Annotated in this window: 102 protein-coding genes and 2 tRNA genes (2 of these 104 running past the window's edge); 54 read left to right on the top strand and 50 right to left on the bottom strand. The window is 68.8% G+C overall.

Translation table 11 applies throughout. The features are described 5' to 3' along the window. The 4 genes in view from yidC to rpmH are tightly spaced (at most 25 nt apart) and all read right to left on the bottom strand, a layout consistent with a single transcriptional unit that may run on beyond the window. A protein-coding gene (yidC, locus tag F0Q34_RS05650; RefSeq protein WP_149811097.1) for a membrane protein insertase YidC crosses the window boundary here: on the bottom strand, window positions 1-1450 show its 5' portion. Its footprint begins 314 nt before the window's first position; 1450 of the gene's 1764 nt are visible here — the first part of the coding sequence; its start codon is at window positions 1448-1450; its stop codon lies beyond the left edge, outside the window. Between the two features lie 13 nt (window positions 1451-1463). Then, window positions 1464-1796 (bottom strand): membrane protein insertion efficiency factor YidD, encoded by a 333-nt coding sequence (gene yidD / locus F0Q34_RS05645; RefSeq protein WP_149811096.1) that lies wholly within the window; start codon window positions 1794-1796, stop codon window positions 1464-1466. Next, window positions 1793-2134, bottom strand: coding sequence for a ribonuclease P protein component (gene rnpA, locus F0Q34_RS05640; protein ID WP_149811095.1), 342 nt, complete (start codon window positions 2132-2134; stop codon window positions 1793-1795). Before rnpA ends, yidD begins: the two co-directional genes overlap by 4 nt. A gap of 25 nt (window positions 2135-2159) precedes the next feature. Then, window positions 2160-2294 carry a 50S ribosomal protein L34 gene (rpmH, locus tag F0Q34_RS05635; protein WP_007006287.1) on the bottom strand — a complete coding sequence of 45 codons (135 nt, stop codon included), beginning with the start codon at window positions 2292-2294 and terminating at the stop codon, window positions 2160-2162. Window positions 2295-2523: 229 nt separating this feature from the next. Between rpmH and F0Q34_RS05630 the strand changes: the two genes are divergently transcribed. The 4 genes from F0Q34_RS05630 (at window position 2524) to F0Q34_RS05615 (ending at window position 6952) form a co-directional block, all read left to right on the top strand. Then, window positions 2524-3924 (top strand): FAD-dependent oxidoreductase, encoded by a 1401-nt coding sequence (locus F0Q34_RS05630; protein ID WP_149811094.1) that lies wholly within the window; start codon window positions 2524-2526, stop codon window positions 3922-3924. An 80-nt stretch (window positions 3925-4004) separates the two neighbouring features. Beyond that, window positions 4005-4799, top strand: coding sequence for a 3-hydroxybutyrate dehydrogenase (locus tag F0Q34_RS05625; protein WP_149811093.1), 795 nt, complete (start codon window positions 4005-4007; stop codon window positions 4797-4799). A gap of 74 nt (window positions 4800-4873) precedes the next feature. Beyond that, complete coding sequence (locus F0Q34_RS05620; protein ID WP_149811092.1) at window positions 4874-5641, top strand: methyltransferase domain-containing protein; 768 nt, start codon at window positions 4874-4876, stop codon at window positions 5639-5641. Window positions 5642-5707: 66 nt separating this feature from the next. Then, the gene (locus F0Q34_RS05615) at window positions 5708-6952 is read left to right on the top strand and encodes a Zn-dependent hydrolase (RefSeq protein WP_149811091.1); all 1245 of its coding nucleotides are present in this window, start codon (window positions 5708-5710) and stop codon (window positions 6950-6952) included. A gap of 75 nt (window positions 6953-7027) precedes the next feature. On the opposite strand, the gene F0Q34_RS05610 is transcribed toward F0Q34_RS05615, so the two are convergent. The 7 genes from F0Q34_RS05610 to F0Q34_RS05580 form a co-directional block, all read right to left on the bottom strand. Further along, window positions 7028-7104: transfer RNA gene (locus tag F0Q34_RS05610), tRNA-Met, on the bottom strand. A 40-nt stretch (window positions 7105-7144) separates the two neighbouring features. Next, window positions 7145-8251, bottom strand: a complete 1107-nt coding sequence (gene mnmA, locus F0Q34_RS05605; RefSeq protein ID WP_149811090.1) for a tRNA 2-thiouridine(34) synthase MnmA — start codon at window positions 8249-8251, stop codon at window positions 7145-7147. Further along, a complete protein-coding gene (locus tag F0Q34_RS05600; protein WP_149811089.1) occupies window positions 8248-8937 on the bottom strand; it encodes a TenA family protein in 690 nt (229 codons plus the stop codon). The genes mnmA and F0Q34_RS05600 overlap by 4 nt, the downstream gene beginning before the upstream one ends. 8 nt (window positions 8938-8945) lie before the next feature. Beyond that, entirely contained in the window at window positions 8946-9272 is a 327-nt protein-coding gene (locus F0Q34_RS05595; protein WP_149811088.1) for a ferredoxin family 2Fe-2S iron-sulfur cluster binding protein, read from the bottom strand. A gap of 11 nt (window positions 9273-9283) precedes the next feature. Continuing rightward, window positions 9284-10474 (bottom strand): cysteine desulfurase family protein, encoded by a 1191-nt coding sequence (locus F0Q34_RS05590; RefSeq protein ID WP_149811087.1) that lies wholly within the window; start codon window positions 10472-10474, stop codon window positions 9284-9286. Further along, window positions 10471-11547, bottom strand: coding sequence for a cysteine desulfurase family protein (locus F0Q34_RS05585; protein ID WP_149811086.1), 1077 nt, complete (start codon window positions 11545-11547; stop codon window positions 10471-10473). Before F0Q34_RS05585 ends, F0Q34_RS05590 begins: the two co-directional genes overlap by 4 nt. Then, window positions 11544-12041, bottom strand: a complete 498-nt coding sequence (locus tag F0Q34_RS05580; protein WP_149811085.1) for an Rrf2 family transcriptional regulator — start codon at window positions 12039-12041, stop codon at window positions 11544-11546. Before F0Q34_RS05580 ends, F0Q34_RS05585 begins: the two co-directional genes overlap by 4 nt. A gap of 368 nt (window positions 12042-12409) precedes the next feature. On the opposite strand from F0Q34_RS05580, the gene F0Q34_RS05575 reads away from it, so the two are divergent. Continuing rightward, window positions 12410-13078 carry an alpha/beta hydrolase gene (locus F0Q34_RS05575; RefSeq protein WP_149811084.1) on the top strand — a complete coding sequence of 223 codons (669 nt, stop codon included), beginning with the start codon at window positions 12410-12412 and terminating at the stop codon, window positions 13076-13078. A gap of 76 nt (window positions 13079-13154) precedes the next feature. Here the strand turns inward: F0Q34_RS05575 and F0Q34_RS05570 are convergent, their stop codons facing one another. Continuing rightward, on the bottom strand, window positions 13155-14240 hold the full coding sequence (locus F0Q34_RS05570) for an anhydro-N-acetylmuramic acid kinase (RefSeq protein WP_174241998.1): 1086 nt from the start codon (window positions 14238-14240) through the stop codon (window positions 13155-13157). 72 nt (window positions 14241-14312) lie between these two features. On the opposite strand from F0Q34_RS05570, the gene tyrS reads away from it, so the two are divergent. After that, complete coding sequence (gene tyrS, locus F0Q34_RS05565; RefSeq protein ID WP_149811082.1) at window positions 14313-15539, top strand: tyrosine--tRNA ligase; 1227 nt, start codon at window positions 14313-14315, stop codon at window positions 15537-15539. A gap of 15 nt (window positions 15540-15554) precedes the next feature. Here tyrS and F0Q34_RS05560 read toward each other — a convergent pair whose 3' ends face one another. After that, window positions 15555-18743: a YhdP family protein gene (locus tag F0Q34_RS05560; protein ID WP_149811081.1), complete on the bottom strand. Its 3189-nt coding sequence runs from the start codon at window positions 18741-18743 to the stop codon at window positions 15555-15557. A 17-nt stretch (window positions 18744-18760) separates the two neighbouring features. On the opposite strand from F0Q34_RS05560, the gene F0Q34_RS05555 reads away from it, so the two are divergent. Next, window positions 18761-21721 (top strand): bifunctional [glutamine synthetase] adenylyltransferase/[glutamine synthetase]-adenylyl-L-tyrosine phosphorylase, encoded by a 2961-nt coding sequence (locus F0Q34_RS05555; protein WP_149811080.1) that lies wholly within the window; start codon window positions 18761-18763, stop codon window positions 21719-21721. Beyond that, window positions 21718-22185 carry a peroxiredoxin gene (locus F0Q34_RS05550; protein WP_149811079.1) on the top strand — a complete coding sequence of 156 codons (468 nt, stop codon included), beginning with the start codon at window positions 21718-21720 and terminating at the stop codon, window positions 22183-22185. The genes F0Q34_RS05555 and F0Q34_RS05550 overlap by 4 nt, the downstream gene beginning before the upstream one ends. Window positions 22186-22260: 75 nt before the next feature. Here F0Q34_RS05550 and F0Q34_RS05545 read toward each other — a convergent pair whose 3' ends face one another. From F0Q34_RS05545 to F0Q34_RS05530, 4 genes are all read right to left on the bottom strand, one after another. Continuing rightward, window positions 22261-22725, bottom strand: a complete 465-nt coding sequence (locus F0Q34_RS05545) for a GlcG/HbpS family heme-binding protein (protein WP_149811078.1) — start codon at window positions 22723-22725, stop codon at window positions 22261-22263. A gap of 21 nt (window positions 22726-22746) precedes the next feature. Next, on the bottom strand, window positions 22747-25098 hold the full coding sequence (locus F0Q34_RS05540) for a xanthine dehydrogenase family protein molybdopterin-binding subunit (RefSeq protein WP_149811077.1): 2352 nt from the start codon (window positions 25096-25098) through the stop codon (window positions 22747-22749). Between the two features lie 165 nt (window positions 25099-25263). After that, window positions 25264-25665 carry a MarR family transcriptional regulator gene (locus tag F0Q34_RS05535; RefSeq protein WP_149811076.1) on the bottom strand — a complete coding sequence of 134 codons (402 nt, stop codon included), beginning with the start codon at window positions 25663-25665 and terminating at the stop codon, window positions 25264-25266. A gap of 216 nt (window positions 25666-25881) precedes the next feature. Beyond that, the gene (locus tag F0Q34_RS05530) at window positions 25882-26289 is read right to left on the bottom strand and encodes a hypothetical protein (RefSeq protein ID WP_174241958.1); all 408 of its coding nucleotides are present in this window, start codon (window positions 26287-26289) and stop codon (window positions 25882-25884) included. Here F0Q34_RS05530 and recQ point away from each other — a divergent pair. Further along, entirely contained in the window at window positions 26266-28014 is a 1749-nt protein-coding gene (gene recQ, locus F0Q34_RS05525; RefSeq protein ID WP_277755250.1) for a DNA helicase RecQ, read from the top strand. The two genes, F0Q34_RS05530 and recQ, sit on opposite strands and share 24 nt — an antisense overlap. Window positions 28015-28071: 57 nt before the next feature. Here recQ and F0Q34_RS05520 read toward each other — a convergent pair whose 3' ends face one another. Beyond that, the gene (locus F0Q34_RS05520; RefSeq protein ID WP_370750992.1) at window positions 28072-29088 is read right to left on the bottom strand and encodes a polyprenyl synthetase family protein; all 1017 of its coding nucleotides are present in this window, start codon (window positions 29086-29088) and stop codon (window positions 28072-28074) included. 228 nt (window positions 29089-29316) lie between these two features. Between F0Q34_RS05520 and F0Q34_RS05515 the strand changes: the two genes are divergently transcribed. Together F0Q34_RS05515 and F0Q34_RS05510 are read left to right on the top strand one after the other, a co-directional pair. Then, window positions 29317-30069: a tRNA1(Val) (adenine(37)-N6)-methyltransferase gene (locus tag F0Q34_RS05515; protein WP_149811073.1), complete on the top strand. Its 753-nt coding sequence runs from the start codon at window positions 29317-29319 to the stop codon at window positions 30067-30069. 48 nt (window positions 30070-30117) lie between these two features. Beyond that, entirely contained in the window at window positions 30118-32439 is a 2322-nt protein-coding gene (locus tag F0Q34_RS05510; protein WP_149811072.1) for a glycosyltransferase, read from the top strand. 90 nt (window positions 32440-32529) lie between these two features. Here F0Q34_RS05510 and alaS read toward each other — a convergent pair whose 3' ends face one another. Beyond that, entirely contained in the window at window positions 32530-35175 is a 2646-nt protein-coding gene (alaS, locus tag F0Q34_RS05505) for an alanine--tRNA ligase (protein ID WP_149811071.1), read from the bottom strand. Between the two features lie 153 nt (window positions 35176-35328). Here alaS and F0Q34_RS05500 point away from each other — a divergent pair, with 153 nt between their 5' ends. The 3 genes from F0Q34_RS05500 to F0Q34_RS05490 are packed head-to-tail and all read left to right on the top strand — an operon-like array spanning window position 35329 to window position 38125. Beyond that, window positions 35329-36693 carry a replication-associated recombination protein A gene (locus F0Q34_RS05500; RefSeq protein WP_149811070.1) on the top strand — a complete coding sequence of 455 codons (1365 nt, stop codon included), beginning with the start codon at window positions 35329-35331 and terminating at the stop codon, window positions 36691-36693. Beyond that, window positions 36690-37088, top strand: a complete 399-nt coding sequence (locus tag F0Q34_RS05495; RefSeq protein ID WP_149811069.1) for a fluoride efflux transporter FluC — start codon at window positions 36690-36692, stop codon at window positions 37086-37088. The genes F0Q34_RS05500 and F0Q34_RS05495 overlap by 4 nt, the downstream gene beginning before the upstream one ends. Before the next feature lie 59 nt (window positions 37089-37147). Beyond that, complete coding sequence (locus F0Q34_RS05490) at window positions 37148-38125, top strand: RluA family pseudouridine synthase (RefSeq protein WP_149811068.1); 978 nt, start codon at window positions 37148-37150, stop codon at window positions 38123-38125. Window positions 38126-38185: 60 nt separating this feature from the next. On the opposite strand, the gene recA is transcribed toward F0Q34_RS05490, so the two are convergent. Beyond that, window positions 38186-39223: a recombinase RecA gene (recA, locus tag F0Q34_RS05485; RefSeq protein WP_149811067.1), complete on the bottom strand. Its 1038-nt coding sequence runs from the start codon at window positions 39221-39223 to the stop codon at window positions 38186-38188. Between the two features lie 206 nt (window positions 39224-39429). Then, window positions 39430-40974: an ATP-binding protein gene (locus tag F0Q34_RS05480; protein ID WP_149811066.1), complete on the bottom strand. Its 1545-nt coding sequence runs from the start codon at window positions 40972-40974 to the stop codon at window positions 39430-39432. 348 nt (window positions 40975-41322) lie between these two features. Between F0Q34_RS05480 and F0Q34_RS05470 the strand changes: the two genes are divergently transcribed. Beyond that, window positions 41323-41589 (top strand): hypothetical protein, encoded by a 267-nt coding sequence (locus F0Q34_RS05470; RefSeq protein ID WP_149811064.1) that lies wholly within the window; start codon window positions 41323-41325, stop codon window positions 41587-41589. A 4-nt stretch (window positions 41590-41593) separates the two neighbouring features. Here F0Q34_RS05470 and speE read toward each other — a convergent pair whose 3' ends face one another. Then, window positions 41594-42463, bottom strand: a complete 870-nt coding sequence (gene speE / locus F0Q34_RS05465; protein WP_149811063.1) for a polyamine aminopropyltransferase — start codon at window positions 42461-42463, stop codon at window positions 41594-41596. Between the two features lie 79 nt (window positions 42464-42542). Continuing rightward, on the bottom strand, window positions 42543-42998 hold the full coding sequence (speD, locus tag F0Q34_RS05460; protein ID WP_149811062.1) for an adenosylmethionine decarboxylase: 456 nt from the start codon (window positions 42996-42998) through the stop codon (window positions 42543-42545). A 309-nt stretch (window positions 42999-43307) separates the two neighbouring features. Between speD and F0Q34_RS05455 the strand changes: the two genes are divergently transcribed. From F0Q34_RS05455 to F0Q34_RS05440, 4 genes are all read left to right on the top strand, one after another. After that, window positions 43308-43398, top strand: a tRNA-Ser gene (locus F0Q34_RS05455). An 85-nt stretch (window positions 43399-43483) separates the two neighbouring features. Next, window positions 43484-44503 carry a serine hydrolase domain-containing protein gene (locus F0Q34_RS05450; protein WP_149811061.1) on the top strand — a complete coding sequence of 340 codons (1020 nt, stop codon included), beginning with the start codon at window positions 43484-43486 and terminating at the stop codon, window positions 44501-44503. A gap of 76 nt (window positions 44504-44579) precedes the next feature. Beyond that, complete coding sequence (locus tag F0Q34_RS05445; RefSeq protein ID WP_161600778.1) at window positions 44580-45116, top strand: DUF2937 family protein; 537 nt, start codon at window positions 44580-44582, stop codon at window positions 45114-45116. 25 nt (window positions 45117-45141) lie between these two features. Continuing rightward, a complete protein-coding gene (locus F0Q34_RS05440) occupies window positions 45142-45930 on the top strand; it encodes a DUF3750 domain-containing protein (protein WP_174241978.1) in 789 nt (262 codons plus the stop codon). Window positions 45931-45942: 12 nt separating this feature from the next. Here the strand turns inward: F0Q34_RS05440 and F0Q34_RS05435 are convergent, their stop codons facing one another. The 9 genes from F0Q34_RS05435 to F0Q34_RS05395 form a co-directional block, all read right to left on the bottom strand. Further along, window positions 45943-46275: a DHCW motif cupin fold protein gene (locus F0Q34_RS05435; protein ID WP_149811059.1), complete on the bottom strand. Its 333-nt coding sequence runs from the start codon at window positions 46273-46275 to the stop codon at window positions 45943-45945. Window positions 46276-46339: 64 nt separating this feature from the next. Beyond that, on the bottom strand, window positions 46340-47308 hold the full coding sequence (locus F0Q34_RS05430) for a nucleoside hydrolase (protein WP_306419378.1): 969 nt from the start codon (window positions 47306-47308) through the stop codon (window positions 46340-46342). Then, the gene (locus tag F0Q34_RS05425; RefSeq protein ID WP_149811058.1) at window positions 47301-47861 is read right to left on the bottom strand and encodes a nucleoside 2-deoxyribosyltransferase; all 561 of its coding nucleotides are present in this window, start codon (window positions 47859-47861) and stop codon (window positions 47301-47303) included. The genes F0Q34_RS05430 and F0Q34_RS05425 overlap by 8 nt, the downstream gene beginning before the upstream one ends. Beyond that, complete coding sequence (gene cdd, locus F0Q34_RS05420) at window positions 47858-48265, bottom strand: cytidine deaminase (protein WP_149811057.1); 408 nt, start codon at window positions 48263-48265, stop codon at window positions 47858-47860. Before cdd ends, F0Q34_RS05425 begins: the two co-directional genes overlap by 4 nt. A 3-nt stretch (window positions 48266-48268) precedes the next feature. Beyond that, window positions 48269-49243, bottom strand: coding sequence for an ABC transporter permease (locus tag F0Q34_RS05415; RefSeq protein ID WP_149811056.1), 975 nt, complete (start codon window positions 49241-49243; stop codon window positions 48269-48271). After that, window positions 49240-50322: an ABC transporter permease gene (locus F0Q34_RS05410; protein WP_149811055.1), complete on the bottom strand. Its 1083-nt coding sequence runs from the start codon at window positions 50320-50322 to the stop codon at window positions 49240-49242. Before F0Q34_RS05410 ends, F0Q34_RS05415 begins: the two co-directional genes overlap by 4 nt. Further along, the gene (locus F0Q34_RS05405; protein ID WP_149811054.1) at window positions 50319-51866 is read right to left on the bottom strand and encodes an ABC transporter ATP-binding protein; all 1548 of its coding nucleotides are present in this window, start codon (window positions 51864-51866) and stop codon (window positions 50319-50321) included. Before F0Q34_RS05405 ends, F0Q34_RS05410 begins: the two co-directional genes overlap by 4 nt. Beyond that, entirely contained in the window at window positions 51866-52858 is a 993-nt protein-coding gene (locus F0Q34_RS05400; protein ID WP_149811053.1) for a BMP family lipoprotein, read from the bottom strand. The genes F0Q34_RS05405 and F0Q34_RS05400 overlap by 1 nt, the downstream gene beginning before the upstream one ends. Before the next feature lie 43 nt (window positions 52859-52901). Then, window positions 52902-54848 (bottom strand): bifunctional 2',3'-cyclic-nucleotide 2'-phosphodiesterase/3'-nucleotidase, encoded by a 1947-nt coding sequence (locus F0Q34_RS05395; RefSeq protein WP_149811052.1) that lies wholly within the window; start codon window positions 54846-54848, stop codon window positions 52902-52904. 142 nt (window positions 54849-54990) lie between these two features. Between F0Q34_RS05395 and F0Q34_RS05390 the strand changes: the two genes are divergently transcribed. From F0Q34_RS05390 to F0Q34_RS05370, 5 genes are all read left to right on the top strand, one after another. Continuing rightward, window positions 54991-55674, top strand: coding sequence for an EI24 domain-containing protein (locus F0Q34_RS05390; protein WP_149811051.1), 684 nt, complete (start codon window positions 54991-54993; stop codon window positions 55672-55674). A gap of 117 nt (window positions 55675-55791) precedes the next feature. Continuing rightward, entirely contained in the window at window positions 55792-56790 is a 999-nt protein-coding gene (locus tag F0Q34_RS05385; protein ID WP_149811050.1) for an MBL fold metallo-hydrolase, read from the top strand. Between the two features lie 106 nt (window positions 56791-56896). Then, window positions 56897-58618, top strand: a complete 1722-nt coding sequence (locus F0Q34_RS05380) for an ABC transporter ATP-binding protein (RefSeq protein ID WP_149811049.1) — start codon at window positions 56897-56899, stop codon at window positions 58616-58618. A gap of 53 nt (window positions 58619-58671) precedes the next feature. Beyond that, a complete protein-coding gene (locus F0Q34_RS05375) occupies window positions 58672-59706 on the top strand; it encodes a histone deacetylase family protein (protein WP_149811048.1) in 1035 nt (344 codons plus the stop codon). 45 nt (window positions 59707-59751) lie between these two features. Further along, the gene (locus F0Q34_RS05370; RefSeq protein ID WP_149811047.1) at window positions 59752-61278 is read left to right on the top strand and encodes a YifB family Mg chelatase-like AAA ATPase; all 1527 of its coding nucleotides are present in this window, start codon (window positions 59752-59754) and stop codon (window positions 61276-61278) included. Here F0Q34_RS05370 and F0Q34_RS05365 read toward each other — a convergent pair. Further along, window positions 61275-61574, bottom strand: coding sequence for a hypothetical protein (locus F0Q34_RS05365; RefSeq protein WP_149811046.1), 300 nt, complete (start codon window positions 61572-61574; stop codon window positions 61275-61277). The two genes, F0Q34_RS05370 and F0Q34_RS05365, sit on opposite strands and share 4 nt — an antisense overlap. A gap of 85 nt (window positions 61575-61659) precedes the next feature. Here F0Q34_RS05365 and F0Q34_RS05360 point away from each other — a divergent pair, with 85 nt between their 5' ends. Then, the gene (locus F0Q34_RS05360) at window positions 61660-61962 is read left to right on the top strand and encodes a hypothetical protein (RefSeq protein ID WP_149811045.1); all 303 of its coding nucleotides are present in this window, start codon (window positions 61660-61662) and stop codon (window positions 61960-61962) included. 172 nt (window positions 61963-62134) lie between these two features. Here the strand turns inward: F0Q34_RS05360 and fusA are convergent, their stop codons facing one another. From fusA to msrA, 8 genes are all read right to left on the bottom strand, one after another. Next, a complete protein-coding gene (fusA, locus tag F0Q34_RS05355) occupies window positions 62135-64216 on the bottom strand; it encodes an elongation factor G (RefSeq protein WP_149811044.1) in 2082 nt (693 codons plus the stop codon). A gap of 360 nt (window positions 64217-64576) precedes the next feature. Then, window positions 64577-64990: an RNA polymerase-binding protein DksA gene (gene dksA / locus F0Q34_RS05350; protein WP_174241997.1), complete on the bottom strand. Its 414-nt coding sequence runs from the start codon at window positions 64988-64990 to the stop codon at window positions 64577-64579. A 214-nt stretch (window positions 64991-65204) separates the two neighbouring features. Beyond that, window positions 65205-65390, bottom strand: coding sequence for a hypothetical protein (locus tag F0Q34_RS05345; RefSeq protein WP_149811042.1), 186 nt, complete (start codon window positions 65388-65390; stop codon window positions 65205-65207). 103 nt (window positions 65391-65493) lie between these two features. Then, window positions 65494-66453 (bottom strand): beta-ketoacyl-ACP synthase III, encoded by a 960-nt coding sequence (locus F0Q34_RS05340; protein WP_149811041.1) that lies wholly within the window; start codon window positions 66451-66453, stop codon window positions 65494-65496. Window positions 66454-66476: 23 nt separating this feature from the next. Next, window positions 66477-67601, bottom strand: coding sequence for a phosphate acyltransferase PlsX (plsX, locus tag F0Q34_RS05335; protein ID WP_277755248.1), 1125 nt, complete (start codon window positions 67599-67601; stop codon window positions 66477-66479). A gap of 32 nt (window positions 67602-67633) precedes the next feature. Further along, the gene (rpmF, locus tag F0Q34_RS05330; protein WP_149811040.1) at window positions 67634-67837 is read right to left on the bottom strand and encodes a 50S ribosomal protein L32; all 204 of its coding nucleotides are present in this window, start codon (window positions 67835-67837) and stop codon (window positions 67634-67636) included. A 115-nt stretch (window positions 67838-67952) separates the two neighbouring features. Then, window positions 67953-68696 (bottom strand): GntR family transcriptional regulator, encoded by a 744-nt coding sequence (locus tag F0Q34_RS05325; protein WP_149811039.1) that lies wholly within the window; start codon window positions 68694-68696, stop codon window positions 67953-67955. 254 nt (window positions 68697-68950) lie between these two features. After that, window positions 68951-69508, bottom strand: coding sequence for a peptide-methionine (S)-S-oxide reductase MsrA (gene msrA, locus F0Q34_RS05320; protein WP_149811038.1), 558 nt, complete (start codon window positions 69506-69508; stop codon window positions 68951-68953). A 98-nt stretch (window positions 69509-69606) separates the two neighbouring features. Between msrA and F0Q34_RS05315 the strand changes: the two genes are divergently transcribed. Next, a complete protein-coding gene (locus tag F0Q34_RS05315; RefSeq protein ID WP_149811037.1) occupies window positions 69607-70698 on the top strand; it encodes a serine hydrolase domain-containing protein in 1092 nt (363 codons plus the stop codon). Window positions 70699-70752: 54 nt separating this feature from the next. Beyond that, complete coding sequence (locus F0Q34_RS05310) at window positions 70753-71778, top strand: dipeptidase (RefSeq protein ID WP_149811036.1); 1026 nt, start codon at window positions 70753-70755, stop codon at window positions 71776-71778. 21 nt (window positions 71779-71799) lie between these two features. Here F0Q34_RS05310 and F0Q34_RS05305 read toward each other — a convergent pair whose 3' ends face one another. Beyond that, window positions 71800-73179 (bottom strand): formimidoylglutamate deiminase, encoded by a 1380-nt coding sequence (locus tag F0Q34_RS05305; RefSeq protein WP_149811035.1) that lies wholly within the window; start codon window positions 73177-73179, stop codon window positions 71800-71802. A 75-nt stretch (window positions 73180-73254) separates the two neighbouring features. Here F0Q34_RS05305 and hutC point away from each other — a divergent pair, with 75 nt between their 5' ends. From hutC to F0Q34_RS05240, 13 genes are all read left to right on the top strand, one after another. After that, the gene (gene hutC, locus F0Q34_RS05300; RefSeq protein WP_149811034.1) at window positions 73255-73995 is read left to right on the top strand and encodes a histidine utilization repressor; all 741 of its coding nucleotides are present in this window, start codon (window positions 73255-73257) and stop codon (window positions 73993-73995) included. Between the two features lie 20 nt (window positions 73996-74015). Continuing rightward, window positions 74016-75695 carry a urocanate hydratase gene (hutU, locus tag F0Q34_RS05295; RefSeq protein WP_149811033.1) on the top strand — a complete coding sequence of 560 codons (1680 nt, stop codon included), beginning with the start codon at window positions 74016-74018 and terminating at the stop codon, window positions 75693-75695. Next, window positions 75692-77191, top strand: a complete 1500-nt coding sequence (hutH, locus tag F0Q34_RS05290) for a histidine ammonia-lyase (RefSeq protein WP_149811032.1) — start codon at window positions 75692-75694, stop codon at window positions 77189-77191. Before hutU ends, hutH begins: the two co-directional genes overlap by 4 nt. A gap of 4 nt (window positions 77192-77195) precedes the next feature. Then, window positions 77196-78395, top strand: coding sequence for an imidazolonepropionase (gene hutI, locus F0Q34_RS05285; RefSeq protein WP_149811031.1), 1200 nt, complete (start codon window positions 77196-77198; stop codon window positions 78393-78395). A gap of 496 nt (window positions 78396-78891) precedes the next feature. Beyond that, window positions 78892-79854 (top strand): pyruvate dehydrogenase (acetyl-transferring) E1 component subunit alpha, encoded by a 963-nt coding sequence (gene pdhA, locus F0Q34_RS05280; protein WP_241665327.1) that lies wholly within the window; start codon window positions 78892-78894, stop codon window positions 79852-79854. A 4-nt stretch (window positions 79855-79858) separates the two neighbouring features. Then, on the top strand, window positions 79859-81274 hold the full coding sequence (locus F0Q34_RS05275) for a pyruvate dehydrogenase complex E1 component subunit beta (protein ID WP_149811029.1): 1416 nt from the start codon (window positions 79859-79861) through the stop codon (window positions 81272-81274). A gap of 14 nt (window positions 81275-81288) precedes the next feature. After that, window positions 81289-82611, top strand: coding sequence for a pyruvate dehydrogenase complex dihydrolipoamide acetyltransferase (locus F0Q34_RS05270; RefSeq protein WP_149811028.1), 1323 nt, complete (start codon window positions 81289-81291; stop codon window positions 82609-82611). Next, window positions 82608-83096 carry a GNAT family N-acetyltransferase gene (locus F0Q34_RS05265; protein WP_149811027.1) on the top strand — a complete coding sequence of 163 codons (489 nt, stop codon included), beginning with the start codon at window positions 82608-82610 and terminating at the stop codon, window positions 83094-83096. Before F0Q34_RS05270 ends, F0Q34_RS05265 begins: the two co-directional genes overlap by 4 nt. 16 nt (window positions 83097-83112) lie before the next feature. After that, window positions 83113-84507, top strand: coding sequence for a dihydrolipoyl dehydrogenase (gene lpdA / locus F0Q34_RS05260; RefSeq protein WP_149811026.1), 1395 nt, complete (start codon window positions 83113-83115; stop codon window positions 84505-84507). A gap of 101 nt (window positions 84508-84608) precedes the next feature. Beyond that, window positions 84609-85682 carry a lipoyl synthase gene (lipA, locus tag F0Q34_RS05255; protein WP_149811025.1) on the top strand — a complete coding sequence of 358 codons (1074 nt, stop codon included), beginning with the start codon at window positions 84609-84611 and terminating at the stop codon, window positions 85680-85682. After that, on the top strand, window positions 85682-86176 hold the full coding sequence (locus F0Q34_RS05250) for a type II toxin-antitoxin system RatA family toxin (RefSeq protein WP_149811024.1): 495 nt from the start codon (window positions 85682-85684) through the stop codon (window positions 86174-86176). Before lipA ends, F0Q34_RS05250 begins: the two co-directional genes overlap by 1 nt. A gap of 17 nt (window positions 86177-86193) precedes the next feature. Next, window positions 86194-86418: a hypothetical protein gene (locus F0Q34_RS05245; RefSeq protein WP_149811023.1), complete on the top strand. Its 225-nt coding sequence runs from the start codon at window positions 86194-86196 to the stop codon at window positions 86416-86418. A 24-nt stretch (window positions 86419-86442) separates the two neighbouring features. Next, the gene (locus F0Q34_RS05240) at window positions 86443-87510 is read left to right on the top strand and encodes a threonine aldolase family protein (protein ID WP_149811022.1); all 1068 of its coding nucleotides are present in this window, start codon (window positions 86443-86445) and stop codon (window positions 87508-87510) included. Between the two features lie 47 nt (window positions 87511-87557). On the opposite strand, the gene F0Q34_RS05235 is transcribed toward F0Q34_RS05240, so the two are convergent. From F0Q34_RS05235 to tpiA, 3 genes are all read right to left on the bottom strand, one after another. Next, on the bottom strand, window positions 87558-88964 hold the full coding sequence (locus F0Q34_RS05235) for a dipeptidase (RefSeq protein WP_149811021.1): 1407 nt from the start codon (window positions 88962-88964) through the stop codon (window positions 87558-87560). Between the two features lie 58 nt (window positions 88965-89022). Beyond that, window positions 89023-89898 carry a bifunctional helix-turn-helix transcriptional regulator/GNAT family N-acetyltransferase gene (locus tag F0Q34_RS05230; protein WP_149811020.1) on the bottom strand — a complete coding sequence of 292 codons (876 nt, stop codon included), beginning with the start codon at window positions 89896-89898 and terminating at the stop codon, window positions 89023-89025. A gap of 85 nt (window positions 89899-89983) precedes the next feature. Next, on the bottom strand, window positions 89984-90721 hold the full coding sequence (tpiA, locus tag F0Q34_RS05225) for a triose-phosphate isomerase (protein ID WP_174241994.1): 738 nt from the start codon (window positions 90719-90721) through the stop codon (window positions 89984-89986). Between the two features lie 163 nt (window positions 90722-90884). Between tpiA and F0Q34_RS05220 the strand changes: the two genes are divergently transcribed. The 6 genes from F0Q34_RS05220 (at window position 90885) to lexA (ending at window position 97295) form a co-directional block, all read left to right on the top strand. Further along, window positions 90885-92789, top strand: a complete 1905-nt coding sequence (locus F0Q34_RS05220; RefSeq protein ID WP_149811018.1) for a peptidyl-prolyl cis-trans isomerase — start codon at window positions 90885-90887, stop codon at window positions 92787-92789. A 67-nt stretch (window positions 92790-92856) separates the two neighbouring features. Beyond that, window positions 92857-93882, top strand: a complete 1026-nt coding sequence (gene trpD, locus F0Q34_RS05215; RefSeq protein ID WP_149811017.1) for an anthranilate phosphoribosyltransferase — start codon at window positions 92857-92859, stop codon at window positions 93880-93882. A 14-nt stretch (window positions 93883-93896) separates the two neighbouring features. Continuing rightward, window positions 93897-94706, top strand: a complete 810-nt coding sequence (trpC, locus tag F0Q34_RS05210) for an indole-3-glycerol phosphate synthase TrpC (protein ID WP_241665326.1) — start codon at window positions 93897-93899, stop codon at window positions 94704-94706. Beyond that, a complete protein-coding gene (moaC, locus tag F0Q34_RS05205; RefSeq protein ID WP_149811016.1) occupies window positions 94703-95245 on the top strand; it encodes a cyclic pyranopterin monophosphate synthase MoaC in 543 nt (180 codons plus the stop codon). The genes trpC and moaC overlap by 4 nt, the downstream gene beginning before the upstream one ends. Continuing rightward, window positions 95242-96447 (top strand): molybdopterin molybdotransferase MoeA, encoded by a 1206-nt coding sequence (locus F0Q34_RS05200; protein WP_149811015.1) that lies wholly within the window; start codon window positions 95242-95244, stop codon window positions 96445-96447. Before moaC ends, F0Q34_RS05200 begins: the two co-directional genes overlap by 4 nt. Before the next feature lie 134 nt (window positions 96448-96581). Beyond that, window positions 96582-97295, top strand: coding sequence for a transcriptional repressor LexA (lexA, locus tag F0Q34_RS05195; protein WP_149811014.1), 714 nt, complete (start codon window positions 96582-96584; stop codon window positions 97293-97295). Here the strand turns inward: lexA and F0Q34_RS05190 are convergent. Continuing rightward, window positions 97252-99459 (bottom strand): ComEC/Rec2 family competence protein, encoded by a 2208-nt coding sequence (locus F0Q34_RS05190; RefSeq protein WP_277755247.1) that lies wholly within the window; start codon window positions 99457-99459, stop codon window positions 97252-97254. The genes lexA and F0Q34_RS05190 overlap by 44 nt on opposite strands. 118 nt (window positions 99460-99577) lie before the next feature. Here F0Q34_RS05190 and gltX point away from each other — a divergent pair, with 118 nt between their 5' ends. Beyond that, on the top strand, window positions 99578-100972 hold the full coding sequence (gltX, locus tag F0Q34_RS05185) for a glutamate--tRNA ligase (RefSeq protein ID WP_149811013.1): 1395 nt from the start codon (window positions 99578-99580) through the stop codon (window positions 100970-100972). Between the two features lie 30 nt (window positions 100973-101002). Here gltX and F0Q34_RS05180 read toward each other — a convergent pair whose 3' ends face one another. After that, window positions 101003-101320: a hypothetical protein gene (locus tag F0Q34_RS05180; protein ID WP_149811012.1), complete on the bottom strand. Its 318-nt coding sequence runs from the start codon at window positions 101318-101320 to the stop codon at window positions 101003-101005. A 169-nt stretch (window positions 101321-101489) separates the two neighbouring features. On the opposite strand from F0Q34_RS05180, the gene F0Q34_RS05175 reads away from it, so the two are divergent. After that, a complete protein-coding gene (locus F0Q34_RS05175) occupies window positions 101490-102680 on the top strand; it encodes a M20 aminoacylase family protein (RefSeq protein WP_149811011.1) in 1191 nt (396 codons plus the stop codon). A gap of 12 nt (window positions 102681-102692) precedes the next feature. Here F0Q34_RS05175 and F0Q34_RS05170 read toward each other — a convergent pair whose 3' ends face one another. Together F0Q34_RS05170 and F0Q34_RS05165 are read right to left on the bottom strand one after the other, a co-directional pair. After that, entirely contained in the window at window positions 102693-104045 is a 1353-nt protein-coding gene (locus tag F0Q34_RS05170) for an ATP-binding protein (protein WP_149811010.1), read from the bottom strand. 12 nt (window positions 104046-104057) lie between these two features. Beyond that, entirely contained in the window at window positions 104058-104822 is a 765-nt protein-coding gene (locus F0Q34_RS05165) for a response regulator (RefSeq protein ID WP_149811009.1), read from the bottom strand. 113 nt (window positions 104823-104935) lie between these two features. Between F0Q34_RS05165 and F0Q34_RS05160 the strand changes: the two genes are divergently transcribed. From F0Q34_RS05160 to F0Q34_RS05135, 6 genes are read left to right on the top strand one after another with little or no spacing between them, the layout of a single operon-like run. Beyond that, a complete protein-coding gene (locus F0Q34_RS05160; protein WP_149811008.1) occupies window positions 104936-105577 on the top strand; it encodes a DNA-3-methyladenine glycosylase family protein in 642 nt (213 codons plus the stop codon). A 42-nt stretch (window positions 105578-105619) separates the two neighbouring features. Further along, complete coding sequence (locus F0Q34_RS05155) at window positions 105620-106804, top strand: aminotransferase (protein WP_149811287.1); 1185 nt, start codon at window positions 105620-105622, stop codon at window positions 106802-106804. 39 nt (window positions 106805-106843) lie between these two features. Then, complete coding sequence (locus F0Q34_RS05150; protein ID WP_149811007.1) at window positions 106844-108082, top strand: ABC transporter substrate-binding protein; 1239 nt, start codon at window positions 106844-106846, stop codon at window positions 108080-108082. A gap of 7 nt (window positions 108083-108089) precedes the next feature. Beyond that, entirely contained in the window at window positions 108090-109934 is a 1845-nt protein-coding gene (locus F0Q34_RS05145; RefSeq protein ID WP_149811006.1) for an ABC transporter permease, read from the top strand. After that, window positions 109931-110680, top strand: a complete 750-nt coding sequence (locus F0Q34_RS05140; protein ID WP_149811005.1) for an ABC transporter ATP-binding protein — start codon at window positions 109931-109933, stop codon at window positions 110678-110680. The genes F0Q34_RS05145 and F0Q34_RS05140 overlap by 4 nt, the downstream gene beginning before the upstream one ends. Beyond that, the gene (locus F0Q34_RS05135) at window positions 110680-111381 is read left to right on the top strand and encodes an ABC transporter ATP-binding protein (RefSeq protein WP_149811004.1); all 702 of its coding nucleotides are present in this window, start codon (window positions 110680-110682) and stop codon (window positions 111379-111381) included. Before F0Q34_RS05140 ends, F0Q34_RS05135 begins: the two co-directional genes overlap by 1 nt. 469 nt (window positions 111382-111850) lie before the next feature. On the opposite strand, the gene F0Q34_RS05130 is transcribed toward F0Q34_RS05135, so the two are convergent. Continuing rightward, window positions 111851-112798, bottom strand: the 3' portion of a protein-coding gene (locus tag F0Q34_RS05130) for an aspartate aminotransferase family protein (RefSeq protein WP_149811003.1). The gene runs 384 nt beyond the window's last position; 948 of the gene's 1332 nt are visible here — the last part of the coding sequence; the start codon falls outside the window, past its right edge; the stop codon is at window positions 111851-111853.

The following is a 112798-nucleotide window of genomic DNA, read 5'->3' as shown; positions in this document are numbered from 1 at the left end:
AGGTGAACAGGTTGGTCGGGTCGGGCGCCGACAGGTCGCGGATCCAGCCGAAGAACGGCGCGTGCCGCATCTCGATGGTGACGAAGAGCACCTTGTAGAGCGCGAAGAACACCGGGATCTGGATCAGGATCGGCAGGCAGCCCGAGGCCGGGTTGATCTTCTCCGTCCGGTACAGCGCCATCATCTCCGACTGCGCCTTGGCCGGATCGCCCTTATAGCGCTCCCGGATCTCCTGCATCTTCGGCGCCAGATTCTTCATCCGCGCCATCGACTTGTAGGCCTTGTTGGCCAGCGGGAAGAACAGCGCCTTCAGCACAACCGTGAACAGCAGGATGGCAACGCCGAAGTTGCCGAACATCTTGAACAGGAAATCCAGGGCATAGAAGAACGGCTTGGTCATGAAGTAGAACCAGCCGAAGTCGATCGCCTTGTCGAAATCCGTGATGCCCAGATTGTCCTGATAGGCATCCAGCAGATGCACTTCCTTGGCGCCCGCGAAGACGCGCATGGAGTGGCTCGACGTCGCGCCAGGAGCAACCGCCATGGCGGCGGGCGTGGCGAAGTCGACCTGCCAGCGGTCCTGGCCGTTCTCCTGCGTGTGGCGCCAGCTGGACTTCATGGGCTGCGCCGCGTCCACGGGCGCGATCGCGGCCAACCAGTACTTGTCGGTGAAGCCGGCCCAACCACCATTCGTGTCCTGCGCCAGGGCCAGGCCGCCACGGCCTTCGCCCTCATCCTTCGCGGCCTTGTAGGTCTGCTCGTTCAGCCGGCCGTTCAGCACGCCGACAAAGCCTTCATGCAGGATGTAGTAGCCGGCGACCTGCGGCGTCTGCTCACGGCGGATGCGGGTCCAGGGCAGCAGCTGCACCGGCTCGCCGCCATTGTTGATGACACGCTGCTCGGCCAGGAACATGTAGTTGCGGTCCAGGCTCAGCACGATCTGGAAGGTCTGGCCCTGGCCATTCTCCCAGGACAGCGTCACCGGCCGGTCGGGGCCCAGCGGGCCGCCGGTCGCGGTCCAGTCGGTTTCGCTGTCGGGCACCCGCGTCCGGCCATCGGCGGCGGACCAGCCCCACTGGGCGAAGTATGGCTGCGTTTCCTCGCGCGGCGCGAACATCCGCACCAGGGCCGAACCAGGGGCGGTGGTTTCGCGATAATCCTTCAGCACAAGGTCATCCAGCCGCGCGCCGCGCAGCAGGACGCTGCCGGACAAGCGCGGGCTGTCGATCTGCAGACGCTGCGGCGGGGGGCGGTTGGCGGCACTGGCCGTCGCCTCGCCGCCCATGACGGGCGATGATGGCAGGGCGGGAGCAGTGGCCGACGGCGCCTGCTGCGTAATGGCGGCTGGCGCCGGCTCAACCGGAGGCGTCGTTTCGCGCTTCCACAGGTCGAAGGCCAGCAAAATGCCGATCGAGATTGCGATTGCCGCGAAAAGTCGCTTCTGGTCCATCGGATACGTGCCGTCAGGCCCTGTTCTGGCCCACCCTGCCCCGACGGGACCTGGTGGGAGGCGCCTGTTGCGGCGCCGCGGATGGTGCTTCCGGTCCAGCTTCCGGCACGGGGTCATACCCGCCGGGATGCCACGGATGGCAGCGAAGGATTCGTCGTGTGGCGAGCCAAGTTCCCCTGGCGGCGCCATGCGACCTCAGCGCCTCTATTGCATAGGCGCTGCAATGGGGATGAAACCGGCAATGGCTGCCGATCACCCCCCGCAAGGTCAACTGGTAGGTGCGAACACCGCCCATCAGCAGCCATGCGATGGGTCCCGGCGAGGGGCCATCGCTCCGCCGTGTCATGGCGGGTGGGCGCCTACCTGGCGCAGGGCGCCGCGCAGATCAGCCTTCAGCTGATGGAACGGGCGCGAACGGCTGCCTTCCCGGCCCACCAGGACCAGATTCCAGCCGGGTGGCGCCTGATCCGCCAGCACCAGCCGCGCCGCTTCCCGCAGGCGCCGCTTGGTGCGGTTGCGGATCACGGCGTTGCCCAGCTTCTTGGTTGCCGTGAAGCCGATGCGCAACGGACCCTCCGTGCCCGGCAGGGCCTGCAGCAGCAAGCCTGGCCTCGCCGCCCTGGTGCCCTTCCCGGCGACGCGCAGAAATTCGCGGCGCTTCTTCAGGCGTGGCGGCGAAGGCATGGGGCGCCCCCTTGCGCGGCGGAAATCAGGCCGAAAGCTTCTTGCGGCCCTTGGCGCGGCGATTGGCCAGCACATTGCGGCCACCGACCGTCGCCATACGGGTGCGGAAACCGTGCCGGCGCTTCCGGACAAGCTTGGACGGCTGATAGGTACGCTTCACGACGGGCTACTCCGTATGATCTTCAACTGTGGCACAGGCCCGGATCCCGGAGCCCTGCATGAATCGCACCGGCCCCCCCAAGGAGAGGCCGGTGAAGGTGGCGACGTATAGGAACCCGCCTCCCTGTCCGTCAACCATTCTTGGCCCTCCGTCATGAGGGCCGGATGCTTCAAACCATTGATGCGGGAGGAGATCGGGTCCGGCGGCCCCTTTCGCCGCCGGGCACTTCATGGCAACGCGGTACCTCCGACCGGCGCCGGGCCGGATCATCGCGATGCAAGGAGACGCTGGCATGCCGAATCATGATGTGGCCGTGATCGGAGGAGGTCCCTGCGGGATCAGCGTCGCCATGCGGGCAGCCTCGCGTGGCTTGAAGGTCGTGCTGTTCGAACGCAGCCGGCTGGGTGGCGCCCGCCACCTCGCCGAAACCGTGCCGTTGCGGGTGCTGGGAAGGCTTGCCGCCATGGCCGCGCTGGGAAGCCGGCGCGATCAGGGCGTGCGGTGGGAAGGCGTGGCGGTGGAGTGGGCAGGCATACGCCGTGCGCTTGACGATGCCCAGGCGGCGGTCGCCGAAACCTATTCCCTCGCCCGTCTCCAGAAGCTCGGCATCACGGTGGTCCGCGCCAGCGCTCATTTCACCGCCCATGACCGCATCGAGGCTGGCGGGCAGTTCCATGATTTCCGCAAGGCCGTTGTTGCGATCGGCACCACGCCGGTCATCCCGGACATCCCCGGATTGGCGGGATGCTCCTGGCTGACGCCGGACCGCCTCCTGGCCTTGGCCGAGCAGCCGCGCCACCTGCTGATTCTGGGGGGCGACGCGCAGGCCGTCGAACTGGCCCAGGCATTCGCACGCCTCGGCTCCCAGGTGAGCATCATCACTGACCGGCCCAACATTCTCAATTCCGCCGAGCCGGAGATCAGGCTCCAGCTGCGCGACAGGCTAAGGGCGGATGGTGTTGTTTTTCATGAAAACACTACGGTAACGGACATCATCGGAGGGAGCGTCGGCGTCGGGCTGCGCACATCGGACGGAGCCCGCATCGAGGGAACCCACCTGGTGCTGGCTGCGGGAACGGTGCCGGACCTGCAACCGCTCGACCTTCGCGCCGCCGGAGTGGAGGCCCCGGAAGCCGAATGCGGCCCCGGCGATTCCTGGAAATCCACCCCTAATTCCCGGATCTGGATGCTTGGCCCTCGCTGGCGGGTCGGCGACAGCCAGGCTGAGCCCTGGCTGGCCGGCACCGGGCCCATGAATATCGGGCGCCTTGCCGCATCCTGGTCGCCGAAGGCAACGGAGCAGCGCGGCATGCGGGTCCGCATGGTCCGCTCTGATCCTGCGCTGCTGCAGTTCGGCCAGACCGAGGCGGAGGCCCGCGCCGGGGGCCCACCGCCTCGCGTAATCCGGCTTTCCTATTCGGAAGGACATACAGGAACGGACTTCAATCCGTTGTTCCTGAAAGTTATTCAGGATTCCAGGGGCGCAGTAGCCGGGGTGAGCCTGCTGCGGCAGGAAGCCTGGCGCGATCAGGCCATCCTTGAGCACCTGCTGGCCACCGGCACGGCCACGCCCACGCAGGTCGGGGCTGCTTTGGAGGTGCCACTGTTATTGGACGCCGAGGAGGCATGAGGACACTCTAGCCACCCTCCCGAAAAAGGCCGGGCATCGCAGCCCCGCCATCGATAACGATCAGGCTGAGGATCAGGAACATGGATCAAACGCTGTCAGGCCGCACCGCCCTTGTCACCGGCTCCACCAGCGGGATCGGGCTGGGCATCGCCAAGATGCTGGCCGCCGCGGGAGCCCGCGTGATGCTGAACGGCTTCGGTTCCGCGGATGACATCACCACTGCCCAGCGCGAGGTGGCCAAGGCTGGCAACACCGCCGAGCCGCCACATTCCGCAGCCGATCTCTCGGACCCGGCGCAAATCCGCGACATGTGCGCGGAGGCCGAGCAGCGCCTCGGCCAGGTGGACATCCTGGTGAACAATGCCGGCATCCAGTTCACCAGCCCCATCGCCGAGTTCCCGGACAACAAGTGGGACGCCATCATCGCCCTCAACCTGTCGGCCAATTTCCACGCCATCAAGGCGTTGCTTCCCGGCATGACGGCGCGGAACTGGGGCCGCATCGTCAACATCGCCTCCATCCACGGCATCGTGGCTTCTCCCGAGAAGGTCGCCTATGTGGCCGCCAAGCATGGCGTCATCGGCATGACGCGGACCGTGGCGCTGGAGCTGGCGCAGGGTCAGGTGACCTGCAACGCGATCTGCCCCGGCTTTGTCCGCACCCCCCTGGCCGAGAAGCAGGTCACGGCCCTGGCCGCGAAGCATGGCATCACGGAGGAAGCGGCGCTGAAGGACTTCCTGCTGGCGCGCCAGCCCAGCAAGCGCTGGGTAGAGGTGGAGGAAGTGGCGCGCATGGCGCTCTATCTATGCGGCCCCGATAGCGGCAGCGTGAATGGCGCCGCGCTCTCCATCGATGGCGGCTGGTCCGCCGCCTGATTTCTGCCGCAACAACAATGATCCGGGCTGCCCGGCTGAGTTGCCGCGGCAGCGCCTTTCAAGGGGAGGTCTGATTGCAGAACCCGCAATGGGATGCGGAGCAATATCTGTGCTTCGGTCATGAAAGGCTGCGCCCGGTGCAGGATCTGATCACCCGCATCGCGCATCCGGGCGGTCAGTCCGTGGTGGATCTCGGCTGTGGGACAGGCAATGCCCTGCCCCTCCTCGCCGCCCGCTTCCCGGGCGCCACGGTGTCGGGCGTGGATGAATCGCCGGACATGCAGGCGCAGGCCCGCCAGGAAGGCATCCGCGTAGAGCGCGACGACATCGCCACCTGGGCACCGCGGGAGCCGGTGGATGTCCTGTTCTCCAACGCGGCGCTGCATTGGCTGCCCGACCATGCGGCGCTGTTTCCGCGCCTGCTCGGCTTCCTGGCGCCGGGCGGAACCCTGGCTGTCCAGATGCCCGCCATGCATGACGCGCCGCTGCGTGCCGAGCAGGACCGGATCGCCCGGGAAGGCCCCTGGCGCGACCGGTTGAGCGGCATCACCTCCGCGCCCCCCATCCTGACGGCGGACGAATATTACGCGCTGCTCGCCCCCCGCGTCCGCGTGATCGACCTTTGGTACACCGAATACATCCATGTCCTGCGGGGCGAGGATGCGGTGGTGCAATGGGCATCCGGCAGCAGCCTGCGTCCCTATCTCGCGGCCCTCGATGCGGAGGCGCGGGCGGGCTTCAGGGCCGCCTATGGCGATGCCATGCGCGAAGCCTATCCGCCCCTGGCGGATGGCACGGTGCTGTTGCCCTTCCGCCGCTTCTTCATCCTCGCCAGCCTGTAGTCTGGACCTTGCCGCCCCGGCCGCTCTGCGCATGATGCCTGCTGCATTGTGTACAAGGAGCGACCGATGTCAGCCACCAACCAGCGCATAGACGCCAAGCGTCTTTGGGACAGCCTGATGAGCATGGCGGAGATCGGCGCCACGCCGAAGGGCGGGGTCCGACGCCTGACGCTGACGGAGGTGGATCGCGCCGGCCGCCAGCGCTTCACAGAGTGGTGCGAGGCCCTGGGGCTCCAGGTGCGGGTCGATGCCATCGGCAACATGTTCGCCCGGCGGGAAGGGCGCGACCCGTCCCGCCCGCCGGTGCTGATGGGCAGCCACCTCGACAGCCAGCCCTCCGGCGGCAAGTTCGACGGGGCGCTGGGGGTGATCGCCGGGCTGGAGGTGATGCGCACCCTGCACGACCTCAACATCACCACCGAGGCGCCGATCGAGGTGGTGAACTGGACCGATGAGGAAGGCAGCCGCTTCGGCCATTCCCTGATGGGCAGCGGTGTCTGGAGCGGTGTCTACTCGCAGGACAAGGCTTATGCCCTGAAGGACGTGGACGGCGTCGCGGTGGGCGAGGCGCTGGAGGCGATCGGCTATCGCGGCCCGCATCCCGCCCGCCCCTTCAAGGCGGACGCCTATTTCGAGCTGCATATCGAGCAGGGCCCGATCCTGGAGCGGGAAGCCAAGCAGATCGGCATCGTCACCGGCGCCCAGGCCCAGGTGTGGTATGACGCCGTGATCACCGGGCAGGACGCCCATGCCGGCACCACCCCGCCCTCCACGCGCAAGGATGCCCTGCTGGCGGCGGCGCGGGTGATCGAGCTGGTGGACGCCACCATGCGCCAGCGTGGGGAGGATGGCCGCGGCACCGTCGGCTTCCTGCAGGTGCATCCCAACAGCCGCAACGTGGTGCCCGGCGAGGTTCGCTTCTCGGTCGAGTTCCGGCACCCGCTCGAAGCCGAGGTGGAGGTCATCGCCGGCAGCTTCCCGGCCGCCGCCGAGGCCGCCGCGCGTGCCAATGGCTGTTCCCTGCAACTGACGGAGCTTTTCCGCATCCCCGCCCAGCCCTTCGACCAATCCTGCGTCGCACTGGTGAGGGACGCGGCGGCGCGCCTCGGCTATTCGGCGCGCGAGATCGTCTCCGGCGCCGGGCATGACGCGGTCTATGTGGCGCGCCATGTTCCGACAGCCATGATCTTCACGCCCTGCAAGGACGGGCTGTCGCACAATGAGGAGGAGAGCATCCTGCCGGAGGAAGCGGCCGCCGGCTGCCAGGTGTTGTTCGAGGCCGTGCTGGCCCGCGCCAACCGCGAAATCTGAGCGTGACCGATGGCTGCCTCTGGCGGCCATCCTGGCCTTGCCAAGCGCGAAACAGGATAAGGTGGGAATTGGAAGTGGTAGCGGCGGGCGGACTTGAACCGCCGACCCCGGCATTATGAGTGCCGTGCTCTAACCAGCTGAGCTACACCGCCCCGAACTTCCGGCCTGCCGTGGCGACCGGGTGGCGGGCGTTTAAGCGGCCCGGCCGGCGCTGTCAACCACCCGCTGCGGGCGGCGGATGAAGCCGCCGCCCAGGACCCGGTCCCCGTCATAAAGCACGCAGCCCTGGCCCGGCGCGGCGATGGCCGGCTCCCCCAGCACCACCCGCAACATGGCCGCTTCCGCGTCCCAGAAGGCCGTGGCCGGCTGCGGCATCTCCCGCGCGCGCAGCTTGACCTGGCAGGCGAGCGGAGCCTCCGGCGGAGGGATCAGCCAGTTCACCTCGCCCACAAGCACCTCAGTGTCGGCCAGGCCGGAGCGCGGGGCCACGATGACGCGCCGCCGGGACGCATCCAGGCCCGTGACGTAGAGCGGCGTCTCGCCATCCCGTGACGCGCTGCCGAGCCCACGCCCCTGCCCCACCGTATAGCGGCCGATGCCATGATGGGTGCCCAGCACGCGGCCATCGGCATGCTCGATCACGCCCGGCTCCCCGGCCTCCGGGCGGAGGCGCCCGACCAGCTCGTGGTAGCGCCCCTCGGGCACGAAGCAGATGTCTTGGCTGTCGGGCTTCTCCGCCACCGCGAGGCCGAGACGGACGGCCTCGGCGCGCACTTCCGCCTTGGTGCGGTAATCGCCCAGAGGAAAGCGGGTGAATGCCAGCTGCTCTGCCGTGGTGGCGAACAGGAAATAGGACTGATCCCGGGTCAGATCGGCGGCGCGGCGCAGTTCGGCGCCATCCGACCCCTCCACGCGGCGGGCGTAATGCCCTGTCGCCAACGCGTCGGCGCCAAGGTCATGCGCCAGCATCACCAGGTCCTGGAACTTCACCGTCTGGTTGCAGCGCACGCAGGGGATGGGCGTTTCGCCGCGCGCATAGGAGGCGGCGAAATCCTCGATCACCGCGTCGCGGAAACGGCTTTCACGATCGAGCACGTAATGCGGGATGCCAAGCCGGTCGGCCACGTTCCGCGCATCATGGATATCCTGCCCCGCGCAGCAGGCGCCCTTCTTCTGGACGGCGGCGCCATGGTCATAAAGCTGCAACGTGGCGCCGATGACCTCGTGCCCCTGCTCCTTCAGCAGGCCCGCGACCACCGAGGAATCGACGCCCCCGGACATGGCGACCAGAATCCTCATGCGCCGGCGTTCCATCCCATCTGCCAGAAGGCCGCCTCCAGCCGCGCGGCCTCCGAGAAGGTGGCGGACAGGGTGGCGAAGCGCGCCCCGCCGCCATGAGTCACGCCCAGGCGGTCGATCCGCTCCGCCGAGCCGCGCGCCAGGGCTTGATACTCATCGCCCGAATAGGCGGCGATCCAGCTCGCATAAGGATTGCCCACGTCGCGGCGTCCCGGATGCGCCGCGATGCGGCAGGCGATCTCGCCATAGCCGATCGCGCAGGGCGCCAGCGCCACCTCCAGGTCCAGGATGTCTCCGGCCATGCCGCGATCCAGCACCCAGCGCGTATAGGCCACCGTTTCCGGCGCCTCGGTTTCCGCCAGCACCTCGGCTTCGCTCAGGCCCCATTCCGCGCAATAGGCGAGATGGATGTTCATCTCCGCCAGCAGGGTGTTCAGCGCGGCCGCCTTGTCGCGCAGGGCGGAAAGGCTTTCCGCCTTGAAGGCGGCAAGGGCGTTGGCGCGCGCGAAATGGACCAGGAACAGCCAGTCCTGCACCAGGTAGCGGCGAAAGGCCGGCAAGGGCAGCGTGCCCTCCGCCAGCCCCTGCACGAAGGGGTGCCAGCAATAGGCATCCCACCGCGCCGCGGCCGCATACCGCAGCGAATGGAACAGGCCGCCCGGCGAGCCATAAGGGGATGGGAACATGGCCGGGTTCAGCTGGCGTTCCGGGTGCCGGCCGGCAGCTTCACCACCAGGCCGTCCAGCTCGTCGCTCATGATGAGCTGGCAGCCCAGGCGCGAGGTTTCCTGCAGGTCGAAGGCCAGGTCGAGCATGTCCTCCTCGTCCTCGGTCGGCTGCTCCAGCTTCTCGAACCATGCGGCATCGACGATGACATGGCAGGTGGAGCAGGCCAGGCTACCCTCGCACGCGCCCTCGATGTCGATATCGTGGCGATGCGCGATCTCCAGCACGGAAAGGCCGAGCGGCGCTTCAACCTCGCGCCGGGTGCCGTCGCGCTCGATAAAGGTCATCTTCGGCATGGCCGTTTGTTCTACTCCGCCGCATCTCGGGTTGCAGGAAGGGCCTGGCGCCATGCGCCGATAAGAAGGGCGGCGGCGCGCTCCACATCCTCCGGCGAAGTAAAGCGCCCGATGCCGATCCGCAAGCTCGCCGAGGCCCGCTCGGCGCCAATCCCCAGTGCGCGCAGCACATGGGAGGGTTCCACCGCCGCCGAGGAACAGGCCGACCCGGTGGAAACGCACAGCCCGTCCAGATGTTCCAGCATCGCCTGGGCGGTCACGCCGGGGAATGCCAGGTTGAGGTTGCCCGCCACCACGTCCCGTGCATCGCCATTGCGCAGCAGGCCGGGAATGGCGTCCCGCAACCGCAGGTGCAGCCTGTCCCGCAACGCCGCGATGCGCGGCTGCTCCGCCAGCCCTTCCCCGCTGGCCAGTTGCGCCGCCTTGCCCAGGCCCACCAGCAGCGGCGTCGGCAAGGTGCCGGAACGCAGGCCCCGCTCCTGCCCGCCGCCCGAGAACAGCGGCGCCAGCCGCACCCGGGGGCGCCGGCGCACAAACAAGGCGCCGATGCCCTTGGGGCCGTAGATCTTGTGCCCCGAGACCGACAGCAGGTCGATGCCCATGGCCTCCACATCCAGCGGCACCCGGCCCACCGCCTGTGCGGCATCGGTATGGAACAAGGCGCCGGCCGCATGGGCCAGTGCCGCCACGCGCGCCACGTCCTGGACCACGCCGATCTCGTTGTTCACGGCCATGACCGAAACCAGAAGGGCCGGAGCCGCGGCCAGGGCCTCCCGCAGCGCTCCCATCTCCAGCAGTCCGCCCGCATCCACCGGCAGCAGCACCGGATCGAAGCCTTCCCGGGCGAGGTCGAGCGCGCTTTGCAGGACGCAGGGATGCTCGGTCCGTGGCAGGAGGATGCGGCGCCGTTCGTCGCCATGGGCCGCGGCAAAGCGGGCGCAGCCCTTGATCGCCAGGTTGTTGGCCTCCGTGGCGCCCGAGGTGAAGATGATCTCCCTCCCCTCCGCGCCAATCAGGGTAGCCACCTGGTCCCGCGCCCGCTCCACCGCTGCTTCGGCATCACGCCCCATGGCATGCTCGACGCTGTGGGGATTGGCGAAATTCGCTTCCCACCATGGCCGCATGGCGTCCAGCACCCGTGGATCGATCGCGGTGGTGGCGTGGTTGTCGAGGTAGATCGGCTGAAGCTGCTGTTCGGTCATCGGCGCAGACGGGCGTGGAGCTGGCTGTAGGCGGCCAGGAAGCCCTCCGCCGCATCGGCCGGCGCGTTCCAGGGCAGCGAAACCCGGATGGCACAGGCCGCCGCCTCGCCAAGCCCCATGGCCTGCAGCGTGGCGCTGGCCGCGACCTTGCCCGAGGAACAAGCCGCGCCGGCAGAAACGGCGATGCCCATCAGGTCCAGCGCGATGACCTGGGTTTCCGCCTTCAGGCCCGGAAGCATGAGGCAGGCCGTGTTGGGCAGCCGGGGCGCGCCCCGCCCCGCTGTCGCGGCGCCGGCGCCCTGCTCGATCGCATCCCGCAGCGCCCCAAGCTTCCGGGCGGCTTCCAGGTTCAGGTCATCGAGGGCGGCGGCGAACCCTGCGATGGCCGGCAAGGCTTCCGTGCCGCCACGCCGCCCGCGTTCCTGCCCCCCGCCCCGCCAGAGCGGCGCGACATCCGCGCCCGGCTTGACGAGCAAGGCACCCACGCCCTTGGGCCCGCCGATCTTGTGGGCCGATATGGCGATGCTGTCGGCTCCGATCGCCGCCCAGTCCATCGCGACGCGGCCCAGCACCTGAACGGCGTCCACATGCAGCAATGCGCCATGGCGGCGGCACAATCCAGCGGCCTCCATCAAAGGATGCAGAACGCCCGTCTCGTTGTTGGCGGCCATCAGGCAAACCAGGCTCGGCGGCCCGGCCCCCAGCATGGCGTCCAGGGCCGCGAGATCGAGCCGGCCATCCATCGCCACCGGCAGCCGCGGGGCTTCCGGCACAGCCTGCAGAATAGCCGGATGTTCCGTTGCGCCCACCAAAACACGGCGGTTCCGGCCCAGCGCATGGAGCGCCAGCGCGTTCGCTTCGGTGGCGCCGGAGGTGAACACCACATCCTGCGCCCGCCCCTGAAGATGGCGCGCGACCGTGCCCCGGGCTTCCTCCAGCAGCTTCCGCGCCATCCGGCCTTCCGCATGGACCGAGGACGGATTTCCCGCCACATCCAGGGCTGCCAGCATGGCCGCGCGCGCGGCCGGCCGCAGCGGTTCGGACGCGTTGGCGTCCAGGTAAAGGCGGCTCATCGCGCAGATCTGGGTGGCCGGGCGCGCCCGAGCACCTGGCCATCCACCACATCGGCCAGGGTGACATGGGTCAGGAACAACGCGATCTGCGAGCCCAGCTCGTGCCAAAGGTCATGGGTCAGGCAGCGCTGCCCCGCCAGGCAGCCGGCATCGGCGGCGTCGCAGCGGGTCGCGGTGATGGGCTCATCCACCGCCTCGATCACCGCGCCCACGCTGATCATCTCCGCCGGCATGGCCAGCCGGTAGCCGCCGCCCGGCCCACGCGCCGAGGCCACCAGCCCCGCCCGTCGCAGCCTTGCGAAAAGCTGCTCCAGATACGCAATGGAAAGCTGCTGCGCCTGGGCGATCTCGGACAAGCTGACAGGAGCGCAGGAAACAGTCACGAGCTCTGCGTTATGGGCATCCCTGCCATCCTTCGCCTGCTGGCCTCGTGACCGGGCCGCCAGCTCGACCAGGGCCATGACGGCATAGCGGCCCCGTGTGGACAAGCGCATGCTTGAGCTTTCTGTTCCTCGGCCGCCCAGGGGCGGCCCCATTGTTTCAGAAGCGAAAACCGAGTTCCACAGTCGGTCTCGCCATAATTCCGTTATGAAGCTGGCGTTCTGTCGCCTATATTAAAAGAGTCGCGGGGAGCGGAAGCCTGCCCCGCGATCGGAAGCGTGACGTGAGACGGGTGGCAACACCTCCTGTGGCTTCCTGAACGCTATTAAACCCGACTGGTATGGTCAACCAATCGGCGCGGCGTTCGGGGATGATCCAGATCACAGAATGCCTTGCCGGCGTGCCGCGCCAGAATGGTTGTCGGCCTCATGGTTTCCCAACCGGGCGCTGCCGCGCCCACCGCACTGGATGCAAGGGGACGATGCCTGAAGTCATGTTCGCCGGGCCAGATGGCCGGCTAGAGGGTCGTTACCACCACGCGAAGCAGCCTAATGCCCCAGTGGCCTTGGTGTTGCACCCGCACCCGCTGCATGGCGGGACGATGAACAACCGGGTGGTTCACGCGCTTTACACGCGCTTCCAGAATATGGGTTTTTCTACCCTTCGGTTCAATTTCCGAGGGGTCGGCCGCAGCCAGGGGCGCTATGATGGCGGCATCGGGGAGATTTCCGACGCCGCGGCGGCGCTGGACTTCCTGCAGGCCGTCAACCCCAACGCATCCATGCTCTGGGTGGCGGGCTATTCCTTTGGCTCCTATGTCGGCATGCAGTTGCTGATGCGGCGACCGGAGATGGGCGGCTTCGTGTCCATCTCGGCGCCGGCCAGCCATTATGATTTCGGCTTCCTAGCCCCTTGCCCCTGCTCCGGCCTCATCCTGCACGGATCGGATGACGAGCTGGTGCCGGAAGCCTCGGTGCGGAAGCTGGTGGACAAGCTCAACACGCAGCGTGGCATCAGCATCGATTATCGCGTGGAGGAAGGTGCCGGGCACGTCTTCACCGCGGAACAGACCGAGCGCGTCGCGGATGCCACCGAGGACCATGTCCGCACCATGCTCAACAGGACCCGCATGGCGATGGCCGCCGACTGATCCTGCCTGAGGCAGGAACAGCAGCAGAGGGGCCGGGGACAGCGTTCTCCGGCCCCTCTGCCATTCGTACCTCGGATCAGGGCGCGGTGATGCGGCCGCCGGTGATGGGCTCCGGCACCCCTGTGGTGCCGGGATAGGTCAGCGGCAGGCCGGCGGCGCTTCGCGCGGCCAGCACGCCAAAGGCCTGCGCTTCAAGGGCATCGCCATCCCAGCCGACGATCTCGACGGGCCGGACCGGCTCCGGCAGGGCGGCGGCCAGGGCGCGCATGATGGCCGCGTTGCGCCGCCCGCCCCCGGTGACCAGCCATTGCAGCGGCGGCTCGGGGAAATGCCGCGCGGCGGCCGCCACCGTGCAGGCGCAAAAGGCCACCAGCGTCGCCGCGCCATCAGCAGGGGAGAGCGCATCGGCGCCCGCTTCCCGCAGGGCACGGTCGAAATCGAGCCGGTCGAGCGATTTGGGCGGCGGCTGCGTCAGGAATGGATGGCGCAGCAGGGATGCCATCACGGCTCCATCCACCTGCCCGGCAAGGGCGAGCCGTCCGTCCACGTCGTAATCGGCACCGGTCGAGCGGCGGGCCCAGTCGTCCAGCGGGCCATTGGCCGGCCCGGTGTCGAAAGCGAGCAACTGGCCGTCGGAACCGATCCAGGTCACGTTCCCCACGCCGCCAAGATTCAGGATCGCGACTGGCTTCGGCAGCCCCGCCGCCAGGACGGCCTGGAAAACCGGGACCAGCGGCGCGCCCTGGCCACCCGCGGCAACGTCCGCAGTACGGAAATCATGCGCCACCGGCACGCGCGTCAGGCGAGCCAGAAGGGTGGCGTCGCCGATCTGCCAGGTCCGGCCCTTGCCAGGCTGGCCCGCGGCGGGGCGGTGCAGGATGGTCTGGCCATGGAAGCCGATCAGGTCGGCCGGCTGCCCAAGCTTCAGCACCGCCTCCGCGTGCCACTCCGTGAGGCGCCGTTCGCAATCCAGCAGGAACGGGTCATCGGCCGGCAGATCGGCGGCCAGGTCCAGCAGCTTCCGCAGATCGCGCCGCAACTCCGCGTCATAAGGCAAGGTCAGGCTGGGGCCCAGCCGCCCGATCGCCTGCCCATCCGTTTCAATCCATGCGGCATCCACGCCATCCAGCGAGGTGCCACTCATCAGCCCAATGGTTCGCAGCATGGCCCCCACTGTGCTAGGGCGGACGCACCGGCGGAAGTCCCCCGGACCAACTGCGGACAGAAAGAAGCGATGGACGAGTTCCTGCACGCCGCCCGCGAGCGCGGCTACATCCACCAGGTGACGGACGAGGCGGCGATGGCCGCGCGGATGAAGCAGGGCGTCCTTCCAGGCTATATCGGCTTCGACTGCACGGCGGACAGCCTGCATGTCGGCCATCTTGTTTCCATCATGCTGCTGCGCCTGATGCAGCGGACGGGACACAAGCCTGTGGTGCTGATGGGCGGCGGCACCAGCAAGGTCGGCGATCCCTCATTCCGCGATGAAGCCCGCCCGCTGCTGACCAACGAGCAGATCGAGACCAACAAGGCCGGCATCCGCCGCGCCTTCGACAGCTTCCTGCGCTTCGGCGATGGCGCCACCGACGCGGTGATGCTGGACAACGCCGCCTGGCTGGACGAACTGCGCTACATTCCTTTCCTGCGGGATGTCGGCCGCCACTTCAGCGTCAACCGCATGCTGTCCATGGACAGCGTGAAGCTGCGGCTGGAGCGGGAGCAGTCCTTCTCCTTCCTCGAATTCAACTACATGCTGCTGCAATCCTATGACTTCCTGGAATTGTCGCGGCGGCTCGGGGTCGGGTTGCAGATGGGCGGCTCCGACCAGTGGGGCAACATCATCATGGGTGCCGACCTGGTGCGCCGCATGGAAGGCAAGGAGGTCTTCGGACTGACCACGCCTCTGCTGACCACGGCCTCCGGCGCCAAGATGGGCAAGACCGCGTCGGGCGCCGTTTGGCTGAACGCCGACCGGCTGTCGCCCTATGACTACTGGCAGTTCTGGCGCAACACGGATGATGCGGATGTGGGCCGCTTCCTGGCGCTGTTCACCGAGCTTCCGATGGATGAGATCGCCCGCCTCGCGGCGCTGAGCGGCTCCGAGGTGAACGAGGCCAAGAAGCGCCTCGCCACCGAGGCCACTGCCCTGCTGCATGGCCGCGCCGCGGCCGAGACCGCCGCGGAAACCGCGCGCCGCGCCTTCGAGGAAGGCGAGGCCACCGACTCGCTGCCCGGCATCGAAGCGGCCTTTCCGGCCGCCCTGGTCGATCTCGCCGTTCAGGCCGGCTTTGCCGCCAGCAAGGGGGAGGCCCGCCGGCTCATGCGGCAGGGCGGCCTCAGGCTCAATGACGAGCCGGTGTCGGATGAGGGCCGGGCGGTGACGGAGGCGGATCTGGCGGGAGGCGCGGCCAAGCTTTCCGCTGGCCGCAAGCGGCACGTCCTGGTCCGCCCGCTGTCCTGAACCGTGGCACGGCCTTCAGGGCCGTGCCTCTCCCGCCGGAGCGTCGCCGAAAACGCCCCGCAGGAAGCCCGGCGTGAGGGCCGCCAGGGGATTGATCGAAACGGCCGGATCGGCCAGCGCGCCCTGCATGCGCCATGTGGCGGCGAAAAGCCCGCCGCCCTGTTCCGGACTGAACAGGCGACCCAGCAGCGGGATGTAGCCAAGCAGGGAGTTCAGGGCATAGGCGGGCACAATGGTGCCTTGCAGGTCCATGCTGCGCTGCCGCCGCAGGATCACGCCCTTGGCGGTGACGCCGAGGGAGGAGGAAAAGGCGCGGGCATTCTCCACGTTCAAGGTGGCCGGCGTCAGGGTGAAGGGCGCGACCATTCGCGAGAAGGCAAGGCCCGGCCCGCGCACGGCATCGAACACGCCATAGACGGTGAGCGCCTGCAGCAGCTTCCCGGCCGCCGCCGCGTCCTGGAAGCGGAAATCCGACATGTCCGCTGTTCCGTTCAGCGGCGCGCCGGGTGCGTTGCCGGACCAATGCGCCTCCAGCTTGAGGCGGCCCCCTTCAACCTGCCGCAGCAGATCGAAGGCGCGAAGCAGAGCCCCCGCATCGGCCGCGTTCAGCCGAAGGTCACGGCCCGCGCCACGCGGCACAATGGAAAGGTCGAAGCCCCCCTGTTCCCCGGTTGTGCCGGAAAGCCGCGCTTCCCGGAATATGCCGCGCCGGTCGGTGAGCGCCCGCCCCTGCACGGATGAGAGGCTTCGCCCCTCGCCCAGCAGCACGGTATCGAAATGCCCGTCCAGAGCCAGCGCCGCACCGCTGGAATCGTCACTGGCCGCGTCATCCCCGTCGGAGGCGGCCATCAGGGGGCCGAGATCCAGCACCCTTCCAGAAGCGCGCAGCCGCCAGGACCCGACCTCGTTGGATGGCGGCCAGGCTTCGCCGCTGAAACGGCCTGCGAAGATGCGGACATCCTGCAACTCCACCCGGTCCAGCTTGCTGCCAGGCGCGAAGCTTGCCCGCCCGTTCACCGCCAGCTGCGGCGCGCGGATCTGGAAGGAAGACACGGATTGAAGCTGGTCGCCGGCAATCTCCAGCTGCCCCTGGGCTGTTGCCGCGATGCCGGGCTGCTTGCGCCAGGCCAGCGCGGACAATTCCATCAGGCTGTCGCGGAGATCCCCCGCCAGATCCACCTTTGCCTGGCCATCTCGCCGCTTCTCCATGATGACCTGAACGCCAACAGGGCCGCTGACCATGCCCTTCAGATCCAGGCCGAACTCGGCGATCCGCGCGGCGTCCGGCCTGGCGGTGGCCTGCACGCGTTCCACCACCTGACTGGCAGGGCCGGGGCGGAAATCCATCTCCAGCGTCAAATTCGTGGGAATCCCCGAAAGCTGCGCGCGTCCGGTTGCCTTGAGGCGGGCATTGTCCACCGACATCTCGGCCGTGCCGCGGTCCAGCGTCTTGCCCATGACCACATCGGCCAGCCGCAGCTGGTTCAGACGCGCCTGGAACTGGACCTTGAACACCTCGGCCGGGATGTCCTCCTTCAAGGGAAAGGCGAGTTGCAGGCGTCCTTCCAACTGGCCGCCCGGCTCGGTCAGCTGGAGTGGCCGCTTCTCGAAAAGCCGCAGCCGGGGATGCTGGATCAGCGTCACGGCATCGGGGATCGGCCCCTGGAGCTTCGCGTCGATCTCGACCTGTTCCTGGTTGGTGTCCAGGTCGAAGAAGCGGATCGTGGCCTCGGGGCTGGTCATCGCCGTGCCCGCCTGCCGCGCCGCCGCGACCTGCACCAGGATCTCCTTCAATCCGAACCGCGCCGATGCCGAGATACCTTCCAGCGGAGCGATCGGGCGGAGCCAGTGGACCACGCCGCCCGTCAGCCGCAGACTTCCATCGAGATCGGTAAGCCTGAGACCGGAAAGGTCCTCCGCGGCTTCGGCCCGTAGCGTGAAATGGCCGTTGTCCAGCGCGCCGGCGGTGACGTTCTGCACCAGCCAGCGGCGTGCCCCCGGGGCAATCTCGGCCGGCCACACATCGTTGAGCTGGGCGGCCTCCACCTTGCTGAGCCGCAAGCCGAGGCGCATCCGCCAACTGCCCGAGGTCAGGGCGGCCTCTCCTTCCGCGACCAGCGTCGGCCCGACAGTCCTGGAGGCGCCCGGCATTGGCGATGCGCCGCCCAGCACGGCGCGGAGCTGCGACAGGCGAAGCGCCTGCGGCGTTCCGGCCGCCTGAAGGTCAAGCCGTTCCAGAGCCACGCGGTGGCCATTCAGGTTCAGGGTGCCGCGGCCGACATCCAGCGACAGGTTGAGCTGGGGAAGCGCATCCGGCTGGCGGCCATCGAACCTGGCCGCCAGCTCGATCCCGACCGGTGCGTCCAGCAGCGCCACCGGCGCAAGCGCCGGCATCAGCCCGGCCAGCCGCTCGGGTTGCAGGGAGGGGATGGACAGCGAACCCTCCATCACCGCGCCGCCGCCGGACAACTGCCCCTTGAGAAAGACGGGCAGGTCCGGCCCCGCGCCCGGCAATCGAAGCTGCCCATGGCCCCAGCCATCGATGACGGTGTTGTCCGGGCGCCGGCGAAGGGTCAGCGAAACCTGCTCCATGCGCCATGTCATGCCGAGCTGCCGGTCCAGGATCGTCAGCGTGCCGTCATCCAGCGTCAGGTCGATCAAGGAGGCAAGCGGGCTTGAGGAGCGGCCGGCGCCGAAGATATCGGCCAGGATGTTGTCCTCGCCGGCGGGTTTCGTTGGCGGCGTGGGATCGGACAAGCGGCCCAGCGCCATGCCGATCTGCCCATCCTGGCCCCGCTCCAGCACAACGTTCGGGCCACGCAGGCGCACCGTCAGGGGCGCAATCCTGCCGCGCAGCAACCAGCCGGAGGAAAGATGCACGGCCGCATCTGGCAATTCCTGCCGCACCGCGCCGGCTTCGTCGCGCAGCTGGAGGCCGGCGACGCGCAGCTCCAGCGGCGAGGCATCGCCATCGTGGAAGCCGTTCCAGGCGAGCGAGATGCTCCGCACCTCCAGACCGGGTGCCAGGCTTTCAACAGCGCCGCTGCGATGCAGCAGCGTCACCAGCAGCGGCATCTCGAGGGGGCCGTGACTCAGGCGCCAGGCCAGGGCCAGAAGGGCCAGCCCGGCAACCAGGCCGCAGCCAAGAGCCAGCCGCGCCAGCAAGCGGCCGAGACGCAGGGCTTGACCTCTCACACCGCGCATGGGTTCGCTATCCTCCCATGAGCCCGCCACGCCAACTGCCACCGCCTCCGTTCGATTCTGCCGCCGCCGAGGCCCTCATCGAGAGTTTCCGCCAGCGGGGTGCCGCCGAGCAAGCCTTTGCCACGAGTGGGCGAGGAAGGGACCTGCTGGCGGCGCTGGGCGGCCACAGCCCTTATCTGACGCAACTGGCCGGGCAGGAAAGTGGCGTTCTGCTGCGCTTCACCGAGCGGGGTCCGGACGACGCCCTCAAGCTGGCGACCGACCCGCTTCGCCGCGCCGACGCCACGGCGACCCGCCCGGCCGTGGCGCAGGCGCTGCGCCGGGCAAAGCGGCAGGCGGCACTGATCGTTGCCGCCGCCGACATCACGGGCATATGGACGCAGGACCGCGCCACCGCCGCTCTTTCCACGCTCGCCGAGGCCGCCCTGGATTATGCCTGCGCTCATCTGCTGACCGAGACGGCGCGCCGCGGGGAACTGCGCCTGCCGCGCGGCGGCGCGCGCGATCCGCGCCTCGTCGCGCGGGGCTCCGGCCTGACCATCCTCGGCATGGGCAAGCTTGGCGGCGGGGAGCTGAACTACTCGTCTGATATCGACCTCATGGTGCTCTACGAACCCTCGGCCGCAGCCTATCACATGGAGCAGGCGGGCCCTCTCTATGTGCGGCTGGCCCGGGATCTCGTGCGGCTCATGGAGGAGCGCACATCCGATGGCTATGTTTTCCGGACCGACCTGCGGCTGCGGCCCGATCCGGCGGCGACGCCGCTGGCCGTCAGCATCCCGACCGCCATCGCCTATTATGAATCGACCGGGCTGAACTGGGAACGCGCCGCCATGATCAAGGCGCGTCCGGTGGGCGGCGACCGCGCGCTGGGCGAGGCATTCCTGACGGAGATCCGCCCCTTCACCTGGCGCCGTCACCTGGACTTCGCCACGATCACGGATTTCCACGCCATCAAGGGCCAGATCCATGCCACCCATGAGGCCAAGGGCGCGCACAAGACGGTCCAGGTGGAGGGGCACAACGTCAAGCTCGGGCGCGGCGGCATCCGGGAAATCGAGTTCATCGCGCAGGTTCTGCAACTGATCTGGGGGGGACGCGATCCGGCGCTGCGCGACCCGACCACGCTTGGGGCCCTGGCGGCTCTGGCCGCGGCGGAGCGGCTGGACCACCAGGCGGCGGCGGATCTGGCCAAGGCCTATGGCTTCCTGCGCGATGTCGAGCACCGGCTGCAAATGGTCGATGACCGGCAAACCCACCAGCTGCCGGATGATGAAAGCGGCCTGGCGCGGATCGCCAGCTTCATGGGCTACCCGGATCTTGCGGAGTTCACCTGCATCCTGACCTCCCACCTGTCCCGGGTGGAGATGCATTACGCCAGCCTGTTCGAACGGGTACCCAGCGCACCGGCGGGAAATGTCCAGGAGCAGGATTCCGCCCTGGCCCTGTCCTTCCCGGCCGAGCAGGACGACCCGCAGACGCTGAAGCACCTCGCCGCCATGGGCTTCAACGATCCTGCGCGGGTTTCCGCAATGATCCGAGGATGGCGGAGCGGCCAGGCGCGCGCCGGTCGCAGCGAGCGCGCACGGGAATTGCTGCGCCTGATCCTTCCTTCCCTGCTGCAGGCCTTTGCCGCGCAACGCGAACCCGACCTCGCCCTCGGTCGGTTCGATGCCGTACTGTCGAGGCTCTCGGCCGGGGTCCAGGTTCTGTCGCTGTTTCACCGCAACCCTGCGCTGCTGCGGCGCGTGGCCGGAATCCTGGGTGCCGCGCCGGCCCTTGCCAACCATCTGGCGCAAAGCCCTGCGTCGCTGGAAGGGTTGCTGACAGGCAGCGGCGCGGGCAGCGCCGCTTCGGTCCTTCCGTCGCTGGTCAAGAGCGCGCGGCATTTCGAGGAAGCCCTGGACAATGCCCGCCGCCTCGTGACGGAAGGCCGTTTCGAGATCGACGCCGCGGCGCTGGAGGGCTTGGTCGATGTCGACACGGCCGGGCTCGACCGCAGCGCCCTGGCCGATGCCGCCATTGGCGCGCTGCTGCCGCAGGTCACGCAGGAATTCGCCGCCCGCTTTGGCCGCATCAAGGGCGCCAGCCTTGGCGTCATGGCGCTGGGCAAGCTGGGAGGGCGGGAGATGCTGCCGGCCTCCGACCTTGATCTGGTGCTGATCTATGACCACCCGGACGGCGTGCCGGACAGTTCCGGCGGCCCGCGCGCCCTGCCGCCCAGCACCTATTTCAGCCGGCTGGCGCAGCAGATGGTGGCGGCGATCACCGCACCCGGCGCGGAAGGCAAGCTCTACGAAGTGGATATGCGGCTGCGGCCATCCGGCAACAAAGGCCCGGTCGCGACCTCGCTGTCCAGCTTCCGGCGCTACCACCAGGAAAGCGCCTGGACCTGGGAGCGGATGGCCCTGACGCGGTCACGCTGCGTCGCGGCGCCGCCGGCGCTGCGGCGGCGCATCCAGGCTGCGGTCCGCGATGCCATCACCACCCATGCCGGGGAAAAGGCGCTGGCCGATGCCGTGGCCATGCGCAGCCGCATGTTGCGCGACCTTCCACCGGAAGGGCCCTGGGACGTGAAGGCCATCCCGGGCGGCCTGGTGGAAGTCGAGTTCGTGGCCCAGGCGCTGCAACTGGCGCATGCCAAGGATCATCCGCGCATCCTCTCGCCCACCACGCGGGTGGCGCTGGCCAACCTGGCAAAGGCGCGGCTGCTCCCTCGCGACGAGGCCAAACAGTTGATCGGGGCGGACCGGCTGTTCCGAACAGTGATCGGCCTGCTGCGACTGACCGTGGGCCGCTGGCGTGCCGATTCCCTGCCGGCCCCGGTCGGTGCGGTGCTGCTGCGCGGCACGGCCGGGCTGATCCCGCCAAGCGTTGTTGACGTGGCCGAGCTGCGGCAGGAGATCGAGGCGTCAGCCGAACGGGTCCGGCGGATCTTCGAGCGGCGGCTCGGTCGCCTGAATGGAGAACATGGATGAATGTCGAGGAAGGGGCCCCTGCCCCGGATTTTGAACTGCCGGCCATTGGCGGCAACACCGTTTCCCTGGCCAGCCTGCGGGGCCGGCCCTTCGTGCTCTACTTCTATCCCAAGGCCGACACGTCAGGCTGCACCAAGGAAGCCTGCGATTTCCAGGAAGCCTTGCCGGCCCTGGGGCAGAGCGGCGTGACCGTGATCGGCGTGTCGCCCGACCCCCTGCCGCCGATCGAGAAGTTCGCCGCGAAATACGGGCTGACCTTTCCGCTCGCCTCTGATGCTCAAAAGGAGGCGGCCGCCAGCTATGGCACCTGGGTGCAGAAATCCATGTATGGCCGCAGCTACATGGGCATGGAGCGCTCGACCTTCCTGATCGACCGGGAGGGACGGATCGCCCGCATCTGGCGCAAGGTCAAGGTTCCCGGCCACGCCAGGGACGTGGCGGAAGCGGTCCGGCAACTCGGCTGAACCGCGGGAGGCGGAACGCCCATCGCGCCCGCCCCCCATCATCACTCCGGCTTCGGCGTCACGCGGGCGCCGGCCTTACTCCGGGTCGCCGGTGTCCGGGATCATGCCGGCGGCCTCGATCCCCGCCACCGCGCAGACCTCATCCTGATCCGAGGCATCGCCGGAAATGCCAACGGCACCCAGCACGTTGCCGGAAGCATCGCGCACCAGCACGCCGCCCGGCACCGGAACCGCCCGCCCGGCGCAAAGGTCGGAAAAGGCGTTCATGAAGCCCGGCATCTTGGCGGCGCGACGGGCCATCTCCCGCCCGCCGAAGCCGAGGGCGAGGCAGCCAAAGGCCTTGCCCGCCGCGACATCGAACCGCAGCAGGCTCGCCCCGTCCTCACGCATCACCAGTTTCGGCTGGGCCGCCTGGTCGAGCACCACCACGGTCAGCGGCGCGAGGTTCAGGGCGCGGCCCTTGGCCAGGGCGGCCTCGGCGATTTGCTGCGCGCTGGCAAGATTGATCCCCGGCACGAACCCGGTGGGCGGATTGGGCATTTCAGACGATCCTCGTTTTGTTCAGGCCGCTTCCGGGTGCAGGGCGCGCCAGATCACCTCCGGCGTCGCCGGCATGTCGATGTGCTGGATGCCCCGCGCCGAAAGCGCGTCCACCACGGCATTCATGACGGCAGGCAGGGAGCCGGCGCAACCCGCCTCCCCGCAGCCCTTGGCGCCCAGCGGATTGGTCAGCGCCGGCACGGCATGGCTGGAGAAGCCGAGACTCGGCACATCGCTCGCGCGCGGCAGCGCATAGTCGGAATAGGAGCCTGACAGAAGCTGCCCGTCCTCGCTGTAGGAGGTGCGCTCCATCAGCGCCTGGCCGATTCCCTGGACAATGCCGCCATGAGCCTGCCCCTGGACGAGCATCGGGTTCACCAGCGTGCCGAAGTCATTCACGGTGACATAGCGGTCGATGGTGACAACACCGGTTTCCGGGTCGACCTCCAGCTCCACGATGTGGCAGCCATTGGGGAAGGCCATCGGCGCTTCGTCGAAGATGTGCTTCACGTCCAGCGTATCGGGCACGCCCTCCGGGCGTGAGGGCATGTCCCGCAGCTGCGCCGCCAGGCTGAGCAGGTCGATGCCGCGATCCGTGCCGGCGATGCTGAGGCGGGGCCCACCCTCGGCGTGCGGCTCGAACTCGATATCGGCTTCGGCGGCTTCCAGCACATGCGCCGCGGCCTGCCGGGCCTTCTCGATCACCAGCGCCGAAGCCTCGATGATGGCGGCGCCCGATGCCATGATCGACTTGGACCCGCCCGTGCCGCCACCGGCGATCAGCTGGTCCGAATCGCCTTGCACCAGCCTGATCCTGTTGAACGGGATGCCCAGTGACTGGTGCAGGACCTGGGCGAAGGGCGTCCAATGGCCCTGCCCGTAATCCAGCGTTCCGGTGACGATGGTGACGCCGCCATCCGGCTCGAAGCGGATGCCGCCCATCTCCTTGGTGGGCGGCGCGGTGCATTCCAGAAAGTTGCCGACGCCGCGCCCGCGCAACAGGCCCTTGGCCTCGCTTGCGGCCTTGCGGGCGGCGTAGCCGTCCCAATCCGCCTCGGCCATCGCCTGTTCCAGAACGGCGGTGAACTCGCCGCTGTCGTATTTGGTGCCGGCCGCGCCGGTGAACGGCATCTGCTCCGGGCGGATGTGGTTGCGGCGGCGCAACTCGATCGCATCGATGCCGGTCCTGACCGCGGCGGCCTCGATCAGCCGCTCCATGAAGTAATTGCCCTCGGGCCGCCCCGCGCCGCGATAAGCGGAGATCGGCGTGGTGTTGGTCATCAGGCAGCGGGTCGAGATCTCGACGAGCGGCGTGGCGTAGTTGCTCTGCACGTTGCGCAGGAAGCCCATCGTGCCCATCAGGGGCCCGACATTGACCAGGAAGGCGCCCATATTGGCGAAGGAGGTCAGGCGCACGGCCAGGAACCGCCCCTCGGCATCCAGCGCCAGCTCGCCCACCACCTCATGGTCGCGGCCATGCGTGTCGGACAGGAAGCTGCCGCTGCGCTCGTCGGTCCACTTCACCGGCCGGCCCAGCTGCTTCGCCGCATGCAGCAGGCAGACATATTCGGGATAGGCGGGCGCCTTCATGCCGAAGCTGCCGCCGACATGCCCGGTCAGGATGCGGACCTTCTCCACCGGAACCTTCAACAGGTCCTTGATCTGGTTGCGCAGCCCGAACACGCCCTGGCAGCCGACATGCAGCGTGTACCGCCCGGATGCCGGGTCATGCTCCGCGATGGCGCTGCGCGGCTCCATGGGGCAGACGACGACGCGGTTGTTCCGCATCTCCAGCCGCACCGTTGCCGCGGCGCCCGCGAAGGCCGCCGCCACCTTCTCCCGGTCGCCATGATGGAAGTCGAGGACCTGGTTGCCCGGCACGTCCTCGTAAAGCTGCGGCGCGCCCTCGGCGGCGGCGGCGGAAGCTTCCGTGACAGCGGGCAGCGGATCGATGTCCGGCATCACGGCTTCCGCGCCGTCCCGCGCCGCTTCCTTGGTTTCCGCCACAACAAAGGCAATCGGGTCGCCGACAAAGCGCACCTTGTCCGTCGCGAGTGCCGACCGCTCGATGTTGTTCAGCCCCTCCAACGGCAGGGCGCAGCGGAACCCGCCATAGCCGGCCTGCTGCAGATCGGCGCCTGTGAAAACGGCCAGCACCCCTGGCACCTCGCGCGCCGCGGCGGTGTCGATGCCGCGCAGGATGCCATGGGCATAGGGGCTGCGCACCATGACGCACCATGCCTGGCCGGGCAGCTGCAGGTCATCGGTATAGGAGCCCCGCCCCTGCAGCAGCACCGGATCTTCGTTGCGTGGTACCGCCTGCCCGACGCCAAATTTCAGCCGGCTTGGATCGAGGGACATGGTGTCAGGCATGCGAGGCACTCCGCTCGGGCAGGATGAATGCCGGCAAGCCTAGAAGCATCTCGGGAGAGTGGCGACCCCCGCATCGTCAGCGAGGAAGCTGCCTCAGCAGAAGAAGGGGCAATGCCCTTCGTCTGCTCGCAGAGGTTGTATATCAGAATTCACGAAAACGTGAATTTAGCCGGCCTTACGAGTGGCGTTCTCAGAGTTGGCTGCCTCTGACAGAGCGAGCGTACGCGTCGCCTTATCCGCCTCCACCAACATGCCGCGGATCTCCCGCACGAAGCCATTGCCCTTGGCGGTGCGCTGCACGAGGACGCTGCGGCGATCCTGCGGATCCGTCTTGCGCCGAGCGAGGTCCAGCTCGCCAAGGCGGTCGAGCGCCCGCGTGATGGCAGGCTTCGAAACGTTCAAGGTGGCCGCCAGCCCACGCACCGTGTGAGGTCCCTCGCTCATGTACACGGTGAGGAAGACCGCCAGCTGCCGCGCGGAAAGGTCATGGCCATCGCGCCGAACAAGAGCGACAATGGTTTCCCGCAAAATGCCGAGCAGCTGATCAGGAGCGTTGGGGACGGGCATACAATTCGATCCTTAAGCAGTGCGTGTTCCGATAGGCGAGCGAATCGCCCTTGGCGGTAATTTCCCTGCCCGCCTTTAGGCCGACAGTTTGGTTTATGTCCTAATTAGATAGTCAAGGCACGGTTTCTATCCAGATCCGTTATTTTTTTGATTCCGAATTGGTCAGAGATCTGGCGCCTTGAGTCACAGGCCTTGCTTCCCTCCTGTCGGGACCGTTCAAACTTGCTGTGCCTTCGCAGCTTCAGGCGCTGAAAGGCATCCTGAGAAGCGCAGGCGGGACACAATGTTAGGGGCGGTTTTTGATTTATTGGTGAAGCTTGTCGAGCTACGAATCGTAACCTTCAGGCAAGAAAACGAAGTCGCAACGGTAAGACGTTTGAGCAGGGAGAACGTTTCCAACGAATTTTCAATATTGTGCCGCTTCAGCCTGTCGTCGCCAGATGTTTTTGCGGGCCTGCCTCCCTGCTCCATGGCTTGCGGCACGCCCGGCCAAGGGCTTAAGGACGCTTTCCCCCTCCCTCCCTTCAGGATTCCATGATCGATTTCGGCGAGCCCCTTGAGGTTCTGCATCGCGTCTTTGGCCATGCCGGATTTCGCGGTTTGCAAGAAGAGGTCGTTCGTCATCTCGTCAATGGCGGCTCCGGCCTGGTGCTGATGCCGACGGGCGGGGGCAAGAGCCTGTGCTTCCAGGTTCCGGCACTTTGCCGCCCGGGTCTCGGCGTCGTGGTGTCGCCCCTCATCGCGCTGATGGAAGACCAAGTGGCGGCGCTGCGGCAGCAGGACGTTCCTGCCGCCGCCCTGCATTCCGAACTGGCACCGGACGAAGCGCGCGCCGTCTGGCGCAGCCTGGACGCGGGCCAGCTGAAGCTCCTGTATGTTTCCCCCGAAAGGCTGACCAGCGAAGGCACCCTGGCCAGGCTTGACGAGATGCGAATCGCGCTGTTTGCCATCGACGAGGCGCATTGCGTCAGCCAGTGGGGCCATCACTTCCGCCCGGAATACCGTGCCCTTCCGGTGCTGGCGGAACGCTTTCCCCGCGTGCCCCGCCTGGCGCTGACCGCCACCGCCGACCAGCGCACGGTGCTGGACATCCAGCGGCAGCTCGGGCTTGAGCAGAGCCCGCTGTTCCGCGCCAGCTTCGACCGCCCCAACATCCACATCGCGGCCTCCCCCCGGGAACAGGAGCGCGCGCAACTCCGACGCTTCATCAAGGGTGCCTCGGATGGAACGGGCGCCGGGCTGATCTATTGTGGAACGCGCCGCAAGGCGGAGCAGACCGCCGACTGGCTGCGGCAGGACGGCCAGGATTCCCTGGTCTTTCATGCCGGCCTCGATCCGGCGGAGAAGCGTGAAGCCCACAGGCGCTTCGCCCGCGGCGATGCGGTTGTGATGGCGGCGACCATTGCCTTCGGCATGGGCATCGATCGTCCGGATGTGCGCTATGTCGCGCATACCGATCTGCCACGCAGCCCGGAGAGCTGGTACCAGGAGATCGGCCGGGCCGGCCGCGACGGCCTGCCGGCCCAGGCGCTGTTGCTGTACGGCGCCGGCGACATTGCGCTCGCCCGCCACCGGATCGGCGAAAGCGCCGCACCGGAGGAACAGAAGCGGGTCGAGCGTCAGCGGCTCGAAGCCATGGTGGCGATCGCGGAAGCCGCCGCCTGCCGGCGCCAGATCCTGCTCCACTGCTTCGGCGAGGCTGCCCAGGAACCTTGCGGCAATTGCGACATCTGCAAGACGCCCCCTCGCCTGTTCGATGGCACGGTGGCGGCGCAGAAGCTGCTTTCGGCGGTGCTCCGGACCGGGCGCCGCTTCGGGCTGGGCCATGTGGTGGATGTTCTGCAAGGCAAGATGACGCCGAAGATCACCCAATTCGGCCATGACCAGCTGCCGACCTTCGGCGTTGGGCGGGACCTGTCGGAAACCGCCTGGCGTGGCGTGGCGCGGCAGCTTGTGGCGCAGGGCGCGCTCGACGTGGCGATCGACAATCATGGCGAGTTGCTGCCCACGGATGCGGCACGGCCCATCCTGAAAGGCGAGCAGCAGGTGATGTTGCGGGAGGAGCTCGTCCTGCCGGGCGCGATGGGGCGCGGTGCGCTGCGTGGCCGCCCTGCCGAGGAAGGCAACACCGACCCTTGCTTCCTCGCCCTGCGGGACTGGAGGCGGCGCACGGCGCTCGCCCAGGGCGTCCCGGCCTATGTCATCTTCCAGGACCGCACCCTGGCGGAAATCGCCGCGCTGCGCCCCATGGACCAATCCGCGCTGAGCACCGTTCCGGGAGTAGGAACAACCAAGCTGGAGCGCTACGGCGCCGCGGTTCTGGAGATCACCCGCAGCTGCGCCGGCTGACAGGCGCGGCATCTGCCGGATAGCGGCGAGCCAGCGCGGGCACGCCGCCGGACCATGTCACCGGACCCTTGCGATGCAGAAGGCGACGATGTCGATCAGGGCGCGGCGGTAGGGCGAGTCCGGGAAGCCCCTCAGGCTCTCGATCGCCCTTTCGCCATATTCGCGGGCACGCGCCACTGTTTCCTCGATCACGCCGTGCCGCCGCATCAGCTGCAGGGCAAAGGCAAGATCCTCGTCGGTCTGCTCACGATCCTCGATGACGCGGCGCCAGAACGCCTTTTCCTCATCGTCACCCCGCGCGAAGGCCAGCAGCACAGGCAGCGTGATCTTGCCTTCGCGGAAATCATCGCCGACTGTCTTGCCGAGCTGCTCCTGCACCGCCGAATAATCCAGCGCATCGTCGATCAGCTGGAAGGCGATGCCCAGATTGCGCCCATAGCTGTCGAGAGCCTCGGCGTCCTCCAACGGGCGGTCCGCCACCACCGCGCCCACCCGGGTAGCGGCGGCGAACAGGGCGGCGGTCTTGCCTTCGATCACTTCCAGATACTGCGCCTCGGTGGAGGCCATGTCGTTCTGGATGACAAGCTGCAGCACCTCGCCCTCGGCGATGGTGGCGGCGGCGCTGCAGAGGATGCGCAGCACCTCCAGGGAGCCATCATCCACCATCAGCTGGAAGGCGCGGGCGAACAGGAAGTCGCCCACCAGCACGCTCGCATTGTTGCCGAAGATGGCGTTGGCGCTGGCCTGGCCCCGCCGCAGCGCACTTTCATCAACCACGTCATCATGCAGCAGCGTCGCCGTGTGGATGAATTCCACGCAGGCCGCCAGTCCAGTATGCCGCTCACCCTGATACCCGCAGAGCCTCGCCGCGGACAGCGTCAGCAGGGGGCGCAGGCGCTTGCCGCCGGCCGCGATCAGATGCGCCGCCAGCTGGGGAATTAGCTGAACCGGGCTTTGCATCCGGTCGATGATAAGCTGGTTGCAGGTGGCCAGATCGTCGTGGACGAGCCTGACCAGGGCGGTCAGCGCATCCTCGGCATCTGAAGGCGCGCCAGATGGGGCGTCGGTCTCCAAACGCCCTTGCGCAGCAGGGGAAATCACGCGTTCATCAACCTCTTATCTGCGGGCCGCACCATACCGATCCAGCCAGATGGCAGCAAGGCGCGGCCCGCCTGCCCTGCCCGCTCCCCCCCCCCCCCCCCCCCCCCCCCGCCCGCCGGCGGGTTGAGGTATGGCGCGGAACGCGGCACATCTCGTGTGGCCTGTGGGATCGTCCCGGGCATCCTCGGCAGAACCGGCTTCGTGAGCACCTTTCCAAACCTCGCCCTGACGCATGACCGGCTGCTGAAGGGTCGGGTCCAGTTCCGGCAGGCCCGCCACGGGCTTCGCGCGGGGCTGGATGCCGTGCTGCTCGCCGCTGCCATTCCCGCGCAACCGGGGGACAGGGTGCTTGAAGCGGGCTGCGGCAGCGGCGCGGTTTTTCTCTGCCTGCTCGCCCGCGTGCCCGATCTGCATGTCACGGCTGTGGAGCGCGACCCTCACATGGCGGAGCTGGCGCGGCAGAACGCGGCCCTGAATGGATGGGCCGACCGGGTCACGGTGATCACGGGGGACGTGGCCGACCGCCTGCTGCTGGCGCAGGAGCCGGCCTTCCACCATGCCTTCGCCAACCCGCCCTTCTGGACCGGCGGAACTGCGCCACCCCTGGACCTGCGGGCGGAAGCAACGCACAGCCTGCAAGGGCCCGACCTGTCGCTTTGGGCCGGCATGCTGGCGCGCCGGCTGCGCCACAAGGGAAGCGTGACCCTTGTGCTTCCCGCCTCCCGCCACTCGGACGGAACGGCGGCCCTGCGGGGCGCCGGCTGCGGCGCCGTTTCGCTGAAGCCGCTCTGGTCCCGTACGGGAAGCCCTGCCAAGCGCGTTCTGGTTCGCGGCCGGCGCGGATCGCGCGGCCCCGACCAGCTTGATGCGGGCCTTGTGCTGCACGACGAAACAGGCTGGACGGAAGCTGCCCGCCAGGTGCTGGAAAATGGCGAAGCCCTGCCATGGCCATAAAACCTTAAAGCGATTGCCCTGGCAAAATCTCTCCTATACCAGTTGGCCATGAGCCAAGAGTCCGCCAGCGCATTCCACACCCAGGATCATGCGGAAGATCCGGAAGCCCTGCTCCGCGACGCGGATGCACGCCGCGGCGAAGGGCGCTGGGCCGAGGCGGCCGGCCTTTACCGCCGCGTCGTCGGGTTGTGGCCGGAATCCTGGGCGCTCATGGTCCAGGAGGGTCATTGCCTAAAGGAATCGGGCCGGGTTCAGGAAGCGCTCGCCCGCTATCGCGACGCCGAGAACCTAGCTCCGGATGATGCCGACCTGCAGCTCCAGATCGGCCATGCCCATAAGCTCCTGGGCGAATGGCAGAACGCCGCGCTGGCCTATGCCCGCGCCGTTTCGCTCGATCCGGGCAATGCCGATGCGTGGCGTGAGGCCTCGGCCACCGCGGAATGGCTGGTGAGGCAGGCACCGGCACAGGCGCCGGACGATGAACTGCCACCGCTTGAGGGTTTCCCGACGCCTTCGCCGATCGCACTTTCCCCTTCGGATGACCGGCCGGAACCGGCGCCACGGCGCGACAACGCGGCCGTGCTGCAGATGGTCCTCGATGTCACGGACCTGCTGGACTACTTCAACAACGCCCGGACGCCGACCGGCATCCAGCGCGTGCAGATGGGCATCGTCAGCCGCGCGATGGCCGAGCCGTCGCATCCCGAGCTTGAGCTCTGCTTCGCCGCCTATGACCCGGCCGACCTTGCCTGGCATGAGGTGGACAGCGCGGGCTTCAACCATCTGACCTATCTAGCGACCATCGGGTCGGATACCGAGGACCCGTCCTGGGTGATGGCCAGGGACAGCCTTCGGCAGCTTGCCGCCAATTCGCCCGGCTTTGCCTTCCGGCAGGACGCGCTGCTGGTCAATCTGGGCAATTCCTGGGGCTTCCCGGATTATTTCCGGGCGCTGCGGGCCGTGCAGCACAGCCATGGCGTCCGCTACATTCCCTTTATTCATGATTGCGTGCCCCTTGTGGTGCCGGAGCATTGCCTGCTCTCCATGGTGCAGGATTATTCGCGCTGGTTCGCGGCGGTCGGGCTCCACGCCCATGGCATCCTCTGCAATTCCGAGAATACGATGCGGGATGTGCGGCAGCATCTGAACGCATTGCTGCCGGATCTCGATCTTCCCGGCCATGTCATCCGCCTGGATGCCGATCCCCGCAGCGTGGCCGTCCCGTCGGGCGACCCGGGCCTCGCCGCGCTGAGGGCGCTGCGGCATGGCGAACGCTTTGTGCTTTTCGTGGCCACCATCGAAAGCCGGAAGGACCATCTCCTGGTGTTCCAGGCCTGGCTCCAGCTGCTGCGCCGCCATGGTCCGCTGAAGGTGCCGAGGCTGGTTTGCGTCGGCAAGGCAGGATGGCACTCGGAAGCCGCGCTGAACCTCCTGCACAATGCGCCGGAATTGCAGCGCCATGTCGTGCTGCTGTCGCGCATCTCTGATCAGGAACTGGGCGCGCTCTACAGCCGCTGCCTGTTCACGGTCTACAACAGCCACTACGAGGGCTGGGGCCTGCCGATCACCGAGGCGCTGGCGCATGGCAAGGTGGTGCTCACCGCGCAGCATTCCGCGCTGACCGAGGCGGGCGGCGAGGCCGCGATCTACTTCACGCCCCAAAGCCAGCCTGACCTTCAGCAGAAGCTGGAACACCTGATCTTCAACGACGAGGCCCGCCACGAGCAGGAAGCCGTGGTGCGCGAAAAGGGCCGGCCGCGCAGCTGGAGCGCGGTCAAGAACCAGACCCTGACCGCCGTGCTGGACCTCGCGAGGCGGCCCGCCCGGCCGCTGGCCGAGCGCAGGGCGATCCGCTTCGGGCAGCGCTATGAAACCCGCCGCTTCCTGCGCAACAGGCCGGACATGGCCGTGGCCCTGGCGGAATCGGTGCGGGATGGCTTGTGCTGGCATCCTGCCGAGGAATGGGGCGTCTGGTGCCGGGGCGGCACCGCGACATTGCGCATCCCGCTGCCCGCCGCGCCCGAAGGATCGGCGCTCCGGCTTTACCTGGAACTGCGCGCGCCGCCGGTTGCCATCACCCTGCCGGTGCGGTGCAGCAGCGCCGATGGCCCTGCCCTGATCTATGAACTGCCCCTGGAGGCCACCACCGACCGGACCTTCATGCTCGACCTTCCGCCACTGGGCTCCGCGAGCCTGCTGGAGATCGAGCTGGAGAACGGCAATGGCGTCGATCTCGGCGCCCTGGGATTGCCGGACCCGCGCAGGCTTGGTGTGGGCCTGCGCGGCTTCATGATCTGCCGCCTGGATGACCATGCGGCGCGGCTCGATTTCCTGGAACAGCAAGGCTTCTACCAGGCCACGCTCCCTTAAGGGGGGCGGCTTTCCTCAGGCAGCGCTCTCAGGTTCCAGCGAAGTGGCTGTGGGACGGGCGGGCATTCCAGCGCCGCCCGCGAACCGCCTTCAGCCGGCGAGCACAGCCCGGATCGCGGCCAGTGCCGCCTCGGCCTTCTCCGCCTCCGGGCCACCGGCCTGGGCCATGTCCGGGCGTCCACCGCCACCCTTCCCGCCAACCGCCGCGCTGCCGGCCCGCACCAGGGCAACAGCATCCGCGCGCCCCTTCGCCGCCTCGCCCACGCCGACCACGATGCTGGCCTTGCCTTCCGCCGTGGAAAGCAGCGCCACCACGTCGGTGGTGCCGGACTTCAGGATGGCCTCGGCCAGCCCCTTCAGGTCGCGCGGCGGCACCTCGCCCAGGTCGCGCCCCGAGAAGCGCAGCCCCGCCACCTCCTCGATGGCGGCGTCGGAGCCGCCGGTGGCCAGCTTCTTGCGAAGGTCGGCCACGTCGCGCTCCAGCTTGCGCCGCTCCTCCACCAGGGCGGCGATGCGCGCCGGCAGCTCGGCGGGGGCGATCTTCAGCGCCGCGGCGGCCTCGCGCAGCGTGCGCTGCTCCGCCTCGATCAGCGCCAGGGCGGCGGCGCCGGTCACGGCCTCCACGCGCCGCACGCCGGCCGAGACGGCGCTCTCGCCCACGATCTTGAACAGGCCGATATCGCCCGTGCGCCGCACATGCGTGCCGCCGCACAGCTCCAGCGAATAAACGCCGTGCTTCTCGGTGGCCTCGGGGTCATGCCCCATGCCGACCACCCGCACCTCGTCGCCATACTTCTCGCCGAACAGCGCCATGGCGCCGGCCTCGACGGCGGCCTCCGGCGTCATCAGCCGCGTCACCACCTCGGCGTTCTCGCGGATGCGGGCATTCACCTCGGCTTCCACCCAGGCGAGGTCGGCAGGGTTCATCGGCGTCGGCTGGCTGACGTCGAAGCGCAGCCGCTCCGGTGCGTTCAGCGAGCCCTTCTGCGCCACATGGGTGCCGAGCTGGCGGCGCAGCGCCTCGTGCAGCAGGTGGGTGGCGGAGTGGTGGGCGCGGATGGCGCCACGGCGGGCATGGTCCAGCTCGGCCAGCACCGCCTTGCCCGGCGCCGCCTCGCCCGCCTCCACCGTGCCGAGATGCACGAACAGGCCGAGCTTCTTCTGGGTGTCCCGCACGGCGATGCGCAGGCCGTCGGCGGCCGTGATGGTGCCGGTGTCGCCCACCTGGCCGCCGCTCTCGGCGTAGAAGGGGGTCTGGTTCAGCACCACGGCCACCTCGGTGCCGGGGCCGGCCTTCTCCGCCACCGCCCCATTGGCCACCACGGCCAGGATCTCGCCCTCCGCGCTCTCAGTCGAGTAGCCGAGGAACTCGGTGGCGCCGATGCGGTCCTTGAGGTCGAACCACAGCGTCTCGGTGGCCGCCTCGCCGGAGCCGGCCCAGGCGGCGCGGGCGCGCTTCTTCTGCTCGGCCATGGCGGCCTCGAAGCCGGCGACATCCACCGCCTTGCCCTCGCCGCGCAGCGCGTCCTGCGTCAGGTCGAGCGGGAAGCCGTAGGTGTCGTAGAGCCTGAAGGCGACGTCGCCCGGCAGGGTGCCACGGTCGCCCAGCTTGCCGCTTTCCTCCGCCAGCAGGCCGAGGCCGCGCTCCAGCAGGCTGCGGAAGCGGTTCTCCTCCAGCTTCAGCGTCTCGCTGATCAGCGATTCGGCGCGCACCAGCTCGGGATAGGCGGCGCCCATCTGGCGCACCAGGGCGGGCAGCAGGCGGTAGAGCAGCGGCTCCTTGGCGCCCATCATGTGGGCGTGGCGCATGGCGCGGCGCAGGATGCGGCGCAGCACGTAACCGCGCCCTTCATTGGAGGGCATAACGCCATCGGCGATCAGGAAGGCGCCGGAGCGGAGATGGTCCGCCACCACGCGGTGGGACACCTTGAAGGGCCCGTCCGCCTCCTGCCCCGTCGCCTCGGCCGAGGCCAGGATCAGCGCGCGGAAGGTGTCGATGTCGTAGTTGTCGTGCTTGCCCTGCAGGATGGCGGCAAAGCGCTCCAGCCCCATGCCGGTGTCGATCGAGGGGCGCGGCAGCGGGTTGCGGGTCCCCGCCGGCTCCTCCAGGTACTGCATGAACACCAGGTTCCAGATCTCGATGAACCGGTCGCCATCCTCGTCCGGCGAGCCGGGCGGGCCGCCGGGGATCTTGTCGCCATGGTCGTAGAAGATCTCGGAGCACGGGCCGCAGGGGCCGGTGTCGCCCATCCGCCAGAAATTGTCGGAGGTCGGGATGCGGATGATCTTCTCATCCGTCAGCCCGGCGATCTTCTTCCACAGCACCGCCGCGTCCTCGTCCTCCGAGAACACGGTGACGAGCAGCTTCTCCTTCGGCAGCGCGAAGTCGCGGGTCAGCAGGGTCCAGGCGTGCTCGATCGCCTGTTCCTTGAAGTAGTCGCCGAAGGAGAAGTTCCCCAGCATCTCGAAGAAGGTGTGGTGGCGCGCCGTGTAGCCGACATTGTCGAGGTCGTTGTGCTTGCCGCCGGCGCGCACGCTCTTCTGGGCGGTGGTGGCGCGGGAATAGGGCCGCTTCTCCTGCCCGGTGAAGACGTTCTTGAACTGAACCATGCCGCTGTTGGTGAACATCAGCGTCGGGTCGTTGCGCGGCACCAGCGGCGAGGATTCCACCACCGTGTGGCCATTGCGGGCGAAGTAGTCGAGGAAGGTGGCCCGGATATCGTTGCTGCTGGTCATCGTCCGCTGTCTTGCCCTGGAGCCGGCGAAAAGGTTGGCGGATGACGTAGCGCGCTCTTTCCATCCTTGGAAGGGCCGCCTTGGAAGGGCCGGATTGGCCTGGGCGGTGGTGGGCAGGTGCAGCCGACGCGCCGAAGCCGCTATATTGCCCCCATGCCGCCGCGCAAAACCACACCCACCGCCGACCTGTTCGCCCCCGAGCCGTCCGTCGCCGGCGACGACGTTCCCGGCGCCACCACGCCCCGCCCGCTGGCCGATCGCCTGCGCCCGGCGGTGGTGGGAGAGGTGGTGGGCCAGGGCCACCTGCTGGGACCTCAGGGCAGCATCAGCCGCATGCTGGAACGGGGTGCCCTTGCCTCGCTGATCCTCTGGGGCCCGCCCGGGGTGGGCAAGACCACCATCGCCCGCCTTCTGGCGGAGGCATCCGGGCTGCGCTTCGCGCCGCTCTCGGCCGTGTTCTCCGGCGTCGCCGACCTGAAGCGGGCCTTCGACGAGGCACGGACCCGGCGCTCCAACGGCCAGGGCACCTTGCTGTTCGTGGATGAGATCCATCGCTTCAACCGCGCCCAGCAGGATGGCTTCCTGCCGGTGGTGGAGGATGGAACGGTGGTCCTGGTCGGCGCCACCACGGAAAACCCGTCCTTCGCCCTGAACGGCGCCTTGCTGTCCCGCTGCCAGGTCATGGTGCTGAAGCGCCTCGACGACGAGGCCCTGGAACAATTGCTGACCCGCGCCGAGGCAGAGGCCGGGCGCGCCCTGCCGGTCGACCGGCAGGCACGGGACGTGCTGCGCGCCATGGCGGATGGCGATGGACGCTACCTCCTGAACATGGCGGAGCAGCTCCTCGCCTTGCCGGCAGATGCCCGGGAACTCGATTCCGCGGGCCTTGCTGCCTTGCTGGCCAAGCGCGCGGCGCTTTACGACAAGGACCGGGAGGAGCATTACAACCTGATCTCCGCCCTGCACAAATCGCTGCGCGGCAGCGACCCCGATGCGGCGCTGTACTGGTTCGCGCGCATGCTAGAAGGCGGCGAGGACCCCCGCTACATCGCCCGCCGCCTGACGCGCTTCGCGGCGGAGGATGTGGGCCTGGCCGACCCGACCGCCCTGCCCGCCGCCATCGCGGCCTGGGAAACCTACGAGCGGCTGGGCACCCCCGAGGGCGAGCTGGCCCTGGCGCAGCTCGTGGTGCATCTCGGCACCGCGCCGAAGTCGAATGCGGTCTACGCCGCCTATAACGAGGCCCGGCGGGCTGCGCGAGAAACCGGCAGCCTGATGCCGCCCGCCCATATCCTGAACGCGCCGACGAAGCTGATGAAGCAATTGGGCTATGGTCGGGGCTACGACTACGACCACAATGCCGAGGACGCGTTCAGCGGCCAGAACTATTTCCCGGACGGCATGGAGCGGCAGGCCTTCTATCGGCCTGCCGGGCGCGGCCGGGAAGCCGCGATCCTGGAGCGGTTGCAGCACTGGGCGGAGCTTCGAACCCGAAGGGCGGACCGGAAGGAACGATGACCTCGCCAGGCGGACCATGGGCGCCGCATCTGCTCGGCCTGGTGGCGGCGGGCGGCGCCGCCGGATCGGTGCTGCGCTATGCTGTCGGCATCTGGTGCGCGCAGCGCTTCGGCGCGGAACTGCCCTGGGGCACCCTGGCGGTCAATGTCGCCGGCAGCGCCACGATCGGCCTGTTGGGTGGGCTGATGATCGGCGGCATGTCCATAACCAACGAGACACGCCTTTTGCTCATCACCGGGGTGCTGGGCGGCTTCACGACCTTTTCGGCTTTTTCCCTGGATGTCGGCCTGCTTGCCCAGCGTTCCGCGCCCACGGCTTTTCTTTACCTGATGGCCACGCTGGTGCTGGGACTTGGCGCCTTTGCGTTGTGTTTCTGGCTGGGACGGCAAGTGTAGGCGATGAGTCCCCACGCTACCCCTGCTAGAAGCCCGTTCAGAATGACAATGAGAGCGCCATGACCATTCAGCACCGCACGGTGCATGCCGCCGATGCCGAATCCCGGCTGGACCGCTGGTTTCGCCGGCACTTCCCGCAGGTGACTCAGGGCGCCCTGCAGAAGATGCTTCGCACCGGACAGATCCGCGTCGATGGCAAGCGGGCCGAGGCCAGCACCCGCCTGGAACGCGGCCAGGAAATCCGCATCCCACCCCTGCCGGAAGGTCCCGCGCCGGAGCCCGTGCAGCGTGAACGCCGAGTGTCGGAGGAGGATGCGCGCGCGCTGGAGCAGATGGTGCTGTACCGCGACGAGCACATCATCGCCCTCAACAAGCCGCATGGCCTGCCGGTGCAGGGCGGGCCGAACATCCGCAAGCATCTCGACGGCATGCTGGATGCGCTGATCTTCGACGCTGAGGAGCGCCCGAAGCTGGTGCACCGGCTCGACCGGGACACGTCCGGCGTGTTGCTGCTGGGGCGCAGCGCCTTCGCCGCCAACCGGCTGGCTTCCGCCTTCCGGGGCCGCGATGCGGAAAAGACCTACTGGGCGATCGTCGTGGGGCAGCCGCAATACCAGGGCGGCCGCATTGACATGCGCCTGACCAAGCAGGGCGGTCCCCGTGGCGAGCGCATCGTCCCCGCGGAAGGCCGTGACGGCACCCATGCCGTGACGGAGTTCAGCACGGTCGATGTGGCGCGGCGCCATGCCACATGGCTGGAACTGAAGCCGCTGACGGGCCGGACCCATCAGTTGCGCGTCCACTGCGCCTCGGCCCTGGAATGCCCGATCCTGGGCGATGGCAAGTATGGCGGGCAGGCCGCGCATCTGGAGGGGATGTCGCATGCCCTGCACCTGCACGCGCGCTCCATCCGGGTGCCGCATCCCGATGGCGGCACGCTGGAGGTCACCGCCCCCCTGCCGCCGCATATGGCGGAAAGCTTCACATTCCTGGGCTTCGAGAAGCCCCGCACGCCCCCTGCCCGCCGCCTGGGCTGACGGACATGAAAAAGGCGCCGGTCGATCCGGCGCCTTTCTCGCATTCCGCGGAAGGTGGCCTTACTCCGCCGCCGCCGCTTCCTCGCTGTCCGGGGTGGTCATCATGCTGTTGGTCACGATGCCCGCCTGTTCGCGAATGCGCTTCTCGATGCTGTCAGCCATTGCGGGATTGTCGCGCAGGAACTGCTTGGCGTTCTCGCGCCCCTGCCCGATGCGCTGGCTGTCGCAGGAAAACCAGGCGCCCGACTTCTCGACCACGCCGGCCTTGACGCCGAGGTCGATCAGCTCGCCCACCTTGGAGACGCCCTCGCCATACATGATGTCGAACTCGACCTGCCGGAACGGCGGGGCCATCTTGTTCTTCACCACCTTCACGCGCGTCTGGTTGCCCGTGACCTCCTCGCGGTCCTTGATCTGGCCGATGCGCCGGATCTCCATCCGCACGGAGGCGTAGAACTTCAGCGCGTTGCCGCCCGTGGTCGTTTCCGGATTGCCGAACATGACGCCGATCTTGAGCCGGATCTGGTTCAGGAAGATCAGCAGCGTGTTCGAGCGGGAAACGGAGCCGGTCAGCTTGCGGAGCGCCTGGGACATCAGGCGGGCATGCAGGCCGACATGGCTGTCGCCCATCTCGCCTTCCAGCTCGGCGCGCGGCACCAGGGCGGCGACGGAGTCGACCACCAGCACGTCCACGGCGCCGGAGCGCACCAGCGTATCGGCGATCTCAAGCGCCTGCTCGCCGGCATCGGGCTGCGAGATCAGCAGGTTGTCCACGTCCACGCCCAGCTTGCGGGCATAGCCGGGGTCCATCGCATGCTCGGCGTCGATGAAGGCGCAGGTGCCGCCGCGCTTCTGCGCCTCGGCGATGGCATGCAGCGCCAGCGTGGTCTTGCCGGAGCTTTCCGGACCGTAGATCTCGATGATGCGGCCCTTCGGCAGTCCGCCAATGCCCAGCGCCAGATCGAGGCCAAGGGAGCCGGTCGGCACCACATCCACCTCATCGGATTGCTGCTTGGCGCCCATCCGCATGATGGAGCCCTTGCCGAAGGCCCTCTCGATCTGGCTGAGCGCGGCGTCCAGCGCCTTGTTCTTGTCCATTCTGGAATCCCCTATGCCCGAAGGCGACTGTGCTGCGCGGCTGCCGCCGGCTGGCGCCCCGATGCGCAATGCCGAAAACGCCGATCCGTTTCGCTATGATCACATTATCGCGACAGGAACCCCTTTCCCAGCACCTTGAAAGGGTATTCGTCCCGCTGTCAGATGTTCCTTATATGTTCTTTAAGGCTCCGCATGCAAGAACTCTGTCACCCCTTTACGCACCGCCCTACGGCCTCCACCAGTTCGGCAGGACGATAGGGTTTTGAAAGATAGTCGGTGCTGCTTTTCACGTTTCCCTCTCGCACCATGGCAGGGGCGTAACCGCTCACCAAGAGCACCGGCGTCCGGGGCAGCCGCCGATGGAGTTCCGCCGCGAGTTCGGTTCCAGCCATTCCTGGCATGACCACGTCGGAAACCAGGATGGCGGGCTTGAGACCCTGATCCAGCAGCGCCAGGGCGTCTTCCGCGTCCTCTGCCGCCACCACCTCCCAGCCGGCCCGCTTCAGCGCCCGCTCGGCAAGCTGCCGCAGCGGCGCCTCGTCTTCCACCAGCAGGATCGGCTGGCCAGCCGGGTCGGCGTTTCTGGAAGCCGCCTCCGCCTCCGGAGCCGGCATGGGTACCCAGGCGGGTGGAGCGTCCTCGATCCGGGGAAGCAGGATGCGGATGCGGGTTCCCCGCCCTACCTCGCTTTCCACCAGAAGATACCCGCCCGACTGGCGCACGATGCCATGCACCGTCGCCAGCCCCATGCCCGTGCCGCCCTGCTGCGCCCGGCTGGTGAAGAAAGGCTGGAAGATGCGGGGCAGCAACCCGGCCGGAATGCCATGGCCTGTGTCGGCCACCTCCAACATGGTCCAGCGTCCCGGCGGCACGTCCTCAGGCTCGGCCCGCAGCGGCTCCAGAAGGAGGGCGCGGCCCGTCATCAGGGTCAGGGTTCCTCCATCGGGCATGGCCTGCCGGGCATTCATGGCCAGGTTCATCAGAACGCGGTCGAGCTGTGACGGATCGATCCGCACCTGCCGTTCCGGTTCATCAAGCTTCAGTTCCAGATCGATCCGCTGCCCCAGCAAGGGCTGCAACAGTCCGGCGATGCCCCGAACGGCCTGATTGAGGGGCACGAGGCGTGGGGTCAACACCTGCTGCCGAGCATAGGCCAGCAACTGCCGAACCAGGGCCGCGCCCCGTTCCGCCGCCTGGCTGACCTGCCGGAGATCGGCCCGGATCGCTTCCTCAGCCATTGGCCCATTCTGCTGCAGGGCCTGATCCGCGGCACTCACGATAACAGCCAGGAGGTTGTTGAAGTCATGCGCGATCCCGCCGGCAAGCGTGCCGAGGGCCTGAAGCCGGTCGGCTTCCGCCAGCTGCGCCGCCATGGCCTGCCTTTGCGTCACATCCCGCAGCAGCAGGACGCATGCACCATCTTCCAGGACGATCCGGACCGGTGTCATCAAAGGCGCCTGATGGCCGTCCGGCGCGGCTAGGGAAAGCTCCACCTCCGGCACGCGATCCGCCCACCAGGCCTGAAAGGCCGGCCGGCTGGCGGCAGCGAAGATGCGATCGGCTGCCATGCCACGCCGGACCGGCATGGTGGGCCCCAGGGCGCGCTTCAGCGCGAGGTTGGCGGCAACGGCGCAACCCGTCCCATCCAGCAGCAGGGCCGCATCCGGCAGCTGATTGAAAAGCTCGCCCTGGCGCTCATTCGTGTCGGGCACCTTTCCGCGGCGGCGCAGCAGGCCATTGATCAAGCGCATGCCGTTTCAGGGCGCATGGCCTGGGTCATGATCCCGGGAAAGACAGGCAAGGGCATCGGACAGCAGGGCGTGGCCTGCCGCCAGGGCCACGACGCTCGCCGGGGTCATCACCCCTCCCCTTCGGCGCGGAGCCGGCAGGTCTTGCGAGGCATGCCGGATTTCGCGGGCGAGAGCCGCACGCTGCGTGGCGGCATGAGCCTCGACCTGCCGCAGGCTTTCCTCAAGTGCTTCATGCATCTCCACGCGGCCGGTCCCTTTCGCGAGGCGCCAGGATGCCGCGGGGACATGAAGGAACCATTAACCGGCGCGGTTCACCTTTGCTCAACCCCATCCTTCTAAGCTGGCGGGATGAGACACGATGCCCAGGCTGTCCTTGCCACCGCGCAGCACCTTGAGGGCCTGCTGACTGTCGCCCTCGGGCTGGCGGAAGGCGGGCGGCGCATCGACCTCAGTGGCCTGGATCGGGAAATCGCCGCCCTGTGCCTCGCGGCGCTTGGCCTGCGGGGGGCGGAACGGCGCCAATGCCGCCTCCCCCTGCTGTCCCTGCAACGGCGCGTGGAAGTGTTGCAGGCCCTGGCGCCCCAGGACGCCGCGCGCAGGAAGCGCGGCGGCTGAGGCTTCAGCCCTGCGGCAGGTGCCGGCTGATGTAGGGCGGCAGGTTGAAGGCGCCGGCATGGATCTCCGGCGTCCAGTATTCGGTGCTGCCCAGGATGCCGGCCGCCTTGGCGCGGCTGCGGATGGTTTCAACATCCACCTTCCGAAGGTCGGCATCCTTGGCCGCCCAGCCCAGCGTCATGAAGCCGCCGACATAGGTCGGAACCGCCGCCACATAGGCCCAGATGTCCGGAAAGGACTTGCCGCGGCGCAGGCTGGTTTCGGCCAGTTCCTCGGCCTGCATGATGGGAACGCCACATTGGTTGACGATCAGCCCGCGGCCAGACAGCAGGCGAGCGGCATTGCTGTAGAACTCGTCGGTGAACAGCACCTCGCCGACGCCGATCGGGTCGGTCGAATCAACGATCACCACGTCGAAGCTGCCGGCTTCCGCCTTGCGGACATATTCGATTCCGTCACCGACGATCACCTCGGCACGCGGGTCGTTCCAGGCACCAGCGGCAATGTCGGGCATGTGCTCCTTGCACAGACGGATCACCTCGCCGTCGATCTCGACCATGACGGCCTTCTCGACATTGCGGTGCTGGAGCACGCGCCGCAGCACGCCACCGTCGCCGGCGCCGATGATCAGCACGCGCTTCGCGTCCCCATGCGCCAGCAGCGGCACATGGGTCAGCATCTCCTGGTAAACGAACTCGTCCTTCTCCGTGATCTGCACCACGCCATCGAGCAGCATCACGCGACCATGGCTGTAGCTTTCGAACAGCATGATGTCCTGAAAGGCACTCTGCACGCGGGCCAGCTCGCGCTTCACCAGGAAGCGCTGCCCCCACTCGGGATAAAGGGTTTCGTTGACCCAGGAGTCGGTCGGCATCGGCGTTTATCCTCAATCCATAACAAGAAGGCGGGATCCTAGGATCCCGCCCCCGGTCGCGTCACATGAAGGGCTGCGGTCAGCCGATCAGGCCGCGCTTGTGCTCGGCGAGCTGCACGCGCTCGGGCTCGAAGCCCTTCTTCAGGATCGGCACCGCCTTGTACGGGTTGCAGATGCCACAAACGAAGATGTCGAGCGCGGCATAGGCCCGCTCCGGCCAGGTGTGGATCGAGACGTGGCTCTCGGCCAGCACCAGCACACCGCTCACGCCACCATTCGGGGAGAAGTGGTGGAAGTGGCCGTGCAGGATGGTCGCGCCGGTCTCGATGGCGGCCTCACGCAGCACGGAATCGATATGCGCAGGGTCGTCGAGATTCGTGGCACCCCACAGATCGACGATCAGATGCGTGCCCGCAAAGCGCACACCGTCACGTTCGACGAAGTAATCCTTCGCCTCGCCGTGAGTATCAACAGACTGGGCTTCGCTCGGGCTGCAATCCGAAACCATCCCCAGCGGAGAAACGAGAGCGTCCATGGCTCGGGGGCTCCTTCCCACCAGAAGATGACCAGGGTGATCGTGGATCGATCAGGTCAACGGGAGCGGCTTATGGGCCATAGGGGGGCCGGGCCGCAAGGAAAATCGGGACTTGAAGGCCGAAAAAATCGCGGGTCCTCCCCGCGTGGAGCGCGGATCTCGTCGTGTGGATGGCGAAACTGCCCGCAAATGCCCCCCGTATCGCCGCTTCTTCCTCGGAAAACCTACGGTCCGCTTTTATTCAAGGCCCAAGGCACGCAAAACCCCTTGCCGGCCTGCTCAAGCCTGCTATACCCCGCCGCCTGCGCTGGATGGGTGGCCGAGTGGTCGAAGGCGCACGCCTGGAAAGTGTGTATACCTCAAAAGGGTATCGTGGGTTCGAATCCCACCCCATCCGCCATCAACCTCTCCGGTTGCCTTCGCATTTTTCGTAGCCAAGCGTAACGCCGCATGGCGCGTTTCCGATGGCGGGCCATATATGGTCCATGCCCATCGCCGATCCGTCACGTCGCCGCAGCCTGCTGGGCCTTGCCGCGGCATCGCCGCTCGTCCTGGCAGCGGCGCCGCGGAACGATGGGCGGCTGGATCCCGCGCTGGCGGCGGCGGAAGCACTGGAGCCGCTGCATGCGGTGATTGTCGCGCAGCATGGCGAAGTTCTGGCGGAGCGACGCTTCCGGGGTCCGGCCACCGACCGGCCCGCGAACGTCAAATCCGTTTCCAAGTCGATCATCGCGGCCCTGGTCGGCATTGCCATCGAGCGTGGCCATCTGGAAGGCACAGGGCAGCGCATCGCGCCGCTTCTGCGTGACAAGCTGCCATCCGATCCGGACCCCCGTTTGGCGCAGGTCACCATTGGCCACCTTCTGGCCATGCGGGCGGGGCTGGAACGCACCTCGGGCAGCTTCTACGGAAGCTGGGTTTCAAGTTCGGATTGGGTTCGCGCCGCGCTTGGCCGGCCCTTTGTCGCCGATCCGGGCGGCCCGATGCTGTATTCCACCGGGAACACGCATCTGCTGTCGGCGATCCTGACGCGCCGCACCGGCCGCACGACGCTGGATCTGGCGCGCGACTGGCTGGGCAACCCGCTGGGCATCCGCATTCCGCCCTGGCCGCGTGATCCGCAGGGGATCTATTTCGGCGGCAACGACATGCTGTTGTCACCCCATGCCTTGCTGCGCTTTGCCGAGATGATCCGGCAGGGCGGCCGCTCCGGCGGCCGGCAGGTCGTTCCCGAAGCCTGGATCAGGGCAAGCTGGGAGCCGCAGGCACCTTCCTTCTTCACCGGCGACTTCTATGGCTATGGCTGGTTCCTGCGCCGCGACCAGGCGCATCCACGCTTCTATGCCTGGGGATTTGGCGGGCAGATGGTGCATGTGGTGCCAACGCTGGGCCTGAGCATCGTCGTGACCTCCGACCCGACGCAGCGCTCCGGTGGCGCGGGCGGGCATGCCGCTGCCCTGCACCGACTGGTGGAGCACGATATCATCCCCGCCCTCGCCGGCTGAGGCGGACCGCCGAAACCGCGGGACGACCTTGGTACTTCCCCGGGGTACTTCCCCGGCTGGAGAAGGAGAAAAGCCGATGCGTTTCCTGGGCGAATGGATGGCCGATTCGATCCGCCTCGGCCTGGCTCTGGCCCTGGCCCTGCTCGCCATGCAGATCCCGGCGGTGGCGCAATCCTACCGCGCGGCGCTGTCACAGGTGGTGGCGGCCACCGAGCGGGACATCGCCGAGCGGCACCGCATCGCCCGCGATTACTACCGCCTGCCGCAGGAAGCTCCCCCTTCGGAAATCCTGGAATCCCTGCGGCGTTCCGAACCGGCCAATGCCGCCGGCCTTGTCGCATCGGCCGAGCAGGCGGCGCTGCTGCGCAACACGGCGGAACGGCTGGACAGTGCCTCCCCCCTCACCCGCCCGCTCCTGGCGCTCTGGGATGGCATGGTGGATGAGCGCGCCGGCAAGCAGGCCATCCTGCACCGCGCCTGGGAAGATCATGTGCCGAGCGTGCTGCTCAGCGCGGCGCCTGCCAGCTATGGCCTGGGCGGGCTGATCCTGGGCCTGCTGCTGGCCCGCCTGCTGCTCGCGCCGTTCATCGCCCGCCATTATCGCCACGCCTGAACCCTTGCCATCGGATCGCCGCCGGATGTCGTTGCTGAAGCCTGGATTGATTCTGTTCCTGATCTTCTTCGTGCTGCCCTTGTCCGTTTCCGCCGCGCTCTACTACGCCAGCGGCACCGGGACCGGCTGGCGCACTGCGGATCGCTCAAGCGCCGGATTGCTGCCCCCGGCGGCGAGCCACCATCCCGCCGTGGTCCGCGTCTTCGCCGCGCAAACCGTGCGCTGGCGCGGGATCTTCGCGACCCATTGCTGGATCGTGTTCAAGCCGGAAGGCGCGGCGTCCTACAGCCGCTACGACTACACGGCCTGGGGCGAGCCGATCCGGCTGAACGGCTTCGAGCCGGATGGCCGCTGGTTCGGTGCCCGCCCCGAAACGGTGTATGCCGCGGATGGCGCGGCCGCGGCGGCGCTGATCCCGGCCATGCAGCAGGCGATCGAGACCTATGCTTGGCGCAACCGGGGCGATTACCGTGCCTGGCCGGGGCCCAACTCGAACACCTTTGTCGCCGCCGTGCTGGACACCTTGCCAGGACTGGCGGCGGCGCTGCCCCCGACCGCCATTGGCAAGGATTTCCCTTATGATGGGCGCTGGCTGCGCTTCACCCAGTCCGGCACGGGATTTCGGCTCAGCCTTGGCGGCTATGCGGGGCTGACGCTGGGCTGGGTCGAAGGGATCGAGGTCAACATCCTGGGCGCGGTGGCGGGGCTGGATGTCCGCCGGCCGGCCATCAAGTTGCCGGGTCTGGGACGCATCGGCATGCGTGGCCATGATGGGCCGGCAACACCCCTGCCCGGCGCGCTGGCCTCTGGCTGAGGCGCCGTTCCCTCAGTCTACGATGAACAGCCGGGCCCCGTTCTCGCTTGAGGACCGGTGGGCCGCATCCCCGAAATCGGACACGGTGTAGCCCTGGCCGGCACTGAAGGTGAAGCAGCGGCCATCCTTCAGCTCGGTCTTCAACTCGCCATCCAGCACGTAGAGCACATGGCCCCGGTCGCACCAGTGATCGGCGAGATAGCCAGGCGAATACTCGACCACGCGCATGCGCACATCGCCGTTCATCAGGGTGCGCCACAATGCGCTGCCCTGCTCCCCCGCATGCTCGGTGGCCGGCAGGGCATCCCAGTGGACGCTGGTGAAAGGCAGTGGCGGCAGCTTCAAGGCGGTCCCTCCAATGGTGGCAGCACCATGCAGAATGCAACAAGCCGGCGCAACCCGGCAGGCATCAGGGCAGGCGCGCGAGCCGTTCCAGCAACAGGTCGAAGAAGCCCTCGGCATCCGCCTGGTTCAGCCAGGTGGCGTTCGGCTCGCGCCCGGTCACGCCGAACCAATCGGCTACCGTCATGCCCAGCGACAGCGGGCTGACGATTTCCACCGCAACATTGATGCGGCGGCCGACGAACAATCCGGGCCGCAGCAGATGCGCGATCACGCAGGGATCGTGCAGGGGTATGCCCTCCTGTTCCCGCTCCCGCTGCGGGCTACCATCCGCATCCGAGAACATCCTCGCCACCGCCCGCGCCGCGGCGGCATCGATCGAACGCAGCCGCGTCAGGCGTTCCCGTGTCAGCCGCACCTGATGCGTCAGGTCCAGCGGCAGCAAGGTCAGCGCGATGCCGCTGTTCAGCAGCACTTCCGCCGCATCGGGATCGGCATGGACGTTGTATTCGGCGGCTGGCGTCACATTGCCGCCTTCGCTGCGCGCGCCCGCCATCCAGATCACCTCGGCGATGCGCGAGGCGATATCGGGCGCCTTCACCAGAGCCAGGGCAAGGTTAGTCGCGGGGCCGAGCAGGCACAGCGTGATCTCCCCCGCTGCCGCGCCGCGCAGAATGCCAACCAGCATGTCCACCGCGTGTTCGGGTCGTGCCGGGACCGAGGGTTCTGGAAGGATCAGACCCTGGAGGCCAGTGTCGCCATGCACATGCTCCGCCGTGACTGGCGGCCGCACCAGCGGGCGCGCGCAGCCGCCATAAACAGGGATGTCAGGCCGTCCGGCCAGTTCCAGCAGCCGGCGCGCGTTCCCCTCGGTGCGCGCCAGGGGCACGTTGCCCGCCACCGCCGTGAGCGCCAGCACCTCAAGCTCCGGGGAAGCCAGGGCCAGCAGGATGGCAACGGCATCGTCCTTGCCAGGATCGGTATCGATAATGATCTTGCGGGCCATGGCGGGTGCCTCGTCGATGGGTTCAGGCAAGGCCGAGACGGCGTGCCGCCAGGGCAACGCAGGCCTCGAACATGTCCAGGGAGTCGAAAGGCCGGTCGCGCCCATCGGGAGGGATCAGCATGGGGTGGCCGCCGGCCTGCACCAACGCGCCCTCGATCATCAGGTTGTCGGGCAGGCCGAAACCTTCCACCGTCACACCCGGGATCGGGTCAGGCAGGACGGAACCGTGCTGGCGGCAGCGTTCCGAGAACGGCGCCGCGCTGTTGGAATAGCCGAAAACCGGCCGTCCTCGGCCAAGGAACCAGCCGATCTCCACCAGCGTGCCGCTATCGGCGGAAACGCCGCGAAAGGGCGTCAGATTGGCGATGACAAGGTCGCACCCGTCCATCATGCCGATGTCCTTGCGGTAAAGGGTGGCCCACGCCTCCTCCGCCGGCAGGGTGCCAAGACTCGCCAGGTCCTCGTTCAATGGTGGGCGCCCGTCGATGCCATGCCGGGCGCAGATTGCCACCTTGCGGGCGGCATGGGACGGCGCGTCGGGCAGGAACACGTCCGGGCCGGCGAGATAGGCGCGTGGCTTCATGACGGGCTTCCGCCCAGATGGCCGGGACCGAAGAAGTGCGGCAGCAACTCCGCCAGGGTGGTGGCCAGCAGCATGCGTCCTTCCGCGTTGACCATGCGCAGGGGAGTCGCCGGGGCGGCAAATTCGCGGATCTTCTGGCGGCAGCCGCCGCAAGGGCTGCAGGGCCTGTCGCCATCGCCGGCCACCACAACTTCGGCGATGCGGCGCCCCCCGGCCAGCGCCATGGCCGCGATCGCCCCAGCCTCGGCGCAGCTGCCTTCCGGGAAAGCGGCGTTCTCGACATTGCAGCCGGAGAAGATCGCGCCTTCCTCCGTGCGCAGCGCGGCCCCGACGGTGAAGCGTGAATAAGGCGCGTAGGCATTGGCCCGGGCGGCCAGCGCGGCTGCGATCAAGGGATCGGACATGGCTCAGCGCTCCTTCACATAGGGCTGGCCGCTGGCCTTGGGCGGCAGGGCGCGCCCCATGAAGCCCGCCAGCAGCACCACCGTCAGCAGATAGGGCAAGGCCTGGATCGCCTGCACCGGAAAGGCGCCGATGCCCGGCAGAACCACGCCCTGCAGGCGGATGGCGGCGGCATCCAGGGCACCGAACAGCAGGCAGGTGAGCAGGATGCGCCCCGGCTGCCATCCCCCCAGGATCATCGCGGCCAGCGCGATATAGCCCCGCCCGGCGATCATGTCCCGCTGGAATCCCGCCCCCTGAGCCGTGGCGACATAGGCGCCCGCCACGCCGCACAGCACCGAGGCGATCAGCACCCCCGCGTAACGCAGCCGCGTGACGGAAACGCCCGCTGTGTCCACCGCGGCGGGATGCTCCCCCGCCGCGCGCAGGCGAAGCCCGAAGCGCGTCCGCGCCAGCACGAATGCACTCACCGGCACCAGCAGCAGCGCCAGATAAACCAGCGCCGTCTGCCCGCCGACCAAGGACGCATAAAGCCGGCCCAGAACCGGTATCCCGGCCAGGATTTCCGCCCCAGGCATGGAAAGCGGCAGGAAGCGCGCGGCGGCGGATAATGGCGGCGTTTGCCCGCCCAGGCCGAACCAGGCCAGGGCCAGCGTCGCCGTCAGGCCCGAGGCGATGATGTTGATCGCCATGCCGGACACCACCTGGCTGCCACGCAGGGTTATGCAGCCAAAGGCATGCACCAGCCCGAGGCCGCAGGAAGCGGCCACGGCCGCCAGCAGGCCCAGCATCACCTCCCCCGTCACCGCGGCGGCGGCGGCGGCGGCGAAGGCGCCCACCAGCATCTTTCCTTCCAGCCCGACATCGACAATGCCGGCGCGCTCGGAAAACAACCCGGCCAGCGCGGCCAGCAGCAGGGGCGTGGCCAGCCGCAGCGTCGCCGCCAGGATCGGCAACAGGATGTCCAGCGCCTCCGTCATGCACGCGCCGGAACCAGCAGGCGCATCAGTGCCGGGCGCAGCATCAGTCCCAGCGCCCCGGTGAACAGGATCACCAGTCCCTGGATCAGCACGACGATTTCCGAAGGCACGTCCGGCACCTCGAACGCCATTTCGGCGCCGCCCTGCGTCAGGGCCCCGAACAGCAGCGCCGCCAGCAGCACGCCGAGCGGGTGGTTGCGCCCCATGAGCGCCACGGCGATGCCGGTGAAGCCATATCCCCCCGTGAAGCTCAGCAGCAGCTTGTGCTGCGCTCCCAGCAGCTCATTCACCGCGACGCCGGCGGCCAGCGCGCCCGACAGGGCCATGGCGGCAATGATCACCCGCCCTTCATCGATGCCGGCATAGCGCGCGACATCCGGGCTCTGTCCCGCCACGCGCAGCCCATAGCCCCAGGGCGTCCGCCAGATCAGCAGCCAGACGCCCAGCGCCGCCAGCAGCGCCAGCACCAGCGCCAGGTTCAGCGGCGTGGAGGCGGCGAAGCCGAGGAACGACAGGGAAGGCAGCGACGCCGCATCGGCGAAGCTGCGCGATTCGGGCGACATCGAGCCGGGCGCGATCAGCACGTTGACGACCAGATGGACCATCAATGAGGCCGCGAGGAAGTTGAACATGATGGTGGTGATGACGATGTGGCTGCCGCGCCGCGCCTGCAGCCAGCCCGGGATGGCTCCCCAGGCCGCGCCGAACAGCGCGCCGCCCGCGATCGCCAGCGGCACCAGCAGCGGGGCGGGCAGCCCTTCCAGGTTCAACGCCACCAATGCCACCCCCAGCCCGCCGATATAGGCCTGGCCTTCAGCGCCGATGTTGAACAAGCCGGCCTGGAAGGCCACAGCGACCGCCAGGCCCGTGAAGGCCATGTTGGTGGCGTAGTACAGCGTGTATCCAATGGCGTCGGCCGAGCCGAAGCTGCCCACCACCAGCGCCCGCAGCGCCACCACCGGATCGCCGCCAGTCAGCAGCACCAGCAGCGCCGTCACCGCCAGGGCCAGAAACAGGTTCAGCGCCGGCAGAACCGCCAGATCCACCCAGCGTGGCAATGCCGCGGATGGCGCGCTCATGCCGCATCCTCCTGGGCAATGCCAGCCATCAGCAGGCCGAGCTTGCGCTCATCGGCCTCGGCAGCCGCCAGCTCGCCCATGATCCGGCCGCCGCACATCACCAGGATCCGGTCGCTCAAGGCCAGGATCTCCTCGATCTCCACCGACACCATCAACACCGCCCTGCCCGCCGCGCGGTGCGCCAGCAGCCGCTGGTGGATGGCGTCGATGCCGCCGATGTCAACGCCCCTGGTCGGCTGCCCCACCAGCAGGACTTTGGGGTCGCGCTCGATCTCCCGCCCCAGGATCAGCTTCTGCTGGTTGCCGCCCGAGAACAGCGCGGAGCGCAGGGCCGGATCAGGCGGCCGCACGTCGTAGTCGCGCATCAGGCGCCGCGCATGCGCCGCCATGGCACGGGGCGACAACAATCCGCCACGCCGCCAGCGCGGATCGTCCTGATGGCCAAGGATGGCGGTGGCGGCGGCATTGTCCTGGCGCAGCAGGCCGCTGCGCAGGCGATCCTCCGGCACATGGCCAATGCCCTTGCGCCGCAGCAGGGCCGCATCGAAGCGACCGGCGGGAAAGACGGTTTCGCCGGCCAGCCGGATCTCCCCGGCGGCGGGGCGCCGCATTCCGGCCAGGGCTTCCAGCAGTTCCCCCTGCCCGTTCCCGGCGACGCCGGCGATGCCCAGGATCTCGCCGCCGCGCAGCGCGAGATCCACGCGGCTTACCCGCTCCACGCCGGCCTTATCCCGCACCGAAAGACCCCGCGCCTCCAGCAACAGCGGCCCTGCCGGCATGGGCGGCAATGGCGTCGGCGCCGCAAGCCGGCGGCCGATCATCAGTTCGCCCAGTTCCGCAGGAGTGGTGGCACCCGTGTCGCGATGCGCCACCATCCGCCCGGCGCGCATCACGGAAACGCGGTCCGTGACGGCCATGATCTCGCGGAGCTTGTGGGTGATCAGCAGCACGGTTCGGCCCTGGTCGCGCAGGGCGCGCAGCACGCGGAACAGGTCGTCCGCTTCCTGCGGCGTCAGGACGCCGGTGGGCTCGTCCAGGATCAGCACCCCGGCACCGCGATACAGCGCCTTCAGGATCTCGACCCGCTGCTGCGCGCCGACCGGGAGATCCGCGACACGCGCATCGGGATCGACGCCGAGGCCGTATTCCGCGCCGAGCCGCCTGAGTTCCGCCCGCGCCCGGGCCGCGCCTCGCGCCAGCAGCGGCCCTCCCTCAGCGCCGAGCATGACGTTCTCCAGCACGGTGAAGCGCTCAACCAGCATGAAGTGCTGATGCACCATCTCGATGCCCAGGCGGATTGCGTCACGGCTGTCGCGGATGGTGGCTTCCTGGCCGTTCACCAGGATGGTGCCGGCATCGGCCTGGTAGAAGCCGTGCAGGATGGCCATCAGGGTGGATTTGCCGGCGCCGTTCTCGCCGACGATGCCGTGGATGTGCCCGCGCCGGACCACGAGGTCGATGGCGCGATTGGCGTGCACGGCGCCGAAGCGCTTGTCGATGCCGCGCAGCTCGATGGCGGCCGGAGCGCGATCCGGGAGCGCCATCAGTTCGGGCAGGAGCCGGTGCTCATGTAGTCATGCACAGTGATGCGGCCGGCGATGATGTCGGCCTTGGCCTGATCGACGCGGCGGCGCATCTCGGGCGTCACGATGGCGGCGTTGTTCTCGTCGAAGGCGAGGCCCACGCCGTCCTCGGCCAGTCCCAGCACCTGCGTTCCCGGCTTCCACTGGCCGGTGCGTGCTTCCTCCAGGGAGGTTTGCGTGGCGATGTCGAGCTGCTTCACCATGCTGGTCAGCACGCTGCCCGGATGCAGGTGGTTCTGGTTGGAATCGACGCCGATGCCGAACTTGCCCGCATCGGCTGCCGCCTGCAGCACGCCGTTGCCGGTGGCGCCGGCCGCATGGAAGATGATATCGGCGCCGCGTTCGATCTGCGAGCGCGCCAGTTCCGCGCCGCGCACGGGATCGTTCCAGGCGGTTGGCGTCGAGCCTGTCATGTTCTGCAGCACCTCGATCCGCGGATTGGCGGCCTTGGCGCCCTGCACATAGCCGCAGGCGAATTTCCGGATCAGCGGCACATCCATGCCGCCGACAAAGCCGACCTTGCCGGTGTCGCTCTTGAGCGCCGCGACCAGGCCTGCGAGGTAGCTGCCCTGTTCCTCCCGGAACAGCACGGATTCGACATTCGGCGCCTCCACCACGGCATCGATGATGATGAAGCGGACCTGCGGGAACTCGGCCGCCACGGTTTTCACCGCGCTGGCCTGGTTGAAGCCAACCGCGATGATCGGATTCTGCCCACGGCGGGCGAAGTTGCGCAGCGCCTGCTCGCGCTGGGTATCGTTCTGCGGCTCGAACTCGCGCACCGTGACGCCGCTGGACCGGGCAAAGGCCTGCCCGCCTTTGTGCACGCCCTCATTGAAGGATTTGTCGAACTTCCCGCCCATATCATAGACGATGGCGGGGGTGATCTCCGCGGCGCGCGCCGCGCCGAAGCTGACCAGCACGGACAATGCGGTGGCAAGCAGGACCTTCATGGTGGAACCCCCGTCGTGTTGCGTTGAAGGGCAGGCGAGCCTCTCAGCCGGCATGGCGGAGGCGGTATCGCGTGAAGCCATCCGGCGTGCTGCCGAGCGGCTCGGCATGGAAGCCGGGCGGGTGGAACCTCGCGGCGCCCGGCCCAGTGGCGAGAGTCACCCGCGCCGACGCCGGCCAGGGTGCCAGTGACCAGTTGTTGTCGGCGCCGGGGTCGATCGTCTTCTGCCCGACGATATAGCGCAGCACCACGTCGCGGTTCAGGTCGGGCGCTTCCAGCACGATGGTGCTGCCATCGGCGCCCGGGAAATTGCCGCCGCCGCCCGCGCGGTAATTGTTGGTGGCGACCAGAAAGATCTGCTCCGCCTCCACCGGCTTTCCGTGATGGGCCAGGTCCAGGATGCGGCGCGCCCCGGGTGCCGCCAGCCTGCCTTCGCCATCATAGCGGGAAGGCTGGGTGACATCGATGCGGTAGGTGACGCCATCGATGACATCGAAATTATAGGACGGGAAGCGCGGGTCGATCAGCGGCTGCTCCTCCGCCGAGGCCGGGTCAATCCGGTTGAACAGCCCGGCCGAGCGTTCCAGCCATTCACGCAGTTGCAGGCCGGTGATCCGCACCACGCGCAGCGTGTTCGGATACAGGTAGATATCCGCGACATCCTTGATGGCGAGCGGCCCAGGCCTGACATCGGTGTAGTAGTCCGGCCCACCGCGGCCGCCGGCCTTGAAGGGCGCCGCCGCCGACAGCAGCGGCAGATCGCCCATCCCGGCATTCCTGGCAAGGTCCCGCACATACCAGAGTTGGGCGTTGGAAACGATCTGAACAGAGGGGTCGTCCGCCACCAGGGCCCAGTAGCTGGTGATCGGCGCGCGTGTCTTACCCACCGGCTGGCGCACATAGGCCAGCGCCGCCTCGTGCTCCGCCCGTGCCGCCGCCAGCACCGGCTCGCTGGCGGGAACCGTGGGCACGATCCTGCGGTCCGCCATGCGCTCATAGATGGGCCGCGCCTCGGTGGCGAAGCCCGTCACCTTCCAGCCGCCCCCGCGCCGTTCCAGGGCCAGGTCGATGACGCCGAGATGGCTGCCCCAGAACCCGGCCATCACCGCCGGCACGCCATGCAGGGTGCCGCGCTGCGCATCCACCCCAGGGATGCCGGCGAAGTCCTTGCCCGGAAACACCAGGTGCTGATGGCCGGCGAAGATGGCGTCGATGCCGGGCACCTCGGCCAGTTGAAGCGCGGCATTCTCCGCGCCGGGCTTGGCTTCGCCGCCCGCAATGCCGGAATGGCACAGCGCCACCACGATGTCGGATTGTGCCCGCAGCGCCGGCAGGTGCTGGCGGGCGGCGTCCACGATGTCGGTGGCGGTGAGCCGCCCCTGAAGATGCGCCCGGTCCCATTGCAGGATCTGCGGGGGCACGAAGCCGATCACGCCGATGCGCAGCCTGTGGCTCCGCCCGGCCTCGTCCACCAGTTCCCGCGGGAGGACATTGGCCGGCGGCAGCAGCGGCGACCCGTCGGCCTTCAGCACATTGGCGCAGACGCTCGGGAAGTTCTGGCCGGCCAGGGCATGGCCAAGATAGTCCAGGCCGTAATTGAACTCGTGATTGCCCAGCGTGCCACAAGCATAACCGAGGCTGTTCATCGCCGCGATCACCGGATGCACCTGCCCCGGCCCGAGCCCGCGTGAATAGGCCATGTAGTCGCCGAGCGGGTTGCCCTGGATCAGGTCGCCATTGTCGAACAACAGCGTGTTGGGCACCTCCGCCCGCGCGGCCGCGATCAGGCTGGCGGTCCTGGCGAGCCCCACCGTGTCATCCGCACGGTCACGGTAATAATCATAGGGAAACACGTTCACATGAAGATCGGTGGTTCCCAGCAGTCGCAGCCGCATCCGGTCCGGGGATGCCTGCGCGGCCAGGGGCCAGGGCGCCGCCAGGGCGACGCTACCCAGCAGCAGGGCACGGCGGGAGAAGGAGATGCGCGACATGGGCGGCCTCCGCCAGGATGCGGCTGCATCTTCGGCGGCGGCGCGACGCCGATCAACCCTGACGCCGCGGCACGGCCCGGCCTTCCAGAGCGGGCCGCCCCTCCCCATATCCGCCCGCCAACCAGCCCACCGGGAACCGATCATGCGCGCCGTGCCTGCCAGCCTTCTCCTGCCCTTGCGCCAGATCGGCGATCCGGGTTTCCGGCGTCCCTTGCTGAAGGGAGTCGGCGCCGCCTTGCTGGCCTTCGCGGGCCTGGCCTGGCTGGCCGATTGGGGCGCCGGCGCCCTGGCGGGTGGCCAGGGATGGATGGCCACCGCGGCCGGGCTGCTTGGCGGGGCGCTGGTGCTGATCGGTGCCATCTGGCTGTTCGTGCCTGTGATGCTGGTCATCACCGGCCTTTTTCTCGACGATGTCGCGGATGCGGTGGAGCGGCGCTTCTATCCCGGCCTGCCCGAGGCGCAGGGCGCGCCCCTGGCGGCGCAGATCCGCGCCAACCTCGCGATGTCTGTGCGGCTGCTGTTGCTCAGCCTGCTGATCCTGCCGCTCGCCATCGCATTGCCGCCGGTCGGGGTGCTGCTGTTCTGGGCGGTGGCGACGGTGTCGCTGGGCTATGGGCTGTTCGAGGGGGTGGCGCAGCGCCGCATGTCGGTGCCCGAGTCGCGCCGTCTGCGCCGCCACCGCCGTTCGGAGGTTCTGGCGGTGGGTGGCGTGCTCGCGGCGCTGGCGGTGGTGCCGTTCGGCAATCTTCTGGTGCCGGTGCTGGGCACCGCGGCCATGACCCACCTGCTGCACCGTCGCGGCGCGGCCACCGCCGCGAAGGCCTGAGGCGGGCGGCACCGCCTGCCGGCTGGGCCGTTGCGCTGTTCCCGGGTTCCGTGCTCCGCTTCCGATGCGCTGCAATACCGGCGCGAACCCGCCGCAGAAGCGCATGGGGAGGAAAGAATGACCGCATTGAACCGCCGCGCCTTGCTCGGAGGCGCTGCTGCCATGGCCGGCGCCTTGTCGCTCGGGGGCATGCCTGCCCGGGCCGGGGCGCCCTTCCGCAACAGCCTGCCGCCAGCTTGGCACCGCTTCCGCCTGGGCGAGTACGAGGCGACCATTGTGTCGGACGGCCGCCTGCCGCTGGGCCAGCCGGAGCCGGCCTTTCCCGCTTCCCCGCCCGCCGAGCTTCGCAGCCTGCTGGAAGCCGCCTTTCTTCCGCCAGATGCGGCGACCCTGGAACAGAACGCCCTGATCCTGAACACGGGGCGCCAGCTGATCCTGTTCGACACCGGCATGGGAGAAAGCATGGGGGCGGACAGCAAGATGTTCGGCCCCACCACCGGGCAGTTGCTGAACAACATGCGCGCCGCCGGCATCGAGCCCGAGCAGATCGACTTGGTGGTGCTGACCCACGCCCATAACGACCATTGCTGGGGCCTGACGGATGCCAAGGGGCAGCGCGTGTTTCCCAACGCCCAGGTGGCGGTGTCGGAGGCGGACCTGAAATACTGGACCGACGACAACAACAAGCGCGGCCCGGACTTCATGAAGGTCTTCGTCGAAGGGGCCAAGAAGAACCTGTCCGCCTATCGCGATCGCCTGGTGATGGTCCGCAACGAGCAGGAGGTGGCGCCCGGCGTGGTGGCGCTGGCGACGCCGGGCCACACGGTCGGGCATCATTGCTATGCCATCACCTCCGGCAACCAGGTGATGGTGAACACGGGCGACCTGGCGCACCACCACATCCTGCTGCTCCGCAAGCCGATGTGGGAATTCGCCTATGACACTGATCCCAAACTGTCCGCGCAGTCCCGCAGCCGCATGCTGGACCGGCTCGCCACGGACCGGCTGCCGTTGCTGTCCTACCACTTCCCCTGGCCGGGCCTGGGCCATGTCGCCCGTGCCGGCGACGGCTATGACTGGGTGCCGGCGCCGATGAATCTGTCCTCGCTGGGCTGACACCCCCGCGCGCCGCGGTTGACCGGGCGGCGCTGGCGCCGGATAGGAGGCGGGGCGGCCGCAACAGGCGGCCCCGCCCACCTTGTCCCGGCCAGGATACCCTTCGATGCTGCGGCGCTTTTTCAGCTATTACCGGCCCCATCGCGGGCTGTTCATGCTCGATTTCTCCTGCGCCGTGCTGTCGGGGCTGCTGGAGCTGGGCTTTCCCGTCGCCGTCAAGCTGTTCGTGGACGAGTTGCTGCCGCAACAGGACTGGATGCTGATCCTGCTGGCGGCCGCCGGGCTGCTCGCCATCTACCTGATGAACACGGGGCTGATGGCGGTGGTGACCTATTGGGGCCACGCCCTGGGCATCAACATCGAGACCGAGATGCGCCGCAAGGCGTTCGACCATCTCCAGAAGCTTTCCTTCCGCTTCTACGACAACCAGAAGACCGGCCATCTCGTCGCCCGCGTCACCAAGGACCTGGAGGAGGTGGGCGAGGTCGCGCATCACGGCCCCGAGGATCTGTTCATCGCGGTGATGACCTTCCTGGGCGCCTTCGCGCTGATGTTCACGGTCAATGTGCCGCTGGCGCTGATGACCGCCGTGATCGTTCCCATTATCGCCGTGGGATCGACGCATTACGGCAGCCGCATGACCGCGACCTGGCGCAACCTGTTCGGCCGCGTCGGCGCCTTCAACGCCCGCATCGAGGAAGCGGTGGGCGGCATCCGCGTGGTGCAGGCCTTCGGCAACGAGGACCACGAGCGCACCCTGTTCGCGCGCGACAATGCCCGCTACCGCTCCACCAAGCTGGAAGCGTACCGCATCATGGCGGCCAGCATGTCGCTGAACTATCTCGGCATGCGGCTGACCCAGATGGTGGTGATGCTGGCCGGAAGCTGGTTCGTGCTGAACGGCCAGCTTTCCAACGGCGAGTTCGTCGGCTTCCTGCTGCTGGTCGGCGTGTTCTTCCGTCCCGTCGAGAAGATCAGCGCGGTCATCGAGACCTATCCCAAGGGCATCGCCGGCTTCCGCCGCTACACCGAGCTGCTGGACACCCGGCCCGATATCGCCGACGCGCCGGATGCCACGCCCGCACCGAAGCTGCGGGGCGAAATCCGCTACGAGAAGGTCCGCTTCGGCTATGGCGAGAACCGCCCGGTCCTGGACGGTATCGACCTCGCCATCCCGGCCGGCAAGACCATTGCCTTTGTTGGTCCCTCGGGCGCCGGCAAGACCACCCTCTGCTCCCTGCTGCCGCGCTTCTACGAGGTGCAGGGCGGCCGCATCACCATCGACGGCATCGACATCCGCAAGATGACGCTGGCCTCGCTGCGCGCGCAGATCGGCATCGTGCAGCAGGACGTGTTCCTGTTCGCCGGAACGCTGCGGGAAAACATCGCCTATGGCCGCCTCGGCGCGTCAGAGGCGGACATCCTGGATGCCGCCCGCCGTGCCCGGCTGGACGGCATGATCGCGCAGCTGCCGGAAGGGCTGGACACGCTGATCGGCGAACGGGGCGTGAAGCTGTCCGGCGGGCAGAAGCAGCGCCTGGCCATTGCCCGCATCTTCCTGAAGAACCCGCCCATCCTGATCCTGGACGAAGCCACCTCCGCCCTCGACACGGAAACGGAGCGCGCCATCCAGCAATCCCTGACGGAACTGGCGGAAGGCCGCACCACCCTGGTGATCGCCCATCGCCTGGGCACCGTGCGCAATGCCGACCGGATCGTCGTGGTGGACCGCGACGGCATCGAGGCGCAGGGCACGCATGAGGAGCTGTTGCGTCAGGACGGGCTGTATCGCCGCCTGAGCGGGGCGCAGGCCGAATTGCTGGCCTGATCGGCACGGCGGCGCATCGACAACCCGCCGGAAACAGGATTAGCCTGGGCGCCATGCGCGCTTTTGCCCATCCCGATCAGTCGCGGCACCAGCCGCAATTCTTCCTCCAGCGCGGCCAGGTCCGGCAGCATTTCGAGGTCGCGGCACGCGCCGAGGCCCTGCTCGGCGCCCTGCGGCAGCTGGGGGCCGAGGTCACGACCCCGGCCCTGGTGGCGCCGGACGCGCTGCTGACGGTCCATGCGCCAGACTATGTCGCGTTCCTGCGGGAAGCCGCGGAGGAATGGGCCACCATGCCGGATAGCGGGCCGGAGGTGGTGGCCAACATGCACCCCTCGCCCGAGATGCTGGCTCAAGGCGCGACGCTGTCCCGCCCGATCATTGGCCGCACCGGCTGGTTCACCGCCGACACGGCCTGCCCGATCGGGCCAGGCACGTGGGAATCGGTCCTGTCTGCGGCCAGCTGCGCCCTGGCCGCGGCGGAAGTGGCGAGCCAGGGGGGCAGCGCCTATGCCCTTGCCCGCCCACCGGGGCACCACGCCTATGCGGCCCGCGCCGGCGGCCATTGCTACGTCAACAACAGCGCCCTGGCGGCGGAAGCCCTGCGCGGGTCCGGCGCGGCGCGGGTCGCGGTGATCGACATCGACGCGCATCACGGCAACGGCACGCAGGGCATCTTCTGGGAACGGCCGGACGTGCTGACGGTATCGGTGCATGGCGATCCCTCCGCTTATTACCCCTGGTATGTCGGCCATGCCTCGGAGCATGGCGGCGGCGCTGGTGAAGGCTTCAACCGGAACCTGCCCCTGCCGCGCGGCACCGGGGATGAGGAATGGCTGGAAGCCGTCTCCATGGCGGCGAAGGAAGCACGCCAATTCGGCGCCGAGGCGCTGGTGGTGCCCCTCGGATTCGATGCTTCCGACCAGGAGCCGCTCAGCTTCCTGCGCGTCACTGCGGATGGCTTCGCACGCGCCGCGGAAATCCTGTCGGGGCTGGGACTGCCGACGGTGCTGGTTCAGGAAGGCGGCTACAACACCGAGGCCATTGGCGGGCTGCTGCAACGCTTCCTGACGAGCTGGAAGCCACGATAGAACCTATCAGTTGAAAATTACTCCGCCGAACATTACCAATTCGGCATGACCGTCACCCGCATCACCACCTTTGCCTTTTCCGGCATCGATACGCTGCCCGTCGAGGTGCAGGTGCAGATCGCCAGCGGCCTGCCGGCCTTCACGGTGGTGGGCCTGCCCGACAAGGCCGTGGCGGAAAGCCGGGAACGGGTGCGCGCCGCCCTGGCGGGCATGGGCCTCGCCCTGCCGCCGAAGCGGGTTTTGGTGAACCTGGCACCAGCGGACATCCAGAAGGAAGGATCGCATTTCGACCTGCCCATCGCCCTGGCCCTGCTGGCGGCGATGGGCCTGATCCCGGCGGATGAGCTGACCGGCTTCGCGGCGTTGGGAGAGCTGGCCCTGGATGGCGCCATCGGTCCCGTGGCCGGAATCCTGCCGGCGGCCCTTGGCGCGGCTTCTCGCGGCCTCGGCCTCATCTGTCCGGTTCAGCAGGGCGGCGAGGCTACTTGGGCCAGCGGGATCGAGATCCTCGCCGCCGCCGATCTGCAGCAATTGATGGCGCATCTGACCGGGCGTCAGTTGCTGGCACCACCCGCCGCGCCAGGACTGATCCGGGAGAAGGCGCCCGGCGCCTGCCTGTCCGAAGTCCGTGGCCAGGAAAGCGGCAAACGCGCCCTGGAGATCGCGGCCGCGGGCCGGCACAACCTGCTGCTGATAGGCCCGCCAGGGGCCGGGAAATCGATGCTCGCCAGCCGCCTGCCCGGCCTCTTGCCGGACCTGACGCCGAGGGAAGCGCTGGAAGTCAGCCTGGTGCGCAGCGTGGCAGGGCTGATCGAGGGCGGGCGCATCTCCGCGCGGCCGCCTTTCCGCAACCCGCATCATTCGGCCAGCCAGGCCGCGCTGGTGGGCGGAGGGCCGAAGGCCCGGCCAGGCGAGATCAGCCTGGCGCATCAGGGCGTCCTGTTCCTGGATGAATTGCCGGAATTTCCCCGCCCCGCGCTGGAAGCCTTGCGCCAGCCACTGGAAAGTGGCGAATGCGTCATCAGCCGGGCGGCGGCCCATGTCACCTATCCGGCGCGGGTCCAGCTGATCGCCGCGATGAATTCCTGCCGCTGCGGGCATCTCGGTCAATCGCTGCGGGAATGCGGCTCGGCGCCGCGATGCGGCGAAACCTATCAGGCACGGATCTCGGGTCCGCTCCTGGATCGGATGGATCTTGTTCTTGCCATGTCCCCGATTTCACCTGGGGAACTGGCACGGGCGCCGCGCGGCGAAAGCAGCGGGGCCATCGCGGAGCGCGTGGCCGGAGCGCGGATGCGGCAGGCAAGCCGCCAACAGGATGGCGGAGCCGTCAGCAATGCGGATGCCCCGCTGGAGGGCCTGACCCAAGGCTGCGAGGCGGACGCGCTGAACCTGGCGGAACGGGCGGCCCAGCAGCTGGGCCTCACCAATCGCGGCTTTACGCGCTGCTTCCGCGTGGCACGAACCATTGCCGATCTGGCTGGTGACGAGCGCATCCGGCGCCCCCACATGGCTGAGGCGCTGAGCTACCGCCAGCGCCTTTCCCAGGCCGCGATCGCCCTTCCCGCCTAGCGGCGCATCCCCATCGTGAAAACCCGCGTGCCGGCACCGGCACGCCGCGCGCGCCACCACAGGCTTCCGAAGGCGATCAAGCCCGCGAGCAGCGCCACCGGAACAGCGATGGCGAAGAAGGCAACGGCCAGGGCAGCCACCACTACACCCACGGCCAGGATGGTGACCAGGGCAGCGGCACCACCCAGGCGGACCAGCAAACGGTCCAGCCAGGTCGTGGGGCGCGGCGTTGGCCCTCGGAACTCGCCCTCCGGGGTCATGTCGAGAACGGGGCGGTCATCAGATCGCGGGTTCATGGACGGTATGTCGCCGCACGCCATGTCAACTTCAAGAGGGAATCACCGCGGCGCCCGCCGCTGCCATGCATGGTAGAACAGTGAGATGCCGCGCCTCCTGCCCCTGCTGATCCTGCCGCTGCTGCTGGCCTCCGGAGCGCCCATGGCCGAGCCCTATCGGAGGCCCAGCGCCGCGGAGCTGGAATCGATCCGCCGCTGGCTTTGCCCGAATGGCGGCACGCCGGTGCGCGGCAAGCCAGGACGCTGCGATGGCGCATCGTCCCGCCAGAAGCCATGGGACACGGGGCTGGCGCCACCGCGGCGCGATGCGCCCGCCGCCTGCCCCACCGGCACGAAGCCCGTGCTGGCGCGCGGCCACAGCGACATCATGCGCTGCCTGCCCAGCTAGCGATCCTGCTTCGAAATGGGCGGACCTTGGCAGGGGCGCATTGCAAGGCTGGGAGGAACGGGGGCGCCTGAACGCAAACGACGCAGGCGATGGACTCGCCCGCGTCGTCAAAAACCAGCCGTTCCAACGACCGGTGCGGCATTGCCGCGCCGGCCTGGATGAACGGAAAGCCTCAGGCGCTCTGCTTCATGATCTCGTCGGCCACGTTGCGCGGCACCGGATCGTAGTGGTGGAACTGCATCGAGAAGGACGCACGGCCCTTGGTCATGCCACGCAGGTTGGAGATGTAGCCGAACATCTCCTTCAGCGGGACATGCGCACGAACGATGACCGAGGTGCCGGCCATGTCCTGCGACTGGATCACGCCACGGCGGCGGTTCAGGTCGCCCACCACGTCACCGACATGGTCCTGCGGGGTGGTCACCTCGACATCCATGATCGGCTCAAGGATCACCGGGCCAGCCAGCTTCATGCCCTCACGGAAGCAGGCCTTGGCGGCGATCTCGAAGGCCAGGGCCGATGAGTCGACGTCGTGGTACTTGCCGTCCGTCAGGGTGTACTTGAAGTCCACCGTCGGGAAGCCGGCCAGCACGCCGGTGTCGGCCTGGACCTTGATGCCCTTCTCAACCGCCGGGATGTATTCCTTCGGCACCGTGCCGCCGACCACGGCGTTGACGAACTCGATGCCCTCGTTCCGCTCCTTAGGCTCGAAGGTGATCTTCACCTCAGCGAACTGACCGGAACCACCCGACTGCTTCTTGTGCGTGTAGGTGTGGGTGTAGGGCTTCGTGATCGTCTCGCGATAAGCCACCTGCGGGGCGCCGATATTGGCGTCCACGCCATACTCGCGGCGCAGGCGGTCGATGATGATCTCGAGATGCAGCTCGCCCATGCCGGACAGAATGGTCTGGCCGGTTTCCTGGTCGGTCTTCAGGCGCAGCGAGGGGTCCTCGCCGGCCAGCTTCTGCAGGCCGAGCGTCATCTTCTCGACGCCGTCCTTGGTCTTCGGCTCGACGGAGATGTCGATGACCGGGATCGGGAAGGCCATGCGCTCGAGCACGACGGGGTCCGCCGGGTCGGCCAGGGTGTCACCCGTCAGAGTGTCCTTCAGGCCCACGATGGCGACGATGTCGCCGGCGAACACTTCCTTCACTTCCTCACGCTTGTCGGCGTGCATCTGGAACATGCGGCCGATGCGTTCCTTGTTGCCCTTAGCCGTGTTCAGGACCGTGTCGCCCTGGCGCACGACGCCGGCATAAACGCGGATGAAGGTCAGGTTGCCGTACTTGTCGTTGATCATCTTGAAGGCAAGCGCGGAGAAGGGCGCGGTCTCGCTCACTTCGATAATGCGGCGCGGGGTCGTCTCATCCTGGCCTTCCTCGGGGGCGACCATGATGCCCTCGACTTCCACCGGGCTCGGCAGGTAGTCGCAGACGGCGTCCAGCAGCGGCTGCACGCCCTTGTTCTTGAAGGAGGAGCCGCAGACCACCGGGCGGAAGGTGCCGGCGATCGTGCCCTTCTTGATGCACTTCTTCAGGGTCTCGACCGAGACGTCGCCCTTGTCGAAATACTCTTCCATCGCCGCGTCATCCATCGACAGGGCGGTGTCGAGCAGGGTCTGGCGGAACTCGGCGGCCTTGTCCTTCAGGTCGTCGGGGATCGGGGCCTCGTGGTACTTGGCGCCGAGCTCGTCGCCTTCCCAGATCAGGGCCTTCATCTCGACCAGGTCGACGATGCCCTTCAGGTTGTCCTCAATGCCGATCGGCAGCTGCAGCGCGACCCAGTTGATGCCGAGCTTCTCGGTCAGGGTCGCGGCGGCGCGATAGAAGTCGGCGCCCGTGCGGTCCAGCTTGTTGATGTAGATGATACGCGGCACATGGTAGCGGTCGGCCAGGCGCCAGTTGGTTTCGGACTGCGGCTGCACGCCGGCCACGCCCTCGATCACGAACACCGCGCCATCGAGCACGCGCAGGGAGCGGTTCACCTCGATGTTGAAGTCGATGTGGCCCGGGGTGTCGATGACGTTGATCCGGTGGCCCTTCCACTCGGCCGTCACGGCAGCGGAGGTGATCGTGATGCCACGCTCACGCTCCTGGTCCATGTAGTCGGTGGTGGTGTTGCCCTCGTGGACCTCACCGATCTTGTGGGACTTACCGGTGTAATACAGGATCCGCTCGGTCGTCGTCGTCTTGCCGGCGTCGATATGCGCCGTAATGCCGATATTGCGGATCTTCTCGAGCGGGGTGCGCGCCACGGGGGGCCTCCAATACGCATCGCGGCGGCAGCCGCGCGGAAATGAAACGCGGCAAGAACCGCGCCAAGAACAAAAACGCGGCCAGGGCCGCGCGGGAAAATGAAACAACCCTGGCGCGGCTTCCCGCCCCGCGCGCCCGCCTGATCGGTTTCACCAACCGGGCCGGTGCCTCAAGAAACCAGGACCCCTCCGGATCAGGCGCATCGCCTTTTCCGATGGAGCCGATCTGCAAGGCCCTCTGGAACGAACGAACCTGGCCTCGCACGCGGCGATTCTCAAGGGCCATCCATCGCGGCGGCAGATGCACCGGATCGAACCGAATTGCAAGGGCAATCGGTCCCCGCGCACCAGGCGCCAGGCTCAGTCGTCGCGGTGGACACGCTCCATCCGTTCGTGACGTTCCTGGGCCTCGATCGACAGCGTCGCGATGGGGCGGGCCTCAAGCCGGCGCAGGCCGATCGGCTCGCCGGTTTCCTCGCAATAGCCATAGGTGCCGTTGTCGATGCGCTCCAGCGCCTGGTCGATCTTGGCGATCAGCTTGCGGGCGCGGTCGCGGGTCCGCAGCTCCAGCGCACGGTCGGTTTCAACGCTGGCCCTGTCCGTCAGATCGGCCTCGGCGATGCCGCCTTCGCTCAAGCTGGCCAGGGTGTCTCCGGCTTCACGCAGCAGGTCCTGACGCCAACGCAGCAGCTTTTGCCGGAAATAGGCCTGCTGCAGGGGGCTCATGAACTCCTCGGTTTCCGAGGGCCGGTAGTCCGGCGGCACAGTGATCAGCATTTCTTCGATCCCCCAGCCTGCGGAGTTGGGCCGCAAGAAGACCCCCCCACGAAGCGGGCGGACCATACAGGCGGCGCCACCCCCACGCCAAGGTCAGGTATGTCGCTTCCGGCATGAAATTTTGGAGCGCGCCCGGAACGGTGCCAGTTTCTGCGGCAGTTCGGCTTCCGCACCGCCCCCGATGCAGGCGGGAGCCCTTTTGCCCGCAGGCCTACCGGGTCAGCAGCAATGCCAGCATCGCCACTGGCACCAGAAGGAGAATGGCGGCCTTGAGGAGGCTAAGCCAGTCGGAACGGTCCGCCGACCCTTCCTCGGGGTGATAGGCGGGGCGCGAACGGCGCCAGGATTCGCGCCCAGCCGCTGGCGTCAGGAGAGCCTGTGGAACATCCTGGGACATGGGGGCATCCTCGTCTCGGCATCAAAATGGCCAAGCGCCATTTCAGCCCGGAACGCCGCCTGAGGAAAATAGTTTCAGATTCAGGAACAGCCGCGCCAGTTCTTCAAAAACGGGCGAGCGCCGCACCCCATGTTAACCCGCCGCCAATCGCTTCCATCAACACCAGGTCGCCCCGATTGATGCGCCCATCCCGCGCCGCTTCGGCCAAGGCCAGAGGGATCGAGGCCGCCGAGGTATTGGCGTGCCGGTCCACCGCCACCACGACCCGCTCCGCCGGCAGGCCCAGCTTGCGGCCCATGGCGTCGATGATGCGCAGATTGGCCTGATGCGGCACCAGCCAGGCCACGTCGCTGGTGGACAGGTTGTTGGCGGCCAGAGCTTCGTCCACCACGGCAGCCAGCTTGGACACGGCATGGCGGAACACGTCGCGGCCGGCCATGCGCAACAGGCCCGGAGTGCCCTCCACCTGGAGGATGTCGCCATGCCGTCCATCGGCATGCAGATGACAGGACAGCACGCCGCGGTCACCGGCTTCGGCCGCCTCGGCAGCGCGCAGCAGCACGGCGCCCGCGCCATCGCCGAACAACACGCAGGTCCCGCGATCGGTCCAGTCCATGAGGCGGGAGAACACCTCGGCTCCCACCACCAGGACGCAGCGGGCCTGCCCGGCCCGGATCATCGCATCCGCCACCGACAGGGCGTAAACAAAGCCCGTGCAGGCCGCCGCCACGTCGAAGGCAAAGCCCTGGGTGATGCCCAGCTTGGCCTGCAACCGCGCCGCGGTGGATGGAAACACCGCATCGGGCGTGGCGGTGGCGACGATGATGCCATCCACAGCACCGGCATCGATCCCGGCCTGCTCCAGCGCTTCCCGCGCGGCGAAGGCGCCAAGATCGCTCGCCATCTGCCCCGGCGCCGCCAGATGCCGCTGTCGGATTCCGGTGCGCTCCTGGATCCAGGCATCCGAGGTGTCGAGGCCATAGCGCTCGGCCAGCGCATCATTGTCCAGCACGGTGTCGGGAAGGTAGCCGCCGGTTCCGGCGATCAGCGAGCGCAGGGTCATGGCAAGGGGTTCCGGTGCGCGCGTCAGCCGAGATCGGCGCCGGAGATCGCCGGCCCGGCTTCGCCGGCGCTGGCCTCCAGCGCCTGCCCCTTGGGCGGCAGGGTGGCAAGCTTCTCGCGGATACGCTGGTTGAAGCGGTGTTTCACCATGTCCATGGCCACATCCACGGCATGGGCGAAGCCGACGCCATCGGTGCCGCCATGGCTTTTCACCACCACGCCGTTCAGGCCGATCAGCACGGCGCCATTGTAGCGGCGCGGGTCCATGAAGTCGCGCAGCCGCTCCAGCGCCGGCTTGGCCAGCAGATAGCCCAGCTTGGCCAGAAGGGAGGAGGTGAACACCTGCTTCAGCAGCCCCCCCATCAGCTTGAAGGCGCCTTCGCCGGTCTTCAGAGCGATGTTGCCGGTGAAGCCATCCGTCACCACCACATCCACCGTGCCGGCCGTGATGTCATGCCCCTCCACGAAGCCGTGGAAATTGGCGGCCAGCACCGAATCCCGCAGCATCTCGGCGGCCTGGCGGACGCGGTCGTCGCCCTTCAGCTCCTCGCTGCCGACATTCAGCAGCCCGATGGAGGGCTCGGGCAGGCCGAGCACGACGCGGGCGAAAGCATCGCCCATCACCGCGAACTCGACGAGGTTGCGCGGGTCGCACGTCACATTGGCGCCCAGGTCCAGCAGCACGACGTCGCCGCGCGCCGACGGACCGATGGCGGCGAGCGCCGGCCGGTCGATCTCCGGCAGCGTCTTCACCACGATCTTGCCCAGCGCCATGAGCGCCCCGGTGTTGCCGGCGGACACCACGCCGGCCGCCTCCCCCGCCGCCACCGCGTCGATGGCGATTCGCATGGAGGATTGCCGCATCCGCAGCGCGGCGGTGGGCTTCATGTCCCCCGGAACGGCATCCGGCGCATGGCGCAGGGAACAGATGCGCGCCGCTCCCGGCCGGCGCGACAACAGCGCGCCAAGCCGGACCTCGTCACCGACCAGGAGGATGCGGGCCTTGGGATGGCGTTCCGCGACCTTTTCCAGGCCATCGAGCACCGCTTCGGGAGCGTTGTCGCCCCCCATGGCGTCGATGGCGAGGTCAAAGCTCGACGCTGGCGGCACCGAAGCGATACCGTCCTCTGGCGTGCTCGCCTGCGACAAGATGGCGTGTTCCCCGGCCAGTTGGGACTGCGTCAGACGCGGACGGCTGCCTTCAGGGGCTTGCCAGCGGACACAACCTCACGGCCGTCGTAATGGCCGCAGGACGCGCAGACATGGTGCGGGCGCTTCAGCTCGCCGCAGTTCGGGCACTCATGGTGCGCCTGCGTGGACAGAGCCTCGTGGCTGCGACGCATGCCGCGGCGGGAGGGCGAAACCTTTTTCTTCGGAACGGCCATGGCGCCGGGCCTCTCTTTTCAACGATGCGCTGTTCAGTGCAGCGGTCAAACAGGAAGGCGCGGCCATTACCACCCTGCCCCCCTCGGTGCAAGCAGAACGCCGTCCGCGCGCGCCTCAGTCCAGGTGCACGGCGTAGCGATGGCGCTCCGTGTCGATCATGGACAGCCGAACCTCCACCGGCCGGTCGGCGACGTCATAGGCGATTCGCTGCACCATCAGCAGGGGCGTGCCGGCCGGCTTGCCAAGGGCCTCGGCAGTTTCGGCATCGGCGGCGGAAGCGGACAGCTCCTCCTCGGCACGGCGGATCGTCACCTGATGCACCTGCTGCAGGTGAACATAGAGTTCCTGCGCCAGCTCCCCCGGCGGCAGCCTGAAGCCGGGCACCAGGGCAGCGGACAGGGTGCAGCGCTCGAAGATCCGCGGGGAGCCGTCCAGCAGGCGGATTCGCCGGAGGTGATGCACCGGCGCGCCTTCTCCGATTCCCAGAGCCGCCGCTTCCCACGGCTCCGCCTGGCCATGGCCGCAGGACACCACCAGGATGCGGGACACCACGGAGCGGCCGGTCAGGTCGCGCAGGCGGAAGAAATGGTACCGTGCCGTTTCGCTGTTGTGCTGCGCCACCGTGGTGCCGCGCCCCTGGCGGCGCTCGATGACATGACGCTGCTCCAGCGCGGTCATGGCCTTGCGGACGGTGCCTTGCGACACGCCAAGCTCGGCTGCCAGCTCGGGCTCGGACGGCAGGGCATGGCCGGGCGGCCATTCTCCCCCCGCGATGCGCCCGAGCAGGATTTCTTCCACCTGACGGTACAGGGGACGGGCGTCCAGCCGGGCGGCGGCGGGCGGGGCGGCAATGGGCATGGTGGGACGCGAAGCTCCGGCGGCAGGCTTTGTTAGCACCTGCATCATAAACTGTGTTCACCTATTCGCGCAGCGCAATCAAGGCCCGCAACTGCAGACTTGTGTCTTATACAAGACCTGCTAGAAAGAGGTCCTCGGGATTGCAACGCAGGCCGAGTTTGGGGAGGAAGAGTTCCGCCAAGGAACTTCCAGAGAGTAGCGTTTGACGGCGCCCGGCACTGCCCAGGGCGCCGTCCGCCTTTTGGCCCCCTGGATCAGGCCGCCTGGGGCTTCAGCCGCGCGGCGAAGCTTTTGCGGAACTTGCCCACCTTCGGCGCCACCACCACGCGGCAATAGCCGGCCCAGGGATTGCGGTTGAAATAATCCTGGTGCTCCGGCTCGGCGGGCCAGAAGGTTCCGGCGGGCTCCAGCTGCGTCACCAGCGTGCCCGGCCAGATGCCGGCCTTCTCGATCTCCCGCATCACTCCCCGCGCCGTTTCAGCCTGCGCCTCCGAGGTGAACTGGATGATGCTGCGATATTGCGGGCCCACATCGGCGCCCTGGCGGTCTGGCGTGGTCGGGTCATGCAGGGTGAAGAACATCCGCAGCAGGTCGGCATAGGACAGCACGGACGGGTCGAAGGCGACGCGCACCACCTCGGCATGGCCAGTTCCCTTGCCGCAGACCTGCTCATAGGTCGGATTCGCGACATGGCCGCCGGCATAGCCGGACACCACCTCGGTGACGCCCTGGACCTCGCGCAGCGCGGCATCGATGCACCAGAAGCAGCCGCCGCCCAGGATGGCGATCTCCGTTTTGGGGGTATCTGACATGAAATTCCTCCTTGTTCGCCCCGATAAATAGGGTCGCGCATGCCGGCCCGCATCCCCATGGCTTGCCGAGGCCACGCGTGAACGGCACCGTGGCGCTCATGGACACACGCTTCCCCTTCGAACCCCAGGATCCGGCCGAGGCCGGCTTCAATCCCCACCTCCTGCAGGAGGCCGTCACCTTCGCCGAGGCGCAGGACAGCCCCTTCCCGCGCGACCTGCTGCGGCACCTCGAATCGGGCCATTTCGAGGCGCCGCCGGACAATGAGGTGCTTGGCAACACGGCGCCGCGCGGCGCGCCGAACGGGCTGATCCTGCGGCGCGGCCGGCTTGTCACCCGCTGGGGCGACACGCGGCAGGTGGACATGACCTTCAGCGTGGCCAAGAGCTACCTCGCGCTGCTGGCCGGGCTGGCGCTGGGCGACGGGCTGATCGGCAGCCTGGATGACCGGATATCCGACACGGTATCCGACCCCGCCTTCGCCGGATCCCGCAACGGCCAGATCACCTGGCGCATGCTGCTGGAGCAGACCAGCGAATGGGAAGGCACGCTGTTCGGCAAGGCCGACCGGATCGACCGCGGCCGCGACCTGAAGCGCGAGGGCGGAAGCACCAAGCGCATGGACCGGCCGCTCCAGGCGCCGGGCACCTACTGGGAATACAATGACATCCGGGTGAACGCGCTGTCGCTGGCGCTGCTGCACCGCTTCCGCCGCCCCCTGCCCGAGGTGTTCGCCGAGCGGATCGCCGGCCCGGTCGGCGGCAGCGCCGATGGCCGCTGGGAAGGCTACCGCACCAGCTTCGTGGAGATCGACGGGCGGCAGATCCAGTCCGTGTCCGGCGGCGGCCACTGGGGCGGCGGCGTGTTCACCCATGCCGAGGACCAGGCACGGATCGGCCAGCTGATGCTGCAGGACGGCACCTGGAATGGCCAGCGCGTGCTGCCGGAAGGCTGGGTCACCGCCTGCACCACACCCTGCCGGCTGAACGCGGATTACGGCCTGCTGTGGTGGCTGAACGGCCAGGGGCGCTATCCCGCCGCCAGCCGGGAAAGCTTCTTCGCGCAGGGCGCGGGCGGCAACGTGATCTGGATCGATCCGCGCAACGAGCTGGTGGGGGTGTTCCGCTGGCTGAATCCGGCGGCGCTGCCGGCGACGCTGGAGAAGGTCACGGCGGCGCTGGCAGCCGGTTGACGCCGGGCGCCGGGGGGCGGACGCTGCGCCGCCCTCCAACGCCGCGGACGATTCATGACAGACAGCCTTCCCGCCACAACCGTCCATGCCGCGACGCTGACGCTCGACACGCATGTGGACATTCCCTGGCCCGACACGCCAGACCCGCGCGATGCCACGGAACGTTGCGTTGACTTCCCCAAGATGCGCGCGGGCGGCCTCCGGGCGGTGGTGTTCGCCGCCTACCTTCCGCAAGGCCCCCGCACGCCGGAGCAGCACGCCCAGGCCACCCTGCGCGCCGAGGCTATGCTGCGCGTCATCCGCTCCACCGGCGCCGGGGCGGATTGCCGCATCGTCACCCGCGCCGCGGAGCTGGAGGCGCTGGCGGGCAACCGCAACCTCGGCGTGCTGCTCGCGGTGGAGAACGGCTATGGCATGGGTGAGGACCTGTCGCGGCTGGCGCTCTGGCGGGGCCTCGGCGCCTGCTATGTCACCATCACCCATAACGGCCACAACGCCCTGGCCGATGCCGCCATTCCCCGGCCGGACCTGGGGGACGGCCCTTCCCTGCATGGCGGGCTGTCCGAGCTCGGCCGCGCCGCCATCGCCGAGATGAACGCCCTGGGCCTGATGGTGGATGTTTCCCATTCCGCCAAGAGCACCATGATGCAGGCGGTGGAGCTGTCCCGCGCGCCGGTTGTCGCCACCCATGCCTGCTGCCGCACCCTGCGCGACCATCCGCGCAACCTGGATGACGAGCAGATGGACGCGCTGCGCGCCTCGGGCGGGCTGATGCAGATCACCGCGGTGGGCGGCTTCCTCCGCGGCCCCGGCGCCGATGGCAAGGTTCACGCCACCGTGGCCGACATGGCCGATCACGTTGACTACGCCGTGGACCGCATGGGCATTGCCCATGTTGGCCTGTCCTCCGATTTCGATGGCGGGGGCGGCGTGACGGGCTGGATGCATGCGGGCGAGAGCGCCGGCCTCACCGCCGAGCTGCTGCGGCGGGGCTACGACGCGCAGGCGATCGCCCTGCTGTGGTCAGGGAACTTCCTGCGCGTCATGCGGGCTGCCGAGGCGGTGGCCGCCGGCGGCTGAACACGCCACCGCCGGCCGGGGTCATGCCGCCAGCCTTCGCATCGCCGCGCGGAAACGCCGGGCGATGGCCTCGGCCGCGACGTGCCGCCCGTCCCGCACCACCACCCGACCGCCGGCCACCACCTGCCGCACCGGATTGTTCTGGCCGCTGAACACCCAGGCATCCAGCAACTCATCGCAACGCCGGCCGCACAGCGAGGGATGCTCCGGGTCCAGCACCACAAGGTCGCAGCGCTGGCCGGGCGCGATGCCGGCGACGGGCCGGCCGCTGGCCTGCGCGCCGCCCGCGACCGCCGCTTCCAGCAGGTTGCGGCCGGGATGCGGGCGGGCCTCCTCCGTCGCCACCGAGCGGCGCTGCAGCATCAGGCGCTGGCTGGTTTCCAGCTGGCGCATCTCGTCGCGTGGCGAGGTGCCGACATGGCTGTCCGTGCCGAAGCCGATCCGCCCGCCCGCCGCCAGGAAGGGCGGCAGGCTGAAGATGCCATCGCCCAGCGACGCCTCGGTGCTGGGGCACAGGCCAGCCACGGCGCCTGAGCGGGCAAGGCCAGCGGCTTCCGCCTCCGTCATGTGGGTGCAGTGGATCAGGCACCAGCGCCGGTCCAACGGCAGGTTCGCCAGCAGCCACTGCACCGGCCGCGCGCCGGTAGCGGCCAGGCATTCCGCCACCTCGCGCTGCTGCTCGGCGGCATGGATGTGGATCGGGCCATCGAAGCGCGACAGCTCCGCCAGCATGGCGGGCGTCACGGCGCGCAGGGAATGGGGCGCGAGGCCGAGCCCGGCCTGCGGGTCATCCACGGTGGCGGCACGGATTCCCTCGACAATGCGGAAATAGCCTTCGGGATCGTTGAGGAAGCGGCGCTGACCCGGCGCCGGATCGCGCCCGAAGATGCCGCCATGGCGATACAGGCTGGGCAACAGGGTGATGCCGATGCCCGCCTGCCGCGCCGCCGCCAGGTGCCGCAACGCCATCTCCGCGGGCTCGGCATACCGGGCGCCATCCGGCTGGTGGTGCAGGTAGTGGAACTCGGCGATGCTGGTGAAGCCCCATTCCAGGCATTCGGCGTAAAGCTGGGCCGCCACCACCTCGGCATCCTCGGGCGTGAACCGCTCGACGAAGCGGTACATGGTGGTCCGCCAGGTCCAGAAGGAATCCTGGCCTCCCTCGGCAGTGCGCGCATCGAGGGGCGACCGGCGCTCGGCATGGCCGGCCATGGCGCGCTGGAAGGCATGGGAGTGCAGGTTGGGGATGCCGGGAAGCACCACGCCCGGCAGGATCTCCGCCTCCTCGGGCCTGACATCCGGCGTGACGGCGCTGATGCTGCCGGTGCGATCCGCCTTGATCGCCACATCCCGCGCCCAGCCCGTCGGCAGCAGAGCATCGCGGGCGAAGAAACGTGGCATGGCAGATGGCTCCCTGGAACGGGAAGATCGTCTTCCTGGTTGACGAGGCTTGTCAAGACAACCCATGCTGCTGTCATGTCGTCTCCTGGAATCCTGGCGCCGCATCCGGCGCCCTCCCCCGCCACGCCGCGCTATCAGCAGATCAAGGCCATGATCCTGCGCCGCGTTGCCAGCGGCGAATGGGGCGGAGCCGAGCGCCTGCCCTCCGAGAACGAGCTGGTGAAGCTGACCGGCGTGTCCCGCGTCACGGTGAACCGTGCCCTGCGCGAACTGGCCGATGCCGGGCTGCTGGTGCGGGTGCAGGGCGTGGGCACCTTTGTCGCCGACGCCAAGCCGCAATCCCCCCTGCTGGAGCTGCGCGACATCGCCGAGGAAATGGCCTCGCGGGGCAGTCGCCATTCCGCGCGCGTGCTGGACCAGGGCCGCTGCCGCGCCGATGCCGCCCTCGCCGCCGCCTTCGGACTGCCCGAGGATGCCGAGCTGTTCCGCTGCCGCCTGGTACACAGCGAGAACGGCGTGCCGGTGCAGTTCGAGGACCGCTACGCCAACCCGGTGATCGCGCCGCGCTTCCTGGAGCAGGATTTCACCCGCATCACGCCTTATCGCTACCTCACCGCCTGCGCGCCGCCGGAACGGCTGGAGCATGTGGTGGAAGCGGTGCGGCCCAATGCCTTCATCGCTCAGGCGCTGGACATCCCACCCGACGAGCCCTGCCTGCTGGTGCATCGCCGCACCTGGTCCTGGCAGGTGGTGGCGACGCGCGCCTTCCTCACCCATCCCGGTTCGCGCTACCGCCTCGGCGGCGCGCTCGACTGAACCATCGGAAGAGAACGTCCATGTCGCACAGCCGCTTCCGCAACGCCCCCGCGATCCGCGCCCCGCGCGGCAGCACCCTCACCGCCCGCCACTGGACCACCGAGGCGGCGATGCGGATGCTGATGAACAACCTCGACGACGAAGTGGCCGAGCGCCCCGGCGAGTTGGTCGTCTATGGCGGCATCGGCCGCGCCGCGCGGGACTGGCAAAGCTACGAGGCCATCCTGTCCGTGCTGAAGCGGCTGGAGGAGAACCAGACGCTGCTGGTGCAATCCGGCAAGCCCGTCGGCGTCTTCGAGACGCACAAGGACGCGCCGCGCGTGCTGATCGCCAACAGTAACCTGGTGCCGAAATGGGCGAACTGGGAGCATTTCAACGCGCTCGATCGCGCCGGGCTGATGATGTACGGCCAGATGACGGCCGGCTCCTGGATCTATATCGGCAGCCAGGGCATCGTGCAGGGCACCTATGAGACCTTCGCCGAGGCCGGGCGGCAGCATTTCGGCGGCGACCTGTCCGGGCGCTGGATCCTCACCGCCGGCCTTGGCGGCATGGGCGGCGCGCAGCCGCTGGCGGGGGTCTTCGCCGGCGCATCGGTGCTGGCGGTGGAGTGCCAGCCCTCGCGCATCGAGAAGCGGCTGCAGACCGGCTATCTGGATCACGGAGCCACCTCGGTCGATCAGGCGCTGGCGATGATCGGTGCCGCCTGCATCGAGAGGAAGCCGGTCAGCGTCGGCCTGCTCGGCAACGCGGCGGAGATCTTCCCCGAGCTGGTCAGGCGCGGCGTGGTGCCCGACATCGTGACCGACCAGACCAGCGCGCACGATCCCGCCAATGGCTACCTGCCCGCCGGATGGTCGCTGGCCGAATGGGAAGCGAAGCGCGAGAGCGACCCCCAGGCCGTGGCCGCCGCCGCGAGGCGCAGCATGGTGGCGCATGTGCAGGCCATGCTGGACTTCAAGAAGATGGGCAGCGCCGTGCTCGACTACGGCAACAACATCCGCCAGATGGCCAGGGATGAAGGCCTGGCCAATGCCTTCGACTTCCCGGGCTTCGTGCCCGCCTATATCCGCCCGCTGTTCTGCCGCGGCATCGGCCCCTTCCGCTGGGCTGCGCTGTCGGGCGACCCCGAGGATATCCTCAAGACCGACGACAAGGTGCGCGAGCTGATCCCTAACGATCCGCACCTGCACCGCTGGCTCGACATGGCGCGCGAGCGCATCCGGTTCCAGGGCCTGCCGGCGCGCATCTGCTGGGTCGGGCTGGGGCAGCGGCACCGCCTCGGCCTCGCCTTCAACGAGATGGTGGCGAAAGGCGAGCTTTCGGCGCCGGTCGTGATCGGGCGCGACCATCTGGATTCCGGCTCCGTCGCCTCCCCCAACCGCGAGACAGAAGCGATGCGCGACGGATCGGATGCAGTGAGCGACTGGCCTTTGCTGAACGCGCTGCTGAACACGGCGTCCGGCGCGACCTGGGTTTCCCTGCATCATGGCGGCGGCGTCGGCATGGGCTATTCGCAGCATGCCGGCATGGTGATCGTGGCCGACGGCACGGAGGATGCGGCGCGCCGCCTGAAGCGCGTGCTGTGGAATGATCCCGCCACCGGCGTGATGCGCCATGCCGATGCCGGCTACGACATCGCCATTGATTGCGCGCGGCAGCAGGGCCTCGACCTGCCGATGCTGGAGACCAGCCGATGATCATTGCCCCTGGCGGCGCCACGCTGCACGAATTGCGCCTTGTCATGGAAGGGGAACCCCTGGCCTTGCCGCAAGGCTGGGATGGGCCGGTGCAGGCATCCGTCGACGCGCTGGCCGCGCGCATCCAGGGCGGCGAGGCGCTGTATGGCGTCAACACCGGCTTCGGCAAGCTGGCCAGCCAGCGCATCAACCACGATGACCTGCGGAAGCTGCAACGCAACCTGCTGCGCTCGCACGCCGCCGGCATCGGGCCGTTTTTGCCGGCACCAGTGGTCCGGCTGATCCTGGCCCTGAAGGCCCTGTCCCTGGCGCGCGGCGCATCGGCGGTGCGCCCGGAAGTGGTCACGCAACTCCTGGCGTTGCTGAACCTCGGCGTGCTGCCCGCCATCCCGGCGCGCGGCTCCGTCGGCGCCTCCGGGGACCTGGCGCCTCTCGCGCATCTTTCGCTGGTGCTGATCGGCGAAGGCGAGGCCATGCTGGGCGATGACGTGCTGCCGGGCGCCGAGGCGCTGAAGCGCGCCGGCCTGCGGCCGCTGGAACTGGGCCCCAAGGAAGGGCTGGCGCTGCTGAACGGCACGCAGGTTTCCACGGCGCTGGCGCTGGCCGGGTTGTTCGCCGCGCAATCGCTGTGGCGCAGCGCGCTGGTGGCGGGCGCGCTCAGCACCGACGCCGCGCGCGGCTCCGACACGCCCTTCGACCCGCGCATCCACGCCCTGCGCGGCCAGCCGGGGCAGATCCGTGCCGCCGCCATCCTGCGGCGGTTGCTGGAAGGCAGCGCGATCCGCGACAGCCACCGCCAGGGCGATGCGCGCGTGCAGGACCCGTATTGCCTGCGCTGCCAGCCGCAGGTGATGGGCGCCTGCCTCGACATCCTCGACAACGCCGCCGAGGTGCTGCGGCGGGAGGCCAATGCCGTCACTGACAATCCGCTCGTCACCGCCGAGGGCGAGGTGCTGTCGGGCGGCAATTTCCACGCCGAGCCGGTGGCCTTCGCAGCCGACACCATCGCCCTGGCACTCGCCGAGATCGGCGCCCTGTCCGAGCGGCGCATCGCCCTGCTGACGGATCCCGCCCTCTCCGGCCTGCCGGCTTTCCTGGTGCGGGAGGGCGGGCTGAATTCGGGCTTCATGATCGCCCAGGTGACGGCCGCGGCGCTGGCGAGCGAGAACAAGGCCCTGGCCGCGCCGCGCTCGGTGGACAGCCTGCCCACCAGCGCCAACCAGGAGGATCATGTGTCCATGGCCACCGGCGCGGCCCTTCGCCTGCCCGACATGGCGGAGAACACCGCCGGCATCCTGGCGGTGGAGTTCCTGGCCGCCGCTCAGGGCATCGGCTTTCACGCGCCGCTTGCCACCTCCCCGGTTCTGCAAAGCGTGCTGGCACGCATCCGGGACGTGGCCGCCCCCTGGGACGAGGACCGGCTCATGGCCCCCGACATCGCCGCCGCCAAGCGCCTGGTGGAGCGGGGCGAACTGGCCGTGACTCCAGAGGGCTGAGCCGGTGTTCGACCGGGTCTGGGCGAATGCCAGCCTTGCCACCATGGACGGCCCCGCCGATGCGCCGCTGGGCCTGATCGAGGATGGCGCGGTGGCGGCAAGGGGCGGACGCATCGCCTGGGTCGGGCCGCGCCGCGCCCTGCCCGGCCCGGCCGGCGAAACCATCGATTGCGGCGGCGCCTGGATCCTGCCGGGCCTGATCGACTGCCACACCCATCTGGTGTTCGGCGGCAACCGCGCCGCGGAGTTCGAGCAGCGCCTGGAAGGCGCCACCTATGAGCAGATCGCCCGCGCCGGCGGCGGCATCTTCTCCACGGTGCGGGCCACCCGCGCCGCTTCCGAGGCGGAACTGCTGGAAAGCGCGGCGCCACGCCTGCTCGGGCTGATGGCGGAGGGCGTGACCACGGTGGAGATCAAGTCCGGCTACGGGCTCGATCTGGCCAGCGAGATGAAGATGCTGCGCGTGGTCCGGCGGCTGGGCGCCGGGCATCCGGTGGAGGTGGTCACGTCGCTGCTCGCGGCCCATGCCGTGCCGCCGGATTGTCCGGGCGGTGCCGATGCATACACGGATTTCGTCGTGCGGGAGGCCATTCCCATCGCGGCCGCCTCCGGCCTTGCCGACGCGGTGGATGCCTTTTGCGAGCGCATCGCCTTTTCGCCGGCGCAGACCGCGCGGGTGTTTGAGGCGGCGCGGCAGGCCGGCCTGCCGGTGAAGCTGCATGCCGACCAGCTTTGCGACCTTGATGGGGCGGCGCTGGCGGCGCGCTTCGGCGCGCTGTCGGCCGACCATCTGGAGCACGCCAATCCGGAGGGACTGCGCGCCATGGCGGCGGCCGGCAGCGTCGCGGTGCTGTTGCCCGGCGCCACCTATTTCCTGCGGGAAGCGAAGCAGCCTGATATCGCCGCCATGCGGGAGGCGGGACTTCGGCTGGCATTGTCCACCGACATGAACCCGGGTTCCTCCCCGGCGCGCTCCTTGCTGCTGATGCTGAATCTGGGCTGCACATTGTTTCGGCTGACGGTGGCGGAAGCATTGCTGGGCGTGACGCGCCATGCCGCCGCGGCGCTTGGACTGGGAGATCGCGGCGTGCTGCGCCCGGGGCTGCGCGCCGACCTCGCGCTGTTCCGGGTCGGGCGCCCGGCGGAGCTGTGCTACTGGATGGCCGGCAATCCTTGCATCGGGCGTGTTGTGGCGGGGCGATGACACCGGGAAGGCTCATCAACCTGGTGCCCCGCCGGCTGCAACTCACCGCCGGCGGGAGGAATTAGGCTTCCGAGCGGTGGAAAGCCGTTTCCTGTCGTGTCTTTCGTCCGGCCCATTCCTGAATGGAACTGGCGGATGGCGTGGCATGGTGCATTCAGGATGGCTTCAGGCGGAAGATTCATGCCGAAGGCCCTGGAAACGGGCGCTCCGTCAGGTTCCATGACACGCGGGCGGCGCGGAGCGGCCAAGCCTCTTTAACTACAATTCGGTTAATATCTATATTGCACCGCAGCATCAGTGACTTAGCAAGACCCTGCGGCTTGCAGGACGCCGCTGCGCCTCGTATTTCGGCTATGCGCCTCCGCCAATTCCGTGCGGGCGGCGGGCAGAATGGAGCAGCCGGATGGTCCAAGCCGCCAAAGCGGGCCCCACCAAGCGTCGCGGCAAGGCGACGGCAACGCCCACCCCTGCCGGAACACGCAACAGCACCGGGGCCATGACCCAGGACCAGCTGCTGCAGGCCTACCGGGACATGTTGCTGATCCGCCGTTTCGAGGAGAAGGCCGGCCAGCTTTACGGCATGGGGCTGATCGGCGGCTTCTGCCACCTCTACATCGGTCAGGAAGCTGTGGTGGTCGGCATGCAGATGTGCCTGCAGCCGGGTGACCAGGTGATCACCTCCTACCGCGACCATGGCCACATGCTGGCCACGGGCATGGAGTCGCGCGGCGTCATGGCGGAGCTGACCGGGCGCTCGGGCGGCTACTCCAAGGGCAAGGGCGGCTCGATGCACATGTTCAGCCGCGAGAAGGGCTTCTATGGCGGCCATGGCATCGTCGGCGCCCAGGTCAGCCTCGGGACCGGGCTCGCCTTCGCCAACATGTACCGCGACGACGGCGCCGTCTGCCTGACCTATTACGGCGATGGCGCCGCCAATCAGGGCCAGGTGTTCGAGAGCTACAACCTCGCGGCGCTGATGAAGCTGCCCGTCGTGTATGTGATCGAGAACAACAAATACGGCATGGGCACCTCGGCCGAGCGGGCCTCCGCCTCCAAGGACCGCTCCAAGGACGGTGCGCCCTGGGGCATCCCGGGCGAGCAGGTGGATGGCATGGACGTGCAGGCGGTGCGCCAGGCCGGGATGCGCGCCGTGGCCCACTGCCGCGAAGGCAAGGGCCCCTACATCCTGGAGATGAAGACCTACCGCTATCGCGGCCATTCCATGTCCGACCCGGCGAAGTACCGCACCCGCGAAGAAGTCCAGAAGATGCGCGAGCAGCACGATCCGATCGAAACGCTGCGCAGGCTCCTGCTTGAGGGCGGCCTTGACGAGGCCAAGATCAAGACCGTCGATGACGAGGTGAAGAGCATCGTCGCCGATGCCGCCGAATTCGCCCAAACCTCGCCGGAGCCCGACGAAAGCGAGTTGTGGACCGACATCCTGCTGGAGGCCCGCTGAGACGATGGGTGCCACGATCCTGATGCCCGCCCTCTCCCCGACCATGACGGAGGGGAAGCTGGCGCGCTGGCTGAAAAAGGAAGGCGACACCGTCGCCGCCGGCGACGTGATCGCCGAGATCGAGACCGACAAGGCGACCATGGAAGTGGAAGCCGTCGATGAGGGCCAGATCACCAAGATCCTGGTGCCCGAGGGCACCGAGGGCGTGCAGGTCAACTCGGTGATCGCCGAGCTCGACGGCGGCGATGGCGAGAATGCCTCGCATGGGCCGGAGCAGCCGGTTTCCAACGCCGTGCAGGCCGGCGGCGAGACCGCCAAGGTGGCCAAGGAAGCCGAGGATTACGGCGCCGTCGCCGCCCGTGGCGCCGCCCGCAAGGAAGGCGCCGCCGCCGAGCATCAGCCCGCCGCGCCGGAGCCGGAAAAGGAATGGGGCGAGACCCGGAGCATCACCGTGCGCGAGGCGCTGCGCGATGCCATGGCCGCCGAGATGCGCCTCGACGACAAGGTGTTCCTGCTGGGCGAGGAAGTCGCGCAGTACCAGGGCGCCTACAAGGTTTCGCAAGGGCTGCTCGACGAGTTCGGCCCGAAGCGCGTGGTGGACACCCCGATCACCGAGCATGGCTTCACCGGCATGGCGGTGGGCGCGGCCTTCACCGGCCTGCGCCCGATCGTCGAGTTCATGACCTTCAACTTCTCCATGCAGGCGATCGACCAGATCGTGAACAGCGCCGCCAAGACGCTGTACATGTCCGGCGGCCAGCTTGGCTGCCCGATCGTCTTCCGCGGGCCGAACGGCGCCGCCGCGCGCGTGGCGGCGCAGCACTCCCAGTGCTACGCCTCCTGGTACGCGCATGTTCCCGGCCTCAAGGTCGTGGCGCCGTGGTCCTCGGCCGATGCCAAGGGCCTGCTGCGCGCCGCCATCCGCGACCCGAACCCGGTGGTGTTCCTGGAGAACGAGATCCTCTACGGGCAGAGCTTCGAATGCCCGGTGGATGACGACTTCATCCTGCCCATCGGCAAGGCCAAGATCGAGCGGAAGGGCAAGGATGTCACCATCGTCGCCTTCTCCATCGAGGTCGGTCTGGCGCTGAAGGCTGCCGAGAAGCTGGCCGAGGACGGCATCGACGCGGAGGTCATCAACCTCCGCACAATCCGCCCGCTCGACACCGACACCATCGTCGCCTCGGTGAAGAAGACCAACCGGCTGGTCACGGTGGAGGAAGGCTGGGCTTTCTCCGGCATTGGCTGCGAGGTGGCGATGCAGGTCATCGAGCACGCCTTCGACCATCTCGACGCGCCGCCCGTCCGGGTGGCCGGCCTGGACGTGCCGATGCCCTACGCGGCCAATCTTGAGAAGCTGGCGCTGCCGACCATCGAGCATGTGGTGGACGCCGCCAAAAGCGTGACCTACCGGAAGTAAGGGGAAGCGGGATCATGGCCACCAACATCCTGATGCCCGCCCTGTCCCCCACCATGACCGAGGGGAACTTGGCGCGCTGGCTGAAAAAGGAAGGCGAGGCGGTGAAGGCCGGCGACGTGATCGCCGAGATCGAGACCGACAAGGCCACCATGGAATTCGAGGCTGTCGATGAGGGCATCCTCGGCAAGATCCTGGTGCCGGACGGCACCGAGGGGGTGAAGGTCAATGCCCCCATCGGCATCCTGGTCGAGGAAGGCGAGGAGGTTCCGGCCGATGCCGGCGCCGCCCCCAAGCCCGCGCCGAAGCAGGAAGCCGCGCCGGAAGCCAAGCCCGCGTCCAGCCCGGCCGAGCAGCAGCCCAAGGCTGCCGCCCCTGCCCCCGAGCAGAAGCCCGCTCCTTCCGCCGGCACGGATGGCCGCGTCTTCGCCTCGCCGCTGGCGCGGCGCATGGCGCAGCAGGCGGGGATCGACCTGTCCGGCATCCAGGGTTCCGGCCCGAATGGCCGCATCGTGAAAGCCGATATCGAAGGCGCCGCCGGCAAGCCGCAGCCCGCCAAAGCGGAAGCGGGGGCCGCCCCCGCCACCGCGCCGGCGGCCCCCGCGGCGGCAGCACCCAAGGCCCCGGCACCCACGATCACGGCGCCGCACACCGCCGTGCCGAACAGCTCGATGCGCAAGGTCATCGCGCGCCGGTTGAGCGAGAGCAAGCAGACCGTTCCGCATTTCTACGTCTCGATGGACATCGAGCTGGATGCGTTGCTGAAGCTGCGCGCCGACCTCAACGCCCGCGCGCCGAAGGAAGGCCCCGGCGCCTTCAAGCTTTCGGTCAACGACCTGGTGATCAAGGCGGTGGCGCGGGTGCTGCGGCAATATCCCAACGTCAACGCCACCTGGACCGATGACGCGATCATCCAGTACCACGATGTCGACATCTCGGTGGCGGTGTCGATCCCCGACGGGCTGATCACGCCGATCATCCGCAAGGCCGACCAGAAGGGCCTGGCCGCCATCTCCAACGAGATGAAGGACCTCGCCGCCCGCGCCAAGTCGGGCAAGCTGAAGCCCGAGGAGTTCCAGGGCGGCGGCTTCTCCATCTCCAACATGGGGATGTTCGGGGTGCGCGACTTCTCGGCCATCATCAACCCGCCGCAGGCCGGCATCCTGGCGGTTTCCGCCGGGGAGCAGCGGCCGGTGGTGAAGGATGGCGCGCTCGCCATCGCGACGGTGATGACCTGCACCCTGTCGGTCGACCACCGCGTGGTGGATGGCGCCCTGGCCGCCGAGTTCATCGCTGCCTTCAAGAAGGTGGTCGAGGACCCTCTGAGCCTGATGTTGTGAGCGGCGACCCCGGCTTTACCCTTCGCGAGGCACGGCCGCGCGATGCCGAAACGGTGGCGCGGCTGGTGGTCGCGCTGGCGGAATACGAGAAGCTGGGGCACGAGGCGAAGGCCAGCGCGCAGGATTTCTACGCCGCGCTGGCCACCAGGCGCGTCCGCGGCCTGATCGCGGAAGTGGATGGCGAGGCGGTGGGCTTCTGCCTCTGGTACGAGACCTTCTCCACCTTCACCGGCAAGGCCGGCTTCTGGATCGAGGATGTGTTCGTCGGGCCGGAGCACCGCCGCCTTGGCATCGGCACCGCCTTCTTCCGGGCCGTGGCGCAGCAGGCGGTGGAGGGCGGCTATGCCCGCGTGGAATGGGCGGTGCTGGACTGGAATGAGCCGGCCATCGCCTTCTACCGGCGGATCGGCGCGGTGGCGCAGGATGAATGGACCGATCAACGGCTTTCGGGCGAGGCGCTGACCGCCTTCGCCGCCGGGGCCTGACGAGGACAAGCAGAACATGGCCGAGCAGTTCGACCTGGTGGTGGTGGGTGGCGGCCCCGGTGGCTATGTCGCCGCCATCCGCGCGGCGCAGCTGAAGATGAAGGTCGCGCTGGTGGAGCGCGAGCATCTGGGCGGCATCTGCCTCAACTGGGGCTGTATCCCGACCAAGGCGCTGCTGCGCGCCTCCGAGATCAACCACCTGCTGCACAGCCTCGACCAGTACGGCTTCGCCGCCGACAATCCGCGCTTCGACTTCGCCAAGGTGGTGAAGCGGTCCCGTCAGGTATCGGGACAGCTTTCCGCCGGCGTGAAGGGGCTGCTGAAGAAGAACAAGGTCACGGTGTTCGACGGCCACGGCAAGCTGGCCGGCCCGGGCAAGCTGTCCGTCACCAAGGACAGCAAGCCGGTGGCCGAGATCGCGGCCAAGCATATCATCCTGGCCACCGGCGCCCGCGCCCGCGTGATCCCCGGCATCGAGCCGGACGGCAAGCTGATCTGGTCCTACCGCGAGGCGCTGGTGCCCGACACCATGCCGAAGAAGCTGGTGGTGATCGGCTCCGGCGCCATCGGCTCCGAATTCGCCTCCTTCTTCCTGAACATGGGCGCCGAGGTGACGCTGATCGAGGCGATGGACCGCATCCTCCCCGTGGAGGACGCCGAGGTTTCGGCCTTTGTCCGCAAGTCCTTCGAGAAGCAGAAGATGAAGGTGCTGACCTCGGCCAAGGTGCAGGGCGTCCGCAAGACCGGCGACGGCGTGGCCGTGGTGGTCGAGGTGGACAACAAGGTCCAGGAGATCCAGGCGGACCGCCTGATCTCGGCTGTGGGCATCGTCGGCAATGTCGAGAATATCGGCATCGAGGGGACCAAGGTGAAGGTCGAGAAGACCCACATCGTCACCGACGAGTTCGGCCGCACCGGTGAGGACGGGGTCTATGCCATCGGCGACCTGACCGGCGCGCCCTGGCTGGCACACAAGGCCAGCCATGAGGGCATCGTGGTGGTGGAGGCCATCGCCGGTAACCACCCGCACCCGATGGACGTGTCGAACATCCCGGGCTGCACCTATTGCCGGCCGCAGGTCGCGTCCGTGGGGCTGACCGAGGCCCGCGCCAAGGAAGCCGGGCACGAGGTCCGGGTCGGCCGCTTCCCCTTCATCGGCAATGGCAAGGCCATCGCGCTGGGCGAGCCGGAAGGCTTCGTCAAGACGGTGTTCGATGCCAAGACCGGCGCGCTGCTCGGCGCCCACATGGTCGGGCCGGAAGTGACCGAGATGATCCAGGGCTACACCATCGCCCGCACCCTGGAAACCACGGAAGCGGAGCTGATGCACACCGTCTTCCCCCACCCCACCGTCTCGGAAGCCATGCATGAGTCGGTGCTTGATGCCTATGGCCGGGTGATCCACATCTGAGCCCATTCGGCGCGGAAGCCTCGCATCCGCGCGCGGATTGCTCATATAGAGGGGAAATGGCGGCGGCTTCGCCGCCATTGGCACTGCACCGGGGTTCCCGAATGGCCACGCGTATCCTGATCGACCACCGGGCCGGCGGCGCGGTTTCCAATGCGGATGGCACCGCCAGGTTGCCGGACGAGGCTCCGGCCGCCGCCCTGCCCGCGCATCTGCAAGCCGCCGCCGCGCCTGACGCCAAGAAGCTGCGCCACCCGGAAAAGGCGCACCGTCCCGACAATCCCATCAAGCGCAAGCCGGACTGGATCCGGGTCAAGGCCCCCACGCACCCGATCTACCACGAGACGCGCAACCTGATGCGCGACAACAAGCTGGTGACGGTGTGCGAGGAAGCGGCCTGCCCCAATATCGGCGAATGCTGGTCGCAGCGCCACGCCACCATGATGATCATGGGTGAGATCTGCACCCGTGCCTGTTCCTTCTGCAACATCACCACCGGCCAGCCCAAGCACCTGGATGCCGATGAGCCGCGCCGCGTCGCCGATGCGGTGGCCAAGCTCGGCCTGCGCCATGTGGTGATCACCAGCGTCGACCGCGACGACCTGAAGGATGGCGGCGCCCGCCACTTCGCGGAGGTGATCGCCGCGATCCGCGCCGCCGCGCCGGATACCACGGTGGAGATCCTGACCCCTGACTTCCTGCGCAAGGATGGCGCGCTGGAAGTGGTGGTGGAAGCGCGGCCGGACGTGTTCAACCACAACCTGGAAACGGTGCCCAAGCTCTACCCCACCATCCGGCCTGGCGCGCGCTACTACCATTCGCTGCGGCTGCTCGACCGGGTGAAGGCGCTCGATCCCTCGATCTTCACCAAATCCGGCCTGATGGTGGGCCTGGGTGAAACCCGGATGGAGGTGTTGCAGGTTATGGACGACATGCGCAGCGCCGAAATCGACTTCCTGACCATTGGCCAATACCTGCAACCCACGGTGAAGCACGCGGCGGTGGACCGCTTCGTGGAGCCGGTGGAGTTCGAGGATTATGCCCGGATGGCACGCGGCAAGGGCTTCCTGCTGGTGTCCGCGACGCCGCTGACCCGCTCCTCCTACCATGCCGACCGTGACTTCGCGGCCCTGCGGGATGCCCGCAACGCGCAGCTTCGCGCCATCGCGGCCGACTGATGCCGACCCACGCCGAGAAGCGCATCCTCCGCTACACGCCGGAGCAGATGTTCAACCTGGTGGCGGATGTGCGCCGCTACCCCGAATTCCTGCCCTGGTGCGTGGGCGCGCGCATCGTGTCGCACACGGAAACGGAGCTGCTGGCGGACCTGACCATCGGCTTCAAGATGTTCCGGGAAACCTTCCGGTCCCGCGTTTCGCTGGACCGGCCGCATGGCATCCGCGTGCAATATGAGAACGGCCCCTTCCGCTACCTGAACAACACCTGGAAATTCATTCCGATCGAGGGCGGCACCGAGGTCGATTTCTTTGTGGATTTCGAGTTCAAGTCCCGCCTCCTCCAGGCGGTCATCGGCACCGTCTTCAACGAGGCGGTGCGGCTGATGGTCCGTGCCTTCGAGCGCCGGGCCATGGTGCTGTATGGCCGCAACGGCCAGGCCACCGCCACCGCTTCGGCGCAGCCGGCGGCGGGCGGGACGCCGGCGGCCGAGTAGGCACCGCGAAAGGCAGGATGACGGCAGGCACCTGGCCTGCCATCCTGCCTTCGGCAATGCTGAAGTTCATCGTTCTCCTGCTCATCTTCGGGGCGCTGGCCCTTTGGCGAGACTCCGGCCCGGCCTGGCTCCAGGAATTGCCTGGATGGCTGATGCCGGCGCTGGCCGCGCTGTGCGCGGTCCTGCTGCTGCGCCGCATCATCCGCAGCCTCCGCGCCAGCATTGCCGACATGTCGGATTGATCCCAGGCCCGAAAGGTTCCGCCCATGGTGCATGCCCCGCCCCGCCCGCCTGCCGGGGCTCCGCCCGTCCGCATCAACCTGTATTCCGACACCCAGACCCGCCCCACCGCCGCCATGAAGGAGGCGATGATGCGGGCCGAGGTGGGGGACGAGCAGTATGGCGACGATCCCACCGTCCATGCCCTGTGCGACCGCATGGCGGCGCTGCTGGGCAAGGAGGCGGCGGTGTTCCTGCCTTCCGGCACCATGTGCAACGTCATCGCCATCCGCACCCATTGCCGCCATGGCGATGAGGTCCTGGCGCATGAAACCGCGCATATCCTGGCCAGCGAGGGCGGCACCCACGCTTCCCTGTCCGGCGTGCAGATCCATCCCCTGCGGGGTGAGCGCGGCATGTTCACGGAGGAGGCGCTGCGCGCCGCGATCCGGCACCGCAGCCGCTATTCGCCCCCGCAGCGCCTGCTGGAGGTGGAGCAGACCGCCAATATCGGCGGCGGCGCGGTGTGGCCTCAGGCCAGGCTGGAGGCGCTGGTCGGCGTGGCGCGGGAACAGGGCTGGGCCACCCACATGGATGGCGCCCGGCTGATGAACGCCGTGGTCGCCAGCGGCATCCCGGCCGCCGAGATGGTGGCGGGCTTCGACTCCGTGTGGCTCGACTTCACCAAGGGCCTGGGCGCGCCGCTTGGCGCGGTGCTGGCGGGGTCCGCCGAGTTCATCGACAAGGCTTGGCACTGGAAGCAGCGCCTCGGCGGCTCGATGCGGCAAGCCGGGATCTGCGCCGCCGCGTGCCTCTACGCCCTCGACCACAATGTGGAGCGGCTGGCTGAGGATCACGCCAATGCCCGCGCCTTCGCCCGTGGCCTGCGGCAGATCCCGGGCATGACGGTGGAGGAGCCCGACACCAACCTGGTGTTCTTCGACCCCTCCGGCGCCGGCGTCGCATCCGGGGCGCTGGTCGCCGCGCTGCGCCTGGAGGGCGTGCAGGTGTCGAGCCTCGGGGGCCGGCTGCGCGCCTGCTTCCACCTCGACGTCACGGCGGCGATGGTGGAGGAAAGCCTCGGCCTGATCCGCGCCATCACGGCACGCGCCTGAACCAGGGTCCTGCGCCGGGATGGCTCAACACCATCCCGGCGCATCGTTCACCGGCCGCCGAGCCTGCCCAGCAGCCGCACATGGCTGCGGGCGCCGGAATGCAGGCAGCTCAGCTCGAACTTCTCGTTCGGGCTGTGCACCTGGTCGTCATCCAGGCCAAAGCCCATCATCAGGCAATCCAGGCCCAGAATGCTTTTCAGGCTGGACGCCACGGGGATCGAGCCGCCGCCGCCGGCCCGCACCGCGGGGCGGCCGAACTCCTCCGCCAGAACCGCCTCCGCCGCGGCCAGCCAGGGCGAGTCCGGCGGCACCGCCACGGCGGGAGCCTCGCCAAAGACCTGCAGGGTGAAGCTGGCATCGGGCGGCAGGCGGGACTGCACGAATTGCCGGATGCCCTCCACGATCTTCGCGGGGTCCTGCCCCGGCACCAGGCGGCAGGACAGCTTGGCATGGCCCTCGCAGGCGATCACCGTCTTGGTGCCCTCCCCCATATAGCCGCCCCAGATGCCGTTGATGTCGGCGGTCGGGCGTGCCCAAAGGCGCTCCGGCGCGCTGCGCCCCTTCTCGCCGCCCGGCGTGGACATGCCCTGATTGCCAAGGAAGGCCGCCTCGTCGAAGCCCAGCGCATCCCAGGCGGCGCGTTGTTCGGCGGTCGGCTCGGGAATGTTGTCGTAGAATCCGGGAATCCGCACGCGGCCATTCTCGTCCTTCAGCTCACCCAGGATCTTCGTGAGCAGATTCAGGACATTGAGGGCCGATCCTCCGAACAGGCCGGAATGCAGGTCGCGGTCGCCGAGCCGCAGGTCGATCTGGGTGTAGACCATGCCCCGCAGGCTGACGGTGAGCGCCGGCACGCCGGGCGCCCACATGTTGGTGTCGCTGATCAGCGCGACATCGGCCGAAAGCGCCGCCTTCTCCGCCTCCAGCACCGGATCGAGGCTGGGGCTGCCGATCTCCTCCTCGCCTTCCACCAGCACGGTGACGCGCACCGGCGGGCCGCCGGCCACCTTGTGCCAGGCGCGCAGCGCGGCGAGCCAGGTCATCACCTGCCCCTTGTCGTCCACCGCGCCACGCGCCGTGATGCGCGGGCCGCGCGGCCCCTCGGTGAGAGTCGGCTCGAAGGGCGGGCTGTTCCACAGCTCCAGCGGCTCCGGCGGCTGCACGTCGTAATGGCCGTAGATCAGCACATGCGGCACCTCCTTCCCCGGGCTTGCCTGGGGGCCGGGATGGCTGGCGATCACCACCGGATGTCCCGCCGTTTCGCGCAGCCGGGCCTCGAAGCCGAGGGCGGCCAGCTCGCGCACCAGCCATTCGGCGGCATGGCGGCAATCCGCGGCATGGGCGGGCTGGGCGCTGACGCTCGGAATGCGCAGCCACTCGATCAGGCTGGCTTCCGTGTCGGCGCGGGCGGAATCGAGCGCGTCCAGGACGCGCACGGTCAGGTCGTTCGGCATGGCGCCATCCTCGCGCCATGCCCGGCCACGGGCAAGCCGGGCGGCACGCCGGCAGCCCTCAAAGGCGCTTCTCGAAGAACAGGTCCGGATATGGATCGTCGTTGAAGCGCTCGATCTCGGTCCAGCCCGAACGGCGATAAAGCTGCAGCGCTTCCGGCAGGGCCGAGTTGGTATCGAGCCGCAGCACCTGGATCGACAATGCGCGGGCCGCCTGTTCCGCCGCCTCCATCAACTGGCGCGCCAGGCCCAGCCCACGCGCCGCCGGCGAGACCCACAGGCGCTTGATCTCCGCCACCTCCCCGCCGCTGCCCTTCAGCCCGACGCAGCCGAGCGGCATGCCGTCCGACAGGCCCACCAGGAAGACGCCGCGCGGGCGGATCATGTCGGAGGCTTCCGGATCGCGGGACAAGGAAACGTCGAAGCCGCGCTCGAAGCGGCGTGCCAACTCCGCGTAATATTCCGACAGGCAGTGGCGCGCCTCCGGGCCGCGCGGGTCCATCTCCCGCAGCGCGAGGCGGTCGCGGCCAAGGGCGGACGCCACCAGATCCATCGCCGCCAGCAGCGCCTCCGGCTTCGGATGGCGCGCCAGCAACGCCTCGGCACGCGCGTTGGACAGATCCTCGTAGGCCTGGAACTCCTGCTGGCCAGCCGGGGTCAGCCGCGCCACGCGGCGCCGGGCATCGCCGGGATGCGGGGCGGTGGCGATGAGGTCTTCTTCCTCCAGGCCGCGGAGCAGCCGGCTCATCAGCCCTGAATCCAGCGCCAGGTAATCCCGGATCTCCGCGACATCGGAGCGTCCATGGCCGATGGCGTTCAGCACCCGCGCGGCGCCCAGCGGGCGGCCACGGCCCAGAAAGGATGTGTCGAGGGCGCCCACCTCGGAGGTGACGGCGCGGCTGAAGCGGCGAAAGCGCGAAACAGGATCGAACGACATTTTATCTGACTTAAGTCAGATAAATTTCGTGATCAACCTGCTTCGATGGGGGTGGGCCGCCCGTGGCTCCGGCGGCCCCCTTTCCTCAAACGGCGCTGGCGATGGCCAGGAAATCCTCCGCCACCAGGCTGGCGCCGCCCACCAGCGCGCCGTCCACATGCGGCAGGGCCAGGATGGCCTTGGCGTTGCCCGGCTTCACCGACCCGCCATACAGGATGCGCAGCGTCTCCCCCGCCGCGCCGAAGCGGCCGACCAGCTCGGCGCGGATGCGGGCATGCATGGCGGCGATGTCGGCCTCGGTCGGCGTGCGGCCGGTGCCGATGGCCCAGACCGGCTCATAGGCCACCACGCCGCCGGCGGCCGCGAAGCCGTCCGGCAGGCTGCCGGCCAGTTGCCCGGCCACCACCGCCTCGGCCTCGCCGGCGACGCGCTGGGCTTCGCTTTCCCCGACGCAGACCACCGGAACCAGGCCTTCGCCCAGTACCGCCTCCGCCTTGGCGCGCACCGCGGCATCGCTTTCGCCATGGTCGGCGCGGCGCTCGGAATGGCCGAGGATCACGAAGCGCGCCCCGCAATCCTTCAGCATCGGCACTGAGACGTCACCCGTATGGGCACCCTTGGCCGCCGCGTGGCAATCCTGCGCGCCCAGCGCCACGTCGCTGCCGGCCAGCGCGCCCTGCACGGGCAGCAGGTAGGGATAGGGCGGGCAGACCAGCAGGTCGGCTTGCCCCTGGGCCTTTCCCTGAGCCACGGCGCCGGCCAGGGAGCGGGCCTCGCTCAGGCTGCCATGCATCTTCCAATTGCCGGCGATCAGCGGGCGCACGCCTGGGGTCATGGTTTGCTCTTCCTTTGCCGAACTCAAACAGGTGCTGCGGCTATAAGCCGCCCTGGCGTTTGGCAACAGCCCGGCTTTTGCCTATGGTCCGCGCCACTTCACCGTCGCGGGCCAGCCTGTGGGCCGCGCCACCCCATCGTCGCGGAACATCATGCTCACTGCGCTGCGCCGTCTTGCCGGCACCTGGTTCGCCAAGATCCTTTTCGTGCTGCTGATCCTGTCCTTCGCGATTTGGGGGATCGAGGACATCGTCCGGAATTTCGGCCGGGATTCCGCCGTGGCCCGTGTCGGTGGCGAGCCGATCGAGCTGCCGGAAGCGCAACAGGCGGCGCGGCGCGAAATCAGCCGCGTGCAGCGGCAGCTGGGCGGCGCCATGGAGATCACGCCGCAGATGAGCAACGCCATCGCCCGCCAGGCGGTGGAAAGCCTGGTGATGGACCGGGTGCAGCGGCAGGAGGCGGCACGCCTCCGCCTCGCCGCGCCGGAAGGGGCGGTGCGGGACTACGTTTTCGGCATTCCCGCCTTCCAGGGCCTGGATGGCCGCTTCAGCCGCCCCACCTTCGATGGCTTCCTGCGCAACAACGGCCTGACGGAGCAGGCGTTCCTGGCCCTGTTGCGGGCCGACCTGGAACGGCAGCAGATGGTGGGCGCGGTGCGCGCCGGCGCCGCCGGGCCGGATGCCCTCACCCGCCCGCTGCTGGCCTGGGAACGCGAGCGCCGCGTGGCCGACATCGTGGCGCTTTCCCTGGCCGCCGCGCCGGAGCCGCCTGCGCCGACCGAGGAACAGCTCACCCGCTACCACGAAAACAATCCGGACCGCTTCTCCGCCCCGGAATACCGCCGCTACACGGTGGCGGTGCTGTCGCCCGAGACGCTGGCCGGCGAGATCGAGCCCAGCGAAGACGAATTGCGCGCCGCCTATGAGGCCCGGCAGGGCCAGTTCGAAACCCCGGAACGCCGGACGCTGGAGCAGGCCGTGCTGCAAAGCGAGGAAGCCGCCCGCGCCATCGCCGAACAATGGCGCGGAGGGGCGGATTTCGCGGCCATCACCGAGGCCGCGCAGCAGGCCGGCGGACAGGCCCTGCCGCTTGGCACGACGGACCGGTCGAGCCTGCCCGTGCCGGAACTCGCCAACGCGGCCTTCTCCCTCGCCGAGGGCGGCGTCAGCGCCCCGGTGCAGACCCCGTTCGGCTGGCATGTGCTGAAGGTCACCGGCATCGAGCCCGGCTCCAGCCGCGGCTTTGAGGCGGTGAAGAACGAAGTGGCCGCCCTGGTGCGCCAGGAGCGGGCAGCCGACATCGCCTATGAGCGCGCCAACCAGGTGGAGGACGCGCTGGCCGGCGGCGCCACCCTGGCCGAGGTCGCGCCGCGCTTCGGGCTGGCGCTGGCCGAGGTGACCACCGACAGCGCCGGTCGCGCGCCGGACGGCGCAGAGGCCGGACTGCCGCTGAGCGGCGAGCCACGCAACATCGCGCTGCGCGCCATCTTCGCCGCGCAGCAGGGCGAGGCCCCGCGCCTCGCCGAAGCCGGGCAGGCCGCCCTGTTCGCCTTCAACATCGCCGAGATCACGCCCCCCACCCTGCGCCCCTTCGCCGAGGTGGCCGACAATGTCCGCGCGGCCTGGACCGCCGATGCCCGGCGCCGTGCGCAGGAAGAACGCGCAGGCGCGCTGCTCGCCGCGGTGAAGGCCGGCAAGGGCCTGCCCGAGGCGGCGCGCGAGGCCGGGCTGCAAGCCCGCCGCACCCAGCCCTTCGGCCGCAACCCCGCCCCGCAGGGCCAGCCCCAGCCGGTGCCGCCCGAATTGCTGCAACCGGTCTTCGCCACCAATCCCGGCGAAGCCACCATGGCCGAAACGCTGGAAGGCTTCGCGGTCGCCCAGGTGGTCGAGGTGCTGCCCTTCGACCCGGGGTCCGATGCGCTGGCCCTGGGCCAGGTGCGCGGCGCCGTGGAGCAGGCCATGCTCGGCGATCTGGAGCAGCAATACCTGGCCGCCCTGCGCGCCCGGGCCGATGTCACCTACAATGCCGAGATGCTCGGCCAGGTGACAGCCCGGTGAACGCATTTCGGAAGGGGAAGGACATCATGCAAGCCACTGTCTTTGCGGCATTCCCCGGGGGAGTGGCATGAATTCCCTGAAGCCGCTTCTGGGCCGCCTCGCGACCGGCGAGACGCTGACGGAGGCCGAGGCGGAATCCGCCTTCGGCATCATCATGGAAGGCGAGGCGACACCCGCCCAGATCGCCGGCCTGCTGATGGCGATGCGCCTGCGCGGCGAGACAGTGGCGGAAATGACCGGCGCCGTGCGCGCCATGCTCGCTCGCATGACCCCGGCCGAGGCACCTCCGGGCGCGGTGGACATCGTCGGCACCGGCGGCGACGGGGCGGGAACGCTGAACATCTCCACCGCCGCCGCCATGGTGGTGGCCGGCGCCGGCGTGCCGGTGGCCAAGCATGGCAACCGGGCGCTGTCCTCGAGATCGGGCGCGTCCGACGCGCTGACGGCGCTGGGCGTCAATCTGGACCTGCCGCTCGGCGAGTTGCCGCGGGTGATGCGGGAGGCCGGCATGATGTTCCTGGCCGCGCCGCGCCACCACGCCGCCTTGCGCCATGCCTCCGGCCCGCGGGTGGAACTGGGCACGCGCACCATCTTCAACCTGCTGGGCCCGCTGACCAACCCGGCCCGGGTGAAGCGGCAGATGACCGGCGCCTTCGCCGCGCAATGGCTGCGCCCGATGGCCGAGACCCTGGGCCGCATCGGCACGGAACGCGCCTGGCTTGTGCATGGCCAGGGGCTGGACGAGCTGACCGTCGCAGGTCCGAGCGAGGTGGTCGAGCTGCGCGATGGCCAGATTCGCGCCTTCACCGTTTCCCCGGCCGATGCGGGCCTGCCGGAGTCCCCGGCGGAAACGCTGCGCGGCGGCGATCCGGCCCACAACGCGGAACGGCTCGAAGCGTTGTTGAGGGGTGAGCGCAGCCCTTATCGCGACTGCGTCATCCTGAACGCCGCCGCCGCCCTGGTGGTGGCGGGAAACACCGACGACCTGCGCGGCGCGGCCGGGCGGGCGGCGCGTTCCATCGATGAAGGCGCGGCGCTGGCCGTGCTGGAGCGCCTGCGCCGCGCCACCCAGTCCGACACCTCCGCGAATTGATCAGAGAGACCGCCTTGAACGCAGAAGCCCTGTCCGACACCCTGCTGCGCATCCTGGCCGACAAGGAAAAGGAAGTCAGCGCCCGCAAGGAAGCGACGCCGCTGGAGGAGATGGAGGCCCGCGCCCGGGATCTCGGCCCGCCGCGCGACTTCACCGGGGCGCTGTGCGACGCCGTGGCGGATGGGCGCATCGGCCTGATCGCCGAGATCAAGCGGGCCTCGCCCTCGGGCGGCCTTATCCGCGATCCGTTCGACCCCGCCGCCCTCGCCCGGGCCTATTGCGACGCCGGCGCGGCCTGCCTGTCCGTGCTGACCGACAAGCCGTATTTCCAGGGCACGCCGGCCGACCTGGTGACCGCCCGCGCCGCCTGCCCGCTGCCGGCGCTGCGCAAGGATTTCATGATCGACCCCTACCAGGTGTTCGAGGCGCGGGCGATGGGCGCCGACTGCATCCTGCTGATCCTGGCCGCGCTGTCGGATGCGCAGGCACGGGAGCTGGAGGATATCGCGCGCAGCCTGGACATGTCGGTGCTGGCCGAGGTGCATGACCAGCGCGAGCTGGACCGCGCGCTGGGCCTCAACACCCGGCTGATCGGCGTCAACAACCGCAACCTGCGCACCCTGCGGACCGATCTCGCCACCGCCGAGGCGCTGGTGCCGCAGATCCCGGCCGACCGCATCCCGGTGGCCGAGAGCGGCCTTCGGACTCCCGACGACGTGCGCCGCATGGCCGCCGTTGGCGCGCGCTGCATCCTGGTGGGCGAGCATCTTCTGCGCCAGCCGGACGTCACCGAGGCCGCCCGCGCCATGGTGCAGGCCGGATGAGCGAAGGCGGCGAAGGCTTCGACCCGCCGCGCGCCGCGCCAGCCGCGCCCGCTCCCACCCCTGGCGGCTTCACGCATTTCGACGCGGAAGGCCGGGCGGTGATGGTGGATGTCTCGGCCAAGCCTGCCACCGAGCGGCTGGCGATCGCCCGCGGCCGGGTGGAGATGGCGCCGGCCACGCTGGACGCCATCCGGGCCGGCTCGCTCGGCAAGGGCGACGTGCTGGGCGTGGCGCGCATCGCCGGCATCATGGCGGCGAAGCGCACCGCCGAGCTGATCCCGCTCTGCCACCCGCTGGCCCTGACTTCGGTGAAGCTGGAACTGGTGCCGGAGGCGCCCGGCGCCGTGCGGATCGAGGCGCGGGTCAAGACCACCGGCCCCACCGGGGTTGAGATGGAGGCCCTGACCGCCGTGTCGGTCGCGGCGCTGACAGTGTACGACATGTGCAAGGCAATCGACCGCGGCATGCGGATCGACGGCATCCACCTCGCCCGCAAGGAAGGCGGCAAGTCGGGCCTGTGGGAAGCGGCCACGCCATGATCCCGGTGGAGGAGGCCCGTTCCCGCATCCTGGGCAGCCTGAGCGCCACCGGCCCTGAGACGGTGTCGCTGCAGGAAGGCTGGGGGCGCGTGCTGGCCGCGCCGGTGGCGGCAAGACTGACCCAGCCCCCCTCCGACATGTCCGCCATGGATGGATATGCGGTGCGCGCCGCCGACGCGGCGGAAGGCGCGGTGCTGCGCGTGATCGGCGCCGCCCCGGCCGGCCATCCCTTCGGGGGCGGCGTCGGCCCTGGGGAAGCGGTGCGCATCTTCACCGGCGCCCCTGTTCCCGCCGGCGCCGATGGCATCCTGTTGCAGGAGGACGCGGAAGCCGGCGACGTCACCGTGACGGTGCGTGAAACGGTGCGCCCCGGCCGGTGGATCCGCCCCGCCGGGCTGGATTTCCGCCTGGGCGACGTGCTGCTCCCGGCTGGGAAGCGGCTGACCGCGCGCGACATCGGCCTCGCCGCCGCCGCCAACCATGCCTGGCTGACCGTGCATCGCCGCCCGCGCATCGGCATCCTGGCCACGGGCGACGAGATCCGCCTGCCCGGCGAGCCATTGCCGCCCGGCGGCATCGTGTCCTCCAACGCCCATGCGCTGGCGGCGCTGGTTCGCGCGGGCGGCGGCGTGCCCCTGGTGCTGCCGATCGCCGCCGACGACGCCGGCGCCATCGCCGCCGCCGCCGAATCCGCCCGCTCCTGCGACCTGATGCTGACCACGGGCGGCGCCAGCGTGGGCGAGCATGACCTGGTGCAGCAGGCTCTGGGGCCGCAGGGCTTTGTGCTGGATTTCTGGAAGATCGCCATGCGGCCGGGCAAGCCGCTGATCTGGGGGCGGCTGGGCACGACGCCGTTGCTGGGCCTGCCAGGCAATCCGGTGTCGGCGCTGGTTTGCGGGGTGCTGTTCCTGCAGCCGGCCCTGGCGGTGCTTTCCGGCCTGCCGGCCGGGGCGCCGGCCCTGCATGCGGCACGGCTCGCGGCGCCCCTGCCCGCCAATGACCGGCGGGAGGATTATCTGCGGGCGCGGCTGGAGCGGGGCCCGCAGGGCCAACTCCTGGCTACCCCGGCCGACCGGCAGGACAGTTCCATGCTGCGCATCCTGGCGGGTTGCGACGCGCTGATCCGGCGCCTGCCGCACGCGCCGGCCGCCGCGCCGGGCGATATGGTGGAAGTGATGGAGCTGGAGCAGCTTGGCCTTTGAGGCTCCCTGGACCACTGGAACATGGTTGACCGACGCCCTGGAACTTTCGTAGAACATTGAGCGGGTTGCCGGTTTGTTCGCAGCCTCGTCGCGACTGGCCGGGATCCTGGCCAGATGTTCACAGGGAGTCGCGCATGCTGACGCGCAAGCAACATGAGTTGCTGGTTTTCATCGATAAGCACCTGCGCGACACGGGGTTCTCTCCCTCCTTCGAGGAGATGAAGGAAGCCCTGAGCCTGCGCTCCAAATCCGGCATTCACCGGCTGATCACCGCGCTGGAGGAACGGGGCTTTCTGCGCCGCCGCGCCCATCGCGCCCGCGCGCTGGAAGTGATCCGGCTGCCGGACAATGTGGCGCCAGCCGCCGAGATCCGTCCCGCGCTGGCGCCCGGTTTCGCACCCAATGTCATCCGCGGCAATTTCGCGTCCAATCTGCCGGGTGCCAGCCGCAGCGCGGCCGATGCGGCGGCGGTTCATCTGCCGCTTTATGGCCGGATCGCCGCCGGCCAGCCGATCGAGGCGCTGCGCGACAGCGGCGGCACGGTGGAAGTGCCCGCGGCACTGCTCGGCGGTGGGGATCATTACGCGCTGGAGGTTTCCGGCGACTCCATGGAAGGTGCCGGCATCCTGGATGGCGACACGGTGATCATCCGCCGCGACGAGGTGGCGGAGAATGGCTCTGTGGTTGTCGCCCTGGTGGACGAGAACGAGGTGACGCTGAAGCGGCTGCGGCGGAAGGGCAATTCCATCGCCCTGGAAGCCGCCAATCCGCGCTATGAGACCCGCATCTTCGGCCCCGATCGCGTCAAGGTGCAGGGCCGGCTGGTCGGGCTGCTGCGCCGCTACTGAGAGGGCGGGCCGCATCGGCACGCCGGGCGGCCGGCACGGGCGGCGGCGGCACCCAGGGGCGGCTGCCCCGCCAGTCGCGATCGGACAGGATGCGCATCCCCCCGGGCCGCAGCCAGATGGCATGCGGCCCGTTGCGCCAGACGCTGAAGCGATCCACCACGCGCGCGCCGGGGCAGCGGCCACGGATCGGCTCCGACGACACCAGCAGGCCAGCCTCCCCGCAAAACGGTTCGGCCCGGATTTCAGGCGCCTGCTCGCCGCGCTTCGGCTTCGCGGCCCGCAGCAGCAGGGCCACCGGGCCTCCGGCGTCGGGCTGGAAGCGGCAGCTTGCCCCCTCGCAGTTCAGGGCGGCATCCCGCCGCTCGGCGCTGGCGGGCAGCGCCTCGGCGTCATCCTCGCCCAGCCCGCGCAGCCAGCTGGCGCGGATGAAGCCGGAGGCGCCGCTGTTCCGTTGCAGCACCAGCCCATCCTCCAGGCGCAGCGCCACCAGCTTGCCGTCACCGGACACCAGCATGTCGGGCGGCGTCACCAATGCGGCGCTGCCCAGCCCCGCCATCAGCATCGGCACGCCCAGCAGGCGCCAGCGGGCCCGCCACAGGCACAGCCACAACAGGCCGAAGCTGGCCAGGGCCAAGCCCGCCGGGGGTATCGGCATGGCCGACAAGGCGGCGCCCGGCCAGTCCGCCACGCTGCGCGCGACCCAGAGCGTGGCATCCACCCCCAGCCCCATGAGCCGCAGCGGCCAGTCCTCGAGGCCGAAGGGCATGGCCGCCACCGCCAGCAGGCCCGCCGGCATGACCAGGAATGAGGTGATCGGCACCGCCACCATGTTGGCCGCCACGCCGTAAAGCTGCAGGCGGCCGAAATGATGCAGGCCATAGGGCGTGGTGGCCAGCCCGGCCAGGAGGGAGGTCAGCACCATGCCGGCCAGCAGCACCAGGGGCCGCCGCCACCATTCATCCCCCAGCCGCCAGCGCCCCATCCGGGCTGTGCTCGCCTCCGCCCAGGCGATCAGCACCAGCACCGCCGCGAAGCTCATCTGGAAGGATGGTCCCAGCAGCGCGGCGGGCTGCATCGCCAGCACCACCACCGCCGCGACCGCCAGCACCCGCAACGAAAGGGCGCGGCGGCCCAGCATGACGCCCAGCGTCACCACGGCAGCCATGGCGAAGGAGCGCAGCATCGGCACCTGCAGGCCAGTCAGCAGCAGATAGCCGAAGCCCAGCAGCAATCCGGCGGGTGCCGCCGCCACCTTGCTGTCGAAGCGCAGCGCCAGAGCCGGAACCATGGCGATGCCGAAGCGCAGCAGCCCGAAGCCCAGCCCCATCACGATGGCGATGTGCAGCCCCGATACCGAGAGCAGATGCGCCAGCCCCGAATCCCGCATGGCCTGCATGTTCTCCGCCGGGATGCCGCTTTGCCCCCCGGTCAGCAATGCCGCCGCCACGGCCCCTGTGCCGCCGGGCAGCACGGCCGTCACCCTGCGTTCCAGTTCCCGCCGCAGGCGCGCGAAGGGGCGCGGGCCGGCCATCTCCCCTACCCGCTCCGCAGGGCCAAGGGCGAAGCCGGAGCCGCCCAGGCCGCTGAAAAAGGCATCGCGCTGGAAATCCCAGCCCCCGGGGTAGGCCGGGGCGGATGGCTCCCGCACCAGGGCGCGCACCCGCAGGCGCTCCCCCGGTACCGGCTGCAAGGGATCATCGGCCTTGAGGCGGATGCGCAGGCTGCGGGGCAGCGCCGGCTCGCCAGGGCCGAGTTGCGCGGCGCCGAGCGTGACGCGCAGCCCTTTCGGCAGCATCTCGACCTTGTCCACGACCCCTTCCAGCACCACGGCACGGCGCGGCAGCTCAAGGGGGGCGGGCATGCGGGCGGCGTGCCACCCGGCCAGCGCGAAGCCGAGCAGCGCCGTGCCGAGGAGCCCCGCCATCCATGCCAGCGCCGGGCGGCCACGCAACAGCGGCGCCAGCGCCAGGACCGGGCCGGGAAGCACCCACCACCAGGCGGACGGCTCGCCGCGCAGGCCGAAATAGAACAGGATGCCGGCCCCGAGGGCCACAGGCAGCCAAAGCGGCAGGCGGTGCCAGTCGGAAGCCAGTGAGGCACCCAGGGCGGCGGCCATGGCGGATGGCGCGGCGCGCCACCTGGGCAGGAAGCGAAGGGACGGCACGCGGAAAGGGCCTTTTTGCCCTGCGGCAAGATCGGACATGCTTTCTCAACCGTTGCGCGCACTCTACAGCAGGCGCCAGGGATGTTAGAAGCACCGGCTCGAAGGAAGACGCCGAGCCATGACCGTACGCACCCGCTTCGCCCCCTCGCCCACGGGCTACCTGCACATTGGCGGGGTCCGCACGGCCCTGTTCAATTTCCTTTTCGCGCGCCATCACCGTGGCCAGTACCTGCTGCGGATCGAGGACACGGACCGCGCCCGCTCCACGCCCGAAGCGGTGCGGCAGATCATCGAGAGCCTGGACTGGCTGGGCTTGGCGCCGGACGAGCCACCGGTGATGCAGAGCACCCGGGAAGCCCGCCATGCCGAGGTGGCGCGGGAACTGCTCGCCCAGGGCAAGGCGTATCAGTGCTTCTGCACGCCGGAAGAACTGGCCGCCATGCGCGAGACGGCGATGAAGGAAGGCCGCCCGCCCCGCTATGACGGGCGCTGGCGCGACCGCGACCCGTCCGAGGCACCCGTTGGCGTCAAGCCGGTGATCCGCATCAAGGCCCCGCGCGAGGGCGAGACGGTGATCCATGACCTCGTCCAGGGCGAGGTCCGCGTCCAGAACAGCGAGCTGGATGACATGATCATCCTGCGTTCAGACGGCACGCCCACCTATCTCCATGCGGTGGTGGTGGATGATCACGACATGCGCATCACCCATGTGATCCGCGGCGACGATCACCTGACCAACACCTTCCGCCAGGTGATGGTGTATGACGCGATGGGCTGGGCACGGCCGCATTTCGCGCATATCCCGCTGATCCACGGGGCGGACGGCGCCAAGCTGTCGAAGCGGCACGGCGCCGTGGGCGCGCTGGAATTCCGCGAACAGGGCTTCCTGCCGGAAGCGGTGTGCAACTACCTCCTCCGCCTTGGCTGGGGCCATGGCGACGAGGAATTCGTCCCGCGCGACCGCGCCATCCAGTTGTTCGATCTGAAGGATGTGGGCCGCGCCGCCAGCCGCATGGACTATGCCAAGCTGACGCATCTGAATGCCCAGTACCTGCGCCAGAAGGACCCGGACGCGGTGACGGGCGAGGTGCTGGAGATCCTGCGCCGGAACGGCCCGCTGCCGCATGGCGCCGCCACCACCATCCGCGCCCTGATGCCGGACATCCAGCCGCGCGCCCGCACCCTGCTGGAAGCCGCCTCCATGTGCGGCTTCGCCATCGCCTCGATCCCCCTCGCCTTCGAGCCCAAGGCGGCGGCGCAGCTGAACGAGGAGGCCAAGGCAAGGCTGCTCGACCTCGCCGACTTCCTGTCGGAAGCGCCGTGGGAACGGGCCGACCTGGACAAGTGGCTGCGCGACTATGCCGAGGTGAAGGAGATGAAGCTCGGCGCCGTGGCACAGCCGCTGCGCGCGGCACTGACCGGCAGCACCCAGTCGCCGCCGATCGACGCGGTGCTGTTCGCGCTGGGCCGCGAGGAAGCGCTGGCGCGGATGCGCGCCGCCGCCGGCGCTTGATCCGGAAGCCCGGCGGCGCGCCGCCGGGCCTCAGCCGAAGCCCGCGAACACCTTTCGGTCGCGGCCGTCCTGCATCAGCTTCGTGATGCTCGGCACCTTCTCGAAGCCCAGGCCGGTGGGCAGGGCGTCCTCGTCATCCTCCGGCAGGGCAACCTTGGCGTAGCTGTCCCCGCCGACCTTTTCCCACTTGCCGGCCGGCTTCTTCACTTCGAGGTTGACCACCGTGGCCTTGAAGACCAGCCGCACAATGGCTTCCTTCGGCGCGGTCGGCTTGGCCAGGCTGGGATGGCCGCCGATCATCACCCAGCCATTGCGCAGTGCCCATGCGGTCAGCGCATCCTTGTCCATCTTCGCGTCCTTTGCTGCCGCGCCAGCTATGCGCTACCGGGCGATGGATGGCCAGATCCCCGGCATGCCCGCCCGGAGCGCTTTCCTTCTGAGGCGCGCTGGTCCATGAGAGGGCCTTCCCGAGGCAGGCACGGCCCGGCCGCCCTGCTTCGGCATCCGGGAGCATATCGTGAACGACACCCTTCTCGCCGAGCTGCGCAGCATTCAGCCGGATCTCGCCGCCATCCGGCAGGACATCCACGCCCACCCCGAAATGGGAATGGAGGAAAAGCGGACCTCCGCCCTGGTCGCCGCGAAGCTGCGGGAATACGGGCTGGAGGTGGCGGAAGGCGTCGGCCGGTTCGGCGTGGTCGGCACGCTGAAGGGCCGCCTTCCCGGCCAGCGTGCCATCGGGCTGCGCGCCGACATGGACGCGCTGCTGATCACCGAGGCGACCGGCCTGCCCTACGCTTCCACCAACACCGGCACCATGCATGCCTGCGGGCATGACGGCCACACCACCATGCTGCTGGGCGCCGCGCGGTACCTGTCGCAGCACCGCGATTTCGGCGGCACCGTCCACTTCATCTTCCAGCCGGCCGAGGAAGGCCGCGGCGGCGCCAAGGCGATGCTGGCCGACGGGCTGTTCGAGCGCTTTCCGGTGGACGCCGTCTATGGCCTGCACAACGAGCCGGGCCTGCCGCTCGGCCAGTTCGCCATCCGGCCGGGCCCCTTCATGGCGGCCCCCGACCGCTGGGTGGTGACGTTCCGCGGCACGGGCGGCCATGGCGGCGCGGCGGCGCACCTGTCCACCGACGTCACCGTGCTGCAGGCGCAGTTCATCCTGGCGCTGCAGACGATCGTCAGCCGCAACATCGCGGCGATCGAGGCGGGCGTAATCAGCGTCGGCGCGATCGAGGGCGGCTCCTTCGGCTCCACCAACGTGATGCCGGCGGAGATCCGCCTCGGCGGCACCGCCCGCTCCTTTCTGCCGCATGTGCGCGACACCATCGAGCGGCGCATGAACGAGCTGGCGCAGGGCCTGGCGGCAAGCTTCGGCTGCTCGGCCGAGGTGAAGTACATCCGCAACGGCACCCCGCTGGTGAACCATGCCGAGCAGACCGCCACCGCGCTGGAGGCCGCCGCCGCGCTGGTCGGCCAGGACAACACCGAGGCCGAGGCACAGCCGGTCACCGGCGGGGAGGATTTCGCCTACATGCTGGAAGCGCGCCCCGGCGCCTTCATCTTCATGGGCCAGGGTGCCGGCGGCGCCACCTCCGAAGGACTGCACACGCCGACCTACAACTTCAACGACGACGCCATTCCCTTTGGCGCCGGCTACTGGGTCAGCCTGGTGCGGGAAGAACTGAAGCTCGCCTGAGCACAGCCGGCCTCAGGCCGGCAGGGTCACCAGGGCGGACAGGCCGCCGCCCTGGCGGTTCATCAGCATCACGTCGCCGCCATGGGCGCGCAGGATGTTGCGGGCGATCGGCAGGCCCAGCCCGGTGCCGCCGGTTTCCCGGTTGCGGCTGGTTTCCAGGCGCCGGAAGGGCTGGAACACCACTTCCAGGCAGTCATCCGGGATGCCGGGCCCTTCATCCTCGATCAACAGCCGCACCAGCCCGCCTTCGACCTTCGGGCCCTGCCCGTCCAGCCGGAGGCGGACGCGGCCGCCATAGTTCAGCGCGTTGCCCACCAGATTGGCCAGGGCCCGCTTCAGGGCCACGGGGCGCGCACTGATGCGCAACCGCTCAGGCCCCGTATAGGTCACGGCCTCGGCGGTGAGCCCGGGGCGGGCATCCATGGCCTCGTCCAGCACGGTGCGGCACAGCGCGGCGAGGTCGAGCGGCACGGAAGGCTCGGTCGCCGCGTCGTCGCGGGCGAAGGCCAGGGTGGCGTTGACCATGGTTTCCATCTCGTCGAGATCGGCCAGCATCTTCCGCCGCTGCTCGTCATCCTCCAGGAACTCGGCCCGCAGGCGGAGGCGCGTGATGGGAGTGCGCAGGTCATGGCCGATCGCCGCCAGCATCTGGGTGCGGTCGCCGACAAAGCGGCGGATGCGCTCGGCCATGGTGTTGAAGGCGCGGGCGGCGGTGGCGACCTCGCGCGGGCCATCCTCAGGCAGGGGGGGCGAATTGACATCGCGGCCCAACTGCTCTGCGGCGCGCGCCAGCGCGGAAACCGGACGGGTCAGCCGCCGCGTGGCCCACACGATCAGCGCCAGCGCCGCCCCCGTCATCATCAGGAAGGCCACCAGGAAGGCGCCGGAATGCCATGGCCGCATCACCGGCACTGTCAGCCAGAGATTCACCCACTGCCCGTCGGGCAACTGGCTCGCCACGATCAGGTCGCGCGGCCCCTCGCCCCCCGCGACCAACAGGGCCCGCGGGCGGAGATTGGGCGGCAGGGCGCGCCACCGCTTGACCTGGAACATTTCCACCAGCGGCGGCGGCGGCCGCGGCATGCCGGGGCGGACGGCCGGGGTGTCGGATAGGTCGGCCCGCAGCCCGCGCATCAGGTCGATCTCGTACAGCATGGTCTGCCGCCGGTCGGGATTGGCCAGCACGGCGGTGCGCCAGAAGATGAAGGCCCGGCTGCTGATCTCGCGCGACAGGATGATACGCTGGAGGTCCAGCCGGTCCAGCGCGTGGATCAGCAATCCCGCCGTCTGCACCAGCATCAGCGCCAGGGTCAGGAACAGGGCTGTGCGCCCCGCGAGGCTGCGCGGCCGCAGGCGGCGGATCATGTCAGCGCCCCATCAGGGCGTGGCGCCGCCTGCATGGGCAAGGCTCGCCGGCAACTCGGCCGCTTTCTCCACCGTCGCGGCCAGCACATAGCCACCGCCACGGACGGTCTTGATCAGGCTGGGGTTGCGTCCGTCATCTTCCAGCTTCCGCCGCAGCCGGGACACGGCAACGTCGATGGCGCGGTCGAACGGGCCGGCCTGCCGCCCGCGCAGCAGGTCCATCAGCATGTCGCGGGTGAGGACGCGGTTCGGGCGCTCCACCAGCACCATCAGCAACTCGTATTCGCCGCCGGTCAGCGGCACTTCCACACCGTCCTGGTTCAGCAGGCGGCGGCGGGCAGGCTCCAGCGTCCAGCCGGCGAAGCGGATCGCCTTGGCGGGCGGCTCCTGGCTGGCATTGCCCTCGCCATTGGCGCGGCGCAGAACGGCGCGGATGCGGGCCAGCAATTCACGGGGATTGAACGGCTTGGCGACATAATCATCAGCGCCAAGTTCCAGGCCGACGATGCGGTCCGTTTCCTCGCTCATCGCCGTCAGCATGACGATGGGCACATCCGACTGGGTGCGCAGCCAGCGCGCGAACTCCAGGCCGGACTCGCCGGGAAGCATCAGGTCCAGAACCACCAGGTGGTAGCGCCCGAGCGGCCAGAGCCGCCTTGCTTCCCGCGCGTCCCGGGCTGCGGACACCCGGCAGGATTGCCGTTCCAGGAACTTCGACAGGAGGTCACGGATTTCCCTGTCATCATCAACGACAAGGATATGCGGAGGGGGTTCCATGCTCTCGACCATAAAGTGGATATGGCAATGACGCCCGATCACCATGTTACAGGATTTTGCGCCCGGACGCGTGGTTGCATTTCGTTGCACTGGGAACCTCAACGAGACGCGGCATGCCGATGACGCGGCCCGCCTGGGTGCAGGCCGCCCTGCCGGAACTGTTTTCCGCCGATCCGGATTTCAGCGCCATCGAGGCCAATGCCGGGCCATTGCCATGGCGCAGTCGGCCGCGTGGCTTCGGCGGCCTGGCGCGCACCGTGCTGGGCCAGCAGATCAGCAACCTCGCGGCGGAGGCGATCTGGCGCCGCTTCGCCGCCCTTCCCGGCGCATTGGAGCCGGACGGATTGCTGTTGCTGTCGGACGAGCAGTTCCGGGCCGCTGGCCTGTCGCGTCCCAAGGTGGCGCATCTTCGCGGGCTCGCGCTTGCCTGCCTCGAAGGCCGGCTTCGCCTCGATGCACTCCGCGACATGACGGACCAGGTGGCGATCGACCATCTGGCGGCGCAGCGCGGCCTCGGCCCCTGGACGGCCCAGGTGCATCTGATGTTCGCCGAAGGGCGGCCCGACATCTTCCCTTATGCGGATGTGGCGCTGGCCGCTTCCGTGCAGCACCTGAAGCGGCTTCCGGCGCGGCCCTCCGCGAAGGCGCTGATCACCCTGTCCGAGGCGTGGCGGCCCTGGCGGTCCCTGGCGGCGCGCCTGCTGTGGCACCATTGGCGGCATGCAACCGGCCGCCCGACCGGCGAATCCGAATAGCCGGGTAGCGGGGCTGGAAATCCCGTGACACTCTCCGCCGCCATGCCCAACCCGCCACTTTCCGCCCGTGTCCATGCCACCGCCACCCCGCCCATCCCGACGGCCCGGGCCTGGGCCGCGCGCTATGACGGGGCGGCGGGCCCGATGCTCGACCTGACCCAGGCAGTGCCGGGCTATCCGCCGCATCCGCAAATTCTGGCGCGGCTGGCGGAGGCAGCCGGCTCGGCCGCCGCCGCCAGCTACGGCCCGATCGATGGCGATCCCGCCTTCCGCGAGGCAGTGGCCGAGGATGTATCGCGTTTCTACGGCACCTCGTTCCACGCGGCGGATGTGGCGATCACGGCGGGCTGCAATCTGGCCTTCACCATGGCCATCACGGTCCTGGCTGGGACAGGAGATGAGGTTCTTCTTCCAACGCCTTGGTATTTCAACCATCGCATGGCACTGGAACTGCTGGGCATTCGGACGCTTCCTTTCGCCACCCATGCGGAAAACGGCTTCATCCCGGATCCGGCGCGACTGGAAGAAGCCCTGACCCCCCATACGCGGGCGGTGGTGCTGGTCACTCCCAACAATCCTACCGGGGCCGTGACGCCGCCCGCCACCATCGCCGCCATCGCGGAGATCTGCCGCCGGCGCGGCGTGTGGCTGGTTCTGGACGAAACCTATCGCGACTTCCTGCCCGCGGACGCAGGCGCACCACATCGGCTTTTCTCTGACCGTGGATGGCAAGATAACGTCGTACAACTCTATTCTTTCAGCAAATCTTACTGCGTCCCAGGTCATCGCGTAGGGGCCGTCCTAGGTGGCGGCGCCTTCCGGGCGGAATTGCTGAAGGTGATGGACAGCCTGCAGATCTGCGCCCCTCGGGCGGCTCAGACAGCCTTGAGCTGGGCAATCCCCGGACTGGTGGAATGGCGCAATGCGAACCGTGCCCTGATGCAGGCGCGCGCCAATGCGTTCCAGCATGGCATGCGCGTCGCGCCCGGATGGACCATCGAGGCGATCGGTACCTATTTTGCCTATCTTCGCATTCCGGACAGCCTGGGCGATGCCCTGAGCGCCGCCGAACGCCTCGCGGCGCAACATGGCGTCCTGACCTTGCCGGGGCCGTTCTTCGGGCCCGGGCAGGAGCGCCATCTCCGCCTGGCCTTCGCCAACGCGCCGGAACCGGCGCTCGCGATCTTGCCTGACCGGCTGAATGCCTTACAGCGGGCGAACGCTTAGGCACAGCTTGCCGACGACCCAGAAAAGGACTGCTTCGCCATGGACCTGCGCAACCCATCCTTCCGTCTCGGCCGGCGGGGATTGCTGACCGGCACGGCGCTGGGGCTTGCCGCGCCCGCCATGCTGAGGGCGCAGGGAACGGCGCCGATCCGGATCGGCGAGATCAACTCCTACACGGCGCAGCCCGCCTTTCTGGGCCCTTACCGCAATGGCTGGCTCCTGGCGCAGGAGCGCGTTAACGCCGAGGGCGGCATCCATGGCCGCCCGCTGGAAACCTTGTTCCGGGACGATGCCGGACGGCCGGAAGACGCCGTGCGCATCGCGGGGGAACTGGTTGCCTCCGAACGGGTGGCGCTGCTGGGCGGCGGATACCTGTCCCATGTGGGCCTGGCCCTTGGCGATTTCGCGTTGCAGAACAAGGTCCTCTATGTCGCTTCTGAACCTTTGACGGATGCGCTGGTCTGGTCCAAGGGCAACCACTACACCTTCCGCCTGCGGCCCAGCACCTACATGCAGGCCGCCATGCTGGTGGAGGAAGCGGCGAAGCTGCCCGCCAAGCGCTGGGCAACCATCGCGCCCAACTACGAATATGGCCAGTCCGCTGTCCGCTGGTTCAAGGAGTTGCTGGCCAAGGCTCGGCCGGATGTCGAGTTCGTCGGAGAGCAGTTTCCCGCCCTCGGCCGCATTGATGCCGGCGCCACGGTCCAGGCACTGGAACGGCTGCGGCCGGAAGGCATCTTCAACGTGACCTTCAGCACCGACCTGCTGAACTTTGTTCGGCAAGGAAACACGCGCGGATTGTTCGAGAACCGCGTTGTGGCCTCCATGCTGACCGGCGAGCCGGAGTATCTGGAACCCCTCGGCGAGGAATGCCCGGATGGATGGATCGTCACCGGCTATCCGCGCGACGCGCTGAACAACCCCGTCCACATCGCCCTGCGCGATGCCTACCGCGCCCGCTTCGGCGAATTGCCGCGTTGCGGCTCCATCGTGGGCTATGACACGGCGCTGGCCATCGCGACCATGCTGCGCAAGGTCGGCAGCACCGATACCGAGGCAATGGTCGCGGGTTTCAAGGGCCTCCGCTACCAGACCGGCTATGGCACGGGGGAGGTCGAGTTCCGGGCGCTGGACCACCAGGCGACGCTGGGCGCCTTTGTCGGCCGGACCAGGTTGCAGGGCCGCACCGGCGTGATGGTGGACTGGCGCTACGCCGACGGAGCGAACTACCTGCCGCCGGATGAGCAGGTGCGGCGCTGGCGTCCGCAGCCGGGCTGATCCGGCCTTGGACACGCTGGTCATCCAGGCGCTGAACGGCCTCGCCAGCGCTTCCTCGCTGTTTCTGGTCGCGTCCGGGCTGACGGTGATCTTTGGCGTCAGCCGCATCGTCAACTTCGCCCATGGCAGCTTCTACATGCTGGGCGCCTATCTGGCCTGGACCCTGGTCAGCCATGGTCCCCTGGCCGGGCTGGGCGGCTTCTGGGGCTTCTGGGGCGGCATCCTGCTGGCCGCGCTGGCCATCGGGCTGATCGGCGCCCTGGCCGAGATGACCATCCTGCGCCGCATCTACCGCGCGCCGGAACTGTTTCAGCTTCTCGCCACCTTTGCCCTGGTGCTGGTGGTGCAGGATCTCGTGCTGCTGTTCTGGGGTCCCGATGACAAGTTCGGCCCCAGGGCGCCGCTGCTGCGCGGCGCCGTGGAGATCCTGGGGCTGCGCTTCCCGCGCTACGAATTGTTCCTGATCGCCATCGGACCGGTGATGCTGGGATTGCTGTGGCTGCTGTTCCACCGCACCCGCTTCGGCATCCTGCTGCGCGCCGCCACCCAGGACCGGGAAATGGTGGCCGCCCTCGGCGTGGACCAGCGGCTGTTGTTCACCGGCGTGTTCTTCCTGGGCTCCGCCCTGGCCGGGCTGGGCGGCGCGTTGCAGTTGCCGCGCGAGGCGGTGACCATCCACATGGACATGGCCATCATCGTCCAGGTCTTCGTGGTGGTGGTGGTGGGTGGCCTCGGCAGCCTGCCCGGTGCCTTCCTGGCGGCGCTGCTGATTAGCGAATTGCACGCCTTCGGCATCCTGGCCTTTCCGCGCATCACCCTGGTGCTGGTGTTCCTGGTGATGGCCGTGGTGCTGGTGCTGCGGCCGCACGGGCTGCTCGGGCGCGAGCCGGAAGGCGCGCCGCCCGCTTCCGAGGCCGGGCAGCCGCTTCCGGGACCTGCCCCGCGCTGGCTGCGCGGCCTGGGCTGGGCGGCGCTGGCCCTTCTGCTGGCCTTGCCGCCCTTCCTGGGCGAATACCCGCTGATCCTGCTCGCCGACTTCGCCGCGCTGGTGCTGTTCGCCGCCTCCCTGCACTTCATCATGGGGCCGGGCGGCATGGCGAGCTTCGGCCACGCCGCCTATTTCGGCGCCGGCGCCTATGCCGCCGCCCTTCTGGCGCGCCACCTCGCGGCGCCGATGGAGGCGGGGCTGATCGCCGCGCCCTTCTTCGCCGGGCTGGTCGGGCTGGCCTTTGGCTGGTTCTGCGTGCGCCTTTCCGGCGTTTATTCCGCCATGCTGACCCTGGCCTTCGCGCAGATCGCCTGGAGCCTGGCTTTCCAGTGGATCGAGGTCACGGGCGGCGACAATGGCATCCTTGGCGTGTGGCCAAGCGAATGGGCGCGTGGGCGGCTGGCCTTCTGGTACCTGTCCCTGGCCTTGTGCGGCCTTGGCGTGTGGCTGCTGCGGCGCGCCATCCATGCGCCGTTCGGCATGGCCTTGCGGGCCCAGCGCGATTCACCGCTGCGGGCCGAGGCCATCGGCATCGACGCCTTTCGCATCCGCTGGCTGGCCTTCGCCCTGGCGGCGGCGGCGGCCGGCGTCGCGGGGTCGCTCTTCGCCTATGGCAAGGGCAGCGTGTTCCCGTCCTCGCTCGATATTCCGCGCAGCGTGGATGCCCTGCTGATGGTGCTGCTGGGCGGCGTGCAGACATTGTCCGGCCCGGTGCTGGGCGCCATCGCCTATGCCGGGCTGCAGGAGCAGCTGGCGCGGCTGACCGATCTGTGGCGGCTGGTCCTTGGGCTGGTGATCCTGGCCCTGGTGCTGTTCTTTCCGTCCGGCCTGGCCGGTGCCCTGCAAAGGCGGCGCGGCGCATGACCCCGGTGTTGCAGGCGCAAGGCTTGGTGAAGGCCTGGGGCGGCAACCGTGCTGTGGACGGCGTGTCCTTCGAGCTGGCGCCGGGTGAGATGCTGGCCCTGATCGGCCCCAATGGCGCCGGCAAGAGCACCTGCTTCAACATGCTGAACGGCCAGTTGCGCCCTGATGCCGGAACGGTCCGCCTGGGCGGCCGCGACATCACCGGCTGGGCGCCACGCGCCATCTGGCGCCAGGGGGTCGGGCGGACCTTCCAGGTTACCGCCACCTTCGGCTCCCTGACCGTGCTGGACAATGTGCGGATGGCGCTGCTGTCCCATGCACGGCGGCTTCTGGGGCTGTGGCAGCCGGCCGCGGGACTGATGACGCGGGAGGCGGAGGAGCTGCTGGAGCGGGTCGGCATGGCCGATCAGGCGGATCGTCCCTGCGGCATCCTCGCCTATGGCGACCTGAAGCGGCTGGAACTGGCCATGGCGCTGGCCAACCGGCCGCGCCTCCTGCTGATGGATGAGCCGACAGCGGGCATGGCTCCGGCGGGGCGGCTGGCCCTGATGTCGCAGACCGCCGCCATTGCGCGCGCCGCCGGCATCGCCGTGCTGTTCACCGAGCATGACATGGACGTGGTGTTCAACCATGCCGACCGGGTGCTGGTGCTGGACCGCGGGCGGCTGGTCGCGGGCGGCGCCCCGGCGGCGGTGCGGGCCAACCCGCTGGTCCGGCAGATCTATCTGGGAGGAATGGCGGACTGATGCTGCGGGTCGAAGGGCTGCACGCGCATTACGGCCGCGCGCATATCCTGCACGGCGTTTCGCTGGCGCTGGCGAAGGGCGAAGTGCTGTGCCTGCTCGGCCGTAATGGCGCCGGCAAGAGCACCACCATGAAGGCTATCATGGGCCTGGTGCCGCCCAGCGCGGGCGCGGTCCTGCTGGATGAGCGGGAATTGGCGGGGCAGCCGCCCCATGCCATCGCCCGCTTGGGACTCGGCTATGTGCCGGAGGAACGGCGGATCTTTGCCGGCTTGACCGTGTCGGAAAACCTGGAGGTCGGCCGCCGCCCGCCCCGCGCGGGATTGCAGCCCTGGTCGGCGGATCGCATCTTCGCCCTGTTCCCGGCGCTCGCCACCATGCGGCAGCGCGCCGCCAGCCGGATGAGCGGCGGCGAGCAGCAGATGCTCGCCATTGCCCGCACGCTGATGGGCAACCCGACCCTGCTGCTGCTGGACGAGCCTTCCGAAGGCCTGGCCCCGGTGGTGGTGGAACGCATGGCGGTGGCCGTTGCCAAGCTGAAGGCCGAAGGCTTGTCGATCCTGCTGTCGGAACAGAATCTGGGCTTCGCCGCTGCCGTTGCGGATCAGGCGGTGGTGCTGGAATCCGGCTCGGTTCGCCACACCGGCCCCATGGCCGAGCTGATGCGGGACGCGGAATTGCGGGCGAAGTTCCTGTCAGTCTAACCGGAACACCGTTCATCGCAGCCATATGGCGGAGGATAAAATAGGCCAGGGCCGAGGGGCTGCACATCCACCCTTTGCATTGCGGCATCTCCCCAATGCCATCCGGTAAACGATCAGCCTAGCAGCCAGAACGCCAGATGGCCCGCGACCCAACCGCCCAGGATGCCCAGCACCGCCCCCAGCATCAGCTCCCTCGCCAAGGCCCAAAGACGGGGGAGTGACGCGGACAGGGGAACATCCCCTGCCCGCGCCCTGCCATGCCGCTCCAGGCGAGGCACGCCCCGAGGGTCGCACCTGTCGGGGGAGCTCCCCGGGGGATACGGGGTGGCCCAGGTGGCCGGAGCGCAGGAGGTCGGGAACGGCATCGGCATGGCCACATGCGAACATAAACAGAACATCAACACAAGTGTTCTGCGCGGCCGGGAACAAAATGTGAAAGCGGCCCGTGGGTGATGGCCGCCCTCAGCCTTCAGCCAATCGTCATCGCTTCCAGCTCGGCCGCCACGGCATCCAGGAACAGGTCGGCATGTTCCTGTTGGAACACCAAGGGCGGCCGGATCTTCAGCACATTGGCATGTGGCCCGGCCGCGCTGATCAGCACCCGCCGTTCCCGCAACCCGTTCACCAGGCGTGCCGTCTCGGCGGTGGCCGGGATCTTGCGGTCACGGTCGGTGACCAGTTCGACGCCGACAAACAGGCCGGCTCCCCGCACATCGCCGATGATCGGGAAGCGCTGGGCCAGCGCCTCGAACCCGGCGCGCAGATAGGCGCCGGTTTCCCGTGCATTGGCGACCAGCCCTTCCTGCTCGATCACCTCCAGCACCGCCTGCCCCACGGCGCAGGACACGGGATTGCCGCCAAAGGTGTTGAAGTAGCGGGTGCGGCTGCCGAAGCGCTCCAGGATCTCGGGCTTGGCGACCATGCCGGCGATCGGGTGGCCGTTCCCCATCGGCTTGCCCATGGTCACCATGTCCGGCACCAGACCGTGCCGGGTGAAGCCCCACATCCCCTCGCCCGTGCGGCCGAAGCCTGGCTGCACCTCATCGGCGATGAACAACCCGCCCGCTTCGCGGATGGCGGCGACGGCGGGCGCCAGGAAACCGGCCGGATCGGAGAACACGCCATCCGAGGAGAAGATGGTGTCCACCAGCAGCGCCGCCGGCCGGATGCCATGCGCCTGCATGTCCTCGATGGCGGCACGGACATGCCGTGCCATCGCCGTCCCCACATCCTCCCCGCCGGAACGGTACAGGTCCGGCGCCGGCACGGTGCGCACATGCTTGCCCAGGGTGATGCCGTCGCCGAGGGAGGGCGACATCTCCGAGATCGCGACGGTGACGCCGTGATAGGCCAGCCGCGTCACGATCATGCCGGTTCCGCCGGTGAAGGAGCATGCGGCGCGGAAGGCGAGGTCATT

It is taken from the genome of Teichococcus oryzae (assembly GCF_008386565.1).
GTDB classification, from domain to species: Bacteria; Pseudomonadota; Alphaproteobacteria; order Acetobacterales; family Acetobacteraceae; genus Pseudoroseomonas; species Pseudoroseomonas oryzae.
This window is presented reverse-complemented; position numbering and strand designations above follow the sequence as displayed.

Coding starts and splice junctions, on each gene's coding strand:
- yidD (WP_149811096.1), bottom strand. CDS start 1,796: ATGACACGGCGGAGCGATGGCCCCTCGCCGGGACCCATCGCATGGCTG.
- rnpA (WP_149811095.1), bottom strand. CDS start 2,134: ATGCCTTCGCCGCCACGCCTGAAGAAGCGCCGCGAATTTCTGCGCGTC.
- F0Q34_RS05630 (WP_149811094.1), top strand. CDS start 2,524: ATGGCAACGCGGTACCTCCGACCGGCGCCGGGCCGGATCATCGCGATG.
- F0Q34_RS05625 (WP_149811093.1), top strand. CDS start 4,005: ATGGATCAAACGCTGTCAGGCCGCACCGCCCTTGTCACCGGCTCCACC.
- F0Q34_RS05615 (WP_149811091.1), top strand. CDS start 5,708: ATGTCAGCCACCAACCAGCGCATAGACGCCAAGCGTCTTTGGGACAGC.
- mnmA (WP_149811090.1), bottom strand. CDS start 8,251: ATGAGGATTCTGGTCGCCATGTCCGGGGGCGTCGATTCCTCGGTGGTC.
- F0Q34_RS05600 (WP_149811089.1), bottom strand. CDS start 8,937: ATGTTCCCATCCCCTTATGGCTCGCCGGGCGGCCTGTTCCATTCGCTG.
- F0Q34_RS05595 (WP_149811088.1), bottom strand. CDS start 9,272: ATGCCGAAGATGACCTTTATCGAGCGCGACGGCACCCGGCGCGAGGTT.
- F0Q34_RS05590 (WP_149811087.1), bottom strand. CDS start 10,474: ATGACCGAACAGCAGCTTCAGCCGATCTACCTCGACAACCACGCCACC.
- F0Q34_RS05585 (WP_149811086.1), bottom strand. CDS start 11,547: ATGAGCCGCCTTTACCTGGACGCCAACGCGTCCGAACCGCTGCGGCCG.
- F0Q34_RS05580 (WP_149811085.1), bottom strand. CDS start 12,041: ATGCGCTTGTCCACACGGGGCCGCTATGCCGTCATGGCCCTGGTCGAG.
- F0Q34_RS05575 (WP_149811084.1), top strand. CDS start 12,410: ATGCCTGAAGTCATGTTCGCCGGGCCAGATGGCCGGCTAGAGGGTCGT.
- tyrS (WP_149811082.1), top strand. CDS start 14,313: ATGGACGAGTTCCTGCACGCCGCCCGCGAGCGCGGCTACATCCACCAG.
- F0Q34_RS05560 (WP_149811081.1), bottom strand. CDS start 18,743: ATGCGCGGTGTGAGAGGTCAAGCCCTGCGTCTCGGCCGCTTGCTGGCG.
- F0Q34_RS05555 (WP_149811080.1), top strand. CDS start 18,761: ATGAGCCCGCCACGCCAACTGCCACCGCCTCCGTTCGATTCTGCCGCC.
- F0Q34_RS05550 (WP_149811079.1), top strand. CDS start 21,718: ATGAATGTCGAGGAAGGGGCCCCTGCCCCGGATTTTGAACTGCCGGCC.
- F0Q34_RS05545 (WP_149811078.1), bottom strand. CDS start 22,725: ATGCCCAATCCGCCCACCGGGTTCGTGCCGGGGATCAATCTTGCCAGC.
- F0Q34_RS05540 (WP_149811077.1), bottom strand. CDS start 25,098: ATGCCTGACACCATGTCCCTCGATCCAAGCCGGCTGAAATTTGGCGTC.
- F0Q34_RS05535 (WP_149811076.1), bottom strand. CDS start 25,665: ATGCCCGTCCCCAACGCTCCTGATCAGCTGCTCGGCATTTTGCGGGAA.
- F0Q34_RS05530 (WP_174241958.1), bottom strand. CDS start 26,289: ATGACGAACGACCTCTTCTTGCAAACCGCGAAATCCGGCATGGCCAAA.
- F0Q34_RS05510 (WP_149811072.1), top strand. CDS start 30,118: ATGAGCCAAGAGTCCGCCAGCGCATTCCACACCCAGGATCATGCGGAA.
- alaS (WP_149811071.1), bottom strand. CDS start 35,175: ATGACCAGCAGCAACGATATCCGGGCCACCTTCCTCGACTACTTCGCC.
- F0Q34_RS05500 (WP_149811070.1), top strand. CDS start 35,329: ATGCCGCCGCGCAAAACCACACCCACCGCCGACCTGTTCGCCCCCGAG.
- F0Q34_RS05495 (WP_149811069.1), top strand. CDS start 36,690: ATGACCTCGCCAGGCGGACCATGGGCGCCGCATCTGCTCGGCCTGGTG.
- F0Q34_RS05490 (WP_149811068.1), top strand. CDS start 37,148: ATGACCATTCAGCACCGCACGGTGCATGCCGCCGATGCCGAATCCCGG.
- recA (WP_149811067.1), bottom strand. CDS start 39,223: ATGGACAAGAACAAGGCGCTGGACGCCGCGCTCAGCCAGATCGAGAGG.
- F0Q34_RS05480 (WP_149811066.1), bottom strand. CDS start 40,974: ATGCGCTTGATCAATGGCCTGCTGCGCCGCCGCGGAAAGGTGCCCGAC.
- F0Q34_RS05470 (WP_149811064.1), top strand. CDS start 41,323: ATGAGACACGATGCCCAGGCTGTCCTTGCCACCGCGCAGCACCTTGAG.
- speE (WP_149811063.1), bottom strand. CDS start 42,463: ATGCCGACCGACTCCTGGGTCAACGAAACCCTTTATCCCGAGTGGGGG.
- speD (WP_149811062.1), bottom strand. CDS start 42,998: ATGGACGCTCTCGTTTCTCCGCTGGGGATGGTTTCGGATTGCAGCCCG.
- F0Q34_RS05450 (WP_149811061.1), top strand. CDS start 43,484: ATGCCCATCGCCGATCCGTCACGTCGCCGCAGCCTGCTGGGCCTTGCC.
- F0Q34_RS05445 (WP_161600778.1), top strand. CDS start 44,580: ATGCGTTTCCTGGGCGAATGGATGGCCGATTCGATCCGCCTCGGCCTG.
- F0Q34_RS05440 (WP_174241978.1), top strand. CDS start 45,142: ATGTCGTTGCTGAAGCCTGGATTGATTCTGTTCCTGATCTTCTTCGTG.
- F0Q34_RS05425 (WP_149811058.1), bottom strand. CDS start 47,861: ATGAAGCCACGCGCCTATCTCGCCGGCCCGGACGTGTTCCTGCCCGAC.
- cdd (WP_149811057.1), bottom strand. CDS start 48,265: ATGTCCGATCCCTTGATCGCAGCCGCGCTGGCCGCCCGGGCCAATGCC.
- F0Q34_RS05415 (WP_149811056.1), bottom strand. CDS start 49,243: ATGACGGAGGCGCTGGACATCCTGTTGCCGATCCTGGCGGCGACGCTG.
- F0Q34_RS05410 (WP_149811055.1), bottom strand. CDS start 50,322: ATGAGCGCGCCATCCGCGGCATTGCCACGCTGGGTGGATCTGGCGGTT.
- F0Q34_RS05405 (WP_149811054.1), bottom strand. CDS start 51,866: ATGGCGCTCCCGGATCGCGCTCCGGCCGCCATCGAGCTGCGCGGCATC.
- F0Q34_RS05400 (WP_149811053.1), bottom strand. CDS start 52,858: ATGAAGGTCCTGCTTGCCACCGCATTGTCCGTGCTGGTCAGCTTCGGC.
- F0Q34_RS05395 (WP_149811052.1), bottom strand. CDS start 54,848: ATGTCGCGCATCTCCTTCTCCCGCCGTGCCCTGCTGCTGGGTAGCGTC.
- F0Q34_RS05390 (WP_149811051.1), top strand. CDS start 54,991: ATGCGCGCCGTGCCTGCCAGCCTTCTCCTGCCCTTGCGCCAGATCGGC.
- F0Q34_RS05385 (WP_149811050.1), top strand. CDS start 55,792: ATGACCGCATTGAACCGCCGCGCCTTGCTCGGAGGCGCTGCTGCCATG.
- F0Q34_RS05380 (WP_149811049.1), top strand. CDS start 56,897: ATGCTGCGGCGCTTTTTCAGCTATTACCGGCCCCATCGCGGGCTGTTC.
- F0Q34_RS05375 (WP_149811048.1), top strand. CDS start 58,672: ATGCGCGCTTTTGCCCATCCCGATCAGTCGCGGCACCAGCCGCAATTC.
- F0Q34_RS05370 (WP_149811047.1), top strand. CDS start 59,752: ATGACCGTCACCCGCATCACCACCTTTGCCTTTTCCGGCATCGATACG.
- F0Q34_RS05365 (WP_149811046.1), bottom strand. CDS start 61,574: ATGAACCCGCGATCTGATGACCGCCCCGTTCTCGACATGACCCCGGAG.
- F0Q34_RS05360 (WP_149811045.1), top strand. CDS start 61,660: ATGCCGCGCCTCCTGCCCCTGCTGATCCTGCCGCTGCTGCTGGCCTCC.
- F0Q34_RS05345 (WP_149811042.1), bottom strand. CDS start 65,390: ATGTCCCAGGATGTTCCACAGGCTCTCCTGACGCCAGCGGCTGGGCGC.
- F0Q34_RS05340 (WP_149811041.1), bottom strand. CDS start 66,453: ATGACCCTGCGCTCGCTGATCGCCGGAACCGGCGGCTACCTTCCCGAC.
- rpmF (WP_149811040.1), bottom strand. CDS start 67,837: ATGGCCGTTCCGAAGAAAAAGGTTTCGCCCTCCCGCCGCGGCATGCGT.
- F0Q34_RS05325 (WP_149811039.1), bottom strand. CDS start 68,696: ATGCCCATTGCCGCCCCGCCCGCCGCCGCCCGGCTGGACGCCCGTCCC.
- msrA (WP_149811038.1), bottom strand. CDS start 69,508: ATGTCAGATACCCCCAAAACGGAGATCGCCATCCTGGGCGGCGGCTGC.
- F0Q34_RS05315 (WP_149811037.1), top strand. CDS start 69,607: ATGGACACACGCTTCCCCTTCGAACCCCAGGATCCGGCCGAGGCCGGC.
- F0Q34_RS05310 (WP_149811036.1), top strand. CDS start 70,753: ATGACAGACAGCCTTCCCGCCACAACCGTCCATGCCGCGACGCTGACG.
- F0Q34_RS05305 (WP_149811035.1), bottom strand. CDS start 73,179: ATGCCACGTTTCTTCGCCCGCGATGCTCTGCTGCCGACGGGCTGGGCG.
- hutC (WP_149811034.1), top strand. CDS start 73,255: ATGTCGTCTCCTGGAATCCTGGCGCCGCATCCGGCGCCCTCCCCCGCC.
- hutU (WP_149811033.1), top strand. CDS start 74,016: ATGTCGCACAGCCGCTTCCGCAACGCCCCCGCGATCCGCGCCCCGCGC.
- hutH (WP_149811032.1), top strand. CDS start 75,692: ATGATCATTGCCCCTGGCGGCGCCACGCTGCACGAATTGCGCCTTGTC.
- pdhA (WP_241665327.1), top strand. CDS start 78,892: ATGACCCAGGACCAGCTGCTGCAGGCCTACCGGGACATGTTGCTGATC.
- F0Q34_RS05275 (WP_149811029.1), top strand. CDS start 79,859: ATGGGTGCCACGATCCTGATGCCCGCCCTCTCCCCGACCATGACGGAG.
- F0Q34_RS05270 (WP_149811028.1), top strand. CDS start 81,289: ATGGCCACCAACATCCTGATGCCCGCCCTGTCCCCCACCATGACCGAG.
- lpdA (WP_149811026.1), top strand. CDS start 83,113: ATGGCCGAGCAGTTCGACCTGGTGGTGGTGGGTGGCGGCCCCGGTGGC.
- lipA (WP_149811025.1), top strand. CDS start 84,609: ATGGCCACGCGTATCCTGATCGACCACCGGGCCGGCGGCGCGGTTTCC.
- F0Q34_RS05250 (WP_149811024.1), top strand. CDS start 85,682: ATGCCGACCCACGCCGAGAAGCGCATCCTCCGCTACACGCCGGAGCAG.
- F0Q34_RS05245 (WP_149811023.1), top strand. CDS start 86,194: ATGACGGCAGGCACCTGGCCTGCCATCCTGCCTTCGGCAATGCTGAAG.
- F0Q34_RS05240 (WP_149811022.1), top strand. CDS start 86,443: ATGGTGCATGCCCCGCCCCGCCCGCCTGCCGGGGCTCCGCCCGTCCGC.
- F0Q34_RS05235 (WP_149811021.1), bottom strand. CDS start 88,964: ATGCCGAACGACCTGACCGTGCGCGTCCTGGACGCGCTCGATTCCGCC.
- F0Q34_RS05230 (WP_149811020.1), bottom strand. CDS start 89,898: ATGTCGTTCGATCCTGTTTCGCGCTTTCGCCGCTTCAGCCGCGCCGTC.
- F0Q34_RS05220 (WP_149811018.1), top strand. CDS start 90,885: ATGCTCACTGCGCTGCGCCGTCTTGCCGGCACCTGGTTCGCCAAGATC.
- trpD (WP_149811017.1), top strand. CDS start 92,857: ATGAATTCCCTGAAGCCGCTTCTGGGCCGCCTCGCGACCGGCGAGACG.
- moaC (WP_149811016.1), top strand. CDS start 94,703: ATGAGCGAAGGCGGCGAAGGCTTCGACCCGCCGCGCGCCGCGCCAGCC.
- F0Q34_RS05200 (WP_149811015.1), top strand. CDS start 95,242: ATGATCCCGGTGGAGGAGGCCCGTTCCCGCATCCTGGGCAGCCTGAGC.
- lexA (WP_149811014.1), top strand. CDS start 96,582: ATGCTGACGCGCAAGCAACATGAGTTGCTGGTTTTCATCGATAAGCAC.
- gltX (WP_149811013.1), top strand. CDS start 99,578: ATGACCGTACGCACCCGCTTCGCCCCCTCGCCCACGGGCTACCTGCAC.
- F0Q34_RS05180 (WP_149811012.1), bottom strand. CDS start 101,320: ATGGACAAGGATGCGCTGACCGCATGGGCACTGCGCAATGGCTGGGTG.
- F0Q34_RS05170 (WP_149811010.1), bottom strand. CDS start 104,045: ATGATCCGCCGCCTGCGGCCGCGCAGCCTCGCGGGGCGCACAGCCCTG.
- F0Q34_RS05165 (WP_149811009.1), bottom strand. CDS start 104,822: ATGGAACCCCCTCCGCATATCCTTGTCGTTGATGATGACAGGGAAATC.
- F0Q34_RS05160 (WP_149811008.1), top strand. CDS start 104,936: ATGCCGATGACGCGGCCCGCCTGGGTGCAGGCCGCCCTGCCGGAACTG.
- F0Q34_RS05155 (WP_149811287.1), top strand. CDS start 105,620: ATGCCCAACCCGCCACTTTCCGCCCGTGTCCATGCCACCGCCACCCCG.
- F0Q34_RS05150 (WP_149811007.1), top strand. CDS start 106,844: ATGGACCTGCGCAACCCATCCTTCCGTCTCGGCCGGCGGGGATTGCTG.
- F0Q34_RS05140 (WP_149811005.1), top strand. CDS start 109,931: ATGACCCCGGTGTTGCAGGCGCAAGGCTTGGTGAAGGCCTGGGGCGGC.
- F0Q34_RS05135 (WP_149811004.1), top strand. CDS start 110,680: ATGCTGCGGGTCGAAGGGCTGCACGCGCATTACGGCCGCGCGCATATC.